Source organism: Tepidimonas ignava (genome assembly GCF_004342625.1).
GTDB lineage: Bacteria > Pseudomonadota > Gammaproteobacteria > Burkholderiales > Burkholderiaceae_C > Tepidimonas > Tepidimonas ignava.
In genome coordinates this window covers 57351-168443 of the sequence record NZ_SMAH01000005.1, presented here as the reverse complement: position 1 = coordinate 168443, position 111093 = coordinate 57351, and the positions used below count along the sequence as shown (strand labels likewise).

Here is a 111093-nt window from a genome sequence, read left to right as displayed (position 1 = left end):
GGTGGTCAAAGCCAACGCCTACGGCCACGGCATCGAGCGGGCCTACCCCGCGCTGCGCGGCGCCGACGGCTTTGCGCTGCTGGACCTGGCCGAAGCCGAGCGGCTGCGCGCGCTGGGCTGGCGCGGCCCTATCCTGCTGCTGGAAGGGTGCTTCGAGCCGCGCGACCTCGAGGTGTGCTCGCGCCTGAACCTGTGGCACGTGGTGCACTGCGACGAGCAAATCGACTGGCTCAGCCAGCACAAAACGCACCAGCCGCACCGGGTGTTTCTCAAAATGAATTCCGGCATGAACCGGCTCGGTTTTGGGCCTGCGGCGTTTCGGGCCGCCTGGACGCGGCTGCAGGCCTTGCCGCAGGTGGCCGAAGTGAGCTTGATGACCCACTTTTCCGATGCCGACGGTCTGCGCCGGGGCCGCGAGGGGGTGCTGCACCAGGTTGAGGCCTTCGTCGCCGCCACCGCGGACCTGCCCGGCGAGCGCAGCCTGTGCAACAGCGCCGCCACGCTGCGCCACGCGCTGGCGCTGCGGCTGGGGTCGGGCAGCGCCCAGGCGCTGGCGGCCGACTGGGTGCGTGCCGGCATCGCGCTGTACGGCAGCGCGCCCGACCACCCCAACCACGACGCCGCCCACTGGGACTTGCAGCCGACGATGACGTTGGCCAGCCGACTGATCGCCATCCAGCACGTGCCGGCCGGCGAAACGGTGGGCTACGGCTCCACCTACACCGCCGCGCGCGACATGCGCATCGGCATCGTCGCGTGCGGTTACGCCGACGGCTACCCACGCCACGCCAGCTTGGGCCAAGACCACGGCGCGCCGGTGCTCGTGCGCGGGGTGCGCACGCGCCTGGTGGGCCGCGTCAGCATGGACATGCTGGCCGTGGACCTCACGCCGGTGGAGGCGCACGGCGGCCCCTGCAACCTGGGCGACGAGGTGGTGCTGTGGGGCCGCAGCGCCCATGGCCCCAGCCTGCCGGTGGACGAGGTGGCGGCGGCGGCAGACACCATCGCCTACGAGCTGCTGTGCGCGCTGGCGCCGCGCGTGCCGGTGGCGGTCGAGGCGATGCCATAGCCCCCTTGTACTCCCTGGGGTATGCTGCTACACTACACGCCCAATGGAGGTTCCAACCATGGATCGACGCCCCACGCATACCCCCGAAGGTCGCCGCTGGCTTGGCAGCGCCATGCTGGGCGTGGCTTTGCTGGCCGCCCAGCTACCCTGGGCGCACGCGCAACCAGCCGGCCCGAACGTACCGGTGGCCGAGGTGACGCGCCGCCCCGTGGGCCAGGCGCTGACCCTGGACGGCACCGTGGAAGCGGTGCAGCAAGCCACGCTGGCCGCGCAGGCCAGCGGCCGCATCGTGCAGTTGCACGTCAAGGCTGGCGAGCGCGTCCGGGCCGGCCAGGTGCTGGCCGTCATCGACGACCGCGAGACCACCGCCGGCGTGCAACGCGCCAGCGGGGCTGTCGCGCAAGCCGAAGCCGAAGCGCGCAACGCCGAAGCGCACGCCAAGCGCACGCGCGAGCTGCGCACGCAGGGCTTTGTGTCGCAAGCGGCGCTGGACAGCGCCGAAGCCCAGGCCGCCGCGGCGCGCGCCGCGCTGCAGCAGGCCAAGGCCGCGCAATCGCAAGCCGCGCTGGCGCAGGGCTACACGCGCTTGACGGCGCCGTTCGACGGCCTGGTGCTGGCCACGCATGCCGAGGTGGGTGACTTGGCCGCGCCGGGCCGCCCCGTGGTGACCGTGTACGCCCCGCAACCGCTGCGCGCCACCGTGCATGTGCCGGCGTCGCAGGCCGCGCTGGCCGACCGCGCGCAGCGCGTCGAGGTGCGGCTGCCCGACGGTCGCTGGGTGGCGCCGGCCCAACGCAACCGGCTGGCCGCGGCCGATCCGGTGGCGCAGACCATCGAGTGGCGGCTGCCACTGGCCGCCACCGACGCCCAGGGCGTGCTGCCGGGGCAGGCGGTCAAGGTGCGCTTCGTGGCGGGCAGCGACGAGCGCCTGGTGGTGCCCGCGCGCGCGGTGCTGCGCCGGGGCGAGCTGACCGCGGTGTACGTGGTGGCGCCGGCGGGTTCGTCCGCGCCGTTTGTGCTGCGGGCGGTGCGCACCGGCGCCGAGCACGGCGACGACGGCGTGGAAATCGTCTCGGGCTTGCAGCCGGGGGAGCGCGTGGCGCTGGACCCGGTGCGCGCGGGGCTGCGCGGTGCGCAGCCCGCCCAGTGAGCCTGGTCGGCTCGATGCACCGCAACGGAGCCTGAACCATGGCGCACGAAAACGATACTCCAATGGGTACCCATGAGGGTACTGGCGCGCGGATGGGCATCTCGGGCACCATCGCGCGCGCCTTCCAGGCCAACGCCATCACGCCGCTGCTGGCGCTGGTGGCGCTGCTGCTGGGGCTGTTTGCGGTGCTGGTGACGCCGCGCGAGGAAGAGCCCCAGATCAACGTGACGATGGCCAACGTCATCATCCCGTTTCCGGGGGCGTCGGCGGCCGACGTCGAAAAAATGGTGGCGCAGCCCGCCGAGCACGTGCTGTCGCAAATCCACGGCATCGAGCACACCTACAGCGTGGCGCGCGCCGGCGTGGCGGTGCTGACGGTGCAGTTCAAGGTGGGGGTGCCGCGCACCGAGGCGCTGGTGCGCCTGTACGACGTGCTCAACGCCAACCAGGACTGGCTGCCCGCGGGGCTGGGGGTGCTGCCGCCCATCGTCAAGCCCAAAGGCATCGACGACGTGCCGGTGCTGGCCGCGACGCTGTGGAGCGCCCAGGGTGCGAGCGCCATGGAGCTGCAGCGCGTGGCGCACGCGATCGAAACCGAACTCAAGCGCGTGCCGGGCACGCGCGAGGTGCAGACCATCGGCGGCCCCGGCCGCGCCATCCACGTCTGGATCGAACCCGAGCGGCTGCGCGCGCGCGGCGTACCGCTGCAGGCCATCCACCAGGCCATCGCCGCGGCCAACCAGGCGATGCCGTCGGGCACCGTGGCGCAACCGCGCGCACAGGCGGGTCAGCCGGGCCTGCTGACGGTGGAGACGGGCGAGTTCCTGCGCTCGGTCGACGACGTCGGCGACATCGTGGTGGGCGTGCACCAGGGCCGCCCCGTGTACCTGCGCGAGGTGGCCCGCATCGAAGAAGGCGCCCAACTGCCGCGCCGCTACGTCTGGCACACGCCGGGGCCGGGGGCCGAATTGCCCGCGGGGGCACAGCCCGGCCAGGCCTACCCGGCGGTGACGGTCATCGTGACCAAAAAGCCGGGCGAAAACGCCGTCGACGTGGCGCGCGCGGCCAGCGCGCAACTGGAGCGGCTGCGCAACACGCTGATTCCGCACGATGTGCAGCTGACCATCAGCCGCGACTACGGCGCCACCGCCGCCGACAAGGCCAACAAACTGATCAGCAAGCTGGTGTTTGCCACCGCCAGCGTGATCGTGCTGGTGGGGCTGGCGCTGGGTCGGCGCGAGGCCGTCATCGTCGGCGTGGCGGTGATCCTGACGCTAACCGCGACACTGTTTGCCTCGTGGGCCTGGGGCTTCACGCTGAACCGGGTGTCGCTGTTCGCGCTGATCTTCTCGATCGGCATCCTGGTGGACGACGCCATCGTGGTGGTGGAAAACATCCACCGCCACCGCCTGCTCACGCCCGAGGCGCCGCTGCGCGAAATCATCCCGCGCGCGGTGGACGAGGTGGGCGGCCCCACCATCCTGGCCACGCTGACCGTGATCGCCGCCCTGCTGCCGATGGCGTTCGTCACCGGCCTGATGGGGCCGTACATGAGCCCGATCCCGATCAACGCCAGCATGGGCATGGCGATTTCGCTGGCGATTGCCTTCACCATCACGCCGTGGCTGGCGCTGCACCTGACCAAGGCCGGTGCGCACGGCGCCCACCACGCGCCGTCCAAGCTAACGCGGGGGCTGCAGACCTTCTTCACCCGGGTGCTGACGCCGTTTTTGCACAGCGCGCGCCACCGCTGGCTGCTGCTGGCCGGCGTGCTGGCCGGCATGGCGTTGTCGGTGGGCCTGGCGGTGGTGCAGGCGGTGATCCTGAAGATGCTGCCGTTTGACAACAAGAGCGAGTTCCAGGTGGTGCTGGAAATGCCCGCCGGCACGGCGCTGGAAGACACCGCCGCGGCGCTGCAGGACATGACGGCGTTTTTGGCGCAGCAGCCCGAGGTCACCCATGTGCAGGGCTACGCCGGCACCGCCAGCCCGATCACCTTCAACGGCCTGGTGCGGCAGTACTACCTACGCGCCGACGCCGAGCAGGGCGACCTGCAGGTCAACCTGGTCGACGCCAAGCACCGCAAGGAGCAAAGCCACGCCATCGCGCAGCGGCTGCGGCCGGGGCTGGAGGCCATCGCCCAGGCGCACGGCGGGCGCATCAAGGTGGTCGAGGTGCCGCCGGGGCCGCCGGTGCTGTCGCCCATCGTGGCCGAGGTGTACGGCCCGGACGAGGTCGGCCGCGCCGAACTGGCGCGCCGCGTGGCCAAGGCGTTTGCCGACACGCCCGACATCGTCGGCATCGACACCACGCTCAAAGAAGAGGCGCCGCGCGTGTTCCTGCGCATCGAGCGCGCCCGCGCCGAGAGCCTGGGCATCCCGGCGCAGGTGATCGCGCAAACGGTGTACACGGCGCTCTCAGGCAGCGACGCGGCCTACCTGCACGACGGCTACGCCAAGTACGCCGTGCCGGTGCGCTTGCAGCTGCCACGCGAGCGCCAGGTGGGGCTGGACGCGGTGCTGGCGTTGCCGCTCAAGGCCGCCGACGGCCGCATGGTGCCGCTGTCGGAGCTGGTGCGCGTCGAACACGGTGTCATCGAGCAGCCGCGCTTCACCAAGGACCTGCTGCCGGTGGTGTACGTGCTGGGCGACATGGCCGGGCGCACCGACTCGCCGCTGTACGGCATGTTCGCCATCCGCAGCCGCCTGGCCGAGGCGGCGTTGCCCGACGCCGGGCCGCTGGGCGAGTACTGGATACGGCAGCCCGAAGACCCCTGGCGCGGCTACGCCATCAAGTGGGACGGCGAGTGGCAGGTCACCTACGAGACCTTCCGCGACATGGGCGCGGCCTACGCCGTGGGCCTGGTGCTGATCTACCTGCTGGTGGTGGCGCAGTTCCGCAGCTACCTCACGCCGCTGATCATCATGGCGCCGATCCCGCTGACGATGATCGGCATCATGCCCGGGCACGCGCTGCTGGGCGCGCAGTTCACCGCCACCAGCATGATCGGCATGATCGCGCTGGCCGGCATCATCGTGCGCAACTCGATCCTGTTGGTGGACTTCATCGAGCAGGAAACCGCCAAGGGCATGCCGTTTGCGCAGGCGGTGGTGCAGTCCGCCGCGGTGCGCGCGCAGCCCATCGCGCTGACGGCGCTGGCGGCCATGCTGGGGGCGTTTTTCATTCTCGACGACCCGATCTTCAATGGGCTGGCCGTGTCGTTGATTTTTGGCATCGCGGTCTCCACCTTGCTGACGCTGGTGGTCATCCCGGTGCTGTACTACGCGGTGTACCGTCGGCGCTACGCGCCCCACGGGGCCGCCGCCGGCTGATGGCCCCAAGGGGCGCTTGGCGGCACGGCCGGGCGCCCCGCTGCTGTTCGATTCTTCAACCCAGGAGGTAAGCACCATGACCGTGGAACGTTGGATCCGTGTGATCGCTGGCTTGTTCGTGTTCGTGTCGGTGGCGCTGGGCGCGCCGTCCAGCCCGCTGTTCGTCAGCGAGTGGTTTTTGGCCTTCACGGCGTTTGTTGGCCTGAACCTGTTTCAGTTTGGCTTCACCAACTTCTGCCCGCTGGCCATCATCCTGAAAAAGCTCGGCGTGCCGGAAAACGCCATCCCCTGCAAAGCCTGCTGACGCCACGGAGGCCGCGATGAGCGCCCACCCGACGCTGCTGAAATTTCTGCACCCCGGCTGGTTCACCCCGGTGATGGGGCTGGCCGGTCTGGCGCTGGCGTGGCACGCCGCCACGCCGGTGCTGGGGGACTGGGCCACCGGCGCCGCGCTGGCGATCGGGGCGCTGGCTTGCGCCGTGCTGCTGGCGGTGCTGGTCGCCTCGGCACTGCGTTGGCACCGCCACCCCGAAGCCGTGGCCGAGGACCTGCGCCACCCGGTGCGCCACGCGTTCATCGCGGCGTTGCCGGTGTCGCTGCTGCTGGTGGCCACCTGGCTGCAAAGCATGGCGCTGGCGCAGCCCCTGGCGCACGCGCTGTGGTGGGTGGGTTCGCTCGGTCAGCTGACCGTCACGGTGTGGGCGCTGGGCAAGTGGCTGGCGCCCACCACGGCGCACGCACCCGACGCGCAGTCGCTGTGGAACGGCGTGACGCCCGTGCTGTACATCCCGGTGGTGGGCAACGTCGTGGCCCCGTTGGCCGGTGTGGGGTTCGAGCACGCGATGTGGTCGGCGGTGCACTTCGGCATCGGGGTGTTTTTCTGGCCGGTGGTGTTCACGCTGCTGGTGGCGCGGCGCCTGGCGCACGGCCCCATCCCGCCGCGGCTGCACCCGACGTGGTTCATCTCGTTGGCGCCGGCGGCCGTGGTGGGCCTGAGCGTGCTGCGCTTTGGCTGGCCGCCGGGCGTGGCCGCCGCCGTCTGGGGGGTGGGGTTGTTCATGCTGGCGTGGGTCGGTACGCAGGCGCGCCGCTTCTTCGCGCAGCCCTTTGGGCTGCCGTTTTGGGCGGTGTCGTTCCCGCTGGCCGCGTTCACGGCGCTGAGCTTCAAGCTGGCCGCGGCGCTGGCGTTGCCGGTGCTGCACGCCGTGGCGCCGGTGCTGCTGGCGCTGACCTCGGTGATCATCGTGGCGCTGGCCCTGGCCACCGTCAAGGGCCTGCGCCATGGCACGCTGCTGGCCCCGGAGCCGGTGGCGCCGGTGGTGACGGCGCCTTGAAGCGCCGGCCTCGCTGACCCGGCGGCGACGCGCCCGGCACGGGCACGCTGGTACGATGCGCGGTCATGGACATCGTCGACGCGGCCTTGCTGGCCGCCGCGGCCGTGGCCGCCGGCGCCCTCAATGCGGTGGCCGGCGGCGGCAGCTTTCTCACCTTTCCGGCGCTGGTGTTCGCGGGCCTGCCACCGATCGCGGCCAACGCCACCAGCGCCGTGGCCGTCAGCCCCGGCTACCTGGGCAGCACGCTGGGCTACCGTGCCGAGCTGGCCGCGCTGCCGCGCGCGCGTCTGTGGCGCGAAGGGCTGCTGGCCGCCAGCGGTGGGGTGCTGGGGGCGCTGTTGCTGCTGGTCACGCCCGCGGCCACGTTTCGCGCCATCGTGCCTTGGCTGCTGCTGGGCGCCACGCTGGTGTTTGCGTTCGGGCCGAAGCTGGTGCATCGGCTGGGCCGTGGCCGTCCAGCCCCACCGGCGGCACGCGCCCTAGGGTTGCTGCTGGTGGCGGTGTACGGGGGCTATTTCAACGGCGGGCTGGGCATTGTGCTGATGGCGCTGTACGCCGCCACCGGCGAGACCGACATCCAGCGCGCCAACGCGCTCAAAAACCTCAACTCCCTGCTGCTGTCGCTGCTGTCGGTGGCAACGTTTGTGCTGGCGGGCGTCGTCGCCTGGGCACCGGCGCTGCTGATGATGGCGGCGGCCACCGTCGGCGGCTGGCTCGGGGCGCGCACGGCCCGGCGCCTGCCGGCGCGCGTGGTGCGCGCCGTGGTGGTGGGCACCGGGGCGGTGATGTCGGCGCTGTTTTTCGTGCGCGGCTGACGGGCGGCACCTTGACCGATGCGCACCAAGCCGCCATTTGGCATTGGGGACGGGTTTTCACCCTCCCCCCGCTGGGTTTGCCGTGTTATCGTCATGTGAATTGCGCCTCGCGAGGAGCCTCACCACCATGCAACGCATGCCCGATGTCCTGGAAGGACGGCTCGACAAAATCGCCTACCCCCACATCCGCCAGCGACTGGAGCAGTTGCGTGACCAACCGCAGGCGTTGCTCGACTATGTCAACGGGCTGTTCCTCGACACCCGCGACGGACAGCGGCGTGGCTTCGATTTCACCACCGCGTCCACGCTGATGGCCATCAAGCACGACTTGATGCTGCAGCTGGGCGAGATCGGGCGCTTGCGGCACGAGTTTTTACCGTGGGATCATGAATTCCGCGTCGTCGGATCCGCCCAACCCTACCAAGCCCCCGCGAAACTGCCGAAAAACTGGTGATGCCTGACGCCATGGCCGACGCCGCGGTCTTCGATCACATCATCGTCGGCGCGGGCACCGCGGGCTGCCTGCTGGCCAACCGCCTCAGCGCCGACCCGGCGCGGCGCGTGCTGCTGCTCGAAGCCGGCGGGCGCGACGACTACGTGTGGATCCACATCCCGGTCGGCTACCTGTACTGCATCGGCAACCCGCGCACGGATTGGTTGTACCAGACGGAGCCGGACGCCGGTTTGAACGGCCGCCGGCTGCGTTACCCGCGCGGCAAGGTGCTGGGGGGCTGCTCCAGCATCAACGGCATGATTTACATGCGCGGTCAGGCGCGCGACTACGACGGCTGGGCCGCGCACACCGGCGAGCCCGCCTGGCGCTGGGAGCAGTGCCTGCCGGACTTCGTCGCGCACGAGGACCACTGGCGGCTGGACGCCCACGATGACCCGACGCTGGCCGCGCTGCACGGGCACCGCCGCAACGGCAGCACGGGCGAGTGGCGCGTCGAGCGCCAGCGGCTGCGTTGGGCTATTTTGGACGCCTTTGCGCAAGCCGCGCAGCAGGCGGGCATCCCCGCCACCGACGACTTCAACCGCGGCAACAACGAAGGCGTCGGCTACTTCGAGGTCAACCAGCGCGCCGGTTGGCGCTGGAACGCCGCCAAGGCGTTTTTGCATCCGGTGCGCCGCCGACCCAACCTGACCGTGTGGACCGATGCCCAGGTGACGCGGTTGGTGTTCGAGGGTGGCCCGGGCGCGCCGCTGCGCTGCTGCGGCGTCGACGTGGTCGTGCGCGGGCAACGCGTCGTTGTGCGCGCGGCACGCGAAGTCACCCTGGCCGCGGGCGCGATCGGCTCGCCGGCCATCCTGCAGCGCTCGGGCGTGGGGCCGGCGGCGTGGCTGCAACCGCTGGGGATTCCGGTCCTGGCCGACCTGCCCGGTGTGGGCGCCAACCTGCAAGACCACCTGCAAATCCGCGCCGTGTACCGCGTGCGCGGCGCCACCACGCTCAACACCCTGGCCAACAGCCCGTGGGGCAAGCTGCGCATCGGCCTGCAGTACCTGCTGACGCGCAGCGGGCCGATGAGCATGGCGCCCAGCCAGTTGGGCGCTTTCACGCGCAGCGACGAGCAGCAGCGCTGGCCCAACCTGGAGTACCACGTCCAGCCGCTCAGCCTGGATGCGTTTGGCGAGCCGCTGCACCGCTTCGACGCCTTCACCGCCAGCGTGTGCAACCTCAACCCGACCAGCCGCGGCACGGTGCGCATCCGCACCCCGCGCTGGGAGGACGCGCCGGCCATCGCCCCCAACTACCTGTCCACCGAGGACGACCGCCGCATCGCCGCGGCCAGCCTGCGGCTGACGCGGCGCATCGTCGCGCAGCCTGCGCTGGCCCCGTACCAGCCCGACGAGTACAAGCCCGGCCCGCAGTACCAGACCGACGACGAACTCGCGCGGCTGGCCGGCGACATCGCCACCACCATCTTTCACCCGGTGGGCACCACCGCGATGGGGCCCGACGGCGACCCGATGGCCGTGACCGACCCGCACCTGCGCGTGCGCGACGGACGCGGCGGGCGCATCGCGGGGCTGCGGGTGGTGGACGCGGGCATCATGCCAACGATCACCAGTGGCAACACCAACAGCCCCACCCTGATGATCGCGGAAAAAGCCGCCCGCTGGATCCTGGCGCAGACTTGAGCGATCAGGGTAAATCCGGACACCCACGCCCGCGCCACGCCCCTAGAATGGGGACACTCGACCCGGGCCAGGCCCCGGTCATCGAGGGCTCCGAGGAGACAAACACCCCCAGCGCCGGCCCCGTGGTCGGCGTTGTTTTTGGCGGCGTGGCGCAGGCGGTGCCTCAGGCGTCGGTGTCCAGCAGCCGGCCCAGCATGCGGTCGGCCGCTTGGAACACCTTCAGGTTGGCCACGAACGCCCCCGCCGCCATGCGCTGCTCGACCTGGTCGGCGGCCACGTCGCTGCCTGGCTCGGGCAGCCGCTCGGTGCGGGTGCGCACGCCCCCGCTGGGCTCGGCCTCGGCACGGGCCTGCACGCGGCGGTAGCCTTCGGTGGGCAGGTTGGCGATGTTGGACGCCGCCGCGTCAAGGCGCGCCTGCGCAGCGGCCATGCCGGACGTGGCGATGTTGGCAACCGTGTTCACGTGGTCAGTGTAGCGCGCGCCACGCGCCCGCGCGGGCGCCAGCCGACCAACGGCGGCGCCCGCCCGCTTGACGCTTCAGCGCGCCGCCGCACCGCCGCGGTTGAGCAGCGCGTACAGCGCGATCGCGCCAAAGGTCGCGGTGCCGATGCCGCCCAGCGCAAAGTCGCCGAACTTCAGCGTGAAGTCGCCCGTGCCCAGCACCAGCGTGATGGCGGCCACCAGCAGGTTTTTGTTGTCGGAAAAATCCACCTGGTTGTCGACCCAGATCTTGGCCCCGGCCACGGCGATCAACCCGAACACCACGATCGACACGCCGCCCATCACCGCCAGCGGGATGGCCTGGATGAGCGCGCCGAACTTGGGGCTGAAGCCCAGCAGGATGGCCATCAGCCCCGCCACGACGAAAATCGCCGTCGAGTAGATTTTGGTGGCCGCCATGACGCCGATGTTTTCGGCGTAGGTCGTCACCCCGGTGCCGCCGACGCTGCCAGCCACCATCGTGGCCACGCCGTCGCCCATGAAGGCGCGGCCCATGTAGCGGTCCAGGTCGCGCCCGGTCATCGCCGTCACCGCCTTGATGTGGCCCAGGTTTTCCGCCACCAGGATGATGGCCACCGGGGCGATGAGCACCATCGCGTGCGCGCTGAACACCGGGGCGCTGAACTGCGGCAGGCCAAACCACGCCGCCTGCGCCACGCCCGACAGGTCCAGCGGCTTGCCCAACCCCAGGCCGTTGGCCAGCACCGCGTACACGACACTGGCCACGATCAGCCCCATCAGGATCAGCAGCCGCTGCACCATGCCGCGCGTGAACACCGCCACCAGCCCCACGCACACAAAGGTCACCGCCTGCATCCAGGCGTCGAAGGGCGTCGGCGCCATGTTTTTGACCGGGATGTGCGCCAGGTTCAAGCCGATGACCGCCACCACCGAACCGGTCACCACCGGCGGCATCAGGCGCTCGATCCAACCGGTGCCCAACGCTTGCACCACGGCGCCGATGACGAAATACAGCGCCCCGCAGGCGATGATGCCCCCCAGCGCCACGCCGATGTTGGCGTTGGGCCCTGGCCCGGCGTAGCCGGTGGCGGCGATCACCACGCCGATGAAGGCAAAGCTCGACCCCAGGTAGCTGGGCACCTTGCCGCCGGTGACCAGAAAAAAGATCAGCGTGCCGATGCCGCTCATCAGCACCGCCACGTTGGGGTCGAACCCCATCAGGATCGGCGCCAGCACCGTGGCGCCGAACATCGCAATCAGGTGCTGCACACCCAGCAAGGCCGTCTGCGGCCACGGCAGCCGCTCGTCCGGGGCGATGACGCCACCGTCGCGCAGCACGGCGTCGGATTGGGGGGTCCAGTGGAACATCGGTTCTCGCTCCTCGCGTCGTAGCAAATGGGCGCGATTGTGCCCGCACTGGGCCGCCCGCTGCAAGCCTGCTGTCAGCATCGGGTGGGTCGGCGCAGGGTTGACACCCAGGTGACGCCGCGCCGCCGCCCGGGTTGGCTAAGCTGCGGCCCATGAGCGCCCATCCCCGCGTCCCCCCGTACGAGCCCCAGATCCGCCGCTACCAGCGCTGGCTGCGCGCCCACCGCGGCCTGACGTTCGATGACTACGACGCGCTGTGGCGTTGGTCGGTCAGCGACCTGGAGGGCTTTTGGCGCAGCGTGTGGGACTACTTCGATCTGGACTCACCCACCCCGATCGAGGCGGTGCTGCACGGTGGGCCGATGCCCCACGTGCGCTGGTTCGTGGGCGCGCAGCTCAACTACGCCGCGCAGGTGTGGCGGCACGTCGCACCGGCCGAGGCCGCCGGCATGCCGGCCATCATCGCCGAGGACGAGCTGGGCCGCGTGCGCACGCTGGGCTGGCGCGAGCTGCAACGCCAGGTGGCGGCGCTGGCCGTGGGTCTGCGCGCGCTGGGGGTGCAGCGCGGTGACCGGGTGGCGGCGTACCTGCCCAACCGGCCCGAGGCGGTGGTGGCGCTGCTGGCCTGCGCCAGCCTGGGGGCGATCTGGAGCCTGTGCGCGCCCGACATGGGCACCGCGGCGGTGCTGGACCGATTCCGCCAGATCGAGCCCAAGATGCTGATCGCCGCCGACGGGGTGCACTACGGCGGGCGCCCGCTGGACCGCAGCGCCACCGTGCGCGAGCTGCGCGCGGGCCTGCCCACGCTGCAGCATGTCATCACGCTGCGCACCCCCTACGCGGCCGAACGTGTGGCGGACACGCACGACTTCGCCGCCCTGGCCGACCGCGACGACGCCGCGGTGCGCGCCTTTGCCCCCGAACCGGTGCCGTTCGACCATCCGCTGTGGATCGTGTACTCCAGCGGCACCACGGGGCTGCCCAAGCCGATCGTGCACGGGCACGGTGGCATCGTGCTGACCGCCTTGGCGCTGAAGGTGCTGCACAACGACATCGGCCCGAGCTACGACGCCAACGCGTGGGGCGAGCGCTTCCACTGGTACAGCTCCACCGGCTGGGTGATGTGGAACGCCCAGGTGGCGGGGCTGCTGGGCGGCACGACGATCGTGCTGTACGACGGCAGCCCCGGTGGCCGCAAGGACGAGCCGGACTGGAGCGTGCTGTGGCGCTTCGCGGCGCGGCACCGGGTGACGTTTTTCGGCGCCGGCGCGGCGCTGTACACCCACATGATGAAGGCCGTGGTGGACCTGGCCGCGCTGCAGGCCCAGGGCCACGACCTGTCGTGCATCCGCGCGCTGGGCTCGACCGGCTCGCCGCTGCCGGCCGAGGTGCAACGCTGGGGCAGCGCGCAGTTCGAGCGCGTGTACGCGCTGGCGGGTCGCCCCGTGCAGGCCGGCGCGCTGCCGGGCGGCCCCGGCGGCCCGGTGTGGTGGTGCAACATTTCGGGCGGCACCGATTTTTGCGGCGCCTTCATCGGCGGCCACCGCGAACGGCCGCAGATCCCTGGCCAGATGCAATGCCGGCAGCTGGGCTGCGCGGTGGAGGCGTGGGACGAGCACGGCCGCCCGCTGGTGGGCCAGGTCGGCGAGCTTGTGTGCACGCGCCCCATTCCGTCGATGCCGCTGTACTTTTGGAACGACCCCGGACACGCGCGCTACCTGTCGAGCTACTTCGACACCTACCCCGGCGTGTGGCGCCATGGCGACTGGCTGGAGGTGCGCCCCGACGGCGGCTGCGTGATCTATGGGCGCTCCGACGCCACGCTCAATCGCCACGGGCTGCGCATGGGCTCCAGCGAACTGTACGCCGCCGTCGAAGCCCTGCCCGAGGTGCTCGATAGCCTGGTGGTGGACGTCGAATACCTGGGCCGGGCCAGCTTCATGCCGCTGTTCGTCGTGCTGCGTCCGGGGCTGACGCTGGACGACGCGCTGCGTGAGCGCATCCGCGCGGCGATCCGCGCGCGGCTGTCGCCGCGCTTCGTGCCCGACGTCATCGAGCAGGCCCCCGACGTTCCGCGCACGCTCAGCGGCAAAAAGCAGGAGCTGCCGATCAAAAAGCTGCTGCTGGGCCACCCCCCCGAGCGGGTCGTCAACCCCGATGCGATGGCCAACCCCCAGTGCCTGGCGTGGTACATCGAGTACGCCCGCCGCCACCTGCCGGCCGGCGACACCGCGGCCTCGGCCGCCGTGTCAACGCCCGGTCAAGCACCAACGGCACAATAGTGCCCATGCGCGACGCCGCCATCGAAGCCGAACTCGACCACGCCCGCACCCGTGGGCCTGTGCGCGACATCGTCATCCCCCCCTGCCCGCAGCTGCTGCGCCAGCTGCTGGACGCCACTGCGCACGGCGACCCCGAGCCCGGCGTGCTCGAAGCCATCGCCAGCGCCGACGTGGCCATGGCGGCGGCGCTGATCCGCCAGGCCAACAGCCCCGTGTACGGGCTGCAAACGCCCGTGGCCACCGTGGGGCAGGCGCTCACCGTGATGGGCGTGCGCCCCGCGGTGCAGTTGCTGATGGGCTTTTTGACGCGCTCGGCCTTGCACGTGCACTCGCCGGTGCTGGCGCACTTTTGGGAGACCTCGACACGCCGCGCCATCGCGTGCGAGCACATCGGCCGCCAGCTGTACGACATGGACGTGGGGCTGGCGTACACCTTTGGGCTGTTTTGCCACGTCGGCATGCCGGTGCTGCTGCGCGCGGTGCGCGGCTACGCCTCCACCATCGCCGAGGCGCTGGCGCGCAAGGACCGCACCTTCACCCAAACCGAAAACGCCAACCACCGCACCGACCACGCGGTGGTGGGCGCCATCGTCGCGCGCGCCTGGCGGCTGCCCAGCGCGGTGGCGGTGGCGATCCGGCTGCACCACGACTTCACCTGCCTGGACGATGCGCGCTACTCCGACACCGTGCGCCATCTGGTGGCGATGGCCCTGATCGCCGACCGGCTGGTGCTGCTGCACGAAGGCGTGGCCGAACCGCAGGACTGGGCCGCGCACGGGGCGGCGTGTCTGACGCACCTGCACATCGGCGCCGCCGAGGTCGATTACTGGCTCGACGAGCTGCACCCGGCGCTGGACGCGGTGCGGGTGGACTAACGCCGGCTGACCAGCACGATGCCGGCGGCCACCCCCAGCAGCGCCAGCAACAGGCGTGGCGTCAACGGTTCGCCCAGCAGCGCGACCCCAAACACCAGCGCGAACAGCGGCGTCAAAAATGTGAACGTGGCCATGCGGGTGGCCGGGTAGTGGCGCAGCATCCACATCCAGGCCAGGTAGCTGGCGAACGCGCCCACGACCGTTTGCAGCGCCACCGAACCCCACGCCACGGCGGAGTAGTCCAGCGACCACGTCTCGCCCAACGCCCACGACAGCAGCGGCGTGACCAGCGCGGTGACCCCAAGCTGGTAAAAGAGCGACTTTTCCGCGCTGACCGTGGCCACGCGCGTCGTGCGAATGGCCACCGTCGTCAAACCCCAAAAGACGCCCGCCGCCAGCCCCAGCGCATCGCCCTTCCACTGTCCCGGCGCTGAGCCGTGCACGAACGCCTCCCCCAAGGCCAGCGCCACCGCGACAAACGCCACGCACAGCCCGACCCATTGCACGGGCCGCAGCCGTTCGCTGGGCACCCAGCGCGGCAGCAGCAGCGCCACCCAAAACGGGCTGGTGTACAAAAACACCGTCAGGCGCGACGCGGGGGTGTACTGCAGCCCCAGGTAGATGCACACGAACTCCGCGGCAAACAGCGCGCCCACCAGCAATCCGCCGCGCAGCGAGCCATCGCGCTGCCCCAGCGCCACGCCGCGCCAGCGGCACCACCACCACAGCAGCGTGGTCGCGCCCCACATGCGCAGCGCCGCCTGCCACAACGGGGCGATCTCGCGCCCGGCCACTTTGATGAGGATTTGCTGCAATCCCCAAAACGCGCAGCACGCCACCAGCACCGTCACCGCCAAGGTGTCCAGGTGGTCTTTGCGCGCGGGCAGTGCGGTGGTCGTCACGCTCATGGGGCGGCGGTGAAAAACCGCCCGCCATGGTACAGCAGGGCGCCGGCCCCGTCGTCATGCTGGCAACGCAGCACCTCGCCCACCAAAATCACGTGGTCGCCCTCGGGGTAGCGGCTGCGCGCGCGGCACTCCAGGTACGCGCAGCACCCCGGCAGCAGCGGCACCCCCTCGGCGTTGGGCGTCCACGGCACGCCGGCCCAACGGTCGACGTCGCGGCGGGCAAAGCGCTCGGCCAGCGCCTGCTGCTGCGCGCCCAGCACGTGCACGGCCCAGTGCGTGGCGTGGGTGAACGCCGCCAGCGCGCGCGAGCGCACATCCAAGCTCCACAGCACCAGCGGTGGCTGCAGCGACACGGAATTGAACGAATTGACGGTCAGGCCCACGGGCGCGCCATCGGCCGCGCGCGTGGTGACGATGGTCACCCCCGTCGCAAAGCGCCCAAGGGCCGCCCGAAACCGCTCGGGCGAGGGATGCAACATGGGCCGTGATTGTGCCGCGTGGCCGGCCCGGGGCCCGACGCGCGGGCTCGAAGCCCCCACAGCTCGGCGGCCGCTCACGCCCAGCGCGAAGCCGTGCGCACCGCGGGCGCGCCACCGCGCGCGCTGTCGACGCCAACGAAGTGCATCGCCAACGCCGGGCGCTCGCCACTGATCAGCTCCGCCAGCGCCCGCCCCGACCCGGCACCGTGCGTCCACCCCAGGGTGCCGTGCCCGGCGTTGATCCACAGCCGCTGCAGCGGCAGCCGCCCGATCAGCGGGATGTTGGTCGGCGTGGCCGGGCGCAGGCCGCACCAGAACTGGGGCTCGCCGCCCTGCTGCGGCGGGCGTGTGTCGGCCACGCCGGGGAACAGCTCCTCGATGCGCTGCAGCAGCATGTGGCAGCGCGCGCGCGCCACCGGCGTGTCCAGGCGCAGGTCAAAGCCGCCGAGTTCGATCGTGCCGGCCACCCGCAGCCGGTCGCCCAGGCGCGAAATGGCGATCTTACGCGCGTCGTCGATCATGCTGACCTGCGGCGCGCGCGCCGGCTCGCGCAACGCCAGCGTGGCGCTGTAGCCCTTGCCGGGGTAAATCGGCACATGCACGCCCACCGTGGCCAGCAGCGGCGTGGTGTACGAGCCACACGCCACGACGTAGGCATCGGCCCGCAGCGCACGCGCCTGGCCGGTGGCCAAGCAACGCAGGTGCACGCCCTGCACCTCGCCGCCGGCCACCTCCAGCCGCTGGACCGCGTGGCCAAACAGCAGCTGCGCGCCGCGCTGGCCGCACAGCCGCGCCAGCGCCTGCGTGAACACGCGCGCGTCGCCATGCTCGTCGCTGGGGGTGTAGGTGCCGCCGACGATGCGCTCGGCGTAGGCGGACAGCGCCGGCTCGATGCGCAGCAGCTCGTCGCGCCCCACCACCTGCCGCTGCACGCCGTGGCGGCGCATCAGCTCGGCGGCGGTGGCGGCTTCGTCGAACGCGCGCGCGTCCGAGTACACGTGCGCGATGCCGCGCTGGCTGCGCTGGTACTCGATGCCGGTGTCGGCCACCATCTGCTTGAGCGTGGCGTGGCTGTACGCGCCCAGCGCCACCAACTGCGCCACGTTGCGCTCGAAGGCGCGGTCGTTGCACTGCAGCAAAAACCGCCACAGCCAGCGCCATTGGGCCGGGTCGAGCTGCGGGCGCCACAGCAGCGGCGCTTGCGCGTCGAACATCCACTTCAGCGCCTTCAGCGGCGCTTGCCGGTTGGCCCACGGTTCGCAGTAGCTGACCGAAATCTGCGCCGCGTTGGCAAAGCTGGTCTCCAGCGCCGCGTCGGGCTGGCGATCCACCAGCACCACCTCGTGCCCGCGCTGCAGCAGGTGCCACGCGGTGCAGGTGCCGATGATGCCCGCGCCCAAAACCACCACTCGCATCGTCGTTCCCCCACGGCCGTGCGCGCGGCACCCGCTGCCGCACCCCGCCGGCCGTCGTCGTGCGGCGCAGTGTGCCCGGGCGCGAGCGCTTTGTGAAGCCTCATTGACCAAACGACGATGTCATCAGAAAATCTTATCCACGTCCCAGCCCCCACGCCATCGCCTGACCATGACCACCACCTTCGACCCCGACGCGCTGGAGTGCCTGGCCGCCATCGTCGAGGAGGGTGGCTTTGAACGCGCGGCGCAGCGGCTGGCGGTGACGCAGTCGGCGGTGTCGCAGCGGCTGCGCGCGCTGGAAGCGCAGGTGGGCACCGTCCTGGTGGTGCGCAGCCGACCGTTGCGCCCGACGCCGGCGGGGCAGTTGCTCATCAAACACGCCAAGATGATGCGGCTGCTGCGCGCCGACCTGGAGCACGACCTGCGCGAGCTCGACCCCACGCTGGCGCAGCGCTCGCGCGACGAGGGGCGGGTGTCGATCGCCATCAACGCCGACAGCATCGCCACCTGGGCGCTGCAGGCGCTCACGCCGCTGGTGCGCGAGGGCGTGCTGCTGGAAATCATCCACGACGACCAGGACTTCACGCACGAGTGGCTGCGCGAGGGGCAGGTGATGGGCTGCGTGACGTCGCTGGCGCAGCCGCTGCGTGGCTGCCGGCTGGAGCCGCTGGGCCGCATGCCCTACGTGGCCGTGGCCAGCCCCACGTTCGCCCAGCAGGCGCTGGGGGGGCAGCTGAGCCCGCACAATTTTCACCGCGTCCCTTTCGTGGCCTTCAACCGCAAGGACGATTTGCAGCGCGATTTTGTCTGCCAGGCGTTTGGTCTGGCGCAGGTGCGGCTGCAGCAGTGCTTCGTGCCGTCGTCGGAGGGGCAGGTGCGCGCCGCCCAAGCCGGCTGGGGCGTGACGGTGGTGCCGCGGCGGCTGGCCGCGCCCGGGCTGGCCGACGGCACCCTGGTCGATGTCGCGCCCCACGCCCACTACGCGGTGGCCCTGCACTGGCATTGCTGGAACCTGGCCTCCGATGCGCTGACGCGCATCAGCGCCGCGCTGCGCGCCGCGGCGCACACCCACCTGGAGCCGCTGGCGTAGCCGACCGCGCGTGTCGCGCGCTACGCGTGCGCCGACGCGCGCCCCAGCCCCGGGATGCCCGACCAGATCTCGTCCAGATCGGGGATGCGCCACTGCGCCGGGTCTTCACGCTGCTCGATGGTGACCTTGCACCCTGGCGCGGCCAGGTCGATGCGCTCGGGCACCAGCCGCTCGCCGCTGCGCAGCGACAGCACCGTCTTGACCACCGGCTTGAGCAAGTTACCCGGGTTTTGCTCCACCACCACCGCCAGCCGCTGGTTGGACAGCCGCACCAGCGATCCCGTGGGGTAAATGCCCAGGCTGCGCACAAAGGCCTGGAACACCCGCTCGTCGAAGTGCCCTTTCCAGCTGGCCATGCGCCGCAGCGATTCGGCGGGGTCCCACCCCGCTTTGTACGGGCGGTTGGAGGTGATGGCGTCGTACACGTCGCACACCGCCCCCATGCGGGCCAGCAACGTCAGCGCCTCGCCCGACAGCCCCTCGGGGTAGCCGGTGCCGTCGACGCGCTCGTGGTGGTGCAGGCACACATCCAGCGCCGCCTCGTCGGTGATGCCGGCGGCGCGCAGCCGCTGCCACCCCTTGCGCGGGTGCTCGCGGATGATGGCGAACTCGTCGTCGGTGAGCTTGCCGGGCTTGTTGAGGATCTCCAGCGGCACGTCGGCCTTGCCCACATCGTGCAGCAGGCCGGCAAAGCCCGCCGCCCGCACCAACTCGTCGGGCAAACCCAACTGGCGCCCCAACGCCACCATCAGCGCGCACACCGCCACCGAGTGCATGTAGGTGTACTCATCGGCCGTCTTGACCCGCGCCAGGCTGATGAGGGCGCCGGCGTTGCGCGTGACGCTGTCGGCAATGTCCTCGGCCACGGCGCGCATCACCTGGCGGTCGATGGCGCGGCCCATGCGCGCGTCGTGGAACATGTCTTTGACGGCGCCGTGCGCGCTGGCCAACAGGCGGGCGGCGCGCTGCAGCTCCTGCGGCTGCGTGGTCGGCTGCACACGCCGCTGCAGGGCTTCGTCCAACACCCGCGCGGTCTCCTCGGCGGCGGCCTCGGGTGTGTCGGCGGTGGCCGTCACGCTGGCGTCGGGCGCCACGTCGGCCCCTTGGCTGACGTCGATCCACACCTCACGCACGGCGCTGGCGCGGATGCGCTCGAGGTCGCGCGGATCGTCCAACAAAAAGCGACTGCGCCAAAACGGATGGTCCAGCCACGACCCCGCAAAGCCGTGGATGTACATCCCCAGCCGCACATCCTCGACCCGAATGCGTTTGAGCATAGGCGCATGATAGCGTTGGTCGTGCCATGGGCGCTGGTGGCGGATGCGGTACCCGGTATCGGCCCCGCCCGCCTCCAACGGTGGTTATACTAACCACCATGAACAGCCGGGAATTGATAGCGATGCTGCACGCGCACGGCTGGGTCCTGCGTTCGGTCAAGGGCAGCCACCACGTGTTCACGCATCCGCACAAACCCGGCCACCTGACGGTGCCCCACCCCAAAAAGGACCTCGGGGAAGGCTTGGTGCACAAGCTGATGAAGCAGGCGGGCCTCAAGTGAAGGAGCAACGCCATGAAATTCCCAATCGCCATCGAACCGGGTGACGAGCGTTCGGCCTGGGGCGTGGTCGTGCCCGATTTGCCGGGGTGCTTTTCGGCCGGCGACAGCGCCGAGGACGCCTTTGCCAACGCGGTACAAGCCATTGAGGCCCATCTGGAGGCGCTGGCCGAAGACGGGCAGGACATCCCTGCGCCCAAGCCACTGGCGCATTGGCAGGCCCACCCCGAGTTTGCCGGCTGGATCTGGGGTCTGGTCGATGTCGACACCAGCCGTTTTGAAGGCAAGGCCGAAAAAATCAACATCACCCTGCCGGCTAGGTTGCTGGCCCGTGTGGATGCGTACGCCCGCGCCCACGGCGAGACCCGCAGTGGCTTTTTGGCACGGGCCGCGCGACAGGCGTTGGCAGGGTCCTGACCCTGCGGCCGCGATCGGCCTCAAGGCCGCGGCAGGATGATCAGCCGGTCGGGGTCAAAGCCCTGCTGTTCGCCCTTGTCGGCGTAGCCCAGGGGGTGGGCCACCACCCGGCAGCGGCCCACGCGGTAGTCGTGGCGGCAATGCAGGTGGCCGTGCAGCCACAGGTCGACGTGGGCCAGCAGGTCGTCCAGCGCGTTGCAAAAGCCGGCCGTGCCCGGCTGCAGACCGTAACGCGGATCGGCGCTGCGCAGGCTGGGGGCAAAGTGCGTGACCACCACCGTCGGCCCCGACCAAGGCTGCGCCAGTGCCTCGCGCAACCAGGCCTGGCACGCCAGGGCCTCGGCGCGCATGGCCTCGGCGTCGAACAGGCGCCCGTGGCGCTGCGTGGCGGCCTGCGCCAGGTGGTGGTTGGCCGCGCGGTAGGCGCGCTGGCGCTGTTGTTCGCGATGCGCCTGCGCGTCGGTGATCGGGCGGGCGCGGCCCTTGCGCCGCAGCGGCACGGTGGCCAGCGCGTCGTAGTCGCTCCACAGCGTGGTGCCCACAAAGCGCACCCCGTGCAACACGGTGCTGGCGCGCTCCAGCCAGTGCAGGCCGTGGCGCGCGCAGGCCGCCTGCAGGCCCGCGTGCGCCTGGTCCCAGTCCAGCGCGTCGTACTCGTGGTTGCCGGGCACGTACAGCACCGGCACCGGCCAGCGGGCGAAGCGCGCCAGCCCCCAGTCGGGCTCGGTCATTTTGATGCGACCGTCGGCGCCGCGCTGGTACGAGCCGATGTCGCCGGCCAGCACCAGCACATCGGCTATGGGGTGGGGGCGCGGCTGCCAACCCGGGTTGGTCTCCAGGTGCAGGTCGGACAGCAGCTGGATGCGCAGCTCAGCCATCGCGCGGCCCCGCGGCGGCCACCGCGCGTTGCACTGCGGCACGCAGCCAGCGCTGCGCCGGCACGCCGTCGTGCGCGCGCGTCCACAACATGTCCACATGCACCGGCGGCACCTGCAGCGGCAGCGGCTGCGTGGCCAAGGCCTCGGCGTGCCCGGTGGCGCCCAGAAAATGCTGCGGCAGCACCGTCAGCAGGTCCGACGCCGCCACCACCTGCCCGGCGGTGAAAAACTGGTTGACCGTCAGCACGATGCGCCGCCGGCGGCCCACCGCCGCCAGCGCCTCGTCGACAAAACCAAACGGCCGCCCGGAAAAGCTCACCAACAGATGGCGCGCCTCGCAGTAGGCGTCCAGGGTCAGGCGCGCGTGCGCCAGCGGGTGGCCGCGGCGCATCGCCACCACGTAGCGGCCGTCGTAGAGCCGCTGCGACAGGAAGCGCGGCACCTGCTCCTGCAAGTGGGTCGCGCCCAGCTCCGCCAGCACGCCGGGGAAGTAGCCGATCGCCAGGTCAACCCCGCCTTGCTCCAACAGCGGGCGGGGGTCGCGCGTGGTCAACGGCAGCACGCGCAGCGTCACCCCAGGCGCTTCGCGGTCCAGGATCGCCACCAGCCCCGGCATGACCTGCGAAGCGGTGGCGTCGGCCATCGCCAGCACAAAGGCGTCTTGCGCCTGCGCGGGGTCGAACGGCCCCGGGGCCAGCGACGCGCGCAGGCGCTGCAACGCCTCGCGCACCGCCGGCCACAACTGCAACGCGTAGGGCGTGGGCTCGACGCCGTAGCCACTGCGCCGCACCAGGTCGTCGCCCAGCAGCTCACGCAGCCGGCGCAGCGCGTTGCTGACGGCGGGCTGCGTCAGCGCCAGGTTGTGCGCGGCCCGCGTCAGGCTGCGCTCGGCCATCACCTCGTCGAAAACCCGCAGCAGGTTGAGGTCGAGCGTGCGGAAGTTGACCTTGGTCATCACCCACGTGAATGTAAGCCATTTACAAACAAAAGTTGAATAGCATCAGGGATAACCCTAATATTCGAGCACCGACTTTTTTGCACTGCAACATTCGGGAGCCTGCCATGAGCACCATCCTGACCTCGTCGGCCCCCACCGCCACCCCCACCCGGGGTGCAGGGGCCAGCACCCATGTCGATGCCGCGCGCCGCGCCGTGGCGCCGCGCGCCCTGGCCACGCTGCTGCTGGCGGCTGGGGTGGCGGCGCTGGCTGTCGTCACCGATCGCCTGATGGACACCTGGGCCGACGGCCACCTGCTGGCCGCCTGGGTGTTGATGTGGGCGGTGGTGTTTCTCGGCAGCGTGCTGCTGGCCTCGCCCGCACGGCGCCTGGCCCAGCGCCTGGGCACCCTGCTGGACGGCTGGGCGCAGGCCCGGGCACGCGCGCGGGCCGAAGCCCGCACCGCCGCGCTGGCCCGCCTGGACCACCGCGTGCAGGCGGAGCTGGACGCGCAACGCACCCGCGCCGAGAGCCCGGCCGCTTGGGACGCCGCCCTGGCGCCGCTGGCCACGGTGGACACGCCGGACCACGGCGCGCTGCTGCGCGAGTGGGCGGCCAGCGCCGCCGAAGGTTTGTGGACGATGCCCAGCGGGCGTCGCTACAGCCTGTATTACGTCTGAGCGCCCCCGGCGCCGGCCGCGCCGCGGGCGTCAGCCCAGGATGCGCTGCGCCATGCGCGCCCGGGTCTCGGCCAACGCGCGGGGCAGGCGCTGCGCCAACTGGTCGAACAGCTCTTGGTGCAGCGCCAGCTCACGCGCCCAATGCTGCGGGTTCATGTCGGTCACGGCGGCGAACTGCTCGGGCCCGAAGTCCAGGCCTTCCCAGTGCATCTCGTCGTAGGTGGGGCTGATGCCAAACGCGTGGTCCTCGCCCTGCACACGCCCTTCCAGACGGTCGATCATCCACTTGAGCACGCGCATGTTTTCGCCGTAGCCCGGCCAGATGAAGCGGCCGTCCGGCCCCTTGCGGAACCAGTTGACGCAGAAGATGCGCGGCAGCGTGTGGCCGGTGGCCTCCAGGCGGCGCTCCATCGCCAGCCAGTGCTGGAAATAGTCGCCCATGTGGTAGCCGCAAAACGGCAACATGGCAAACGGGTCGCGCCGCACCACGCCCTGCGCGCCAAACGCCGCCGCAGTGGTTTCAGAGCCCATCGTGGCGGCCATGTACACCCCCTCCATCCAGGTGCGGGCCTCGGTCACCAGCGGCACGGTGTCGCTGCGGCGCCCACCAAAAATCAGCGCGTCGAGGGGCACGCCCTCGGCGGAATCCCACGCGGCGTCCAGCGCCGGGTTGTTGGTGGCCGCGACCGTGAAGCGCGCGTTGGGGTGCGCCGCCTTGCGTCCGGCCGCGCCGTCCGCCGGCGTCCAGTCCTTGCCCTGCCAGTCCAGGCAGTGCGCGGGCGGCTCGCCCATGCCCTCCCACCACACGTCGCCGTCGTCGGTCAACGCCACGTTGGTGAAGATGACGTCGCGCGTCAGGCTGGCCATGCAGTTGGGGTTGGTCAGCGTGTTGGTGCCCGGCGCCACGCCGAAGTAGCCGGCCTCCGGGTTGATCGCGTACAGCCGCCCGTCGGCGCCGGGCTTGATCCACGCGATGTCGTCGCCGATGGTGGTGACCTTCCAACCCTCGAAGCCCTTGGGCGGGATCAACATCGCGAAGTTGGTCTTGCCACACGCGCTGGGGAAGGCCGCCGCGACATGGTATTTTTTTCCTTCGGGGCTGGTCACCCCCAGGATCAGCATGTGCTCGGCCAGCCAGCCCTCGTCGCGGCCCATGACCGACGCGATGCGCAGCGCCAGGCACTTTTTGCCCAGCAGCGCGTTGCCGCCGTAGCCCGAGCCGTACGACCAGATTTCGCGCGTTTCGGGGTAGTGCACGATGTACTTGGTGGTGGGGTTGCACGGCCACGCCACATCGGCCTGCCCCGGCTGCAGCGGCGCACCCACCGTGTGCACGCAGGGCACAAAGGCGCCGTCGCTGCCCAACACGTCGTACACGGCGCGCCCCATGCGCGTCATCAGCTTCATGTTGACGACGACGTAGGGGCTGTCGGTCAGCTCCACCCCGATGCGCGCGATCGGCGAACCCAGCGGCCCCATGCTGAACGGCACCACGTACATGGTGCGGCCACGCATGCAGCCGTCGAACAACCCCGGCTGGCCATCCTTGCCGTGCTGCAGGATCGCCCGCATCTCCGCCGGCGCCATCCAGTGGTTGGTGGGGCCGGCGTCTTCGCGCCGTTCGCTGCAGATGAAGGTGCGGTCTTCCACCCGCGCCACGTCCGAAGGGTCGGTCCAGGCCAGGTAGGCGTTGGGGCGCTTGGCGGGGTTGATGCGTTTGAGCGTGCCCGCGGCCACCATCTGTTCGCACAGGCGGTCGTACTCGGCCTGGCTGCCGTCGCACCATTCGATGCGGTCGGGCTTGCACAGCGCGGCCATGTCGGCCACCCAGGCGATCAGGCGGGCGTGTTTGACGTACGGCGGGGGGTTGAGCGGCAGGCCCTGCATCACGGGAGCGTTCATCGGCGCGGCACCAACAAAAAACAACGAGGAGGTGGGGAGGCGGCGCCAAGCACAACCCGCCCGCGCCGTGGCGGGTCATTGTAGGAAGCGCGGCCCCCGGCGGTACGTACCGTCGCCGAAATCGTCATGCAAACTTTGCATGACTTGATGACAGTTGGCTGACAGCCGCGCCGGCAACAAAAAACCCGGTGCGGTCGGCACCGGGTTGACGCAGGCGTGCCGGGTGTTCAGCCAACCATCACGGCGATGAAGGCCAGCAGGAACATCAAAATGGCGCCCGCCAACGGGATCAACCACGGGATCACGTGTACGATCGACTCGGCCACGTCGGGCTCGGGGGTGTGCTCGGGCGCGTGTGCCATGACGGACTGACTCCTCACGTGTTGACAAACGATCTTGATTTTAGTCAAAACCCCGCCCACGGACCATCCGCGCAAACCCTGCCTACGCCGGCCATGGTGCTGGCCGCGGGGCGTGGCCAGCGCATGCGGCCGCTGACCGACCACACGCCCAAGCCGCTGCTGCCCGTGCATGGCCAACCCCTGCTGCTGTGGCACCTGCAAGCGCTGGCGCGCGGCGGCGCGCGCCGGGTGCTGATCAACACCGCGTGGCTGGGCGAGCGCATCCCGGCGGCGCTGGGCGAGGCGCTCGACACCCCGTGGGGCCGGCTGGCGCTACGCTACTCGAGGGAAGACCGCGACTTTGGCGCGGCGCTGGAAACCGCGGGCGGCATCGCGCGGGCGCTGCCGCAGCTCGACGAGGTCTTTTGGGTGGTGGCGGGCGACATCTACGCGCCCGACTTCGCGTTCGACGACACGCGCCGCCAGCGCTTCGCCGCCAGCGCGGCGCTGGCCCACCTGTGGCTGGTGCCCAACCCCCCGCAGCACCCACGCGGCGACTTTGGTTTGGACGACGACGGCCACGCGCTGGACCTGCCCCCCGACGACCCGCGCCCGCGCTGGACCTACGCCGCCATCGGCCTGTTCAAGCGGGCGCTGTTCGCGCCGCCGTGGTGCGACATCCCGGCTGGCAACCCGCACGGCGTGGCCGCGCCGCTGGCGCCGCTGCTGCGCCGCGCGATGGCCGCGCGCCGCGTCACCGCCGAACTCTGGCACGGGACCTGGGCCGACGTCGGCACACCCGAGCGCCTGGCTCAGCTGCAGGCCAACGCCGCACCCCCACGGTAACCCCGCGGCCGACACGCGGCGCGCCGGCCCGTATCATCGGGCCATGACCAGTCCCATCCCGCATGTGCACCTGTACGGGCAACGCCGCCAGCGCCTGGCCGCCCAACTGGGCGAGGGCGGCATCGCCATCGTCCCCACCGCGCCCGAGCGGCTGCGCAACCGCGACAGCGAATACCTCTTTCGCTTCGACAGCTACTTTTACTACCTGACCGGCTTTGCCGAGCCGCGCGCCTGGCTCGTGCTCACGGCCGAAGGGCGCAGCATCCTGTTTTGCCAGCCCAAGGACCTGGAGCGCGAAATCTGGGACGGCTACCGCCTGGGGCCCGCCGCCGCGCCGGCGGCGCTGGGGGTGGACGAGGCCTACCCGGTGGACGAGCTCGACCAGCGCTTGCCCGCGCTGCTGGAAAACCGCCGCACGGTGTGGTGGCCGTTTGCCACCCACCCCGGGCTGGAGGGGCGCATCGACGGCTGGCTGCAACGGGTGCGCGCGCGCGTGCGCTACGGCGTGCTGTGCCCCGACACCCAGCGCGACCTGTGCAGCCTGCTGGACGAGATGCGCCTCATCAAAGACGCGCACGAGCTTGACGTGATGCGCCGCGCCGCGCGCATCAGCGCCCAAGCGCACGTGCGCGCAATGCAGGTGTGCGCCCAGCGGCTGCGCGCCGGCGACGAAGTGCGCGAGTACCACCTGGACGCCGAGCTGCTGCACACCTTCCGCCGCCATGGCTCGCAACACCCCGCCTACGGCAGCATCGTGGCGGCCGGCGCCAACGCCTGCGTGCTGCACTACCGCGCCGACGCCGCGCCCGTGCGCGCCGGCGAGCTCGTGCTCATCGACGCCGGGTGCGAACTCGATGGCTACGCCAGCGACATCACGCGCACCTTCCCCGCCGACGGGCGTTTTCGCCCAGCCCAGCGACGCCTGTACGACATCGTGCTGGCGGCGCAGCAAGCCGCCATCGACGCCACCCGCCCCGGTGCGCGCTTCACCGACGCGCACGACGCCGCCGTGCGCGTGCTCACCGAAGGCATGCTGGAGGTGGGCCTGCTGGACCGCCGCAAGGTCGGCAGCGTGGACGACGCCATCGAGCAGCGGGCCTACTTTCGCTTTTACATGCACCGCACCGGCCACTGGCTGGGCCTGGACGTGCACGACGTCGGCAGCTACGTCGAGCCCAGCGACATCGGCCACACCAGCCAGCGCCGCGACCCGCTCAGTGGCGAAATCATCACCAACCGCCCCGCGCGCATCCTGCGCCCAGGCATGGTGCTGACCATCGAGCCCGGCCTGTACGTGCGCCCCGCCGACGACGTGCCCCGCGACTACTGGAACATCGGCATCCGCATCGAGGACGACGCCATCGTCACCGACACCGGCTGCGAGCTGATCACCCGCGACGTCCCGGTGCAGGCCGACGCGATCGAAGCGTTGATGCGGGCCTGAGGGCGATGGGGTCACCCCCGCCCGCGCCACGCGCGCGGGTTGCCGGCGCGCAGGCAGGCGCGGCGGTAGGCGCGCAGCGTCTCGGCGGCGCGTGCCAGCACCGAGCCTGGTGCGTAGGTCGGCTGGCCATCCGGGGCCAGCGGGGCGGTGGCCGCGCGCGGGTCGTCCAGGCCAAACGGCACGCCGGTCAGCAGCGTCATGCCCTCGGCCACGTGGTCGATGGCCCACACGTGGAACAGCCCCCGCTCGACCGCCATGCAGACGTCGTCGTCGAGCACCAGGTGGCGGCGGTTGCGCGCCGGGATGATGACGCCGTGCGAGCCATCCAGACCATGCGCGGCGCAGACGCGGAAAAATCCCTCGATCTTTTCGTTGACGCCGCCGATGGGCAGCACCTCGCCAAAGGGGTTGATGGCGCCGGTCACCGCGATGCTTTGGCGCAGCGGCACGCCACTCAACGCCGACAACAGCGCGAAAAACTCCGCGCACGAGGCCGAGTCGCCCTCGACGCCGGCGTACTCTTGCTCGAACACGATCGAGGCGCTCAGCGCCAGCGGGGCCAACGGCGCCAGCAGCGCCGACAGGTAGCTGTGCAGGATCAGCACCGCCTTGTCGTGGATCGGGCCCGAAAAGCCCACCTCGCGCTCAATGTTGAGCAGACCTTCGGTGCCGGGCACGGTGCGCGCGGCCACGCGCATGGGCAGCCCAAAGCGGTAGTCGCCCAGGTCGATGACCGACAGGCCGTTGAGCTGGCCGATGCGCGCGCCGCTCAGGTGCACGACGCGGTCGCCCTCGGCGATGGCGGCGCGCAGCCGCTCGTCGGGCCCGTCGTGGCGGCGGTTGCGTGCCGCGATGGCCTGCTGCACGTCGCGGCGCTCGACGCGCCGCGCCCCGCGCGCGCGGGCGTGCTGCGCGGCCTCAATGACCAGCGTTTCGGTGCGGGCAAACACGGCGCTTTGGCGCGTGCGGTCTTCGGCCTCGCGGTGGCTGTCCTCGATCAGCGCAGCCACCGCGTCGGCCGTGAACGCCGGCAGACCACGGCGCTGCGCCGTGTGCGCCACGAACACCCCGGTGGCGCGCCAGGTGTCGGCGTTGGCCTTGAAGCTGTCGGCAAAGTCCACCTTGACGCGAAAGTGGCGCGCGAACTCCGGGTCGCCTTCCTGCAGCGCGTAGTACTGCTCGTGCGTGCCGATGAGCACGATCTTGACGTCCACGTCCACCGCCTCCGGCTCCAGCGAGGTGGTGGCCAGCGCGGAAAACATCGTGCCCGGCTCTTCGATCTGCAGTCGCGCGCTGCGTAAAAAGCGGCGCAGTTTTTCCCACACCAGCTCGTCGGCCACCAGGTCGCGCAGGTGCAGCATCAAAAAGCCGCCGTGCGCGCGCAGCAAGCTGCCGGCGCGGATGCGGCTGAAGTCCGTCACCAGCACGTCGTTGTCGGTCTGGTACTCGATGCTGCCAAACAGCGGCCGGTACAGTGGGTTGTTCTCGACGATGACCGGCGCGCCCTGGGTGTCGGCGTTGTCCACCACCAGGTTGACGCGGTAGCGCTGCAGCCACCGCTCCAGCGCCTCCTTGCGCTCGGGTTCGTCCTCGGCGTCGCCGGGCTCGAACAACGCCAGGTTGTCCAGCACGTCGGTGGCGATGCCATCCAGCCATTGGTTGAGCTTGCGCGCGTCCTTGAACTGCTTGCGCAGCGCCTGGCGCACCGCCCCCAGCTCGCGCTCCAGCAGCGGCTTGACGGCCTGGCGGCGCAGCGCCTCGACGCCCTCGCGCAGCGCACGCTCCAGCGGCGCGGTCACCTCCAGAAAGCGCAGGATCTCGGCGCGCAGTTCGCGCTCGCCGTCGTCGTAGGCGCGCCGGTGCGCCTCGTCCAGCGCCGCCAGGTCCTCCGCCGCCAGCGGCTCGCCCTGCTCGTCGATCAACGTGAAGATCAGCTGCCCCCCTTCGCGGCGCAGCGCAAAGTGACGCTGGCGTGCAAACGCCGCCAGCTCCGCGTAGGCCTGCGCCTCGCGGTCGGCGTAGTTTTTCTCCAGCGCCGACAGCGCCGCCTTGAAGCTGGGCTCGCTCAGGCGCTTGGGGATGTCGGCCTGCAGCGTGCGCACCAGCTCCTGCATGCGCTGGCGCAGCGCCCGCCCCTGCCCCGCCGGCAGGCGCAGCGCCCGCGGCTGCTGCGGGTTTTCGAAGTTGTGCAGGTAGCAAAGGTCCGGCGGCACCGGGCGCTGCGCGGCCACGGCGCGCATTTCCTGCTGCAGCAGCGTGGCGCGGCCGGTGCCCACCTCGCCCAGCACGAACAGGTGGTGGCGTGGCTGATCGAGCGCCAACCCAAAGCGCGCCGCGGTTTGCGCGCGCTCCTGCCCAATCCAGGGCAGCGGCTCGCCGATCAGCTCGTCGGTGTCTTCAAACCCCAGCGCCGCGGGGTCGACGCGCAGCCGCAGCGCCGCCGCCGGCAGCGGGGCCGGCCCTTGGGCCAACAGGTCCTGGTCAGGCTCCATGGCGCCAGTCTAACCCGGCGCGCAACCGGCCACGCTACACTGCCACCATGGATACCTCCGCCCCCCTGGCCGACGCCGACTACGACACCCTCAACGAGATCTTGCTGGACCTGGACGCGCGCGCGCCCGACGCCGGCTTGCCGCAGGATTGGGAGTACTGCGACGGCTTTCTGACCGCGCTGCTGTGCGGCCGCCGCAGGCCGGCGCCGAGCGAATATTTCCCCGTGCTGTTTGGCCACGAGCCCGGCGGCCCGCCCGGCTTTGGCGCCGCGCAGTTCCGCGACGACGCGCAGCTGCAAACCTTTGTGCAGCTGTGGCAGCGCCGCCAGCACGAGATCGCCGAGGCACTGCAGGCCCCGGTGGACACGCTGGACGACCCGCGCACGCTGCAGCCCGCGTGGCAAGACCTGCGCGGCTGGGCGGCGCAGTTGCCGCCCGAGCAGCGCGCCGCGATGGAGCAGGAAGTCGGCCCCACACTGCCGCCCATCGGCCAGTACTGGGCCGTCGGCTTTCTCGACGCGGTGGCCGCGTGGCCCGACGACTGGAAAACGCCGCGCGAGCGTGAACTGGCCGACGCTTGGGAAGCGGCGCTGCGCGACATCATGGCGTTGCTGCAAGACGACACCGGCACCCCGCTGCCGGACGACGAGGACGGCCCCGTGGGCTACTCGGCGGCGCGGCTGGACGCGCTGGCCGCGGCGGTGTGGGCCGCTTACACGCTGCACGACATCAGCCAGGAGTTGGGGCCGCCGGTGCCCACCATGCGCAAGGCGCCCGAGCCTGGCCGCAACGACCCGTGCCCGTGCGGCAGCGGCAAGAAGTACAAAAAGTGCTGCGGCGCCTGACGGCGCCCGGTCGTCAACCGGCGGCTGACAGCCGCTGCAACAGCCCTGCCAAGGCCGCCGCCACGGCCTGACCCCGCACCGTCGCTCGGTCGCCGTCGAAGCGGTGGCACTGCGCTTGGAGCGCACCGGCGACGCTCCAGCCCAGCCACACCGTGCCGACGGGCTTGGCGGCGCTGCCCCCCGTGGGGCCAGCGATGCCGGTGATGGCCAACGCCGCAGGCACCCCCGCCCGCTGCGCCGCCCCGGCCGCCATGGCGCGCGCCACCGGCTCGCTGACGGCGCCGTGCGCGTCCAGCAGCGCCACCGGCACGCCAAGCTCCTCGACCTTGGCCGCGTTGGCGTAGGTGACCCAGCCGCGCTCGAACCAGTCGCTGGAGCCGGCGCGCGCCGTGCACGCCGCGGCGACCAACCCGCCGGTGCAGCTCTCCGCGCTGGCCATGCGCCAGCCGCGCGCGCGCAGCGCATCGGCCAGCGCGTCCACCAGCCCCCACACGTCGTGCGGCAACCACAGCGCTGACCCGGCCTGCGCCACCCTCAACCCCCTCCCACCAGGTGGCGCCACAGTGCCAGCGCCAGCAGCGTGCAGCCCGCGGCCACCAGGTCGTCGAACATCACGCCCCAGCCGCCACGCCAGCCGGGCCCCTTGAACGCTTGGTCCGCCCACGCCACCGGCCCGGGCTTGGCCGCGTCGAACAGCCGAAACAGCCCAAAGCACACCGCCTGCCCCAGCAGCCCCTGCGGCGCCGCCACCCACAGCACCAGCCAGATGGCCACGATCTCGTCGATGACGACAAAGCCGGGGTCGGCGATGCCGGTGCGGCGCGCGGTGGCCGTGGCCGCCCACCACCCCAGCAGCAGCGCCGCGGCGATGATGACGGCCCACCCGAAGTCGCCCGGCGCCGCCAGCGCGTCGATGACCACGAACGCCGCCCAGCCCCACAGCGTGCCCACGGTGCCCGGCGCGATGCGCGCCAAGCCCGCCCCAAAGCCCAACGCCACCAGGTGCGACAGGCGCGCCAGCATGAAACGCGCCGACGGCACCGGCCAGGGCAGCGGTTCGTCACGCGGCGCGCTCATGCCCACCACCCCTGCCAGCCGTCGTACGGCTCGAAGCGCCCGTCGACCAATCGCAGCCGTGTCGGCCCAGGCAAGGCGCGCTCGCGCACCGGGTGCTGCGGATCGCCGGGGTAGCACATCGCGCGGTGCTCACCGTCGCGAAACTGCACCGGCTCCACGCACGGTGGCATGCGCCGGCCCGCCTCGTCCCACACGCTGTCCACGGTGGCGTGGCGCGCCAAGTGTGCCAGCCCCATCAGTTGCGGCGGGATCAGCTCCAACTCGCGCGCCCAGTAGCGCTGCAGCGCCTGCTGCGGCGTGGTCCACAACGCCGCGGTGGTCTCGAAGGTGTCGCGCTGCACCTCGGCTCCGGCGGGCAGCCGCGCCAGAAAAAACCGCGTGTCAAAACGCTGCGCCCCCACCACCGGGTTGCGCGGCGTGATCCAGCGCGCCCACGGCCGCAAGGTCTGCGCCCCTGGCAGCGCCACACCGGCCTCCTCGCGCAGCTCGCGCGCCGCCGCCACGTACAGGGCGCGTGCCAGCGCCGCGTCCAGCCCCGGCTCGCCCAGGCGCGCGCGCAGCGTGGTGTCGTCCGCGCCCAGCCAGCCGCGCCAGCGCTCGTCGGCGTCGTCGGGGTCCACCTTGCCCCCGGGAAAAACGTACATCCCGCCCAGCTCGCGCGCGCCGCCGGCGCGACGCAGCAGCAACACCTCCAGCCCGGCTGGGCTGTCGCGCAACAGCACCACCGAGGCCGCCGGGCGGGGCGTGTCCTCAGCGGCGGGGTGGGCCTGTTCGGGCGCGGGGGCGGCAAAGGTGCTCATGGCTCTATGGTAGCGAAGTGGTCAAACCCCGCCAGCCGCACGCCGGCCGGCAAGGTGTATGGGGCTCCGCCACCGTCCACCAGTTGCACGCGCCCCGCGCCGTCGGCCAGCGGGTGCGCCGCCGGCGCCCCTGGCACGATGCGCCCGATGCGCGCCACCGGCGTGCCAGCGCGCCGCGCGGCGGCCAGCACCGCCTCGCGCTGCGCGGGGTCGGCGGTGAACACCAATTCGTAATCGTCCCCGCCAGCCAGCGCGTACGTCAGGGCGGTGGCCGGCGGCAGCGCGCGCACCGCGGGCGGCACGGCGTGGGTCAACAGCGCGTCCACGTCCACCTGCGCCGCCACGCCCGCCGCGGCCAGGATGTGCCCCAGGTCGGCCAGCAGGCCGTCGCTGACGTCCACCGCGGCGTGCACGAGTCCGCGCAGCGCCAGCCCCAGCGCCACGCGCGGCTGGGGCCGCAACAGGTGCTCGCGCGCGGCCTCGGTGCCCGGGCCTTGCAGGTCCAACTCGCCGCGCAGCAGCGCCAGCCCCAGGCGCGCTTCGCCCAAGGCGCCGCTCACCCATACGTCATCGCCGGGCTGTGCGGCGCTGCGGCGGCTGGCGTGCGCCGGCGGCACCTCGCCCAGCACCGTCAGGCACAGGTTGAGCGGCCCCGCCGTCGTGTCCCCGCCCACCAGCGCGCAGCCGTGCGCGTCGGCCAACGCCAGCAAGCCCCGCGCCAAGCCCGCCAGCCAGGCCTCGTCGGGCACGCTCGGCAAGGCCAGTGCCAGCGTGCATGCCAGCGGGCGCGCACCCATCGCCGCCAGGTCGCTCAGGTTGACCGCCAGCGCCTTGTGCCCCAGCGCCTGCGGATCCACATCGGGCAAAAAATGCCGCCCCGCCACCAGCATATCGCAGCTGACCGCCAGCGCCATGCCCGGCGCCGGTGCCAGCAACGCGCAGTCATCACCATTGCCCAGCAGCACACCCGACTGCCCCTGCGTAGGGCGCCAAAAGTGGCGCGCGATCAGATCAAACTCGCTCACTCGGCGCCCCTGCCACCACCTTGGGCGGCCACACAAAACTCCACGGCGCGCGCCGCCAACGGTGCCGCAGCGCTTGCATGATGCGGCCACGGTTGACCGCGTTGACATTTTGCGCCCGCATGGCCAGCCGCAGCGCCAGGTAAAAGCTCACCGCGACGTTGATCGGCCCCACGAGCAGCGTCGCCGCCACGGCCGACCACACATCGAGGCGCCCCCAGGCCTCTGGGCCTATCGAGGCCAGCGCGGCGGTCAACTGCCCCGTCACCAGGGTGACGTGCCGCACATCAAACGGCAGACCAAAAAACTGCAGCACCACCGGCACCAGCCCCAGCAGCAAGCCCAGCGAAATGTTGGCCGCCAAGCCCGACACGTGGCCGCGCAGCCACAGCGCCCAGCGCCGCGCACGCGCCGCCCCAAGCCAGCGGATCCAGCCTGGGTGGTGCATCCACGCATCGTGCAGCCGGTGCACCACAAAAGCATTTTCCACCCAGCCCGCAATTTGGCTGCTGACAAACAACAACACACCCGTACCTGCGGCGTACAGCAGCGTCGGCCCCCACAGCTGATGCTTGGCCACCACCTCGTTGGCCACGGCGGTGTCGATCATGGGCTGCCCCCACCACGCCACGCTGGCCATGTGCAACAGCAGCACCGCGGGCACCACCGCCAGCACGTTGCCCAGCACCGCCGCCGCTTGCGAGCGCACCAAGTGCGCTACCTCGTCCACAAAGCGCAGCACCGCTTCGCGGCTGTGCAGGGCCTTGAGGCGCTTGACCATCGCCGGTGCCGTCATGGCGGGCTGTTTGGTGGCCACGGTCAGGTGCAACAGCATGATCACCACAAACCAAAACGCGTAGTTCATGCCCGCGGCCAACCCCGCCCAGAACGCAGCCAACCCCAGCGAACCCAGTGCAAACTTGCACCACGTCGTCAGCCCCAGCACCGCGCCACCGCCGGCGGCACGCAGCAACATCGCCCGGTATTCGGCAGCATTGCGGGTGATGTAGTGCTCGCCCGTCTCGGCGCTGCGCTGCGACACACGTTCGGCCAACATTTGCGACGTCTGCGCCAGCAACGCCCGCACCGAGCGAGTGTCGTGTGCCTGCGCCACCAGTCTGGCGAGCATATGTTGCAGCGCCCGTGCCGGCTGCGGGCTGCCCAGCACGCGCAGCAACTCTTGGGCACGCATCGAGTACTGGCGCAATTGACGCAAGCGAAACACCACGACCGTCGAAACGCCATGCTCCTCCAGGTGCGCGTACGCCGTGTACGCCGCATGGCGTGCCGAAACGATGGCTTGCCGTAGCTCCTCCAGCGCGGCGGGCGTGAGCTGCTGGCCAGCCGGTGCCTGCTGCAACGCTTGCTGGGCTTGGTGCAACACGCGGGGCCAATCACCCCACAGCACCGCCTCGCGCGCCGGCGGCGACATGCGCATGCGCAACTCTGGCTCCATGGCGCCCGCCGCCAGGTGCACGATGCAGCGCTGCAACGCGCGCCACACCACCTGACGCCACCCCTGAGCAGACACCGGCGACTCAGCGCCGTGCAACATGGCCACCAGTTGCTGCAACGCCGTACGTGGCAGCGCCAACAACCAGCGGGTATCACGCGGGTCGTCAAACACCCAGGGCAGCAGCACCAGCGCATTGGTCGTGGTGGGCGCCACCGGCAGCAGACGCGCGCGCACGCGCCGCCCCAGCTCGGACCAAAACTCCCAGCGCTGTGCCACACCCGCCTCGGCCAGCACCACATCGAGCTCAACCTCGGCCACCCAGCGCCCCCACCAGGCACGCAGCGCTCGGGCCGCCTCGGGTTGCTGCTGCAACTGCTGCACCCAGGCCTCGAAGCGACGCCGGCTGTGCGCAACGTTGCCCGCGGCCCGCAGCCAGCCCGCCACCCCCTTCAACCACAGGTTGCACTGGGCAATATCGCCCTCTGTCGGCGCCCACAGCACCGCCTCGGGTACTGGCTCAAGCTGAATATCGCGCTGGTCGGTCATGCGGGGTTTGTACCATGATGCACGGTCATTGGCTTCTTGCGACAATCGCGGCTGTAATAAAGTTTCCCAACCACCGCAAGCCTGCCATGCCCGCCTACCGCATCGCCCCCTCCATCCTGTCGGCCGACTTCGCCCGCTTGGGCGAGGAAGTGCGCACCGTCATCGCCGCCGGCGCCGACTGGATCCACTTCGACGTGATGGACAACCACTACGTGCCCAACCTGACCATCGGGCCGGCGGTGGCGCAGGCGCTCAAGCCCCACTGCGTCACGCCGGAGGGGCGTGCGGTGCCGCTGGACGTGCACCTGATGGTGCAACCGGTGGACGCGCTGGCGCAGATGTTTGCCGACGCCGGTGCCGACCTGATCAGCTTTCACCCCGACGCCAGCACCCACGTGCACCGCAGCATCCAGGCCATCAAGGCGCGCGGCTGCCAAGTCGGGCTGGTGTTCAACCCGGCCACACCGTTGGACGTGCTCGACTGGGTCATCGACGACCTGGACCTGATCCTGATCATGAGCGTCAACCCGGGCTTCGGCGGCCAGAGCTTCATCGACAGCGCGCTGCGCAAGGTCGAACAGGCGCGTCGCCGCATCGACGCTTGCGGCAAAGATATCCGGCTGGAGGTGGACGGCGGCATCAAAGCCGACAACATCCGCCGCGTGGCCGACGCGGGCGCCGACACCTTCGTGGCCGGCAGCGCCATCTTTGGCAAGCCCGACTACAAGGCCGTCATCGACCAGATGCGCGCGGCGCTGGCCGCCTGAGCCGGCAACGCAGCCCCCCAGCCTGTGCGCACCCCGACGTGCCCTGAGGGCCTTGTTTTGCCAGCGTCCATGCTGGTCGCGATCCGGTCGGCGACAGCGCTTGGTGTTTTCCCGGCTGAGCCGGGCTTGGCCGATGCCCGATACTAACGGTCATGCGCAAAGATATGTTTTACCCTGCGGTGGCGCTGCTGCAGCGCTTGTCGATGCCGGCCAAGATGCTGGGCATGGCCGCCGTGGTGGCGGTGCCGCTGGCCATCGTGGCCTGGCTGCTGGTGATGGACAGCTGGCGCGGCCTGCGCACCACACAGGCGGCGCGGTCGGGGTTGCAGGCCGTGCGCGCCACCCAAACGCTCGTGCACGCCCTCCAAGACTGGCGCGACGCCGCCGACGTGGCCGCAGCGGGGCAGACCGCCTTCCAAGCCCCGGCCAAAGAAGCCCAGCAGCGCAGCCTGCAGGCGCTGCAGCAGCTTGGCACGCTGCTGGCCGAGCACCCGGAGTGGAACACCGACGGCCTGTGGAACCCGGTGCGCGAGCAGCTGCAGGCGCTGCTGCAGGATGCGCAGCGCCCGCCGTCCGTGCGACACGCCGACGCCACACAGCAACTGGCGCGGCTGCAACGGCTGGCGGGCTGGATCGCCGACGCCACGGGGGTGCAGCGCGACGCCGACGCGCTGGCGGCGCACCGCGCAACGCTGGCCTACGAAGGGCTGCCGCCGGTGGGGGAGCTGGCAAGCCTTCTGCGCGGTCGGGCCACCGCCATGCTGCTGCACCCGGACGCGATGACCGACGCCATCATCATCTCCAACATGGTGCGCCAGGCCAGCGCCGCGGACCAAATTGAAGCCCTGCTGCCCGCGCTGCAAGAGCGCGTCGAAGCTCTGCAGCGCCACGGTGCTGCGCCGCCAGCCGGCTGGTCGGCCTTTCGCAGTAGCAGCGACGAGCTCATCCGCACCACCGCCGCGCACCTCAAAACCGCGGCGATGACGGTGGACGCCAAGGACTTTTACGAACTCGCCACACGCACCCTGCAGGCGCAGCGCGCGCTCGAAGACGAATTGGGCGAAGCGCTGGACGCGCAGTGGGCGGCGCGCACGGCCGCGCTGCAGCGCGACATCACGTTGGTGACAGCGGGCTGTGTGCTGGTGTTGCTGGTGCTTGCCTACGGCATGGTGGCGTTTTACCGCGCCACGGTGGGGGGCCTCAAGCACCTCAACGACGCCATCGACCGCGCGGCCGAAGGCGACCTCACCGGCGACGCGGTGCTGCCAGGCCGTGACGAAATGGCCGACATGAGCCAGCGCCTGCGCAACATGCTGCAGCACCTGTCGGAACTCGTGGCCGACGTGCGCAGCGCGGCGGCGGTGCTGGGCCACGTAGGCCTGCAACTGGTGCACGACAGCCAGCAGTTGGCCGAGCGCACGCAAAGCCAGGCCGCCAGCCTGGAGCAAGCCACCAGCAACGTGCGGGCGGTGGCCGAAACGGTGCAGACCAACGCGAGCGCCGCTGAAGACATCCGGCACTTGACGGCGGACCTCAACGGCCAAACCGAGCGCGCCAGCACCCTGATGCAGCACACGATGGGGGGGTTGGGGTCGCTGCAAGCCACGTCGCAGCGCATGACCGAAATCATCGGCACCATCGACGGCATTGCGTTTCAGACCAACATCCTGGCGCTCAACGCCGCCGTGGAGGCCGCGCGCGCGGGTGAAGCGGGCCGGGGCTTTGCCGTCGTGGCCAGCGAAGTGCGGCGCCTGGCGCAGCGCAGCCAGGAAGCCGCCAACGAAGTGCGCCAGCTCATCGCCGAGTCGGCCGAGCGTGTGCAAAGCACGGTGACCGAGATCGCCAGCGTCAACGACGCCATGCAAGCCTTGGTGCGCGGCATCCGCGACATCGCCGCGCGCATCGGCGAGATGGCCGACGCCAGCCGCCAGCAAAGCACGGCGCTCAGCGAAGTGGTCGCGGCGGTGGGCGACCTCGACAAAGTCACCTACGAAAACTCCGCGATGGTGGAGCGCACCACCCACCGCGCCAACCGCTTGATGGAGCGCACGCGCGACCTGGACGAAGCCGTGCACCACATGAAGCTGCGCCAGGGCACCGCGGACGAAGCGTATCAACTGGTGCAAAAGGCGCTGCAACACATCCAGGCGGTGGGCTACGAGCGCGCGGCCGAGGACTTCCATGACAAAGGCGGCCCCTTCGTCGACCGGGATCTGTACATCTTCGTGCTTGATGAGGCCGGCACCTACCGCGTGATGGGTCTGGACCGCGCCAAGGTGGGCACCCGCGTGCACGACGCCCCTGGCATCGACGCCGAGCAGTTCATGGAAGACGTACGTTACCGCGTGCAGCAAGGTGGCGGCTGGGTCGAGTACAACATCGTCAACCCCGTCACCGGCCAGGTGCGCGCCAAGTCGTCGTACGTGGTGCCGCTGCCCAATGGACTCATCCTCGGCTGCGGCGCGTACCGCAGCGCCATCAAAGACCGCAGCCAACTCGGGGTGAACCGTGGGGAGTAACGGCGCTGCGGCACAATGCGGGCTTTGGCTTGACGTTGTTGTGCCATGACCGCAGGCGCCACCGCCCCCGTGACCGACGAAACCGCCGCCGCCTCCCACCGCATGTTGCCCGCCGAACGCCGCGCCAGCGTGGCGCTGGCGGGCGTGTTCGCGCTGCGCATGCTGGGGCTGTTTCTGGTGCTGCCGGTCTTTGCGCTGGAAGCCGCGCGGCTGCCGGGCGGCGACGACCCCGCCCGCGTCGGGCTGGCCATGGGCATCTACGGCCTGGTGCAGGCGGTGCTGCAAATCCCGCTGGGCTGGGCATCCGACCGCTACGGGCGCAAACCCGTCATCCTGCTGGGCTTGGCGCTGTTCGCCGCGGGCAGCCTGCTGGCCGCGTGGGCGCCGACGCTGGCATGGCTGACGCTGGCGCGCGCCGTGCAAGGCGCGGGGGCCATTTCCGCGGCGGTCACGGCGCTGCTGGCCGACCTCACGCGCGACGCGGTACGCACCAAGGCGATGGCGTTGGTGGGCGCCAGCATTGGGCTGAGCTTTGCCCTGTCGCTGGTGGTGGCGCCGCCGCTGGCCGCCGGCATCGGCCTGGATGGTCTGTTCGTGCTGACCGCGCTGCTGACCCTGGCGGGCATGGCCGCCGTGGCTTGGGTAGTGCCCCCTGAGCCCGCGCGGCCGGCCGCAACACGAGGAACCGGCGGCTGGCGCACCGTGCTGACCCACCCCGCGCTGCTGCGGCTGGATGGCGGGGTGCTGGCGCTGCACACGTTGCAGATGGCCATGTGGGTCACGGTGCCGGGGCTGCTGGTGCAGGCGGGCTTGCCGCAAGGCCAACATTGGCAGGTTTACCTGGCGGCACTGGCGGTGTCGCTGGCCATCATGGGCGGGTTGCTGTTTCGGTTGGAACGCCGCGGCCACCTGGGCGCGGTGCTGCGCACAGCCATCGGCCTGCTGCTGGCCGCCCAGCTCGGCCTGGCCTGGTCGCACATGCACGGCGCCACGCTGGCGGCCCTGACGGGGTGGTTGATGGTGTTTTTCGTCGGCTTCAACACGCTCGAAGCCAGTCAGCCCAGCCTGGTGTCGCGCCTGGCCCCCGCGGAAGCACGTGGGGCGGCGCTGGGCGTGTACAACACCCTGCAGTCGTTGGGCCTGTTTGCCGGCGGCGCGCTGGGCGGCTGGCTGGCCCGCCACGGCGGCCCGGGGGCGGTGCTGGCCAGCGGCGCCGCGTTGGCCACGCTGTGGCTGGCGCTGGCTTGGCGTCAGCCCCTGCCAGCGACCCGACCGACGCGGTGAACGCCACGCCCCGTTGGCCCCCGCGTGGCGCCGCGCTCACCCCACCCGCACGTCCCACCCCACGATTTGCCGCTTGCTGCGGCTGAACTCCACGCCGACTTCGATCACACGCTCCACGCCCGGCGCGCCGCGGTGCTTGGCTGCGTAGTCCTTGGCCTGCAGCTGCCGCAGCGCCTCGCCCGTGCCCTGGTCGCCGTCCACGACCTTGAATTCGAACACCCACGCGGTGCCGGCGTGCTTGACCGTGAGGTCGCACTGCCCTTCGTTGCTGACGTCTTCGGCGATGATCTCCACCCCGAGGCTGGCCAAGTGGCTGTAGCAGACGCTGGCAAAGTAGCCCTCGTACTGCGCGATCGGGTTGGCACGGTACCAGTCGTGCGGGATGGAGGCGAACAGCCGCTCGAAGTGAGCGCGTAAGGCTTGCGCGTCGGCGCTGGCCAACGCGCGGTACAGCGCGCGCCTTGGCGAGGCTTGCGGCTGCGGATGCCAGGCCTGCAGCAACGCCTCGTTGAGCGCCGCGCGCACCTCGAGGTTGGGCACCGCCAGGATGTACTCCGCCACCCGTCCGTACTGCTCCACGCCGCGGATGGTCAAGTAGCCGGTCTGCCACAGCAGCGCTTCGGGTGCGATTTGCTCGACATCGAACGCACTCAGCAGCGCCTCGCTGGCCCACAGCTGCTCCAGCCGCGGCGTGAAAAAACCCCGCTGCTTGAGCCACTGCACCAGGAACGTGGGCGTGCCGGTCTCGAACCAGTGCGCGCGAAATTCGCGCATGCGCAGCAGCAACAGCACATCAAACGGGTTGTAGACCGCCGTCGGCCCCCAGGCGTAGCCGTTGTACCAACGGCGCACTTCACTTCGGTCCAGGGGCTGGCCCTCAGCGGCCGCGGCTTCGAACTCCGGCGCAAAGACGGTGTCCAGGTCCTCTTCGGTGTAGCCGCACAGCGCGCCATAGGCCGGATCCAGGGTCAGGTCGTACAGGTTGTTCAGACCCGAAAAGATCGACACCTTGGAAAACTTGGACACGCCCGTCAACATCGCAAAGCGCACATCGGCATCGCGCCCTTTGATGACGGAGTAGAGGTTGCGCAAGCCCTCGCGCATCGCGCGGGCCACTTCGGGCGCTTCGAGGTTGTCGAGGATCGGTTTGTCGTACTCATCGACCAGCACCACCGCTTGCTGGCCGTGGGCTTCGGCGGCGCGGGTGATCAGGTGCCCGAAGCGGATGTGGGGGTCGGTCGGCGGCTCGGGAATGACGACCCCCAGCCGCGCGGCGTTGGTGCTGAGCTGGTCGTGGATGTGGGCCAACAGCGCGTCGGGCTCGCTCAAGCGCCCTTCGGCAAAGCTCAGGCGAACGACCGGGTGGCGCCGGCCCCAGTCCCAGTGGTCGGCGAGAAACAGCCGCGGGCGGTTGGCCACCGCCGGGTCCACCCCCAGCGCCACGGCGGCTTGGCCGCCTTCGAACAAAGCTCGCTGGCCGGCAAAGGCCTCGGCGATGGTGTCGATCAGCAGCGACTTGCCAAAGCGGCGCGGGCGCGAGAGGAAGTAGTACTTGCCGCTGTCGGCCAGCCGTGCTACCTGTGGCGTTTTGTCGACGTAGTAGTAGCCCCCATCGCGGATGTCGCGCAGGGTTTGGATGCCGATGGGGAGTTTGCGGCGAGCGGGCATGGCCTTGGGTTGGTCGTGCACAGGCACGGAAGCAGTCGTATCATGCCATGGTAAGGATACCGGCAGGCGACCGCGGGCTGGGTTGCCCCAGCGCCTACCCTACGGGCGGGTCAGGACGCCCCGGACTGGCCGTGGTCACCGCCGGCGCGATGTCAACCTTGCAAGCGGCGCATCAAAAAAAACCGCTGGCGGTTTCCCGCCAGCGGTCACAACCCTTGGGAGTGTATGGGCTCAGAACGTGTGCTTGAGACCAACGCCGAAGCGGCTGTCGGGCGCGCCGGCACGCCCCATCACCGCAGCCTTGTTCGCATCGAAGTAGCCAGCGTACGCAGTGGTGCGCTTGGACAGAGCGTAGGCAGCCGCCAAGCTCCAGCCTTGCTCGGCCTTCATGCCATCTTGCTTGCTGCGCGCATAGCCCACCGACACCACCAGGTTCGAGGCCACCGGCACGTCCGCACCGACCGACCATTCATCCACATCCGCGTTCTTGGCGCGGCCGTAGGTGCCCAGCAGCTTGGCCACGCCCAGGTCGTAGGACGCGCCGATGCGGGTGTACTTCTCGTTCTTCTGCTCGTCATCCTGATAACCCAGCGCGACGAACAGCGGGCCGCCTTCGTACTTGACGTGGAAGGCCGACACGCGGGTGTTGGCCACGCCTTCGCGCAGGTTGGTGCTGACCGCACCGCTGAAACCGCCAAACGACGGCGTGGCATAGTAAATGCCGTTGTTGGGGTTATAGGTGTAGCCGTACTGGCTTTGGAAAATCAACCACACCGGACTCAAAACGATGGCGTTGAACGCCGCGTCGGTGGCGCCACTGATGTCGTCGTACGCGGTCCAGATCTTGCCCAGCTTGACTTCACCAAAACCACCCGAGAGCCCAAAATATGCCTGACGGCCGAAACCGGCCCCGCTAACCGTACCGTCGTCGGCATTGAAACCTTGCTCCAGCAAGAAGTTGGCCTTCAGACCACCACCGAGATCTTCAGAACCTTTCAGACCCCAGCGGCTACCATTGACGCCGCCACTCGTAAGGGCAGCGGCTTTATTCTTGTCTTTGTGCAATACCAAGTCAACAAGACCATAGACCTGAACACTGGACTGCGCCATCGCAGCGCCCGAAGCGGCCAGCACGGCCAGCGCAACAAGAGACTTTTTCATGAAACTTCCTTTCTGTGTGGACACATGCCACGGTTACACAGCTGTGTCAGTATAAACCCGCACCGGGCTCCGGCGGCAAAAACGACCCCGTCCGTTGCCGGAAAACAACAAGAGCCACCGCACAAGCGGTGGCTCTTCCTTCGACCGAGCGCTAGCCGGGATCAGAAGCTGTGCTGCAAGCCAAAGCCGAAGCCAGTGGTGGACTTGTTAGGCATGGTCCCAGGGTTGCTCGCGGGCAGCGGCACACCGCCGAGCCACGCCTTGTTGCGGTTCGCAACGTTGACGTACATCTGGGTCCGCTTGCTCAGGTTGTACTTGTAGCCCGCGATGAGGGTGCGGCCGTCGGTGCCAGGTTGCTCGTTCACGTTGTACGACGCGTACAGGCTGCCAGGCCCGACCGGGGCCGTCACGCCCAGCGCGTAGGAGTTGTCCCTGTTGCTGGGCAGGCCGCCCTGGTCGCGCCACGTAAACAGCACGCGCGCGACGCCAAAGTCGTACGCGGCCGCCAACTGGTTCACGGCCTTTTGCTTCACACCGTCAGCATTCGAGTCCGCACCCTTGTAGTTGACGAAGCTCAGCGCCAGCGGACCCTCGTCATAGCGAACGGCCAAGCCGAAACCATCGGCCGTACCGGACCCTTTGACTTCACGCGGCGCGTACTCGACTTGCACCTGCACACCACCGAAACGGGGCGAGTGGTACTGGATGGCATTGGAAACGAACACACTGCTCGAAGCCCCGCCGACCTTGGCAGACGCAGTGGCGTTGCCACCCAGAACTGCATTGGCATCGTAGAACGAAACGCCTTTCGTGCCGTTGGCCAGCAACGCGTTGCCATACAGCGTGTTGACGGGGCGGCCCATGCGGACGGTACCGAAGCCGCCTGTCAACCCGACGAACATGCCGTTGTTGCCCAGCACATTGCCCGCCGTCGTACCATCATCCGAGTTGAACGACGTCGAGATGGAGAAGTTGGCCTTCAAGCCGCCGCCCAGATCTTCGGTACCGCTCAGCGTCCAGTTGCTGGTGCCATTGCGGTTCGGCGTCATCTTGAACGGATCGCCCGAGAACCTTTTCTCGAAGCCGGCATCGATCACGCCACTCAGCGTCACCGACGACTGGGCAAACGCAGCGCCCGTGGCTGCCACGGCCGCCAGGGCAATCAGGGTCTTTTTCATACAGAGCTCTCCAAGGGTTGTCCTAGAGGGTTGGGAAGGCGCCGGCGCCGCCAGCGCGGCCTCCATGGGGGAAGCTGGTGCATATTTCACCAGAAAGCGGCGCGGCTGCCCAGTTTTGGGGCCCGCCGCGGGCCGCCTGTGTTGCCTGCATGCAACACTACGTCCGCACCACCAGCAGGCCCTTCAGGTACTCGCCCTCCGGGAAGGCCAGCGCCACCGGGTGGTCCGGCGCGGCGCTGTGGCGCTGCAGGATGGCCGCGCGCACGCCGGCTTCGTGCGCGGCGCTGGCGACGATTTTTTGGAACAGCTCCACGCTCACCGCGCCGGAGCACGAATAGGTGAGCAGCGCCCCGCCGGGGTTGAGCAGCTTGAACGCCAGGCGGTTGACGTCCTTGTAGGCGCGCGCGGCGCGCTCCAGGTGCGCGGCGCTGGGCGCGAGCTTGGGGGGATCCAGGATGATCATGTCGAAGCGCCGCCCCTCGGCCAGGTAGGCACGCAGCGTGGCGTTGACGTCCGCGTCCACCCAGGTGCAACGCGTGGGGTCCAGGCCGTTGAGCTGCACGTGCTGCTGCGCCCGCTGCAACGCCGGGGCGCTGGAGTCCACCGACACCACGTGCCGCGCGCCGCCCGCCAGCGCCGCCACCGTGAAGCCGCCGGTGTAGCAGTAGGCGTTGAGCACCTCGGCGCAGCCCAAGCGGCGCACCCATTCCGCGCAGGCGCGGCGGCTGTCGCGCTGGTCCAGGTAGTAGCCGGTTTTGTGGCCGCTGGCCACGTCCAGCGTCAGGCGCCAGCCGTGCTCACGTATCGTCACTTCGGTGCCGCCCTGGCCGCGCAACCAGCCGGTCACGGCGGGCAAGCCCTCCCGTTGGCGCACGCCGGCGTCGGAGCGCTCGTACAACCGCGCCAGGCCGGTCAGCCGCAGCAGGGTGTCGGCCAGCAAGGCCTTGTGCCGCTCCACGCCGCTGGCGCCAAACTGCGCCACCAGCACGTCGGCGTAGCGGTCCACGATCAGGCCGGGCAGCCCATCGGACTCGCCGTGCACCAGGCGCACGCCGTCGCTGTCGATGCCCAGCCGAGCGCGCAGCTCGATGGCGGCGCGCAGCCGCCGCTCGAAAAACGCGGCGTCGATGCGCTCGGCTTCGTCCCAGCTCCAGGCCCGCACGCGGATGCGCGACGCCGGTGCGTACGCCCCCCAGGCCAGGAAGCGCCCGTCGGCCGCTTCCACGCGCACCGTCTCGCCCAGGTCGGCGCGCCCGCGCGCGATGGCCGTGTCGAACACCCAGGGGTGGCCACGCAGCAGCGAGCGCTCTTTGCCCTCATGCAGTCGTATGGTCTTCATGGGGGTGATTGTCCCACCCCGAGCGCGCGCGGCTGGACGGCGCCGTGGGGCCGGCAGCCCCTGCAGGGCGGCGGCGCACGCGGCTCGACGACGGCCGGCCCTCGATCGCGGGCCCGGCCCTGGCTGGGTCGCTACCCGGTCGGCACTAGAAGGGTATGTCGTCGTCCATGTCCTCGAACCCACTGGAGGCCGGCGCCGGGGTGGCGGGGGCGGGACGGGCGGCCGGGGCTCGGGCGGGTGCGGCGGCGCGTGGGGCGGGCGCGCTGCCATCGTCCATCGAGGCGCTGCCGCCTTCGCGGCTGCCCAGCAACTGCAGCTCGGTGGCGATGATGTCCACGGTGTTGCGCTCGATGCCGTCTTGGCCGGTGTACTTGCCGTACTTGAGGCGCCCCTCCACGTACACGGGGCGGCCTTTTTTCAGGTATTCACCGGCGATTTCGGCCAGGCGGTCGTAGAAGGTGACGCGGTGCCACTGGGTGTCTTCAACGACTTCGCCGGTGTTGCGGTCTTTGCGCCGGCTGGAGGTGGCGATGCTGACGCTGGCCACCGGCTGGCCGGAGGGCAGGTAGCGGATTTCGGGGTCGCGGCCGCAGTTGCCGACGAGGATGACTTTGTTGACGGATGCCATGGGGGCCCTTTGCCGAAGCGGTGTTCGCAATGGGGCGATTGTGCAACAGCCGCGCGCGCGGGCGCACTCCCCCAAGCGGGGGAGTGGGGGTCAGGCCGGTTGCGCTTGGCGTGCGCGATGGTGGTGGCCATCGCCCCGCGTGATGACGTCGTCGTCAGGCAACACCGCGTCGGGCGCCAGCGCCGGCAGAGCCGCCACCTGCTGGTACAGCGGCGCGAAGTCGATCTCGGCCAGCCGCAGCAGGTCTTGCAGGCGGTCGAGCACGAAGTAGGTCTGCTGGAAGTCGTCGATACGGTAGCGCGTGCGCATCACGCGCGGCAGCGCAAAGCCGATGCGGTGCGGCGAGGTCGAGTCCAGGCAGAAGACGCTTTCGGCCGCCGACGAGACGATGCCCGCGCCAACGATGCGCAGCGCGCCGTGCTCGCGCACCAGCCCAAACTCGACGGTGTACCAGTACACGCGCGCCAGCATCTCCAGCGCGCCCAGGCGCTGCGCGCGCAAGCCCCCCACGCCGTAAGCCTGGATGAAGTCGGCCATCACCGGGTGCATCAGCATGGGCACGTGGCCGAACACGTCGTGGAAGACGTCGGGCTCTTGCAGGTAGTCGAGCTGGTCGGCGCGGCGGATGAATTGGCCGGCCGGAAAACGCCGGTGGGCCAGGTGGTCGAAAAAGACGTCGTCGGGCACCAGCCCCGGCACGGCCACCACCTGCCAGCCGGTGTGGCGCATCAGCACCTCGGACAGTTGCTCGAAGTTCGGAATCCGGTCGGGCTCGATGGGCAGGCGGCGCATGCCGTCGATGAAGGCGTCGCACGCCCGCCCGGGCAGCAGGGCCATCTGGCGGCGGTACAGCGTGGCCCAGGTGGCGTGTTCTTCGGGCGTGTAGGTTTCCCAGCGCTGCGGGATGGTCCAGTCGGGGCTGGCTGGGCGGCCAGCCTCGCCCGCCGCCCAGCCGTGCAGGGCGGTTTGGGGGGTGTCCATGGTGGGTCTCCTCGTGGGGGCGCGGCATCAGGCGTCGCGCGCGCCCAAGGCCACCGCGGCCGCGTCGATGAAGCGCGCCAGCGCGATGTCGCGCTCGGTCAGGCCGCCGGCGTCGTGGGTGGTCAGCACGATGTCCACCCGGTCGTAGACGTTGCTCCACTCCGGGTGGTGGTTGCGGCGTTCGGCCTCCAGGGCCACGCGTGTCATCAGCCCAAAGGCGGCGTTGAAGTCCGCCAAGCGCAGCGCGCGCCGGATGGCGTGACGCTGGGCATCGAACATCCACGCGGGCACCTGGGCCAGGGCGGCGGTCAGGGCGGCGCCTTCGAGCTTGGTCATCGTCGTGATCCTCGTGAGGGGTCAAGCGGTTGCGGCTTGCACCTTGAGGGTGCCGCGGCGGATTTGGTCGCGCTCCAGGCTCTCGAACAGGGCTTTGAAGTTGCCTTCGCCAAAGCCTTCGTCGTTTTTGCGCTGGATGAACTCGAAAAACACCGGCCCCAGCACCGGGCGGCTGAAGATTTGCAGCAGCAGCCGCTTGTCGCCGCCCGTGGTGTTGCCGTCGAGCAAGATGCCGCGCGCTTGCAGCTCGGCCACCGGCTCGCCGTGGCCCGGCAGGCGCTCCTCCAGCATCTCGTAATAGATGTCGTTGGGGGCATCCATCAGCGGCACGCCGGCCATTTGCAGCGCGTCGACGCTGGCCAGGATGTCGTCGGTCAGCAGCGCGATGTGCTGGATGCCTTCGCCGTTGAACTGCATCAGGAACTCTTCGATCTGGCCGTTGCCGCCGGAGCCGCCCTCTTCGTTGAGCGGGATGCGGATGAGGCCATCGGGCGCGGTCATCGCCCGGCTCTTGAGGCCGGTGTACTCGCCCTGGATGTCGAAGTAGCGGATTTCGCGGAAGTTGAACAGCCGCTCGTACCACTGCGCCCAGTAGGCCATGCGGCCGCGGTAGACGTTGTGCGTCAGGTGGTCGATCAGCTTGAAGCCGTGGCCCACCGGGTGGCGGTTGGCCGGGTTCTCGAAGCCAGGCAGGAACTCGAAGTCGATGTCGTAGATGCTCTTGCCGTCTTCGAAGCGGTCGATCAGGTACAGCGGCGCGCCGCCGATGCCCTTGATGGCGGGCAGGCGCAGCTCCATCGGGCCGGTGGGGATGTCGATGGGCTGCGCGCCCAACTCCAGCGCGCGGTCGTAGGCCTTGTGCGCATCCCGGACGCGAAACGCCAGGCCGCAGGCGCTGGGGCCGTGCTCCTGCGCAAAGTAGTAAGCCAAGCTCTTGGGCTCGCGGTTGATGATGAAGTTGATGCCGCCTTGGCGCCACAGCTCCACGTCCTTGGAGCGGTGACGCGCCACCAGCGTGAAGCCCAGCGCCGTGAACAGCGGCTCCAGCACGCCCGGGGTGGGGGCGGCGAATTCGACGAACTCAAACCCGCACAAGCCCATCGGGTTGTCGAAAAGGTCGGCCATGGTCGCGACTCCTGCAGTGTTGCGATTGAAAACCCGCAGCTTATGCCCGCGCGGGCACAATGGGTTTGCATCGTGCCTTGCGGAAAACCCTGCGTTGTGCAACGATATTGCGCCTTCTGTTTAGTTGATGCGATGATGTTGCACGCCGACCCGATCGACGCCACCGACCGCCGCATCCTGGCCCGGCTGCAGGAAGACGGCCGCATGACCAACCAGGCCTTGGCCGAGGCCGTGCACCTGTCGCCGGCGCAGTGCAACCGGCGCCACCGCCGGCTGGAGGAGCTGGGCTACATCCGCCGCTACGAGGCGCGGCTGGACGCCGCGCGGTTGGGGCTGGGGGTGACGGCGTTCGTGCACGTGACGATGGAGCGCGGCCACATCCGCGAGGTGGACCGCTTTCGCGAGCTGGTGCGCAGCATGCAACAGGTGCAGGAGTGCTACGCCGTCACCGGCGACTTCGACTACGTGCTCAAGGTCGTGGCGCGCGACCTCAAGGCGCTGTCGGACTTTTTGCTGGGCACCCTGGCGCAACTGCCCGGGGTCAACGGCGTGCGCTCCAGCGTGTGCCTGGACGAAATCAAGTGCACCAGCGCCTTGCCGCTGTCGTAGTGGCGGCCACGCCGCCGCGCCGACCTGGGGTCGCGTTATCCCCAGTTCCGTCTGGGCTGTGTTACAACACGCACCACGAGGGTGTCGGGCCAACGCGTTGGCCCGACACCGAGGCTGAGCGGCTGAGCACCAACGGCCGCCCTTGGGGGAGTGCAGCGTGACGATACCCATCGCCGTGGCCGTGCTGGCGACCGCGTTGTTGGTGCTGGGGTGGGCGCTGGCCGCGTGGGCCGTGGCGCAGTGGCGACGCGCCCAGCGCGACTGTGGGGCCGCCACCGAAGCGCTGACGCAGCAACAGCACGTCTCCCAGACCGTCGCGCAGGTGCTGCAAGCGGCGCGTGTGGCGCTGTGGGAAGCCGATACGCGCGGCGTGTTCACACGCGTGGACGACACCGCGGCGCGCCTGATGCGGGTGGCCGCCACCGATTTGGTGGGGGTGCGGCGGGTGGCCGACACCCGTGACGCCGACCACCGTGACGCGCTGGCCCAGCGGCTGGCCGACGTGCTGCGCACGGGGCGGCCGCTGGTGCGCTGGCCCAACCTGGTCGTCACCGCGCAGGGCGAACCGGTGTGGGTCAGCACCACCGTCGTGCTACGCCGCGATGCCCAAGGCCGCCCCGTCGGGCTGCAGGGATGCGACCAAGACATCAACACCCGCCACCGACTGGTGTTGTCACTGCAGGCCGCGGAGCGCCGCCACCGTCTGCTGACCGAACACGCGCAGTCGATCCTGTACACCATCGACCCGGCGGGGCGGCTGACCTACGTTTCGCCCAGCTGGCAGGCCCTGTTGGGACACCCCCCTGACGAGGTCATGGGGCGCGACTTCCGCCCCTTCGTGCACCCGGAGGACGTGCCGCTGTGCGAGGATTTTTTGGCACGCACGCTGCGCGAGCGGCGCGTGCTGCCGCCGCTGACCTACCGTGTCTGGCATCGCGACGGCAGCATCCGCTACCACCGCAGCGTGCTGGCCCCGGCGTTCGATGACGATGGTCGCCTGCAGGCCGTGGTGGGCAACGCCATCGATGTGACCACCGACATCGAGCTGCGCGCGCAGCTGGAACGCGTGGCCACCCACGATGCGCTGACCGGGGTGGCCAACCGGCGCCTGTTCATCGAGCAGGTGCAGCGTGAAGTCGAGCGCAACCGCCGCAGTGGTGCGGGCCTGGGCCTGTTGATGCTGGACCTGGACCACTTCAAGGATGTCAACGACACCCACGGCCACGCCGCCGGTGACGCCGTGCTGATCGCCTTCGTGCAACGTTGCCGCGCGGCGCTGCGGCCCAGCGATGTGCTGGGCCGGCTGGGGGGCGAAGAGTTTGCCGCCGTGCTGCCGCAGGTGAGCCGCGAGCAACTGCAGGCTGTGGCCGAGCGCGTGCGCCACGAAGTGGCCCGGCAGCCCTACGCACTGCCCGACGGCACGGTGCGGACGGTGACGGTCAGCATCGGGGCGGCCGTGGCCTTGCCGGCTGAAGATTCCGATGCCCTGCTGCAACGCGCCGACCGCGCGCTGTACGCGGCCAAGCATGGGGGACGCGACCGCGTCGTGCTGGACCCCACGGCGCCGCCACCAGCCCCCACCACCCCCCCGGCGCTGCCGCCGTTTCCGGCGCTGACGCGCCGCTAACCCCGCCCCACGAAGGGCATCTTGGTCGCCATCACGGTGGCGAACAGCACGTTGGCCTCCAGCGGCAGCCGGGCCATCGTCATGAAGGTCTGCACCACGGCGTCCATGTCCATGCGGGCTTCGGGGCGCACGCTGCCATCGGCCTGCAGCACGCCCTGCGCCATCGCGGCCGTCATGTCGCTGGCCACGTTGCCGATGTCGATCTGCCCCACCGCGATGTCGAAGGCCCGCCCGTCCAACGCCGCCGCCTTGGTCAGGCCCGTGATGGCGTGCTTGGTGGCGGTGTACGCGATCGAGCCCGGCCGTGGCGCGTGCGCCGAGATCGAGCCGTTGTTGATGATGCGCCCACCCCGTGGCGACTGCGTGCGCATCAACGCAAACGCAGCGCGCAGGCAGTAAAACGCGCCATGGAGGTTGGTCTGCACGCTGCGCTGCCAATCGTCCAGCGTGGTGGCGTCGGGCGTGGCCGCGGGGGTGAAGATGCCGGCGTTGTTGAACAACAGGTCCAGCCGCCCGTGGGTGCTGCGGATGGCGGCGAACAGGCGCTCGACCTCATCGGGCTGGCCCACGTCGGCTGGCCATGGGTGGGCGCGCGCGGCGGCGGCCGCGCCGTGCCTGTGGGCAGCCTGGGTCACCGTGTCTTGCAGCGCGGCCATGCGCCGGCCGGCCAACCAGACCGTCCAGCCATCGGCCAGCAGCGCCAGCGCGCAAGCGCGCCCGATGCCGCTGCCGGCGCCCGTGACCAGGGCGATGCGGGGGGAAGGTTGTGCGGGCGTGTCCATGACCGCATTGTGGCCCAGCCAGTGCTTGGGCGGTAGCGCGACGTGGCCATCTGTCGGCACAATGGGGGTTGTTGACCCACGAGGCGCATGCCATGGAACTCGACTCGCCCGATGTCCTGCACCCTCCCGGCTCGGCGCTGCCCGCGGCGGTGCAGCCGCGGACCTCGGCCGAGCTGTGGGCCGCGCTGGACCAGGCGCCGAACCGCGCCCTGCATGCCCGTCACGTGGGTGAGGCGTTGGTTCGCCTGGGGCTGCTCGACGAGCGCCAGTTGCGCGAAGCGTTGCACGCGCAAAAAAACCTGCGCCGCGCTGGGCAGGCGCGTCCGCTGGGCGAGCTGCTGGTGGAGCGTGGCGTGGTTGGGGCGTCCCAGCTGCGCCAAGCCATCGCCGCCTGGTTGGGGCACTGCGTCGTCGACGCCACGCACTACACGTTCGACGCCGCCGCGCTGCCGCTGGTGCCGCGCGCGTTGGCCGAGCGCGAGTCGGTGGTGCCGCTGGCGCTGCGGGGGGAGGAGTTGGCCGTGCTGATGGCCGACACGTTGGACCACGCCCTGCTGGATGAGTTGCGGTTTTTGACGCAGCGGCGCATCGTGCCGGTGCTGGCCGCCGCGGGCACGCTGCCCGCGGTGCTGTCGCGCGCGTACGACCAGCCGCCCGCGCCGCCCACACCCGACCTGGCCACGAAGGCCAGTGCCGGGGCACGGGCCCGGCCGGCGGCGCGCGAGCTGCTGGCCGATTTGCAGCAGGCCGCCGACGTGGGCACGGAGCCGCAAGCCGACGTGGTCAGCGAATCCGACAACACGCTGGTGCGGCTGGTGCACACCATCATCGAAGAGGCCATCGCGCACAAGGCGTCGGACATCCATATCGAAACCGAGCCGCCCCCGAAGCCCGTGCGCGTGCGCTTGCGCATCGACGGCGAGTTGGTCAAGTACCTCGAGATCGAGGCGCGCTTTCGCCACGCGCTGGTCGCGCGCATCAAGATCATGGCGGGCATGGACATCTCCGAGCACCGCAAGCCGCAGGACGGCAAGATCGACTTTGCGCGCTTCGGTGGGCCACGCACCGAGCTGCGCGTGGTGACCGTGCCCACCGCCGGCGGCCTGGAAGACGTGGTGCTGCGCCTGCTGGCCGGCTCCAAGCCGATGCCGCTGGACACCATCGGGCTGGCCGCGCGCGACCTGGCGGCGCTGCGGCGCATGGCGCTCAAGCCCTACGGGCTGATCCTGGTGTGCGGGCCCACCGGCAGCGGCAAGACCACCACGCTGCACTCGTTGATCGCCGACATCAACACCGAAAGCCGCAAGATCTGGACCGCCGAAGACCCGATCGAAATCACCCAGCCGGGGCTGCGCCAGGTGCAGGTCAACCCGCGCATCGGCTGGACGTTCGCGGCGGCCATGCGCACCTTTTTGCGCGCCGACCCCGACGTCATCATGATCGGCGAGATGCGTGACGAGGAAACCGCCCGCATCGCGGTGGAGGCGTCGCTGACCGGCCACCTGGTGCTGTCCACGCTGCACACCAACAGCGCGCCGGAGAGCATCACGCGGCTGCTGGAAATCGGCATCGATCCGTTCAACTTTTCTGATTCGCTGCTGGCCATCTTGGCGCAGCGGCTGGTGCGGCGGCTGTGCAAACAGTGCGTGCGCACGCGGCCGGCGCGCGATGACGAACTCGAAGCCCTGGCCGTGCATTACCTGGAGCCGACGACGCCGCCGGGCCAGGCGCCCGACGTGGGGACGCAGATCGAGCGCTGGCGCCAGCAGTACGGGGTGGACGACGGCGGGCGGCGCATCGTGCGCGCCTACGACCGGCAAGGTTGTCCGGCCTGCGACGGGCGCGGCTACAAGGGCCGGCTTGGGCTGTACGAACTGATGCTCAGTGACGACGCCATCCGGCACCACATCCGCCACCGCAGCCCGGCCGGCGACATCCGCGCCAGTGCCCTGGCCGCCGGCATGCACACGCTGCGCCAAGACGGCATCGACAAGGTGCTGGCGGGCCTGACCGACCTGGCCGAGGTGATCGCGGCGACCAACGTCTGACGCCGGCTGCCTACAATGGGCGCCATGCTGCGCTACGTCACCCTGCCCGTCACCCCGTTTGCCCAAAACTGCTCGCTCGTGTGGTGCGACGCCACGCACGACGCGGCGGTCATCGACCCCGGGGGTGACCTCGACGACGTGCTGGCCGAGGCCGAACGTCGGGGCCTGACGCTGCGCGCCATTTGGCTGACGCACGCGCACATCGACCACGCTGGCGGGGCGGGCGAGCTGGCGCAGCGCCTGGGGGTGCCGATCATCGGCCCGCACCCGGGGGACCAATTCTGGATCGACGGCCTGCCGCAGCAGGCGCGCATGTTCGGCTTTGCCCCGGCGCAGCCGTTTGCGCCGACACGCTGGCTGCACGATGGTGACACGGTGCAGGTGGGGCAGTGCACGTTGCAGGTGCGCCACTGCCCCGGCCACACGCCCGGGCACGTGGTCTTTCACAGCCCCGAGGCCAAGCGTGCGTTCGTGGGCGACGTGCTGTTTGCGGGCAGCATCGGCCGCACCGACTTTCCCGGCGGCAACCACCAGCAGCTCATCGACAGCATCACGCAACGCCTGTGGCCGATGGGGGACGACACGGTGTTCATCCCCGGCCACGGGCCCGAGAGCACCTTTGGCCACGAGCGCCGCACCAACCCGTTCGTCGGCGGCACCTGACGCGCGCCCCGGGCGCGGGCGCGCACCCGCTCGCCCGCGGGCGTCAGCCGGCGCGGCGCGCCTGCTCGTACAGGGCTTCGACCTTGGGGACGTTGGCCTCCAGGTCGCGGATGCGGCTGGGACCGCTGGGGTGGGTGGACAAAAACTCCAGCCCGTTGCCGCCGGTGACCTGCGCCATCTTGCGCCACAGCTGCACGCTGGCGCGCGGGTCGTAGCCGCCGCGCGCGCCCAGCTCCAGACCCACCAGGTCGGCCTCGGTTTCGTCGTCGCGGCTGTATTTGAGGCTGAGCAGCTGTGTGCCGAGGTCGGCGGCCAGACGGCCCAGGTCCCCCAGGCCCAGCAACTGCGCGCCCAGCGACAGGCCCAGCCCCGTGGCCTGGGTCTTGGCGATGCGCTCGCGCGCGTGCTCACGCAGCGCGTGCGCCATTTCGTGCCCCATGACCATCGCCGCCTCGTCGTCGCTGAGCTCGAGCTGGTCCAAAATGCCGGTGAAAAACGCGATCTTGCCGCCCGGCATGCAAAAGGCGTTGATCTGCTTGCTGCCGATCAGGTTGACTTCCCAGCGCCATTGGCGCGCGCGCTCGTTCCACGGCAGCGCGTGTGGCACCAGCCGCTGCGCGATGGCGCGCAGGCGGCGCACCTGGGGGTGGTCGGCCGGGGCCAGCGCCCCTTTGGCGCGGGCCTGGGCCAGCAACTGGGCGTACTGCTGCGCGGCGGCCGCTTCCAACTGGTCCGCCGGCACCAGCGTGCGCAGCTTGGACGGCGGCCCCACGTCCACCTGCGCCAGCGCCGGCGCCCACCACGCCAGCCCCAGGCCGAGCGTGGCCGCCCCTTGCAAAAAACCCCGCCGCGCCAGCGGGCCGCGTCGCGCCATGCACATCCAGCACATGCGCACATCATAGGCACAATGGCGGGCGTGTGCGCAGCCCCCCGTGGTATGCCGCCGCCCTCCTCTTGCGCTGCCTCTCTGTGTGCCCCCATGCCCAACGCCCCAGCTGCCCACGCCTCTCCCGCTGCCGACGACGCCGCGCCACCGTGGTGGCGCCTGTGGCGCGACTGGCGGCTTGTGGCCATGCTGGCGCTGGGGTTTGCCGCGGGCTTGCCGCTGTTGCTGATTTTTTCGTCGCTGTCGCTGTGGCTCAGCGAAGCGGGTGTCGAGCGCCGCGCGGTCACGATGTTCAGTTGGGCCGCGCTGGCGTACTCGTTCAAGTTCGTGTGGGCGCCGCTGGTGGACCGCCTGCCGCTGCCGTGGCTGACGCGGCGGCTGGGGCGACGCCGCGCTTGGTTGTTGCTGGCGCAACTGGGCGTGATCGGCGCCATCGCGGGCATGGCGGCCACCGATCCGGCCGCGGGTCCGGCGGCGCTGGTGCGCATGGCGCTGCTGGCCACCTTGCTCGGGGTCATGGCGGCCACGCAGGACATTGTGATCGACGCCTGGCGCATCGAAATCGCGCCGCCCGAGCGGCAGGGGCTGCTGTCGGCGGCGTACATCGCCGGCTACCGGCTGGGCATGATCGTCACCGGCGCCGGCGTGCTGGTGCTGGCCGCCGCCTGGGGTTCGGCCAAAGGCGCGTACGCCTACCCGGCGTGGGCAGCCGCCTACGCGGTGGCCGCGGCGGCCATGCTGGTGGGGGTGGCGGCGACCTTGTGGGCGCCGGAGCCGGCGGTGCCCGCCGACGTGCCACCGCAGCCGGCGGCCGAGCACGCGCGGCTGCTGGCGGTGTTCGCCGCCGCGGCGCTGGCGCTGGTGGCGACGTTTGCCGGCCTGGGGGCGGTGTACGAAGCGTTGGGGTGGGCGGACGCCACCGCCCTGCCGGCGCTGCTGCTGGAGGCGCTGCGCCTGGGGGTGGCGCTGGCGGCGGCCTTTGGCGTCGGGGCGCTGCTGGTGCGCGCGGGGCTGGCCAGCCGCGCGGCGGCGCGGCAGACCTGGGTCGAGCCGGTGCAGGCGTTTTTTGCCCGCCACGGGGCGCGCGACGCGCTGCTGCTGCTAGCGCTCATCGGCGTGTACCGCATCGCCGACATCGTGCTGGGCGTGATCGCCAATGTGTTTTACCAGGACCTGGGCTTTGCCAAGCCGGACATCGCGGCGGCGGTCAAGACGTTTGGCGTCGTCGTCAGCATCGTGGGCGGTTTCGTTGGTGGGGTGCTGGCCACCCGTTGGGGGGTGCTGCGCACGCTGTGGTGGGGCGCGGTGCTGGCGGCGCTGACCAACCTGGGGTTTGTGGCGTTGGCGCTGGCCGGGCCGGTGCGCGCCGGCCTGTACGCCGTGGTGGCGGCGGACAACCTGGCCGCCGGGGTGGCCAGCGCGGCGTTCGTGGCGTTTTTGTCCAGCCTGACGCAGGTGCGCTTCACGGCGGTGCAGTACGCCATTTTCAGCTCGCTGATGACGTTGCTGCCCAAGGCGCTGGGCGGCTACGCCGGCGCCATGGTGGACGCCTTGGGCTACCCCGGCTTTTTTGTGCTGACGACGTTGCTGGGCGTGCCGGTGCTGGCGTTGGTGGCGCTGGTGCGACGCCGCTGGGGGACCGCGGTGAGCGACGCCTCCCCCAAACAGGGGATGGGCAGACCGCCCGAAAACGCTCAAAATAACACCTGAGCGCTGTCACACGCACCCGCCCCTCGGTCCTGCCCCGTGGCAGGTCGAGGGGGTTGTTGGGGCGGGTGCAGCGGCACCAATCCCAACGACGTCCTGATGGACTTCGGGCCGCCCCGGGTGTTCCCGCGGCGGCCCTTTTTTTCCGGGTGGGACCGTCAGCCACGGGCCGCCGGCGCGTCAGCGGCCGGCTTGGGCACCGGGCGCGGGCGGCCCTGCTCGTCGATGGCGACGTAGGTCAGCGTGGCCTCGGTGACTTTGACACACTGGTACTGGGGGCGTTGGCGCTCGGCCCACACCTCGACCTTGACCGTGACCGAGGTGTGGCCAATGCGCTCCACGTGGGCGTAAAAGCTCAGCAGATCGCCCACCTTGACCGGCTGCTTGAAGACGAACTGGTTGACCGCCACGGTGGCAAAGCGCCCGCCCATGAAGCGCGCCGGCAGCACCGAGCCAGCCAGATCCACCTGCGCCATGACCCAGCCGCCAAAAATGTCGCCGTTGGCGTTGACGTCGGCGGGCATGGGGATGACGCGCAGCACCAGTTCCTTGTCGGTGGGCAAGCCGGGCGACGGCGTGCCCGGCGGTACGATGCGGTTTGTGTCCATACCCCGAATTGTCCTGCACCATGCGTGAACGTGCGCTGCCGGCGCGTGCCTTGCCGGCCCCACCGGGCTCCCCACCCACGCCGGGCGAAGACGCCCGCACCCTGCGCCGCCTGTGGCCGTACCTGTGGCGGTGGCGCTGGCGCGTGGGTGTGGCGCTGGCGCTGATGGTGGGGGCCAAGCTGGCCACGGTGGGCGTGCCGTTGCTGCTGAAGGCGTTGGTGGACGCGCTCAACCCCCTGCCGGGCCTGGGCGCGCAGGGCAGCGCGCTGGTGCTGGTGCCGCTGGGGCTGGTGCTGGCCTACGGGGCGTTGCGCTGGTGCGCGTCGCTGCTGAGCGAGTTGCGCGAGGTGGTGATGCTGCGCGCCACCGAAGGCGCCACGCGCGCCATCGCGCTGCAGGTGTTCGAGCACCTGCAGGGCCTGAGCCTGCGCTTCCACCTGGAGCGCCACACGGGGGCGCTGTCGCGCGACATCGAGCGCGGCACACGCGCGGTGCAGTCGCTGGTGTCGTATGCGCTGTACAGCGTCGTGCCCACGCTGATCGAGGTGGCGCTGGTGCTGGGGGTGCTGGCGTTCAAGTTCGACCTGGGCTACGCGGCCATCACGCTGGCGGCGCTGGTGCTGTACGTGGTGTGGACGGTGCGCATCACGCAGTGGCGCACCGGCATCCGGCGCGAGATGAACGAGCTCGAGTCGGCCAGCAGCGCGCGCGCCATCGACGCCCTGCTCAACTACGAAACGGTCAAGTATTTCAACAACGAGGCGTGGGAGGCGCGCCGCTACGACGAGAGCCTGCAGCGGCTGCGCCGCGCGCGCGTGCGCACGCAGGCGTCGCTGTCGTTGCTCAACGCCGGGCAGCAGCTGATCATCGCGCTGGCGCTGGTGGCGATGCTGTGGCGCGCCACGCAGGGCGTGCTCGACGGCCGCATGACGCTGGGCGACCTGGTCATGATCAACGCCTTCATGATCCAGCTGTACCTGCCGCTCAATTTTTTGGGTGTGCTGTACCGCGAAATCCGCCAAAGCCTGACCGACCTTGGGCGCATGTTCGCCCTGTTGGACCGCACGCCCGAGGTGACCGACGCGGCCGACGCGCGCGAGCTGCGCTTGACGCACGCGCCCGAGGTGCGCTTTGAGGGCGTGCACTTCGGCTACGAGCGCGCGCGGCCCATTTTGCACGGTGTGGACCTGGTCATCCCGGCGGGCCGCACGGTGGCGGTGGTGGGCGCCTCGGGCGCAGGCAAGTCCACGCTGGCGCGGCTGCTGTTTCGTTTCTTTGACGTCGGCCTGCCTGGCGACGACCCAGCGGCGCGGGCGGCGGCCGGTCGCATCACCGTCGATGGGCACGATATCCGCACGCTCACCCAGGCCAGCTTGCGCCGCGCCATCGGCATCGTGCCGCAGGACACGGTGCTGTTCAACGACACCATCGAAGTCAACATCCGCTACGGGCGCCCCGAGGCCAGCTTCGACGAGGTGCGCGAGGCCGCGCGTGCGGCGCACATCCTGGACTTCATCGAGAGCCTGCCGCAGGGTTGGCACACCGTGGTGGGCGAGCGCGGCCTCAAGCTGTCCGGCGGCGAAAAGCAGCGCGTGGCCATCGCCCGCACGCTGCTGAAAAACCCGCCCATCTTGGTGCTGGATGAGGCCACCTCGGCGCTGGACTCGGCCAACGAGCGCGCCATCCAGGCCGAGCTGCGTCGCCTGGCGGCACAGCGCACGACGCTGGTGATCGCGCACCGCCTGTCCACCATCGTCGATGCGCACGAAATCGTCGTGCTCGACGGCGGGCGGGTGGTGGAGCGTGGCACGCACGCCGAGCTGCTGGCCGCCGGCGGCCACTACGCACGCCTGTGGGCGATGCAGCAAAGCGCGCACGTGGCCCCGTGAGCGCGCCACCCACGCCGCAAACCGGAGGCGCAAAGCATGGAAACCAAGTGGTTGGAGGATTTTGTGACGCTGGCGCAAACCGGCAGCTTCAGCCGCGCCGCGCAGTTGCGCCACGTCACACAGCCGGCTTTTTCGCGCCGCATCCAGGCGCTGGAAGCGTGGGCCGGGGTGGACCTGGTGGACCGCAGCTCGTACCCGACGCGACTGACCGAAGCCGGCCGCACGCTGCACGCGCAGGCGCTGGAGATGCTGCAGCAGCTGCACACCACGCGCGCGCTGCTGCGCCAGCACAGCGCCGTGGCCAAGGACACGGTGGCGTTTGCCGTGCCGCACACGCTGGCGTTCACGTTTTTTCCGGCGTGGCTGGCGCGGCTGCGCCCGCACCTGGGCACGGTCAAGACGCAGCTGGTGGCGCTCAACGTGCACGACGCGGTGCTGCGCTTCACCGAGGGCGGCTGCGACCTGCTGCTGGCGTACCACCACGTGTCGCAGCCGCTGGAGCTGGACCCGCAGCGCTACGACATGCTCACGTTGGGTCGCGAGGTGGTGGCGCCTTTCGCGCGCCCCGGCCCCGACGGACAGCCGTGCGCGCGCCTGCCCGGCAGCGCGCGCGCGCCGGTGCCGTACCTGGCGTACGCGCCGGGCGCGTACCTGGCGCGGGTGGTGGACTGGGTGCTGCGCCAAGCGGGCCAACCCGTGCACCTGGAGCGGATCTACGAAACCGACATGGCCGAAAGCCTCAAGGCCATGGCCATCGAAGGGCATGGCGTGGCCTTTTTGCCCACCAGCGCCGTGCAGCCCGCGCTGGCCGATGGCCGGCTGGTCAGCGCCGCGGGCGACGAGGCGGCGCGCTGGTGCGGCGAGCTTGACATCCGGCTGTACCGCCCGCGCGGCGACCGCCTCAAGCCGGCTGCGCAGCGCCTGTGGGACGATGTGTACCGCTTGCACCACGGCACGGCCCCGCGGGGGCAGGGTTGATACGGTGACCCAGCGCGCGCGAAAACGGTAAGATGCGCACACTTTCGCTCTCAACCCGAGAAAGGATCGCAGCATGAAACGCACCTTGCTTGCGCTGGCCCTGACGGCAGCCGCGGCCACCGCCGCCCACGCCCAGGCCAACGACACCCTGGCCAAGATCAAGTCCACCGGCGCGGTCACCATGGGTGTGCGTGAATCGTCGGGCGTGCTGTCGTACACGCTGGGCGACGGTCGCTACACCGGCTACCACGTCGAAATCTGCCAGCGCGTGTTGGCCGACATCCAAAAGCAGCTGGGCCTGGCCAAGCTGGAGATCAAGTACCAGCCGGTGACGTCGCAAAACCGCATCCCGCTGGTGCAAAACGGCACCGTGGACATCGAGTGCGGCTCCACCACCAACAACACCGCGCGCCAGCGTGACGTGGCGTTTGCCGTGACCACCTTTATCGAGGAAGTGCGCATCGCGGTCAAGGCCAACTCGGGCATCCAGTCGATCAAGGACCTCAACGGCAAGACGGTGGCCACCACCACCGGCACCACCTCGGTGCAAACGCTGCGCAAGCACGAGCGCGCCGGCGGTGTGGACTTCAAGGAAGTGTTCGGCAAGGACCACGCCGACAGCTTCCTGCTGCTGGAGTCGGGCCGCGCCGACGCGTTCGTGATGGACGGCTCCCTGCTGGCAGGCCTGATCGCGCGCGCCAAGAACCCGGCCGACTTCAAGATCGTGGGCGAGGTGCTCAGCGTCGAGCCAATCGCGATCATGTTCCGCAAGGACGACCCGGCGTTCAAGAAGGCCGTGGACGACTCCATCATCGCGATGATGAAGTCCGGCGAGATCGCCAAGATCTACGACAAGTGGTTCATGCAGCCCACCCCGCCCAACGGCGTGCGCATGAACATGCCGATGAGCGAGGCGCTCAAGGCCGCCATCGCCAACCCGAACGACCGCCCGATGGAGGCGTACCAGACCAAGTGACGGTCTGACGCCCGCGTCGCGTGTGCACCCCCGAGCGCCGCCCGCGGCGCGTCGGGGTCTTTTGTTTGGTCACCTCGGAGTGTCTACGCATGCAATGGGACTGGCAGGTGTTCTGCGAGGACACCATCACGCGTGAGGTGCAGCCACGCTGCTTCGGGCAGGGGGGCGACATCACGTACCTGGACTGGATGCTGTCGGCCTGGGGCTGGACGGTGTCGGTGTCGTTGTTGGCGCTGTTGCTGGCGCTGCTGGTGGGTTCGGTGGTGGGCACGCTGCGCACGCTGCCCGGCGCGCCGTGGTTGGTGCGGCTGGGCAACGCGTGGGTGGAGCTGTTTCGCAACATCCCGCTGCTGGTGCAAATCTTTCTTTGGTACCACGTGATCCCGGCGTTGGTGCCGCCGCTCAAAGGCGTGCCGGGGTTTGTGCTGGTGGTGGTGGCGTTGGGCCTGTTCACCTCGGCGCGCATCGCCGAGCAGGTCAAGTCCGGCATCCAGTCGCTGCCGCGCGGGCAGCGCAACGCGGCGCTGGCGCTGGGCCTGACGCAGGCGCAAGCCTACCGCCACGTGCTGCTGCCGATGGCGTTTCGCATCATCATCCCGCCGCTGACCAGCGAGGCGATGAACGTGTTCAAAAACTCCTCGGTGGCGTTTGCCGTGTCGGTGGCGGAGCTGACGATGTTCGCCATGCAGGCGCAGGAAGAAACCGCACGCGGCATCGAGATCTACCTGGCCGTCACCGGCCTCTATGTGGTGTCGGCGTTTGCGATCAACCGGCTGATGGCGTTCATCGAGCGGCGTGTGCGGGTGCCGGGCTTCATCGCCGCGGGCGGCGCGGGTGGAGGGCACTGACGATGCTGGACAACCTCGACTGGTCGTTTTACCGCTGGGACGTCATCGGGCCGTTCGTGGCCAAAGGCTTGCAGTTCAGCGTCATGCTCACCGTGGTGGCCACGCTGGGCGGCATCGCCTTGGGCACGCTGCTGGCGTTGATGCGGCTGTCCGGGCGGCCCTGGCTGGTGTGGCCCGCCACCGTTTATGTCAACGGCATGCGCAGCATCCCGCTGGTGATGGTGATCCTGTGGTTCTTTTTGTTGGTGCCGCTGATCATCGGCCGGCCCATCGGCGCGGAGCTGTCGGCGGTGATCACCTTCATCGCGTTCGAGGCGGCGTACTTCAGCGAAATCGTGCGTGCCGGCATCCAGTCCATCCCGCGCGGGCAGGTGTACGCGGGCCAGGCGCTGGGGCTGACCTACGGGCAAAACATGCGCTACGTGATCCTGCCGCAGGCGTTTCGCAACATGTTGCCGGTGTTTCTGACGCAGACCATCATCCTGTTTCAGGACACCTCGCTGGTGTACGCCATCGGCGCGTACGACCTGCTCAAGGGCTTTGAGGTCGCGGGCAAAAACCACGGCCGCCCGATCGAGGCCTACCTGGCCGCCGCCGTCGTCTATTTCGTCATTTGTTACAGCCTGTCGGCGCTGGTCAAGCGGTTGCATGCGCGCATCGCCATCATCCGCTGACCCTGGCGCCGCGTTTTGACCGAACACCCAAGGATGTCGTCATGGAACGACCGATGATCGAACTCAACAACGTGTCCAAGTGGTACGGGCCGGTGCAGGTGCTCCACGGCTGCTCCACCCGTGTGCGCAAGGGCGAGGTGGTGGTGGTGTGCGGGCCGTCGGGCTCGGGCAAGTCCACGCTGATCAAAACCATCAACGCGCTGGAGCCGATCCAGCAGGGCGAAATCTGGGTCAACGGCGAGCCGGTGCACGACCCGCGCACCAACCTGCCCAAGCTGCGCGCGCGCGTGGGCATGGTGTTTCAGCACTTCGAGCTGTTTCCGCACCTGACGGTGACCGAGAACCTGACGCTGGCGCAGGTCAAGGTGCTGGGGCGCAACCCCACCGACGCGCAAAAGCACGGCCTCAAGTACCTGGAGCGGGTCGGCCTGCTGGCGCACAAGGACAAGTACCCGGGCCAGCTCTCGGGCGGTCAGCAGCAGCGCGTGGCCATCGCGCGCGCGCTGGCCATGGACCCGATCGTGATGCTGTTCGACGAGCCGACCTCGGCGCTGGACCCCGAGATGGTGGGTGAGGTGCTCGACGTCATGGTCAGCCTGGCGCAGGAGGGCATGACGATGATGTGCGTCACGCACGAAATGGGCTTTGCGCGCAAGGTCAGCGACCGCGTCATCTTCATGGACGTGGGCGGCAAGATCCTGGAAGACTGCACGAAGGACGAGTTTTTCGGCAACCCCGAGGCGCGCCAGCCGCGCACCAAGGACTTCCTCAACAAGATCCTGTCGCACTGAAGCGGTGCCTGCCGCGGCGGCCTGCGCGGGCCGCCTGTGCCCCCCTTGACAAACGACAAGGGCTCCCTGCGGGGAGCCCTTGTTGCACGTGGATCCCAGGGCGCGCTGCCCCGTCGGCCATCTTACATCGCGGCCGGCACCGGCGCGTTCATGGCGCGTTTTTCCAGCGTCCACTGGTGCAGCGAGCCATCGTAGTTGCGCGCCTGCGCGTTGCCCAAGATTTCCGACGCGATGAACCACGGCAAAGACGAATCGTTGCCGCTGTTGCAGTACGTGATCAACGGCTTGGTCGGGTCCACCCCTTGCGCCTGGAACACGGCGCGGTACACCTCGGGCTTGAGCAGGCGGATCACGCCGCCGCGCGTCACGTACAGGGTGTCCAGTGGCACGTTGCGTGCCCCGGGGATGTGGCCATAGGCGTACACGTAATCACGCTTGAAGATGCCCAGGTACATCGCCGTGGCGCGCGGGTCGACCAGTTGCACATCTTTCTTTTCCATCGCCGCTGCCACGTCGGGCGAATCGGCCACGTAACGCGCCAGCCGATCCGCCGTCGCACGCCACGTGCTCGCCAGCGTCGCCGGCGCCTCCTTGCTCCATGGCCGGCCTTCCAGCAGCCACGCCACCATGCCGCCTTCCAGCATGGCCACGGGGGTGTCGGCGTACGATTTGAGCAGAATGTACAGGCGGGCCGCGTCGTTGTAGTCGGCGATCTTTTGCCCTTCCGGCACCAGCACGATGGGCTTGTCGGCCAGCACGCCGACCGCTTGCATCACTTTTTCAAACGCGGCCCGCTCGGGCAACATGTAGCTGACTTTGTTGCCGTTGATCTCGCGCTGGGTGCGCAGCTCCTTGGCCACGAACAAGCGGGAGCCGGGGATGTGGCCGCCAAACTCTTCGAGCTGCTTCTTGCCGTCCTTGGTGGTGACGACTTCGGGCTCGCTGGTGAACGACTTGGGGTCGTTGCGGATTTCGATGACCTGGACGTTGGCCAGGTTGTCGGCCAGCCACTGGGTGCTGACCACGGGGCCAGGCAGCGTGGTTTGGGCCCAGGCGCTCAGCGTGAGCGCCGCGCCGCCCAGGGTGGCGGCGATGCGGTGAATCAGTCTCATGGGGGTTCTCCTGTCGTCGTGATGAAAACTGCACGGATGGCTCACACCAGCCCCAGCCGTTGCAAGCGCGCGGGCAGGCTGGCGTCGGTGTGGCTCAGGACCTCGATGGCGCGGTCGTCGAGCACCTGCCGCAGCGAGCGGCGGCCGCGATGCCGGGCCAGCGCCGCGTCGCGTGCGTGCAGCAGCGCCACCAGCTCGTCGGCAAACAGCTGCACCATCGCGGTCAGCCAGCGTGCCACGGGGGCCAGTGGGCCGCGCTGGGCGATGCGGTAGCCCGGCAGGCGCTCGATCAACCGCGCCGCGGGCAGCCAGCGCCCGGCGGTGACCCAACCGTTGGTGGTGAACCAGCGCAAAGGCTGGCCGCGCGCGTCCAGCGCCAGCGCGGCCAAGTGCACATGCTCGCCCGGCGCGGCGCCGTCCCAAAACAAGTGAAAGTGACCATGCTCCGCCGGTGCATCCGGGCCCCAGCGGTCGGCGCCGTGCGCGTGGTAGTAAAAGCGCGTACCGTGCACACGGTCGACCGCGTCGTGGGTCGGGTGGTGGCGCAGCACCTCGAAGCGGCGCGCCCCCGCCAGCGCCGCGTGCGCCAACGTCTGCCCGCGCTGGGCGTAGCGCAGCGGCACCTGCAGCGCCACGCGCGCCCACGGCAGCAGGGCGTGGGTTGGCGCTTCGGGCGGCTGGGGTTGGCGCATGTCCATGGCCGGTGACCGATGGCGTCGAGGCACCCGCCGTTCAGAGGCTCAGCGCGTCGGCGCGCAGGGGTTGGGCGCGCACGGGTTGCTGCTGTCACCGGTGCGCTTTTTCTTCTTTTTCTTTTCGCCTGGCGCGCACGGGTTGCCTGGGGCACAGGGGTTGCCCGCGCCTTGGGTGGCAGCGGGCTTGCCATCGGCCTTGGGGCCTTGGGCCGACTGCGCCATCGCCGCCGGGGCCACCAGGCTGGTGGCCAACAGCAACGCGCTCAGGCTGTGCGCCAGGGTGGGGGAAGATGGGGTTTGGGGCATCGTCACGGTCCTTCCTTCAAAAGTGGCGCCACCCCGTGGGGCCGAGGCGCCGGGTTGGGTTCAGGGGTTCAAGCGCGCCGCGGCGCCGTCGCCGTGGTCCTCGGTGGTGCCACAGCCCGCTTCGCCGCAGGTGGCGGTTTGCGCGTCGATCGGGCCGCCCATGCGCTGCTCGAACCAGCGTCCCAGGTAGTACACGCCTACCAGGGCGGCAGCCATCGCGCCGATGATCCACCACGGCGAGATGCCCCAGGCGTCGTGCAGCGTGTCGCCCGATTCGACCTCGGCCATGCTCATGATCGCTTCGATGGCGGGGCCATACAAGCCGGCAAAGGCAAACGTGCCGATCAGCAGTCCGACCAAAAACACCAGCGCGTCCAGCCGCCCGTTGGCCACGCCCACCACCGACGTGCCCGGGCAGTAGCCACCGATGGCAAAGCCGGCCCCGACCAACACCCCACCCACGGCCGAGGCCATCATCAGCGAGGTGGGCACGAACACCGCCTCCAGATCCAGCCAGCCGAGCTGGCCCAGCAGCTGCAGCCCCGTCGCCGCCACCACGATGGCGGTGAACATCACCTTGAGCACCGACCAGTCACGCAGCGTGAACTGGCCGGTCAGCTTGCACGGGCTGCCAAAGCCGGCGTTTTCCAGGATGTAGCCAAACGCCACACCCACCAGCAGCGCGGAGCCTACGGTTTCGGTCATCGGCCACATCGTTCACACCCCCTTGACCACGCGGCTGACCACCAGCCCCGTGACGAAAAACGCGCCCAGAAAGACAAACGCCGCGATCGACAGCGTGGCCGCGCCCGACAGCCCCAGGCCGCTGGTGCAGCCGGCCGCCACGCGCGCGCCAAAGCCGGCCAGCATGCCCCCCACCAGCGCGGTGGCGATGCGCTTGCCGGTGCCCACGCGCCGGGCGCCGTCGAGCTGCACGCGCAGCCGGCCCGCCATGAAGGCCGACAGCAGCGCCCCTGCAAACACGCCCAGCACCTGCCAGGTGATCCAGCCGTCAAGGATGTCGGGCCGCGCCATCGGCCCCAGGTAGGCGTTGGCGCCGATGGCTTGCGGCGCCACCTGCAGCCCCAACCAGGCGCTCAGACGCGTGGTGAAGCCGGTGGCCCCCAGGCCGTGCCCGGTCAGCACGAACGTGGCCAGCAGCGTGACCCCCAGCGCCACCCCGGCCAGCCAAGGGTTCCAAAAGGGTTTGGGTGTGGTGTTCATCGATACGCGCTCCGATGCAATACGGGGCATAGTATATGAACGGTGCGCTGCGGTTGCAATCGGGCGCAACCGCAGGCCTGCGGCCCGGTGCGACAATGCGCGCCATGAGCGCGCCCGACACCCTGACCCTGATCCGCCCCGACGACTGGCACACGCACCTGCGCGACGGTGCGGCGCTGGCCACCACAGTGCCGCACACCGCGGCGCAGTTTGCGCGGGCCATCGCCATGCCCAACCTCAAGCCGCCGCTGACCACCGCCGCGCAGGCCGAGGCGTACCGCCAGCGCATCCTGGCCGCGCGGCCACCCGGCGCGGCGTTTGAGCCCCTGATGACGCTGTACCTGACCGACAACCTGCCGCCCGACGAGATCGAGCGCGCGCGGGCCGCGGGCGTCGTTGCCGTCAAGCTGTACCCAGCCGGGGCCACCACCAACAGCGACGCCGGCGTGACCGACCTGCGGCGCACCTACCGCACGCTGGAAGCGATGCAGCGCCAGGGCTTGCTGCTGTTGGTGCACGGCGAAGTCACCGACCCCGACGTCGACGTCTTCGACCGCGAGGCGGTGTTCATCGAGCGGGTGCTGGAGCCGCTGCGGCGCGACTTCCCGGCGCTCAAGGTGGTGCTGGAGCACATCACCACCCGCGACGCCGCCCAGTACGTGGCCGACGCCGGCCCCAACCTGGCCGCCACCATCACCGCGCACCACCTGCTGTACAACCGCAACGCCATCTTCAGCGGGGGGCTGCAGCCGCACTACTATTGCCTGCCGGTGCTCAAGCGCGAGGAACACCGCCGGGCGCTGGTGGCCGCCGCCACCAGCGGCAGCCCCAAGTTTTTCCTCGGCACCGACAGCGCCCCACACCCCGCGCACCTGAAGGAATGCGCCGGCGCCTGCGCGGGCTGCTACACCGCGCCCGCGGCGCTGGAGCTGTACGCCGAAGCGTTCGAAGCCGCTGGCGCGCTGGACAAGCTCGAAGGTTTTGCCAGCCTGCACGGCCCGGCGTTTTACGGGCTGCCGGTCAACACCACCCGCGTGACGCTGCGGCGCCAAGACTGGACGCTGCCCGACAGCTACCCGCTGGGCGAAGCCGTGGTCAAGCCGTTGCGCGCTGGGCAGACGCTGCGCTGGCGGCTGCAGCCTTGACGCCCGCGGCGGCGGCCGCAGGCACCGCATCGCCCCCGTGCTGAAGGAGCCGATCATGCGCATCCTGACCTGGAACGTGCAGTGGTTTCGCGGCCTGGACGGTCGCGTCGACGTGGCGCGGGTGCTGCAGCACGCGCTGCGTTGGGGCCAGCAGCCGCATGTCATCGGCCTGCAAGAGGTGGCGCAACACTGCCCCGGCCTGGACGGCGCAGGGTGCGCCGACCAAGTGGCGCAGGTGCGGGCTTGCCTACCCCGCTACGAGGTGTTTTTCGCGCCCGCGGTGGACGACTGGCGCCCCGGACTTGCGCAGCGGCAGCGCTTGGGCAACCTGATCGCCACGCGCCTGCCGGTGCTGCGCGTGCACCCCATGGCGCTGCCTTACCCGGCCGACCCGACGGTGCCCTCGATGCCGCGCGTGCTGGCGGCGCTGACGGTGCTGGCGCCGTGGGGCCCGCTGCGCGTGGGCTGCACGCACTTGGCGTACTACAGCGCCCGCCAGCGCCTGGCGCAGGCACAGGCGCTGGTGGCGTGGCAACACGAGGCCGCGCAGGTGGCCGCCGCGCCCCCCGCCACGCGCGACGAGCCGCCCGACCAACCGTTCCAAGCCCGCCCCCACGCCGCCGATGCGGTGCTGATGGGCGACTTCAACGCCCCGCCGCACGATGCCGCCTACCACGCGCTGGTGGGGGGCGCGCCGCCCGTGTGGTGGGACGCCTGGACCGTGGCCAACCCCGGCCGGCCGCAACCGCCCACTTTTCGGGTGCACGAGGCGAATGCCGCTGCCGTCACGTGCGACTACGTGCTGGTCACGGCGGGGCTGCGTGCAAGGGTGCGTCGGGTGGTGGTGGACGAAGCCACCACGCTGTCCGATCATCAGCCGCTGCTTATGGAACTTGCGCCGTCCGTGACGATCTGACAGCCGCGGTCCCCGGGGGGGCTGCCCGCGGGCGTGCCAACGCCGGCAGCGGGCGGCCATCTTGCCGGTTGACCAACGCAACCCCATATGATCGGTATCATCGATCCGCCTTTTCCACCCTCGACGGAGTTGACATGAAACGCATTGTGTTGCTGGTTCTGACCAACCTCGCCGTGATGGCGGTGCTGTTGATCACCACCCGCATCCTGGGGGTGGATCGCTTCCTGACCGCCAACGGCCTCGACACCACGGCGCTGGCGGCGTTTTCGCTGATCATCGGCTTTGGCGGCGCATTCATCTCGCTGCTGATGAGCAAGCCCATGGCCAAGTGGAGCACCGGCATGGTCATCATCGACCAGCCGCGCACGCCCGACGAAGCCTGGCTGCTGGCCACCGTGCGCAAGTTGGCCGACCAAGCCGGCATCGGCATGCCCGAAGTCGGCATTTACGAAGGTGAGCCCAACGCCTTTGCCACCGGCGCGTTCAAAAACGACGCCCTGGTGGGGGTGTCCACGGGCCTGCTGGCCAACATGACGCGCGAGGAAGTCGAAGCGGTGCTGGCGCACGAAGTGGCGCACATCGCCAACGGCGACATGGTGACGATGACCTTGATCCAGGGGGTCATGAACACCTTCGTCGTGTTCCTCAGCCGTGTCATCGGCTACGTGGTCGACAGCTTCTTGCGCCGCGGCGACAACGAACAGTCCGGCCCCGGCATCGGCTACTTGGTCACCAGCATCGTGATGGAAGTGGTGCTCGGCTTTTTGGCCGCCATCATCGTGGCGTGGTTCAGCCGTCAGCGCGAATTCCGCGCCGACGCCGGCGCGGCCATGCTGATGGGCCGCAAGCAGCCGATGATCAACGCGCTGGCCCGCCTGGGCAGGCTGGAGCCGGGCGCGCTGCCGCAGGGCATGCAGGCGCTGGGCATCACCGGCGGCCTGGGCAAGCTGTTTGCCACCCACCCGCCGATCGAAGAGCGCATCGCCGCGTTGCAGGCGCTGTGAGATAGGTGGAACGCTATACTGAGGTGTGCGCATCGTACTCGACACCTCGGTGTTGGTGGCGGCGGCCCGCTCACGTCAGGGCGCAAGCTATAAGATCATCCGCAGCCTGCCCCATCCGCGCTTCCAAGTTGCTTTATCGGTGGCTTTGTACATGGAGTGGCAGGCGGTACTGACCCGCGACGAGCACCGCCCCCCGGGCGTAAGTGTCGACGATGTGCTGGCCTATCTGCGTTACCTTGCGTCGATTGCGCATTTGCAGGACATTCACTACCGTTGGCGTCCTTACCTCCGTGATGCGGATGACGACATGGTTTTGGAGTGTGCGGTGGCGTCGGCCAGCCGGTACATCGTGACACACAACACCGGCGATTTTCGCGGAGTCGAGCGGTTGGGTGTGCAGGCCATCACGCCCGCGGAGTTTTGGGCCTTGTGGCAAGGAACATGAACCATGGGTGCGGTCACGGTGCGTTTGCCCTCGGCGGTACACGCCAAAGTCAGTGAGTTGGCCTCGCGCGAAGGCATCTCGATCGATCAATTCGTAGCCAGCGCTGTGGCGGAAAAAATGGCGTGTGTGCTGACGTTGGATTTTTTGCGGCACGAAGCGGCGCAGGGGCAACGCGCCGCTTTTGATCGCTACCTGGACGCGGTTCCTGACGAGCCGCCCGCGGGGCCTGATCGGTTGCCAGGATCGTGAGTGCCGCCTCACCCGTACGCCAGCGCGCTGCGCGGGATGCGGTCGAGCGGCGGTGGCGCGACGCCCAGCAGGTGGCAGCCCAAGGCCTCGGCGACGCGGATGCCATCCACGGCCGCCGACAAAATACCGCCGGCGTAGCCCGCGCCTTCGCCGGCGGGGTACAGCCCGGCGGTGTTGGGGCTTTGGTGGTCGACGCCACGCGCCACCCGCAGCGGTGACGAGGTGCGCGTCTCGACGCCGGTGAGCACCGCGTCGGGCAGGTCAAAGCCCGGCAGTTGGCGCGCCAACGCCGGGATGGCCTCGCGCATCGCTTGCACGGCCCATGGCGGCAGCACGGCCGCCAAGTCAGCAGGCGTCACACCCGGCTTGTACGATGGCTGCACCGCGCCCAGCGTGGCGCTGGCGCGGCCCAGCACAAAATCCTGCACCCGCTGCGCCGGGGCGTTGTAGTTGCGCCCGCCGGCGACAAAGGCTGCGCTTTCCAACTGTCGTTGCAGCACCACGCCCGCCAGCGGGTGGACCACGCCCTGCGCGGCCAGCGCCGCGGCTTGGTGCGCGTAGCGTGCGCCGGCCTCGTCGCCGAAGGCGGCGACCCAAGCGGCACGGCCAACGTCGCCGCAGTCGGCCGGCTGCAACCCCACCACCAACCCGGCGTTGGCGTTGCGCTCGGCACGGGAATACTGGCTCATGCCGTTGGTGACCACCCGCTCGGGCTCGCTGGTGGCCGCCACGACGGTGCCGCCCGGGCACATGCAAAAGCTGTACACGCCGCGACCGTTGCCCGCATGGTGCACCAGTTTGTATGCGGCGGCGCCCAGCAACGGGTGGCCCGCGTGGCGCCCCCAGCGTGCGCGGTCGATCAGGCTTTGCGGATGTTCGATGCGCACCCCCACCGAAAACGGCTTGGCCTCCATCGCCACGCCGGCGGCGTGCAAGGCCTCGAACGTGTCGCGCGCGCTGTGGCCCAGCGCCAGCACCACATGGGTGGCGGGCAGCTCGTGCACCTGGTCGCTGGACAGGTCGCGCACACGCAGCGCGCGCAGCCGCCGGCCGTCGGCGTCTTCGTGCAGCAGCAGCGCCTCGACGCGCTGCTCGAAGCGCACCTCGCCCCCCAGCGCCTCGATGCGTGCGCGCAAGCCCTGCACCACCTTGACCAGCTTGAAGGTGCCGATGTGCGGGTGGGCTTCGTACAGGATCTCGGGCGGGGCGCCCGCCGCCACAAAGGCCTGCAGCACCCGCCGCCCCAGGTGACGCGGGTCCTTGACCTGGCTGTACAGCTTGCCATCGGAAAACAACCCCGCGCCGCCCTCACCAAACTGCACGTTGGACTCGGGGTTGAGCACGCGCCGCCGCCACAGCCCCCAGGTGTCCTGCGTGCGGCGCCGCACCGGGCGGCCGCGCTCCAGCACGATGGGGCGCAGCCCCATTTCGGCCAACGTCAGTGCGGCAAAGATGCCGCACGGCCCAAAGCCCACCACCACCGGCCGCACGGGGCTGCGTTCGGCCCATCCGGCCGGGGCGACGGCCGGGGGGCGCCAGGTCATGTCGGGCGTGGGCTGCACGTGCGGGTGGCCGCGCAGGCGTTGCAGCACCGCAGCTTCCTGCGCGGGGGCGGCCAGCGCCACGTCCACGATGTACACGGCGCGCACCTGGGCGCCACGGGCATCGAAGGCGCGCTTGTGCACCTGCAGCGTGGCGATGGCATCGCCGGCCACCCCCAGGGTCTGGGCGGCCAGCTCGCGCAGCGCCGCATCGGGGTGCGGGGGTGGCGCACGGTCGGCGTCGGTTTCGGACGGTGCGTCAGCAGGGCGGCGCTCGGGCACCGGCAGCGCGTCCAAGGGCAGCTTCAGTTCGGCAATGCGGATCATCGTGGGTCCTCTGGGCCCGTGGTCATCGGGCAGCTCGGGGGTGGATCAGGCGCGCATCTTACGTGCTGTGGCAGCCGGCCGTGGTGCGCGCCGTTGGGTGGCCGGCAGCTTGGGCGGGCTTGGGTGATAATGTCGGCGTGAAGCTCGCCAGACCGCCGCTGGCGCACCAGCCCGCAAGGGCGCGCTGGAGGAACGTCCGGACTGCACAGGGCAGCGTAGGAGGTAACGCCTCTCCACCGCGAGGTGAGGATCAGAGCCACAGAGACGAGCCGGTTCAGACCGGGGTGAAACGCGGCAATCTCTACGCGCAGCAACACCAAGTAGGCCAGCCTGGGGGCAACCCCTGCCTGTGGCCCGCAGGCCGCGCTGGCGGGTAGGTGGCATCGAGCCGCTCGGGTGACCGGCGGCCCAGAGGAATGGCGGTCACGCGGGGCTTGCCCCGCGCACAGAATCCGGCGTACCGGCGGGCTTCACTTTTTTCAAAGGGGTGCTCCGCCGGCTGCCCTCAGCGGGCACCGGCGGCGATCCAGCGCACCAGTTGCAGTGACTCCTCGGGGGTCAGCTTTTCGTGCGCGGCGATGCCGCCGAGCAAGCGGTGCTCGCACAGGCGCTCGGCCTTGCGCGCCAGCTCGTCGGCGCTCAGAGGGGCGTAGCGCTGCGCCAGCGTGGCCAGGGTTGGCGCCTTGCCGCGCGGAGGATCACCGTGGCAGTTGAGGCAGCCTTTGTCCACGGCCATGGCGGCATCGGCGCGGACGCCTCCGGGCAGACCGGCGCTGGTCAGCACCAGCACCCACGGCAGCAGCGTCAACCGCATGCGCACGGCGGCGCAGGGGATGACGGCCATGGTACGCATCAGACAGCCTCCTTGTGCATCCAAGCCTCAAAGCGAACCCGGTCCAGCCGCTGCAAGTGCGCCAGCAATGACCGCCGGGCCATCGGCCACAACTCGGGCGACACGTCGTCGTAGGCGTGCGCCACCCACGTGTCCAGGTCGGCGTCGGGGTGCGCGGCCAGCACCTGCGCAATCTTGGCTTCGCGCCGCAGGCGGTGCTGCACCAACTGCGCGATGGCCGTGGCCGGCTCGCCCAGCACGCGACCGTGCGCTGGCAAAATGGCACGCACACCAGCGGCGTCGCACAGCGCCCGCAGCCGCTGCAGCGAGGCCAGGTACGCGTCCATGTCGCCATCGGGCGGGTCAATGACGGTGGTGCTGCCGTTGAGGATGTGGTCGCCACTGAACAGCAGGCCGTCTTCTTCGAGCAGCAGGCACACGTGGTTGGCCGCGTGGCCCGGCGTGTGCAGCGCCAGCAGCGTGTGGCGCGGCTGGCCGTCCGGGCCGTGCAGCTGCAGGCGTTCACCGTCGGCCAGCGCGCGCTCGGGCACAAAGTGGCTGTGGGCGCGCGCCGTTGCGGCGCTGGGCAAGCCCAGCACCGGCGGCTTAGGCCGTCCCGCCGCCATCACCAGCGCCTGCAGCGGGTACGCGCCCGGCGCGTGGTCGGGGTGCGAGTGCGTGCAGACGATGGCGCGCACGTCCGCGCCAGCCGCGGCCAGCAGGCGCTGCAGGTGCGCCGGGTCGTGCGGGCCGGGGTCGATGACGATATGCCCCGTGGCGGCGCTGCCGACCAGGTAGCTGTTGGTGCCAGGGCCGGTCATGCGACCTGGGTTGGGGGCGGTCAACCGCTGCACGTGCGCCAGCAGCGCCACCGCAGCGTCGTGCTGCCACGGGGCCGCGTCGGGCGCCAGTGCGGCCGGCTCCAGAGGAGCGCGCGCCACGGTGGGGGCGGGTGTTGCAACCATGTGACCAGATGTGAGCGACGTTGCCCCGCGTAACCGCTGGCCGGCGCCGTGCTGGTCAGCGTCAAGGGCCTGGGGCACAATGGTAAACGTGCGGCGCGCAGCGTGCACAACCCTCGCACGACAAGGAGTTCATCATGCAACATCTCACCGGGAAACGGCCCATGGTCAGCGGCGGCTTGGCCACCGCGGTGGTGCTGGCCGTGCTGGCCAGTGGCTGCGCCAACATGAGCGAAGAGCAAAAATCCGGCACCGCCAAAGGGGCGATGATCGGGGCGGCGGCCGGGGCGGTGCTGGGGGCCGTGACCGACGGCAGCAAAGGCGCGGTGCGCGGCGCGGCCATTGGGGCGGGCGCAGGGGCGCTGGGCGGCTACGTGTGGTCCAGCCGCATGGAACAGCAAAAGCGCGAGATGGAAGCCGCCACCGCCGGCACCGGCGTGGCCGTGACGCAGACCGCCGACAACCGCCTCAAGCTCGAAATCCCGAGCGACATCTCGTTTGACGTCGGCCGCGCCGACATCAAGCCCAACTTCCGCGGCGTGCTCGACACCTTTGCCGACGGCCTCAAGCGCAACCCCGCGGCGCGCGTCACCATCATCGGCCACACCGACAGCACCGGCAACGATGCCGTCAACAACCCGCTGTCGATCAACCGCGCCGCGGCCGTGCGCGACTACCTGGTCAGCCGTGGCGTGGCCGTCGGGCGCATCGCCATCGACGGGCGCGGCTCGCGTGAACCCATCGCCAGCAACACCACGCCCGAGGGACGCGCCCGCAATCGGCGGGTGGAAATTTTCGTGGCGGAGCAAGCCAGCTGATGCGCCTGCCCTTCACCAAGATGCAGGGCGCGGGCAACGACTTCATCGTGCTCGACGAAACGCGCCAGCGCTACCACCTGACCCCTGCGCAGTACCGCTGGCTGGCCGACCGGCACTTTGGCGTTGGGGCCGACCAGATCCTGACCGTGCGGCCCGCGCCCAGCCCCGATGTGGACTTCGAGTACGTGATCCACAACGCCGACGGCGGCGAAGTCGAAAACTGCGGCAACGGCGCGCGCTGCTTTGTGCGCTACGTGCACGACGCCGGGCTGACCCCCAAGCGCAGCGTGCGTGTGGCCACGCGCTCGGGCGTGTTGACGCTGCAGCTGCAGGACGACCGGCGTGTCACGGTGGACATGGGCGCGCCCGTCTTCGAGGCCGAGCGCGTGCCCTTTGAGCCCGCCGGCCTGACGCCGCAGCCCGAGGGCGATTGGCTGCGCTGGTCGCTGGACGTACCGGCGGTGGCCGCGCCCGTGCCGGTGGCGGTGCTGTCGATGGGCAACCCGCACGCTGTGCTGCGCGTGGACGACGTGGACACCGCCCCGGTGGCCGACTGGGGGCCGCGCATCGAAAGCCACGCCCGCTTCCCGCGGCGTGTCAACGTGGGCTTCATGCAGGTGCTCGACCGTGGCCACGTGCGCCTGCGCGTGTACGAGCGTGGCGCGGGCGAAACCCTGGCCTGTGGCACCGGCGCCTGCGCGGCGGTGGTCGCCGGCATTCGTCTGGGTTGGCTGGACGAGCGGGTGGACGTGGCGCTGCGCGGTGGCGTGCTGACCATCGAATGGCCCCGTCAGCGCGAGGGGCTGGCCGCGCACGTGCGCATGACCGGCCCGGCCGAGCCGGTGTTCACCGGCATGGTGGACGTGCCCGCGCTGCCCTAACGCGGCCGCGCCTGTTGCACAATGCAACGCCATGAACGCCCCCGCCGCCTTGCAACCCATCACCGAAGACGACATCGCCCAGTTCCTGCTGAACCGGCCGGATTTTTTTGAGCGCCACGCCGAGTTGCTGGCCGCCGTGCAGTTGACCAGTCCGCTCACCGGCCGCGCGGTCAGCCTGCTGGAGCGACAAGTCGAAATCCTGCGCGAGCGGCTGCGTCAGTGGGAGCGGCGCGCCGCCGACATGGTGCGCCATGGCCAGGACAACCAGGCCCTGCTTGATCGGCTGCACCGCTGGACCTGCACCCTGCTGGCCGAGCCCGACGCGGGCGCGCTGCCCGCCCGCATCGTCGAAGGGCTGCAGCAAACCTTCGCCGTGCCCCAGGTGGCGTTGCGCTTGTGGGGGGTGGCGCCGGCCTGGGCGGAGGCGCCTTGGACCGCCCCGGTGGATGACGAAGTGCGCGCCTTCGCGCAGTCGCTGCCGCAGCCCTACGTGGGCGCCAACCCGGGGGTGCAGGCCGTGCAATGGTTGGACGACCCTGCGGCGGCGGCCTCGGTGGCTTTGCTGCCGCTGCGCCCGGCCGCGCAGGCCGCGGCCTGCGGCTTGCTGGTGCTGGCCAGCCCCGACCCGCAGCGCTTCGCGGCCGACGCAGGCACCGACATCGTGCAGCGGCTGGCCGAACTGGCCGGCGCCGCCGTGCAGCGCCTGGTCGAACCCGCGGCGGCGCACTGACCCGGCCTGGGGGGCGCGCGATGGATAAGCCCGACGACGCGGCCCTGCTGCAGGCGTACCTGGACCACGTGCGCGTGCAGCGGCGCCTGGGCGCGCGCAGCCAGCAGCTCTACCGCACCCACCTGCAGGGCCTTGTGCAACGTGCGCACGCCGAAGGGTTGACCCTGCTGACCGTGGATCCCGCGCACGTGCGCCGCTGGGCCGCGCAACTGCACGCCCAAGGGCACGCGCCGCGCGGCATCGCGCTGGTGTTGTCGTGCTGGCGTGGGCTGTACACCTGGCTGGGCCGCCAGGGCCTGATCGAGCGCCACCCCGTGCAAGGCATTCGCGCGCCCAAGGCCGCCCGCACGCTGCCCAAAGCCCTGCCGGTGGAAGCTGCGCTGCACCTGGTCGAGCGCGGCCAACCTGCCGACGGCGCGCCGGATCCCGCGGCCGCCGCGATCGCCCGGCGCGACCAGGCGATGGTCGAACTGCTCTACGGCAGTGGCCTGCGCCTGGGCGAACTGCTGGGCCTGGACGTGCAGCCCAGCCCGCACGCCCGCGGCTGGATCGACCTGCCCGGCGCCGAGGCGCACGTGCTGGGCAAGGGCGGCAAATGGCGCAGCGTGCCCGTGGGGCCGGCGGCGTGCGCGGCGGTGCAGGCCTGGCTGGCCGAGCGCCCTGCGCTGCAACCGCGGCCGGGCGAGCCGGCGCTGTTCATCGGCACGCGCGGCGCGCGCCTGACGCCGCAGGTGGCGCGCCGCAGCCTGGCGGCCTGGGCGCAGCGCGCCGGCCTGCCCCAGCACGTCCATCCCCACATGCTGCGGCACAGCTTTGCCAGCCACGTGCTGCAATCCAGCGGCGACCTGCGCGGGGTGCAGGAGCTGCTGGGCCACGCCAGCATCGCCACCACCCAGGTCTACACGCGGCTGGACTTCCAGCACTTGGCGCGGGTGTACGAAGCCGCGCACCCACGCGCACGCCGTGGCGGCGCGGGCAAGGGACCGGCACCCTGACCGAGGCGGCGTGTGGGGAAACCCCGGGGTGTAAAGGGTCAACGTTCGGCGGGACAATACGTCTCCCTTAGGGCAAAAGGAAGGAGATCGTCATGCTGCACCGCTTCGTGCGTTGGATGGCCTCGGTGTGCACGGGCCTGATGCTGGCCGCCACCGTCCACGCCGCCGAGCCGATCAAGGTCGTTTACCACCTCAGCGAGGGCATCCCCCAAGCTTCGCGCGCGATCGGCAACATCCGCAACCACCTCAACGCCGACCCCACGGCCAAAATCGTCGTCGTCACCCACGGTCTGGGCATCGACTTCCTGCTCGAAGGGGCGACCAACCAGCAGGATCAGCCGTTTGCCGGCGCAGTTGCCGATCTGGCCAACAAAGGCGTGGAGTTCCGCGTGTGCAACAACACCCTGGTGGCGCGCAAGATCGACGCCAGCAAGCTGCTGCCCGAAGCCAAGGTCGTGCCCTCCGGTGTGGCCGAAGTGGCCAAGTTGCAGGCGCGCGAGGGCTTTGTTTACCTGCGGCCGTAAGCCAACCGCTCGGCACGGCTCGATCGACCGTGCGTCGATTCAGGTGGATGCTGGCCGACTTGGCAATCGCCTCGCACGCGGCCCCCACGCCACGCTCGACGTTGCCGCGCGCGGCCTGCGCGGTTTCGATGTTGGCGTACAGCGCCCGGTACCGGCCTTGGGCGTTGAGGTGTTCCATCAGCGCCAGCAGCACGGTGGTTTTGCCCGTTTGGCGCGGCGCATGCAGCACAAAGTAGCGCTTGGCCTCGATCAGCGCCAGCACGTCGTCCACGTCCACCCGCGCCAGCGGGTCGAGCATGTAGTGGTCCTCGGGGCGTGAAGGACCGGCGGTGTTGAACTGCTTGTCGGGCATGATGGCTTCAGTGTAAACCTGCTGCTGGCGGCGCTGTCGGCGTGCATGATCAAGGGCATTGAGCGTGTGGCGCCGATCCTCAAATTCCAAGTCCGTGGCGTGGAGGTTCGCATGCACGGGGTGCGCCAGGACGTGCCGCCGCGCATGGCGTCGATCCGCTACGAAATCATCGTCGACACCGACGAGCCCGACCGGCGCCTGGCGCTGCTGCACGACAACGTGCGCAAGTACGGCACCGTGTTCAACACCGTGGCGCCGGGCACGGACCTCAGCGGCGTGCTGCGCCGCCAAGACGCCACGGCCTGAGCGTTGGCCGGCTTGGCGTGCGGCACGACGCTGGCCTGCCCATCCGGACCCGCCCGCGGGGAAAGGTGCCCCATCGCACAGCGGGCGGCGCGTGCGCGACAATCTGCCCAGACAGACGCGCGCGGGCAGGGGCGCATGTCCGGGCCTGCTGCGAAGGGAAGCGAGGTTGACCAATGGACGTGGGTGCAACGCTGCTGGCTGCCACGGCGGCCGCGGTGCTGGGGGCCGTGCTGGGCGCGGTGTGGATGGCGGGGCGGCAGCGTCAGCAGGCTGCGCTGGCGCTGCAAGCCGAGCGTGCGCAGGCCCAGGTGGAGCAGGCCCGGCTGCAGGAGCGGCTGCACGCGGCCAGCGCCGAGCTGGAGCTCACCCGCCAGGCGCTGCACGACGCGCGCACGCAGGCCACGCAGCAGCGTGATGAGCTGGACCGAGCCCGCGACGAATGCGCCCGGCTGCAGGCCCATGCCGAGCAGTTGGCGCCGCTGCAGGCCGAGCTGCGCGACACCCGCGTGCGCGCCGAGGCGCTGCAGGCCGAGGTGGCGCAACTGCAAACCCGCCTGCAGGAGCAGCGCGCCGCCTGGGACGAGCAGCTGCGCCTGCTGCAGGACGCACGTGCCACATTGACCGAGCAGTTTCAGAACCTGGCGCAACGCATCCTGGAAGACAAGGCGCAGCGCTTCACCCAGCAAAACCAGACCAACCTGGAGACGCTGTTGGCCCCGCTGCGCCAGCGGCTGGCGGATTTTCAGCAGGCGCTGCACGACAGCACCCACCGCGAAAACGCCGAACGCATCGCGCTGCGCGAGCAGGTCAAGCAGCTCATGCAGCTCAACCAGCAACTCAGCACCGAGGCGCGCCACCTGACGCAGGCGCTGCGCGGTTCGACCAAGGTGCAGGGCAACTGGGGTGAGCTGATCCTGGAGCGGGTGCTGGAAATGAGCGGCCTGCGCCGTGACCACGAATACCTGGTGCAAGACACCCAGCAGCGCGCCGACGGCAGCCGCGCCCAACCGGACGTGGTGATCCTGTTGCCGCAGCAGCGCCGGCTGGTCATCGACGCCAAGGTGTCGCTGCTGGCCTACGAGCGTTACGTCAATGCGGCCGACGACGCCACGCGCCAGCAAGCGCTGCGCGAGCACATCGAGTCGCTGCGCGCCCACGTGCGCGGGCTGGCGCAGCGCGACTACCACGCGCTGTATGGCCACGGGCTGGACTTCGTGCTGGCCTTCATGCCGGTGGAGCCCGCCTTCATGCTGGCGGTCGCGCACGAGCCCGACCTGTTCCAGGAGGCGTGGGACCGCAACGTGCTGCTCGTGGGGCCGTCGACGTTGCTGTTCGTGCTGCGCACCGTGGCGCACCTGTGGCGGCAGGAGGCACAAAACCGCAACGCTCAAGACATCGCCCGCCGCGGCGGCGAGCTGTACGACAAGCTGGTCGGCTTCACGGAAGATTTCATCAAGGTGGGCGAGCGCCTGCAGTCCGCGCAGACCAGCTTCGAGCAAGCCCGCAACAAGCTCGTGCAAGGGCGCGGCAACGTCATCCGCCAAGCCGAAATGCTGCGTGAACTGGGCGTCAAGCCCAACAAGGCGCTGCGCGCCGAACTGGTCGAAGCGGCGCTGGACGGCGAGGAAGCCCCGGTGCTGCCCCTGCCCCCGACCGCGGCAACCAACGCCGAAGCCCCCCGCCCATGACGCGCCCGCGCCGCCCTCCGTTGCAGTCCGACTACACCTGCGTCGTTCGCGCCTGGCACGCCCACGAGCGCGAGCTGCGCCGGCACCTGCTGCGCCACGTCGGCGACGAGGCGCTGGCCCAGGACCTGGTGCAAGAGGTGTTCGTGCGGGCGCTGCGCGCCGGGCGCGATTTTTGCGAGCTGCGCCAACCTCGGGCGTGGCTGTTTCAGGTGGCGCGCAACACCCTGGTGGACTGGGCGCGGCGGCAGCGCCCTAGCGAGCCGCTGCCGCAGGATGACGCGGCAGTGCCGGCCACGCAGGCCGATGGGGACGACGACACGTCGCCGGTGGACGCCTTGGCCGACTGCCTGGAAGCGGTGCTGGCCACGCTGCCAGCGGCCGACGCCGACATCCTGCGTCGCTGCGACCTGGAGGGCATGACCCAGGCCGCCTACGCCGCGCAGCATGGGCTGAGCGTGCCCGGCGCCAAATCGCGCCTGCAACGCGCGCGCCGACGGCTGGCCGAGGCCCTGACACGCCAGTGCGGCGTGCGCTTCGAGCGCGAGCGCGTCTGCTGCGTTGTCCCGCCACCAGGCCCGCCGCCCGACAGCGGCTAAGCGGCGGCAGCGACCGCGGCCCTGGGCTGCATCCTTTGGGGGGTGCTTGCGTCTTCTGCTGCGTGGGGCGGTGCACACCGGTGCGCCCGCCCGCACCTGCCGAGGATGCTTGCATGAACACCGCTGCCCTGCCCCTGACCCAGCGCCGCCCCAAGCTGTGGCTGTTCGCCGCCGCCGCCCTTTGGTGGACGCTGTACCAAACGTTGATTCCTGCCTCCGAAGCCTTGGTGGCGCTGCTGCCCGTGCAGCGCGACAGCCACCTGGGCAGTGCACTGCAGTTTTTCTTTTACGACACGCCCAAGGTGCTGCTGCTGCTCACCGGGGTGGTGTTTGTCATGGGCATGGTCAACAGCTACTTCACGCCCGAGCGCACACGCGCCCTGTTGGCGGGCCGGCGCGAGGGTGTGGCCAACGCGATGGCGGCCACGTTGGGCATCGTGACGCCGTTTTGCTCGTGCTCGGCGGTCCCGCTGTTCATTGGCTTTGTGCAGGCAGGCGTGCCGCTGGGGGTGACGCTGTCGTTTCTGATCGCCGCGCCGATGGTCAACGAGGTGGCGCTGGCGCTGCTGTTTGGCCTGTTCGGCTGGAAGATTGCCCTGCTGTACCTGGGCTTGGGGCTGACGGTGGCGATCGTGGCCGGCTGGGTGATCGGACGGCTGGGCATGGAACGCCATCTGGAAGACTGGGTGCGCCACATGCCCCGGGTGCAAGCCAGCGCGGGGGCTGATACGCTGACGCTGGCCGACCGCATCGAGGCGGGCCGCGCCAGCGTGCGCGAGGTGGTCGGCAAGGTTTGGCCGTACATCGTGGCGGGTATCGCCATCGGCGCGGGCATCCACGGCTGGGTGCCGCAGGACATGATGGCGGCCATCATGGGCAAAGACGCCTGGTGGTCGGTGCCGCTGGCGGTGCTGATCGGCGTGCCGATGTACGCCAACGCCGCTGGGGTCATCCCCATCGTACAGGCGCTGCTGGCCAAAGGCGCCGCGCTGGGCACGGTGCTGGCGTTCATGATGAGCGTGATTGCGCTGTCGCTGCCGGAGCTGGTCATCCTGCGCAAGGTGCTCAAGCTGCCGCTGATCGCTGCCTTCGTGGCCGTGGTGGCCTCGGGCATTTTGGCCGTCGGGTTTGTTTTCAACGCCGTGCTGTGAGCACGGCGCCCCCGGGGTCGTTCACCCTCCGCAACCTCAACCAAGGAGTTTTCACCATGGACGTTCGCGTACTGGGCACGGGCTGCGCCAACTGCCGCAACACCGTCCACCTGATCGAGCAAACCGCGCAGGCGCTGGGCGTGGCGGTGCAGCTCACCAAAGTCGAAGATATCCAGGCCATCATGGCCTACGGCGTGATGAGCACGCCGGCCGTCGTCATCGACGGCCAGGTGGTGCACGCCGGCGGCGTGCCCAGCCGCGACAAGGTGCAGCAGTGGCTGCGCGGCGCCGCGGCCGGGGCCGAGCGCGCGGCCACCGGGGGCCGTTGCGGCGGCGCTGCGGCGCCCGCGCCGGCCGGCAGCGGCTGCTGCGGTGGCGCGCCGGCCCCCGCGCCGGCGACCGGCGGGTGTTGCGGCGCCCGATCCAACGCGTCTGCGGGGTGCTGCTGATGGCGCCCCCCCGCAGCCACCCCGCCGTGGGAGCGTGCCACCCACGTGGCGGTTGGAGACGCGCGGCGGCGACGGTGCTGGGCCTGCTGGCCCTGCTGACCGCGCAGGCGGCCCGGGCGCTGGAGATCGCCTTCACCGCGGTGGCGCCCGGGGTGTACGCCTACGTCGGCGACACCGAAGGCCGCACCTACGACAACGAGGCGCTCAACGCCAACATCGGCCTGATCGCCACGCCCCAAGGCGCCATCCTGATCGACAGCGGCGCCACCGTGCGCACCGCGGCCACCCTGGCCGCTGCCGCGCAACGCGCCACCGGGCAGCCCGTGCGCTGGGTCATCAACACCGGCACCCAAGACCACCGTTGGCTGGGCAACGGGTACTTCGTGCGCCAGGGCATCCCGGTGTACGCGCACGCCAACGGCCGCGCCGACATGCAGCGCCGCGGCCCCGAGCAGCTGAGCGCCAACGCCCCCGTCCTCAAGGACAAGCAAGCGGGCACCGAGGTGGTGCTGCCCACGCACTGGATCGACGGCGACGACACCGAGCTGACGCTGGGTGGCGTCACGCTGCGGCTGGTGCACCGCGGCGGTGGCCACACGCCCGGCGACATGATGGTCTATGTGCCCGCCCACGGCGTGGTGTTCACCGGCGATGTGGTTTACGTGGATCGCATCCTGGGCATGCACCCGGTCAGCCGCAGCCGGCCGTGGCTGGCCACCTTCGAGGCGCTGGAGGCCCTGCAGCCGCGCATCGTGGTGCCAGGCCACGGCCGGGTGACCGACCTGGCCCAGGCGCAGCGCGACACCGGCGAGCTGCTGCGTGCCCTGCGCGCCCACATGCGCCGGGCGGTGGACGAGGGCGTGGACCTGGGCACGGCGGTGCGCACGTTCGACGCGCGACCCTTCGCGCACCTGAAGCACGCCGAGGTGTGGCTGCCCCAATTGGCTAACCGCACCTACCTTGAGGTCGAACAAGAGTAAGCTTGCGTGCCATGGCGCACCGACACATCCACGACCACGGGCACGGACATCACCATGGCCATGCGCACGCTGCGCGCCCCAGCCAGCCGGGCGAGCACGGGGCCGAGCGTGCGTTTGCGCTGGCGGTGGCGCTCAACCTCGCCTTCGTCGCCATCGAAGCGGGCTGGGGTTGGCACGTCGGATCCCTGGCGCTGCTGGCCGACGCCGGCCACAACCTGAGCGACGTGGCCGGCCTGCTGCTGGCGTGGGCCGGTGCGCTGGCCGCGCGCGTGCGCCCCGGGCCGCGCCACACCTACGGCTTCAAGCGCGCCGGCATCGTGGCCGCCTTCGTCAACGCGGTGCTGCTGCTGGGCGCGATGGCCTGGCTGGCGTGGGAGGCGCTGCAGCGCCTGTGGCAACCGCAACCCGTGCCCGGCGTGTCGGTGATGGTGGTGGCCGCCATCGGCATCGTCATCAACACCGCCACGGCGTTGCTGTTCGTGCGCGGCAGCGCGCATGACCTCAACCAGCGCGGGGCGCTGCTGCACATGGCGGCCGATGCGCTGGTGTCGGCCGGCGTGGTGGTGGCCGGCGCGCTAACCTGGTGGCAGGGATGGGATTGGGTCGATGCGGCGGCCAGCCTTGTGATCGCCATCGTCATCGTCGTTGGCACCTGGGGGTTGCTGCGCGAGTCGCTGCACCTGCTGTTCGACGGGGTGCCGGCGCAGGTGGACCTGGAGGCGGTGCGCGCGCTGCTGGCCAGCCAGCCCGGTGTGACGGCGGTGCAGGACCTGCACGTGTGGGCAATGGGCACACGCGAAGTGGCGCTGACCGCGCACCTGATCATGCCCGCCGGCGGCGGTGACGACGCCTTTTTGCACGCCACCGCGCAGGCGCTGCGCGAGCGCTTCGGCATCGGCCACACGACGCTGCAGGTGCTGCGCGCCCCCAGCCCTCAGGCCTGCGACGGCGCATCGGCGGCCAGCGTCTGCACCGCTTGATGGTGGGTCAGGAACACCTGGCCGCTGAGGCGTTGCAGCAGGTCGCTGCGCTGCAACCGGTCCATCACCGGCCCTTTGACTTCGCTCAGGTGCAGCCGCACCCCGGCGGCGCGTAGCCGGTCGTTGATGGCGCGCAAGCTGTCCAGCGCGCTGGCGTCGATGGCGTTGATGGCGGAGCACTGCAACACCACGTGGCGCACCTGAGGGTGACTGGCCACGAGGTCGGCGATACGTTGCTCCAGGTACGGAGCGTTCGCAAAAAAGAGGCTTTCGTCCACCCGCAGGCCCAGCACCTGCGGGTGCGTGACCACCGGGTGGCGCAGCACGTTGCGGTAGTGCTCCGTGCCGGGCACGTTGCCCACCACGGCGATGTGCGGCCGGCTGCTGCGCGCCACGTGCAGCGCCAGCGACGCCAGCACCCCCGCCGCCAGTCCGGTGAGCAAATCGACCAGCACGGTCAGCGCAAAGGTCAGCACCTGCGCCGCAAAATCGGTGCGCGCGTAGCGCCAGTGGCGCGCAAAGCTGGCCCAATCGGTGAGCGTGCCCAACGACACCACGATGATGGCGGCCAGCACCGCCATCGGCAGCGCGTACAACAGCGGCGTCAGGTACAACGCGGTCAGCGCCAGCAGCGCCGCGGTGATCAGCCCCACCGCCGGCGTGCGCCCGCCCGCGTCGGCCACCACCGCCGTGCGGCCAAAGCTGGCCCCCACGTTGAACGCGGCGCTGAAGCCCGCGGCCACGTTGGCCGCGCCCATGGCACGCATTTCGGCGTTGACGTCCAACGGCTCGCGTCGGCGCGCGGCCATGTCGCGCGCGATCGAAATCTGCTCGACGAACGTCAGCAACGCCATCAGCAACGCGGGCCACAGCAACGCCTGCACCACCGACCACGGCAACTGCAGCAACGGCTGCACCGTCAACGGCGGCAGGCCGCGCGGGATGTCACCCACCACCGCCACGCCCCACCGCGCCAGCCCCAGGGCCTGGGACAACCCAATGGCCAGCAGCATCACCCACAGCGGCGCGGCCTTGGCCACCAGCGCCGCCACGCCCGCCGGCACCCCCAGCCGCACCAACACGGGCTGGGCCGCGCGCCGCAGCGCCAGCAACAACGCCAGGGCCGCCACGCCGACAGCCAGCGTGGGCTCGTGGGTGGCGTGGGCGTGCTGCCACAGGCTGCGCGCGAAGGACAACGCGTCATCGGCCTGCAGCGGCACGCCCAGCAGGTGGCGCACCTGCCCCATCGCGATCAGCACCGCCGCCGCGGTCGTAAACCCCGCCAGCACCGGCCGGCTCAGCAGGTGCGCCACAAACCCCAGGCGCAGCGCCCCCATCACCAGCAGCGTCACCCCCACCAGCACCGCCAACAGCGCGCTGGCGGCGGCAAAGTCCGCGCTGCCCACCGCCGCCACACCGCCAGCGGCGGCCAACGACATCATCGAGCGCAGCGCGGTGGGCCCCGGCCCCAGCACCGTGCTGCTGCACATCAGCGCGTAGGCCACCATCGGCAACATGCTGGCCCACAAACCGGTCACCGGTGGCAACCCGGCCAGCACCGCGTAGGCCAGCGCTTGCGGGATCAGCAGCAACGTCACCACCGCCGACGCGGTCACGTCGGCCAGCGCGTCGTGCCGGTTGTACGCGCGCCCCCAGTGCAGGATGGGGAACCACGCGTTCCAGCCTGAGGGTTGCGGTGATGAGCGCATGGGCGTGGATCGTAGCGCTATCCAACCCAGCCCCTGCTTGCGGCGGGGTTCGGTAATGCACCGGCACCCATGGACGCCGAGGGAATGAGGCCAAGCAACCCGCAGGCGTCAGCGCGCGTGCACTCGTCTGCGGGTGATGGGCCGCACCACCGCCGGCAACGGCCGCTCGGTGGCTTCGGCGCTGTGGATGACGCCGCCGCCCAGGCAGACCTCGCCGTCGTACAGCACGGCGCTTTGGCCGGGGGTGACGGCCCACTGGGGCTCGGCGAAGCGCAGCACCAAGCCATCGCCCGAGCCGGGCAGCTCCAGCGTGCAGGCGGCGTCGGCCTGACGGTAGCGCGTTTTGGCCGCGTACGCGCCGGGCGCAGGCGCCGCACCGGCGATCCAGCTGACGTCCTCGGCACGCAGCCAACGGGACTGCAGCCACGGGTGGTCGTGCCCTTGCACCGCCCACAGCGTGTGGGTGGCGGGATCCTTGCGCGCCACGAACCAGGGGGCGTGCGCGCCGCGCTGGTCGGTGTCGCGCCCGCGCACACCACCGATGCCCAAGCCCTGGCGCTGGCCCAGGGTGTAAAAGCTCAGGCCCACGTGGCGGCCGATCTCCCGGCCCTGTTCGTCCACGATGGGGCCGGGGGTGCCGTCCAGGTAGCGCTGCAAAAATTCGCGAAACGGCCGCTCGCCGATGAAGCAAATGCCGGTGGAGTCTTTTTTGCGCGCGTTGGGCAGGCCGATCTCCGCGGCGATGCGGCGCACCTCGCGCTTGTGCAGGTGGCCCACGGGAAAGATCGCACGCGCCAATTGCGCTTGCGTCAGGCGGTGCAAAAAGTAGCTCTGGTCTTTGCCGGGGTCGACGCCTTTGAGCAACTGGTAACGCACCTGGTCGGGCGGCAGCGTGGCCACCTCGCCCTCGGTCAGGGGCTGGCCGTCGCGGGCGCGCACGGCGCGCACACGGGCGTAGTGACCGGTGGCGATTTTGTCGGCGCCCAGCCGCATCGCGTGGTCCAAAAACGCCTTGAACTTGATCTCGGCGTTGCACAGGATGTCGGGGTTGGGGGTGCGGCCGGCCTGGTACTCGCGCAAAAACTCGGCAAACACGCGGTCTTTGTATTCGGCGGCGAAGTTGACGTGCTCGACGTCGATGCCGATGACGTCGGCGACGCTGGCCGCGTCCAGCCAGTCCTGGCGGCTGGAGCAGTATTCGCTGTCGTCGTCATCTTCCCAGTTTTTCATGAAGATGCCCACGACCTCGTAGCCCTGTTGCTTGAGCAAGTAAGCGCTGACGGCGGAGTCCACCCCGCCCGACAGCCCCACGACGACACGTTGTTTGGCCATGGGGCGCATTATCCCCGTATGGTCGCGCAGCCGGCCCCCGCGGCCATGGTGGGTTTTGGGCCACACGGTACGCTTGGGGCATGTGGACCGCCCTTGCCGCCCACCCATGGGCCTACCCGCTGCTCGAAGTCGTGCACCTGGCCGGCATCGCGTTGCTGCTGGGCAACCTGGTGCTGCTGGAGCTGCGCGTGTTCGGTGCCGGGGCGGCGCTGCCTGTGGCGGCGCTGGCCCGACTGAGCCTGGCGCTGGTGGCGGTGGGTTTTGCGCTGGCCGGCGCCAGTGGTCTGCTGATGTTCGGCACCCAGCCGCAGGAACTGTTGGCCAACCGCGCCTTCACAGTCAAGATGGGCCTGCTGGTGCTGGCCGGCGGCAACGCGGCGTGGTTCCATGGCCGCGGGTCGCTGCAGCGGCTCGACGCCACCGCACGCGCCCAGATGCTCGCCTCGACCGTGATCTGGCTGGCCGTGTTGGCGTGCGGACGCTGGATCGCTTACCTGTGACGGAGGATGCGACGATGCAACGACGAGACCTGATGCGCAGCGGTGCCGCGCTGGGCCTGGGCTTGGGGGGCTGGTACCCGGCAGCCCTGGCCCACCACGGCTGGAGCAGCTTCGACCAAACCCGCCCCCTCTACCTCGAGGGCCGGGCGGTGGCGGTGCGCTGGCGCAACCCGCACGCCGAAGTGACGCTGGAGCTGGCCCAGCCGTTGCGGCTGCCAGCCGACTTGGCCCAGCGCCCCGTGCCGGCGCAAATGGCGCCCGTGGACGGTCCAGCGCTGTTGGCCCGGGCGGTGCTGCCCACCCGGCGCGATGCGCACTGGCAAATCGAGCTGGCGCCCCTGGGGCGCATGGCGTTGTGGCAGGTGCCGCAGATCCAGCCCGGCACCGCGCTGGCCGTGGTTGGCTTCACCTTCAGCGAGGAGAAGGGTGACGCGCTGCTGCGCGCCGAGTACCTGTTTCTCGGCGACAAGACGTACGGCCTGCGCTCCAGCCCGGCGTGAGCGGTGGGCCGGGCATGCCCACCGCGCCGCCGCACGGGGCGCTTTAGCCGCGCACCTCGCCCTCGCCCAGCACCACGTACTTCAGCGACGTCAACCCGGCCACCCCGACCGGGCCGCGGGCGTGGAACTTGTCGGTGCTGATGCCGATTTCCGCCCCGAGCCCGTACTCGAAACCGTCGGCAAAGCGGGTGCTGGTGTTGACCATGACGCTGCTGGAATCGACCTCGCGCAGGAAGCGCTGCGCGTGCCGGTGGTCGGTGGTCAGGATGGCGTCGGTGTGATGGCTGCCGTAGCGGTTGATCCAGGCGATGGCTTCGTCAAGCCCCGCCACGACCTTGACGCTGATGATGGGGGCCAGGTATTCCTCGTACCAGTCCTGCTCGGTGGCGTCTTTGACGACGGCGCCCGGCACCGCGGCCAGCAGCGCCTTGGCCTCGGGGCAGCAGCGCATCTCCACCCCTTTGGCGGCGAACACCGCGCCGATGCGCGGCAAAAACGCCGCCGCCACGCCGCGCGCCACCAGCAGGCTTTCGGTGGCGTTGCAGGGGCTGTACTTTTGCGTCTTGGCGTTGTCGGTGACCTTGACGGCCAGCTCCAGGTCGCACGGGTCATCGACGTATGTGTGGCAGTTGCCGTCCAAGTGCTTGATGACGGGCACGCGCGCCTCGCGGCTGATGCGCTCAATGAGGCCCTTGCCGCCGCGCGGGATAACGACGTCGACGTACTCGGGCATGGCGATGAGGCGGCCCACCGCCGCGCGGTCGGTGGTGGGCACGAGCTGCACGGCCTGCTGCGGCAAGCCGGCCTGTTGCAGCGCCTGCTGCACCAGGCTGCTCAGCGCGCGGTTGGACTCGATCGCCTCGGAGCCGCCGCGCAGGATGCAGGCGTTGCCGCTTTTGATCGAGAGGCTGGCCGCTTCGATGGTGACGTTGGGGCGGCTTTCGTAGATCATGCCGAACACCCCGATCGGCACGCGCATCTGCCCGACCCGGATGCCGCTGGGTTGCTGCTGCAGTCCGATGATCTCGCCGATGATGTCGGGCATGGCGGCCAGCTGCTCGCAGCCCTGCGCGCAGGTTTCGATAACCTTGGGCGTGAGCTTGAGGCGGTCCACCATCGGCTCGCTCAGGCCCGCCGCGCGCGCGCGCTGCACGTCGGCGGCGTTGGCGGCCTGCAGCGGCTCGACGTGGGCGCGCAGCAGCGCCGCCAGCGCGCGCAGCGCGGCGTTTTTGGCCGCGGCGCTGGCGCGCGCCATCTCGAACGCCGCCGCGCGTGCCTGGCGGCCCAGGGTGTCCATCAAGGCGTTGACGTCGTCGGTGGTGCTCATGGGCGCCATTGTCGCATCGGCGGCCGACCCAAGCACGCGGCATGTGGCCTCGGCCCCACCGCGGCCGAGGCCCGATGGCCGCCAAACCGTGCCGATGGCGTGCACCGACGCCGGGGCCGTTGACGGATGCCCACCAAAGTAGTAACGTTACTACCCAACACACTGCGGAGGCGTCCCATGACCATCACCACCCTTTCCAGCCGGGAGCTGAACCGGGACGTGACGCGCGCCAAGAAGGCGGCCCAGCACGGTCCGGTGATCATCACGGATCGCGGCAAACCTGCGCACGTGCTGTTGAGTTTTGAAGATTACCAACGCCTGACCCGGCAGCGCCGCACCATCGCCGACGCCTTGGCCATGCCCGAGGCTGCACCGATCGAATTCGAGCCGCCGCGCGTCACCATCGTGTCGCGGCCGGCTGAGCTTGCATGATGTACCTGCTCGACACCAACGTGGTGTCGGAGCTGCGCAAGGTGCGGTTGGGCACCGCAGATGCGCAGGTCGCGGCATGGGCGCAAGGCGTCGACACGGCGGACCTCTTCATCTCGACCATCACCGTCATGGAGTTGGAGCTGGGCGTGGTGTCGATGGAGCGCAAAGACCCCGTCTACGGCGCGGCGCTGCGCGCCTGGCTGGAGCAAAAGGTGTTGCCCACATTCGCCGGTCGCATACTGCCCGTCGATACCGCGGTCGCCCGGCGCTGCGCCCGGCTGCACGTACCCGACCGACGCGGCGAGCGTGACGCACTGATTGCCGCCACCGCGCTCGTGCACGGCATGGCGGTGGTCACACGCAACGTAGCCGATTTCGAGCCGACCGGTGTTGCCGTCATCAACCCGTGGCAACCCCTTGTGTGACCTCACCGTGACGGCCCGTGCCGGCGCGCGGGACGGCAATCCCTCCAACCTTTACACGCCCGCTGGCGCGGCGGGGGCGCGGCTGTGCACGTTGTTGTGCTGCACCACGCGCTGCAGCAGCGCCATGAAGTGCGCGCGCTCGGCGTCGGTGAGCGGCTGCAGGATGCGCACCTGAGCGCGCTGCATCGCGGGCTGGGCCGCGGCCAACACGGCACGGCCGGCGTCGGTCAGGTGCAGGCGGCGCACGCGGCGGTCGGCGGGGTCGGGCGCGCGTTGCAACCAGCCGCGCCCTTGCAACCGCTCGACCACGCCGGCGGTGGTGGAGGTGTCTTGCGCGATGCGGCTGGCCAGCGTGCGTTGGTCGATGCCGGGCTCGTTGTGCACGCTTTGCAGCGCGGCGTACTGCACCGGGGTCAGGCCCAACTCGGCCGTTTCCTGCAAAAAGATGCCCACGGCGATCTGGTGCAGGCGGCGAATGGCATGACCGGGCTGGTCGTGCAGCTCGATCGTCGAAGGGGTGGCTTGCATGCCGCGATTGTCCCGGCAGCGTGCCGCGCCCGCTCGTTGATCAGGGTAAACCCTGATGTTGCCTCGTTGCCAAGCCGCTACACTAATCATCAGTGTACTAATTATTTGCCACCCACCACCCGGAGCAACCCCATGGACAACCGCCACACCTCAACCCCCGTGCTGGTGGCCGGCGGCGGCATCGGCGGCCTGGCCGCCGCGCTGGCCCTGGCCAACCAAGGCTACACCGTGCAGGTGTTCGAACAAGCCGCCCAGATCGGCGAAATCGGCGCTGGCATCCAGCTCGGACCCAACGCGTTTTCGGCGCTGGACGCGCTGGGCGTGGGCGAAGCCGCGCGGCGCCGCGCCGTGTACATCGACGAGTTGGTGATGCACGACGCGCTGGACGCCTCGTTGGTGGCGCGCGTGCCCACCGGGCAGGCGTTTCGGGCGCGCTTTGGCAACCCCTACGCGGTGATCCACCGGGTGGACGTGCACACCTCGCTGCTCGAAGGGGTGCAGGCCAGCGACCGCGTCACCTTCCACACCGACTCGCGCATCGTGCGCGTCGAGCAAGACGACGCCGGGGTGACGGTGGAAGACCAGCGTGGCCAGCGCTGGCGCGGCCAGGCGCTCATCGGCGCCGACGGCGTGCGCTCGGTGGTGCGCGCGCAGTACGTCGGCGACCCCCACCGCGTCACCGGCCACGTGGTGTACCGCGCCGTGGTGGACAAGGCCGAGTTCCCCGACGAGCTCAAGTGGAACGCGGCGAGCCTGTGGGCGGGGCCGAACTGCCACCTGGTGCACTATCCCCTGCGCGGCGGCGAGCAGTACAACGTCGTCGTCACGTTCCACAGCCGCCGACAAGAGGAGTGGAGCGTGACCGAGGGCAGCCGCGAGGAGGTGCAAAGCTACTTCCAGGGCATCCACCCGCTGCCACGCAAGCTCATCGACCTGCCCAAGAGCTGGAAGCGCTGGGCCACCGCCGACCGCGACCCGATCGAGCGCTGGAGCTTTGGCCGCGTGACCCTGCTGGGCGACGCCGCGCACCCGACGACGCAGTACATGGCGCAAGGCGCCTGCATGGCGATGGAAGACGCCGTGACCCTGGGCGAGGCGCTGCGCGTGCACAACGGTGACTGGGGCCGTGCGCTGGACCTGTACCAACGCTCGCGGGTGGCGCGCACGGCGCGCATCGTGCTGTCCAGCCGCGAGATGGGCCGCATCTACCACGCCAAGGGTGTGGAGCGCCTGGTGCGCAACGACCTCTGGCGCGGCCGCAGCCCCGAGCGCTTTTACGATGCCCTGGAGTGGCTGTACGGCTGGACCGTGGGCCACTGTCTGGCCACGCCGCACTGACCGCTGCCGCCGCCACGGACACGAGGAGCCCTACGATGCACACCCTGGGAACCCTGGACGAGCTGCCGCCTGACTACCGCCAGGCGCTGCGCGAGCGCAACCTGGTGCCGCTGTGGCCCAGCCTGCGGGCGCTGCTGCCGCCGCAGCGGCCCGCGCAGCGCACCCGGCCCACGCACTGGGCCTACCGCGACATTCGCCCTCTGCTGCTGCGCGCGGGCGAGTTGACCCCGATCGACAAGGCCGAGCGCCGCGTGCTGGTGCTGGCCAACCCCGGCCACGGGCTGGAGGCGATGCAGGCCAGCGCCGCCATCTACCTGGGCATGCAGCTGCTGCTGCCGGGTGAGTGGGCCCCCAGCCACCGCCACACCCCCAACGCGGTGCGCATGGTGGTCGAAGGCACTGGCGCCTGGACCACGGTGGAGGGCGAGCGCTGCCCGATGGCGCGCGGCGACCTGATCCTGACCCCCACAGGCTTGTGGCACGAGCACGGCCACGACGGCACCGACCCCGTGGTGTGGCTGGACGTGCTGGACCTGCCGCTGGTGTACCACCTGGAGGCCAGCTACCACGAAAACGGCACGCGCCAAACCCCGCGGCCCCAGCATGGCGAGCGCCAGCACGTGCGCGCCGGGGTGCGCCCCCAGCCCCTGTTCGAACCGCCCGAGGGACTGGCGGCCCGCTACCCGCTGTTGCGCTATCCGTGGGCCGAGGTGCGCGCGGCGCTGCGCGCGCTGGCCGACGAGCTGCCCGCCCAGGCCGCGGCCCAAGTGACCTACGTCAACCCGGTCACCGGCGCCGACGCCGAAAACATCCTTGGCTTTCATGCCTTGATGTTGCGCCCCGGCCAAACGCTGGCCTTGCCCGCGCGTTCACCGGCGCTGGTGCTGCACCAGATCGAAGGGGGTACCGAGGTGCACGTCGAGGCTCCCCCGGGCGCGGCGTTTGCCACCATGACCCACGCGCTGGACGAAGCCGACACCTGCGCCATCCCCGGCTACACGCCGCTGGTGCTGGTCAACCGCTCCGCCACCGAAGCGTCGTACCTGTTCCTGGCCGACGAAAGTCCGTTGCACCGCAAGCTCGGGTTGTACGAGGTTCGCCCCGACCCCGCGCAACCGATGCTGGGGCAGCTGGCGGCCGGGCTACCATGAGAGGGTGTGCCCACCGCGGCGCCCCGCTTCCCTCCCTTGCTCCACCTCCCCTTGCCATGACGACCTACCTCTGGAATCCCCCCGCCCCCGCCGCGCTGCGCGTGCAGGACACCGACGCGCGCCTGCCGGTGCACCGGCTGTTTTTTGTGGGCCGCAACTACCACGCCCACGCCCAGGAAATGGGCGTCACCGTGGACAAGGCCACAGCACGGCCGTTTTATTTCACCAAGTCGCCGGTGCACCTGCTCGACAGCGGCGCCACGCTGCCTTACCCCCCCGAGACGACCAACTTCCACTACGAAATGGAGCTGGTGGTCGTGCTGGGCCAGGGGGGGGCGCGCGTGCCTGTGGAGCGCGCGCACGAGCTCATTTACGGCTACGCGGCCGGATTGGACATGACGCGACGCGACGTGCAGCTGCGCCTGCGCGACAAGGGCCACCCCTGGTGCTTGGGCAAAGACGTCGAAGGCTCGGCGGTGTGCGGCGCGGTGCGGCCGATGCCCGCCACCGCGCTGGCGCAGGGCGACATCGTGCTCGAGGTCAACGGCGCGGTGCGCCAACGCGCCGACCTGAGCCAATTGATTTGGAGCGTGCCGGAGCTGATCAGCGACCTGTCGCAGTACTACCACCTGCAACCCGGTGACGTCATTTACACCGGCACGCCCGAAGGGGTGGGCGCGGTGCAACCGGGCGATCGCCTGCACGGGCGCGTGGCGGGCGTCGGCGAGGTGACGCTGACCATCGGCGCGCCCGCCTGAGCCCGGCGCCACGCCCGGCTGCGCTGCCTGGGCGCCCGAGCGGCTACGATAGCGGGATGCCGCTGCCCCTGTGGATCGCTTGGATCGTCAGCACCGCGCTCGCGCTCGGTGCTGGATTGTGGCTGGGCGTGCGTTGGGCGCGGCGGCGCTGGCCGGCGGATCTGCCGCTGCGCCGCGGCGACACCGGCATGCCCAACCGGGCCGCGGCGCTGGACTACCTGGTGCGCCAGCTCTCGGTGGCTGAGCGGCGGCGTTGCCCCACCACCGTGCTGGTGGTGCAGGCCGATGCGCGCCCCTCCCCCGCCCGCTTCTTGGAGCAGGCGCTGGCGCGCCGCCTGGCCCCGCGGCTGCGGGCGCACGAAATGCTGGCCCATTGGGGACCGGCGCAGTTTGTCGTGGTGCTGCCCGACGCCGACGTGCCCGGCGCGCTGGTGCTGGCCGAAGACCTGCGCCAACTGGCCAGCGCGGCGCGCGACGACGGCCTGGCGCCGGTGTCGGTCAGCATCGGCGTGCATGGGCGCCGCGCCGGCGCCGAGCAAGACCTGCGCGAGCTCGCCGCCGAAATGGTCATCGCCGCGCAGCGGGCGCTGGAGGCCACCGAAGCCAACGGCCCCGGCCGCATCGAAATCGAGCCTTGAACGTCGCGCGGGTGGTGCGCGAAGCCCCTTCAGGGCACCTGCGCCGCCCACCGCACCGCGGCCAGCAGCGCGTCACGGCCCGCGCCCGCCTGGGGGTGGTTGAGCACCGCCACCACCACCCGACGCTGGCCCGCAGGGCCCAGCACGTAGCCGGCCAGCGCCTGCACATCGGCCAGGCTGCCGGACTTGAGTTGCGCCGCCACCCCAAGCGCTGGCCAGCGCGCCAAGGTGCCGTCCACCCCCAGGTGCGGCAGCGCGGCCACCCAGTCCGCCGCCCACGGCTGTGCGCAGCCCCACTGCAGCAGCCGCGCCAGCGCCACGGGCGTGATGCGCGCGGTCCGGCTCAGCCCCGCGCCGTTGTCCACCTGCGGCGGGGGCACGTCCGCCCCCAGGCGCTGCGTCCACCAGCGCCGCAACGTGGCACGGGCGGCCTCGAACGTGGCGGGCGCGCCATCCGGGTCGCCCCCCACCCAGGCCAGCGCCAGCAGCACGTGCTGCGCCATCACGTTTTGGCTGGCCTTGTTGAGGTCGCGCACCACCTCGGCCAGCGGGGGTGAGGGCCAACTCAGCCGCAGGGTGGCCGCAGGCGGCACCTCCCCGTCGCGCACCGTGCCCGCAAGCGCACCCCCCACCGCCGCCCAGGTGCCCGCCACGACCCGGGCCGCCCACTGCTCGGGCTGCGGGTGGGCCAGCGCCCACACCTGCTCGCCGCACGCCGTTGGGTAGCGCCCCTGCAGCCGGGGGGCGCGGGCGTCGCTCCAGTCGGCGCGCAGCGCGGCGCGCCAGTCCTCGCACGGCCCCTCGGCCAGGGGCACGCTGCCCGGCACCGCCACCCCCGCCAGCGGCGGCTCCACGTGCACCCGGGCCACCCCCGCGGCGGGGTCGGGCGTGAAGGTCAGCACCTGCGCGCCGTAGTTGAGCAGCAGCGCGTCGGGCCCCACGTTGTACGGGCGCAGCGGCTCGCCGTCGAACGCCGCCGGGTCGTGCGGCGGCAGCGCAAACGCGCGCCGATCCAGCACGATATCGCCTTCGATGCGCGCGATGCCCAACCCCCGCACCCGTCGCAACAGCAGCCACAGCCGCTCGGCCACCAGCTTGGGGTCGCCGCCGCCGCGCAGGTACAGGTGGCCGCGCAGCGTGCCGTCGGGCGCCAGCACCCCATCGGTGTAGACACGCGTGCGCCACGTCCACGCCGGGCCCAGCAGGTCCAGCGCGGCGGCGCTGGTGACCAGCTTCATCACCGAGGCCGGGTTGACCGGCTCGGCGCCGCGGTGCATGGCCACCACACGCCCACCGGGTGTCGCCTCGGCCACCACCAGCGCCAGGGCCGACGGCGGCAGCCGCGCGCGGCGCAGCGCGGCCATCACCGGCTCCGGCAACCCTGGCGGCGGCGCCGCACCATCGCCCGGCTGCGCCCACAACCGCGCGGGCAGGGCGGCGGCCAGCAGCGCCCCGGCAACCGCTCGGCGTCGCACGCTCACACCCCCGGCTGCAACGTCACCGTCACCTCGCGCGTCGCGTCGCCGCGCCGCACGCTCAAGCGCACCACGTCGCCCACCTTGAAGTCGTCCAGGCGCGCCAGCAGCGTGCCCACCCCATCGACGGGCTTGCCCTCCACGGCGACGATGACGTCGCCCGGCTCGATGCCCTGTGGCCCCACCCGCACGCCTTCCAGACCCGCCTGCGCCGCGGCGCCACCCGGTTGCACGCGCAGCACGAACACGCCTTCGACCCCGGTGGCCGCCGCCAGCCGCTGGTTGAGCGCGTCGTCCACCTCGATGCCCAGCGCGGGGCGCACGTAGCGGCCGTGCTGGATGAGCTGCGGCACCACGCGCGCCACCGTGTCCACCGGCACCGCAAACCCAATGCCGGCCGACGCGCCGGACGGGCTGTAAATGGCGGTGTTGATGCCGATCAACCGCCCGGAGGAGTCCAGCAGCGGACCGCCCGAGTTGCCGGGGTTGATGGCCGCGTCGGTCTGGATCAGGTGCTGGATGGGCGGCTTGCCGGGGTCACCGGCCAGCGTGCGGTCCAGCGCCGAGACGATGCCCGTGGTCAGCGTCCAGTCCAGCCCAAACGGGTTGCCGATGGCGAACACCTTTTGCCCGACCTTGAGATCGTGGCTCGTGCCCACCGGCACCGGGGGCGGCCGCTTGAAGCCCACCCCAATGCGCAGCACCGCGATGTCGTGGGCCGGCGACGCCCCCACCAGCGCCGCGCGCACCTCGCGCCCGTCGGCCAGACGCACGGTGGCCGATGACGCGCCCTCGATGACGTGGAAGTTGGTCACCACATGGCCAGCGTCGTCCCAAATGAAGCCGGAGCCGGTGCCACGCGGCACCTCGTAGGCGTTGCGCGTCCACACGTCGCGCACCACCTGCGTGGTGGCGATGTACACGACCGAGTCGCGCGCCTTTTCGAACAGCTCGATGGTGGCGCGCTCGTCGGCGGCCAGATCGCCGCGCGGCGTCACGGTACGCTGCCCGCCGTCGGCCGGCGCAGGCTGCCAGGCCGCCACCCACGTCGGCAGCAGGTGCCACAGCAGCATCAACGCGGCCACGGCCAAGGCCAGCCACAGCACACGGCGCCCGAACGGGTCGCTGCGGCGCGTGTTCGAACGCCAGGGGTCGGGGGTCATCGCTTAAGCTCCTTGTCGTGGTGCGCCGCCAGGGCGGCGGCCCGTTCGGCGTCCAGCGCACGTTGATCGCGCTCGCGCATCAGCCAGTACACAATGCCCAGGGCCAGCGCCGCGCCCGACAGCGCCGCCACCTTGGCCGGCGAGGTGTCGGGGTCCAGGATCACGAATTTGCGCGACAGCGCGATCAACGCAATCAGCACCACGGTTTTGACCTGCACGATGCTGTCTTGCCCCATGACCACGCGCACGATCGAGTGCTTGAACTCCATCGCGATCAACAGCGTCATGATCATGCCAAACACCGTCTGGAACACCTGATGGTCCAGCGGATTGAAGGCGTCCAACACCAGCAGCGTGAACACCACGCGGATCAGCTGCACCATCGACGTGACGATGATCACCGCGATCACCGCCGACAGCACCAGGGCCACGACCTGCTCGAAGCGCTCGTACAGCGTCATCATCGGCCAGTGCTCGCGCAGCGTCTGCCACGGGCCGCGCGCGCCGGCGGGCGTCGTCTTGGGGGAAAGCTCGTTGGGCATGACGGGGACTCCTTGGCTGCGCGCAGCCCCCTTCGTGCAGCACCGCGCGGGGCTGGCCGCGCCCAAGTCTAACGGAGAGTCCGGTGGCCGCGCGGGATAATCGACGGTCATGAGCATCCCCACCCCACCCGGCCGTCGGCGCTGGCTGGCGCTGGACACCAGCACCACGGCGCTCAGCATCGCGCTGGGCGCCGCGGGCGCCGACACCCCGCTGGCCTACCACGGCGGCGAGGGCGGCCCGCAAGCCTCGGCGCGCCTGCTGCCCGCCATTGTGGATTTGCTGCGGCAGCTGGACTGGCCGCTGGCCGCGTTGGATGGCATGGTGTTTGGTTGCGGACCAGGATCGTTCACGGGCTTGCGCACCGCCTGCGCCGTGGTGCAGGGGCTGGCCGCGGGCGCGCGCCCCGGCGGTGTGCCGGTGCTGCCGCTGAGCACCCTGCTGGCGGTGGCCGAGGCCGCCCGCCACACCCATGCCCCGGATGCAGCGCAGTTGCAGGTGTGGGCGGCGTTGGACGCGCGCATGGACGAGGTCTACGTCGCCCGCTACGCGTGGCGCGCCGGCCACGGCTGGCAGGAGCTGGCCGCCCCGCGCCTGAGCGCCCCCGAAGCGCTGCCCGAACCCGACGACGCCACCACGCTGTGCGCGGGCAACGTGGGCGGGGTGTACGCCGAGCGGCTGCCCGCCGCGTGGCGCGGCGCCCTGGCTTGCCACACCCTGCCCGACGCCGCCGCGCTGCTGCGCCTGGCGGCCCAAGGCATCGAGCGCGGCCTGTGCGTGCCGGCGGCGCATGCGCAGCCGCTGTACGTGCGTGACAAGGTGGCGCTGGACGTGCACGAACAAGCCGCCTTGCGTGCCGCCCGGGGCGGCTGAGCCCACCATGGACACCCCCGCCGAGCCGCTGCCGTGCCCCGCCCCCGCGCCGCTGGCGGCGCGGCTGTGCTGGCGTGCCCTCACCGCCGCCGACGTGCCGGCCGTGGTGGAGGTGGAAAAAACCGCCCACGCCCACCCGTGGCGCGCGCGGCACTTCGAAGATTCACTGGCGGCCGGGTACTGGATGCGCCTGCTGGCGCTGCGGCCCGACGCCGGGGCCGACCCGCCCCACTGGGTGCACAGCCCCACCACCCCCGAAGGGCACTGGCTGCTGGGCTACCTGGTGGCCATGCCCGGCGTGGACGAGGGGCATTTGCTCGACGTCACCGTGGCGCCCACCCACCAGCGCCAGGGCTGGGGCCGCTGGCTGCTGCACGCGCTGGCCCACTGGGGCCGCGCGCAGCGCTACGCGCACCTGTGGCTGGAAGTGCGGCGCAGCAACGCCCCGGCACGCGCGCTGTACCAGCGCTGCGGCTGGGTGGAGGTGGGCGTGCGCAAAAACTACTACCCCGACACCGCCCAGCGGCGCGAAGACGCCATCGTCATGCGGCTGGATATGGGGGAGCATTGCGCTCCAACCACGGTTCGATCCAATCCCACCGCTTGCCCCTGACCGGCACGCAGTGACCTTGCCCCTGGCAAGCGAGTCCCTTGCTGAGTGGTTCGACACAGGCAAGGGGAGCGGCCATGACGAAGACGGCAAGGCACTGGCCCGGGTCAACGTGAAGCGCGACATCCCAAAAACGGCGATGGCGTACTCCTCGAAAGGGCCGCTGTGGAGTGCGCCTTCCTCCAACGACGTCACCCAAGCGGGCCGGTGCCGGTGATGTGCGAGGTGCTGGGCGTGAGGTCCAGCGGCTACCACCCGCATTTCACCCGCCAGGCGCAACGGACACAGCGCACCCGGCTGAGCGATGAGGCGCGGCTGGCCCGAGGTATGCGCCCAGGCAAGGACCGGGTTCGCAAGCCCATGCAGCCGCCACGGCATCAAGGCGCGCGCCAAAAGGCGATTTCAAGCCATGACCGACAGCCGGCACACGAGGCGGTGGGCTGGCTGCGGCGGTACAACGGCCGCAGGCTGCATTCAACACCGCGTTACCTCAGCCCAATGCCGTACAAGCAACGCTGGCTCACGGGCCAACCCAAAACAGCGAACATGTGAGCTCGGCTATGGGATTCACATGCCGAGGGCAAGGTCAGCGTTGCCTGTATTGAGCGACTCAAAGAGATTCGTTTTCCAAAGGCAAGGTCACAGCTCGTGACAAACCTTGAAACAGGACTTGCCACTGTCGAGCACCTGCTGCTGGTAGCTTTTGGGGGCAAATGGGGCCGTGTATGATCACCCTACGGCACCGGGAGGATCCTGCAACCACGACGCTTTTGCTTGCGGCGATGGGCGGATGTGCTCGATGACACCACCATGGCTAACCACAATGGCTGTGCCCGTTTGCGCGGCCAGTTCCCATGCCCGCTGGGCGGCACGCTGCAGGGCCTGCAGTGACAGACGCAAATCTGGGTCGTGCGCAGTTGCGATGGGTTGTTGGTTCATAGCCTCTCGCTCCAGTCGAGTAACTTCTAAAAACTCATCCATCCACAACCGCAAGGCGGCCACTTCGTTGTCATCGATGGACACAAAACTTGCGCCGTCCTCGCGCCACAACTGTCGCAGCAGCTCCAGCCGCGGGTGCATCATGCACAGTCAGCCGACGTCCGTCGAGCCTTCTTTGCCCACCACCTCACCAAGCCACTTGCGAATCTCCGGGCTGTCGACGTTGTCGTTGTAGACGACAGCCCTCGTTGAGTGTGGGCACGACGACAACCCCACCCAACGTGCGCACCAGCAGCACGGGCTTGCAGTGTAGCGTGCACGTGCGCCTTCACGCCGTATGATCCGACCCATGCAGCCCCAACCGCCGACACCGCCACGCCCCGCGCGTGCCCTGCCCTGGTTGGACGACCAGCGCAGCGCGCTGCTGGCGGAGATGGGCGTGCCCGCGTGGTGGCTGCCGCGCGCGCTGCTGCCGCGCCCGGCGCAGCCGGCGCCTCCCCAGGACGGCATGGTGTCGCAGGCCGAGGCTGCGCCCCCAGCCACCCCGACCACCCGCCCCCCGGCGCCGATGCCGGTGGCCGCGCCGCCGGGTCCTGCGGCCCCTCGGCCCCACGAGCCAGCCGCTGCGGCCCGGTCCACGGCCATCGACCCGCCGCCCGGCGCCCCCCTGCCGGCGCCCACGGCGCCCAACGCGCCGGTGGACACGCTGGACTGGGACGCGCTGCACGCCGCCATCGACGCCTGCCGCGCCTGCGCGTTGGGCGCGTGCCGTCAACGCGCGGTGCCCGGTGTGGGTGACCGTCGTCCGACCTGGCTGATCGTGGGCGAAGCCCCAGGCGAGGAAGAAGACCGCCAGGGCGAGCCGTTCGTGGGCCGCGCCGGGCAATTGCTCGACCGCATGCTTGCCGCGCTCGATCTGCGCCGCGGCCAAGGCGTGTACATCGCCAACGTGCTCAAGTGCCGCCCGCCGCGCAACCGCAACCCGCTGCCGGAGGAAATCGCGCGCTGCACGCCGTACCTGCTGCGCCAAATCGCGCTGCTGCAGCCACGCATCGTCGTGGCGATGGGGCGCTTTGCCGCCCACACGCTGCTGGCCGAAGGGGGGTGCGTCGCGCCCGCGGACGTGGCGCACACCCCGCTGGGGCGGCTGCGCGGCCGCGTGTACACGGGCCGCTTTGGGGCGCTGCAGGTGCCGATCGTGGTCAGCTACCACCCGGCGTACCTGCTGCGCAACCCGGTGGACAAGGGCAAGGCCTGGGCCGACCTGTGCCTGGCGGCCCAAGCCTTGGACGACGCCGGCTCGCCGCCGCCCTGACGCCACGCGCGCGGGCGGGCGCCCGCGCCGCTCACAGCCGGCCTTCTTGCACCGCGTGGCACGCCACCTGCACGCCGTCGATGGCTTGCAGCTGCGGGCGCTCGCTGTGGCAGCGGGCGTTGGCGTGCGGGCAGCGCGGGTGGAACGCGCAGCCGCTGGGCGGGTTGAGCGGGTTGGGCACTTCGCCCTGCACCGGGGTGCGCGCCTGCCCGGTGGCGTGCAGCTTGGGGATGGCCGCCAGCAGCATGCGCGTGTAGGGGTGGCGCGGGGCGGCGAACAAGGTGCGTTTGTCGGCCAGCTCCACCAGCCGCCCCAGGTACATCACGCCGACGTGGTCGCTGACGTGGCGCACCACCGCCAGGTTGTGGCTGATGAACAGGTAGGTCAGGCCGTGCTGGCGCTGCAGGTCCTTCATGATGTTGAGCACCTGCGCCTGCACGCTGACGTCCAGTGCCGAGGTGGGCTCGTCGCAGACCAGAAATTCGGGCTGCGTGGCCAGCGCGCGCGCGATGCTGATGCGCTGGCGCTGCCCGCCGGAAAACTGGTGCGGGTACTTGACCATGTCGTGCGGGCTCAGGCCCACCGCGCGCAGCAGCTCGGCCACGCGCTCGCGCTGCGCGGCCGCGCCAGTCACCAAGCCGTGTTCGCGCAGCGGCTCGGCCACGATGGCTTCGACCCGCCAGCGCGGGTTGAGGCTGGCGTACGGGTCCTGAAAAATCATCTGGATGCGCCGCCGCAGCGCGCGCCCCTGGGCGCTGCGCAGCGTGGCGTGCACGTCCTGGCCATCGAAATGCACCTGGCCCCGGGTCGGCTGGTACAACCCCACCAGCAGCCGCGCCACGGTGCTTTTGCCGCAGCCCGACTCGCCCACCAGGGCCAGCGTTTGGCCGCGGGCGATGGAAAACGTCACGCCGTCGACCGCGTGCAGCCACTGGCGCGGCTGGCGCGCCAGCACACGGTTGAGCCACGGCGGCGAAACGTCGAACGTGCGGGCCAGGTCCTGCACCTGCACCAGCGGGGCGGCTGACGCGCCGGGGTTGGAGGGGAGGGTCGTGCTCATGCGGTCAACTCAACGGGGGCGGCGGTGGCCGCGTCGTGCAGCCAGCACGCGGCGCGGGTGGCGCCGGCCGGCATCAGTTCGGGACGCTGTTCGTGGCAGCGCAGCATGGCCTGCGGGCAGCGCGGGTGAAAGGCGCAGCCGCGCGGAATGTCGGTCAGACGCGGCATCGCGCCGTCGATCTGGTGCAGCCGCTCGCGCTCGACGTCCATGTCGGGGATGCAACGCATCAGCCCGGCCGTGTAGGGGTGCGCGGGGCGGTGGATGACGTCGTGCACCGGGCCGATTTCGGCCACGCGACCGGCGTACATCACGGCCACACGGTCGCACGTTTCGGCGATCACGCCCATGTCGTGCGTGATCAGCATGACGGCCGCACCGCGCTCGTGGCAGATGCGCTTGAGCAGCGTGATGATCTGCGCCTGGATCGACACGTCCAGCGCCGTGGTGGGCTCGTCGGCCACCACCAACTGCGGCTCGGCGGCCAGCGCCAGCGCGATGACGACGCGCTGACGCATGCCCCCCGAGAACTGGTGCGGGTAGTGGTCGATGCGCTGCTCGGCGGCCGGGATGCCGGTGTCTTTGAGCAGCTCGATGGCGCGGCGGCGCGCTTCGGCGGCCGAAACATCCAGGTGCGTGCGGATCGTCTCCACCAGCTGCTGCCCCACCGTGTACAGTGGGTTGAGCGAGGTCAGCGGGTCCTGAAAGATGGCCCCGATGCGCCGGCCCCGGATGCGCCGCAGCTGCGCCGGCGGCAGGTTGTCGATGCGCTGGCCCTGCAAGCGGATTTCGCCCGCGGCGATGCGCCCCGGCGGCTCCAGCAGCCCGATGATGGCCGCGCCGGTGAGCGACTTGCCCGCCCCCGACTCGCCCACCACCCCGAGGATTTCGCCCGGCGCGATGTCGAACGACACGCCGTCGAGCGCGCGCAGCACCCCGCGGCGGGTGGGGAACTCCACCACCAGGTCTTTCACTTCCAACAACGTGGTCATGGCAGCCTCCCGGGGTTCAGCGCAGGCGCGGGTTGAGGGCGTCGCGCAGCCAGTCGCCCAGCAGGTTGACGCTGAGCGCGATCAACACCAGCATCGCGCCGGGGAAAATGGTGATCCACCACTCCCCCGAAAACAGGTAGTCGTTGCCGATGCGCACCAGCGTGCCCAGCGACGGCGAAGTCGGCGGCGCGCCCACGCCCAGAAAGCTCAGCGTCGCCTCGGTGATGATGGCGGTGGCCACGTGGATCGTGGCCAGCACCAGCACCGGCCCCAGCACATTGGGCAGCACGTGGTGCAGCATGATGCGCCACGGCGCCACGCCGATCACGCGCGCGGCCTGCACGTACTCCTTGTGGCGCTCCACCAGCGTCGAGCCGCGCACCGTGCGCGCGTACTGCACCCAGCCCGTCAGCGTGATCGAGGCGATCAGCACGCCAAAGGCCAGCGCCTCGTGCGCGTCCGGAAACAGCGCCTTGCCCACGCCGGCGATCAGCAGCGCGATCAGGATGGCCGGAAACGACAGCATCACGTCGCACAGGCGCATCAGCAGCGCGTCCACCCAGCCCCCGACGAAGCCCGCCAGCAGCCCCAGCGCGACGCCGATGAGCACCGACAGCGCCACCGACACCAGCCCCACGAACAGCGAAATGCGCGCGCCGTAGATCAACGCCGACAAAATGTCGCGCCCCTGGTCGTCGGTGCCGAGCAGGAAGTCCCATCGACCCTCGGGGTACCACACCGGCGGCAGGCGCGCGTTGCCCAGCTCCAGCGCGGCCAGATCGAACGGGTTGTGCGGCGCCACCCAGGGCGCGGCCAGCGCCGCCACAGCGCACAGCAGCGCGATGGCCGCGGCCAACAACGCCGCCGGCGAATGGCGAAAGCTGTACGCGATGTCGCTGTCCCACCAGCGTATCCACCAACGTTTCATGGTTTTGCTCCTGTCGCGCGGCCGTCAGTGGCCGGCGCCCTTGTCCACGCGCAGCCGCGGGTCCACCGCCACGTACAGCACGTCGACGATGAGGTTGATGATGACGAAGATCAGCGCGATCAGGCACAGGTAGGCCGCCATCACCGGAATGTCGGCAAACGTGACCGCCTGGATGAACAGCAGCCCCATGCCGGGCCACTGGAACACCGTTTCGGTGATGATGGCAAAGGCGATCAGCCCACCCAGCTGCAGCCCGGTGATGGTGATGACCGGCACCAGCGTGTTTTTCAGCGCGTGGCCGAAGTGCACCGCGCGGTCGCTCAGTCCGCGGGCGCGCGCGAACTTGATGTAGTCGGTGCGCAGCACCTCCAACATTTCGGCGCGCACCAGGCGCATGATCAGCGTGAGCTGGAAAATCGCCAACGTCAGCGCCGGCAGCACCAGATGGCGCCAGCCACCCGGCGCCAGCAGGCCGCTGGAAAACCAGCCCAGGTGCACGACTTCGCCGCGACCAAAGCTGGGCAGCCAGCCCAACTGCACCGCAAACACCAGGATCAGCACGATGCCGATCAAAAACGTCGGCAGCGACACCCCCAGCAACGAAAACGTCATCAGCAGCTGCGCCAGCCAGGTGCCGCGCTTGAGCGCCGCGGCCACCCCCATCGGGATGCCCAGCAGCAGCGCCAGCAGCGCCGCCACCAGCGCCAGCTCCAGCGTCGCCGGCAGCCGCTCGACGATCAACTGCGCCACCGGCGTGCCCTGGCGCAGGCTGACGCCAAAGTTGCCCTGCACGGCGTTCCACACGAAGTGCGCAAACTGCACGATGAACGGTTGGTCCAGCCCCAGCTCGGCGCGCACACGCGCCACTTCCTCGGGCGTGGCGTCCTGCCCGAGCATTTGCAGCACCGGGTCACCCACGTACTGAAACAGCATGAACGCCACCAGCGCCACGCTGAGCATCACCACCACCGCCTGCAGCAAGCGGCGCACGATAAAAGCCAACATCTCGACAACCCCTCAGCAGCGCCCACCCAGGCTGGCCTGGCGGCGCCGCGCGATCGGTCTGACCACAACGCCAACACCGCCCCGCGGCCTGGGGACCGGCCGGGGCGGTGCCGCGCGCATCCGGGGCACGGGGCCCCGCCGGCACGTCAGTTGACCGTGAGCACGCGCCAGTCGATGCGGTTGTCGGCGCGGTGCACGGTGTCGACGGACTTCTTCATCGCCCAAGGGATGATCTGGTTGTGCAGCGGAATGTGCACCACCTCGTCGTTGTGCAGCTGCAGCGCTTCGGTCAGCAAGCGCGGGCGGATGAAGGGGTCGGTCTCGGTCTTGGCGCGGTCGATGATGGCGTCCATCTTGGGGTTGCTGTAGCGCCCGACGTTGTAGTTGCCATCACCCCCGGGGCCGGGCGTGCGCACCAGCGACTGCAGGCTGTACAGCGCGTCGAACGTGGGCACGCCCCAGCCCAGCATGTAAATGCTGGCCTCGTAGCGCTGGATCATCGGGAAGTACGTGGTCAGCGGCAGCGTGCGCAGCTTGGCCTTGACGCCGATCTTGGCCCACATCGCGGTGACGGCCTGGCAGATTTGCTCGTCGTTGATGTAGCGGTTGTTGGGGCAGGCGAAGTCGACTTCAAAGCCGTCTTTGTAGCCGGCTTCGGCCAGCAGCTTTTTGGCCGCCTCGACGTCGTACGGCAGCCGCTTGTGCACCGCCTCGCTCCAGCCAGCCACCTGCGGCGCCACCAGCGCGCCGGTGGGCTGGCTCAGGCCCCGCATCGTCACGCGGTGGATGGTGTCGATGTCGATGGCCTGGTACAGCGCCTTGCGCACGCGCAGGTCCTTGAGCGGGTTTTTGCCCTTGACGTTGCTGCCGGGCAGCTCGTCGCGGAACTGGTCCATGCCCAGGAAGATGGTGCGGTTTTCGACGCCGTCGACGACCTTGAGGTTGGCGTTGTTGCGCAGCCGCGGCAGGTCTTGCGGCGTGGGGTCGAGCACGAAATCGACCTCACCCGACAGCAGCGCCGCCATGCGCGTGGCGTCGGACTTGATCGGGGTGTAGGTGATTTGCGTGACGTTGCTGTCGATCTTGCCCCAGTAGTTGGGGTTGCGCTCCAGCACCATGCGCTGATCCGGCACCCACTGCTTGAGGATGAAGGGCCCCGTGCCGTTGGCGTTGCGGTGCGCGAAGTTTTCGTCGCTGGTCTTCATGTCCTTGGGCTCGGTGGAGCGGTTTTTCTCCGCCCAGGCCTTGTTCATGATGCGCAGCTCGGTGAGCTGGTTGAGCAGCACCGGGTTGGGGCCTTTGAGGATGATGTCCACCGTGTGGTCATCGACCTTGACAACCTTGTCGATGCCTTGCGTGTAGATGGCGAAGTTGGAGGTCTTGGCCATCGCCCGCGTCAGCGAAAACACCACGTCGTCGGCCGTCAGCGGCGCGCCGTCGTGGAACTTGACCCCTTTGCGCAGCGTGAAGCGCCACTGCGTCGGGCTGAGTTCGCGCCAGCTTTGCGCCAGCACCGGCTCGACCTTGAACGTTTTGCTGTTGTAGTACACGAGCGACTCGTACACCGCGGCGTGGATGCCGTTTTGCAGCGCGTTGTTTTGCGAGTGGATGTCCCACGTCGAGATTTCGCCCGCGCTGGCCCACTTGAACGGTTTGGCCCATGCGGCGCCGGCCCCCAGCGCCAAGGCCGCGGCCAAGGCGATCACGGTACGTTTCATGGCTCTCACCTGTCAGAAAGTTGAAAGCCTCTACTATGCCCGAACGGCGCCGGCCCGCGGCGTCAGGTAAACCCCAGGGACCTCGACCGCCTTGGCGCGGCGGGCGGCGCCGAACCCCCAACCTGTCGTCGCGGCGACAACCGCATCCACCCGCCACGTGGCGCATCCGCCACAGCGGCGCTCACACCGACGGCTCGCCCAGGCTGATGCCGATCTGGCGCGCCGCGCGCAGCAGCGGATCGTCCAGCGGCACGCGGCGGTTGCCGTGCGCGGCGTCGGCCAGCGCCACGCTGCCCAAGCGCCCGTGCTGCAGCGTGACCATGCGCCCCCAGGCGCCGGCCATCACGAGCTGCGCGGCCTCGTTGCCGTACTGGGTGGCCAGCACGCGGTCGAACGGCGTGGGGCTGCCGCCGCGCTGCACGTGGCCCAGCACGGTGGCGCGCACCTCGCTGCGCACGCGCGGCTGCAGCGCGGCGGCCAGCGCGTGCGCCACGCCGCCCAGCCGGATGGGGTCCGGGCTGCCCTCGACGGTGGCGCGCACCGTGTACTGGCCACCGATGGGTTTGGCCCCTTCGCCGATGCAGACGATGGTGTAGCGCTGGCGCTGCTCGCGCGCGCGGCACACCGCGGCCACGGCCTCGATGTCGTAGTCGATTTCCGGCAACAGGATGACGTCGGCCGCCCCGGCCAGCCCCGCTTCCAACGCGATCCAGCCCGCCCAGCGGCCCATCGTCTCGACGATCATGACACGCCCGTGGCTTTGCGCGGTGGTCTGCAGCCGCTCGATCGCCTCGGTGACGGTGGCCACCGCGGTGTCAAAGCCGAAGCTGCGCTCGCAGCCCGGGATGTCGTTGTCGATGGTCTTGGGCACGCCCACCACGCGCAGGCCGTGCTGCGCCAGCCCGTGCGCGATGCTCATGCTGCCGTCGCCGCCGATCACCACCAGCCCCTGCAGCCCCAGCGCCGCCACGTGGCGCAGCACGCGCTCGGTGTCGGCCGCGCTGCGCAGCGGGTCGGCGCGGTTGCTGGTGCCCAGGATGGTGCCACCGCGCATCAAAATGCCGCTGACCGCGTCCCACGTCAGCGCGCGCACGCGCGGCGTGTCCTCCATCAGCCCGGCAAAGCCGTCTTCGATGCCGATGACCTCGGCGCCGCACTGGCGCATCAGGGACTTGGCCACGGCACGGATGACGGCGTTGAGACCGGGGCAGTCGCCGCCGCCGGTGAGGATGCCGATGCGGGGTTGCATGGTGGTTCTCCTGTCGATACGGATGGCGGGTCAGCGTGTGGCCTCGGCCGGCAGGGGCTGCGCGCGCGGCCACAGCGCCCACAAGTGCAGCGGCTGCTTCAGGCCCGCGGCCACGGGGTAAGCCGAGGCCCCCCAGCCGACAAAAAAATCAGCCCGCACCGCGCCCACGATGGCCGCGCCGGTGTCTTGCGCCAGCACCAGGCGCTGCAGCCGCGCCACCGGCCCGTGCGACACCAGCCACAGCGGTGTGCCGTAGGGGATGGCGTCGCGGTCCACGGCCACCGAGCGGCCCGGTGTCAGCGCCACCCCTTGCGCCCCACGCGGGCCAAACTGGCTGTCCAGCGCATCGAGCGGTTCTTCGCGAAAAAACACCACGCGCGGGTTGGTCCACAACACCTCGTCCAGCCGTTGCGGGTTGGCCTGCGCCCACGCGCGCAGCGCTTCCCAGGTGCCTTCGCGGATGTCGCCGCGCTGCAGCAGGGCGCGCAGCACGCTTTGGTAGGGGTGACCGTTGTGCGCGGCGAAAGCCAGCCGCACCAGCCGCTGGCGGCCGTCCGGCTCGGTGATGCGCAGCCGCCCCGACCCCTGCACGTGCAACAGCAGCGCGTCCAGCGGGTCGGCCAGCCACGCCAGCACGTGCGGCGCCAGCCGCGCCTGCACCTCGGCGTCGGATTCGATTTGGCGCCGTGTCAGCCACGGCTGCCCGGCGGCGGCCTGCAGCGCCGGCGGCGGACCGTACAGCGGGATGCGGTGCAACGCGTCGCGCTGGCGGCTTGCCGGCAACTCCGGCTCGTAGTAGCCGGTCAGCAACCCCGGGGTGGGGCTGCCGTCGGGCGCCACGATGCGGTACGGCTGCCAGTGGCGCATGACCCAGGCGTAGCGCTCGGCCGGCTCGGCGATGCTGAGGCGCCGGATCTGCGGGCACAGGGCGCCCCACGGCGGCGCGGGGCGCTCGCAACTGCGCAGCCAGGCGTTCCAAACCTCGGGCAGGGCGTCGCGGCCCCAGCCGGGCAGGTCGGCCCAGCGCACCGGTTGCCACAGCGCCTTGGGCCGCAGCAGCGGCGCGGGCAGCGGGGCGGCGTCGGCTTGCTGCCACACGGGGTGCCCGGCCTGCACCACGGGCAGGGCCTCGGTGTCGTCCCAGCGCGTCGCAGCGGCCGCCTCGGCTGGCGCAGGGGGCGCGGCCGGCGCCGTCGTTGCCGACGGCACGGGAACTTCGCGCGCCGCGTCCGGCTCTGCTACGCTGCCGCCCGGCGGCGCGGGTGTGCTGCACGCCACCAACAGCGCCGCCCCCATCAGCCAGCAACCTGCCCGCCATCCTGCTCCTACACGCACCATGACGCTGCTGCTG

Annotated in this window: 110 protein-coding genes, 1 other RNA gene and 1 pseudogene (3 of these 112 only partly in view); 62 read left to right on the top strand and 50 right to left on the bottom strand. The window is 70.4% G+C overall.

The genetic code is table 11. The features are described from left to right. From alr to EDC36_RS05615, 8 genes are all read left to right on the top strand, one after another. Positions 1-1069, top strand: partial view of an alanine racemase gene (alr, locus tag EDC36_RS05650; RefSeq protein WP_132962265.1) — the 3' portion only. It extends 95 nt beyond the left edge of the window; only the last 1069 of its 1164 coding nucleotides appear in the window; its start codon lies beyond the left edge, outside the window; its stop codon occupies positions 1067-1069. Between the two features lie 58 nt (positions 1070-1127). Continuing rightward, positions 1128-2219, top strand: a complete 1092-nt coding sequence (locus EDC36_RS05645) for an efflux RND transporter periplasmic adaptor subunit (RefSeq protein WP_132962264.1) — start codon at positions 1128-1130, stop codon at positions 2217-2219. 62 nt (positions 2220-2281) lie between these two features. After that, positions 2282-5551 carry an efflux RND transporter permease subunit gene (locus tag EDC36_RS05640; RefSeq protein ID WP_243646482.1) on the top strand — a complete coding sequence of 1090 codons (3270 nt, stop codon included), beginning with the start codon at positions 2282-2284 and terminating at the stop codon, positions 5549-5551. A gap of 76 nt (positions 5552-5627) precedes the next feature. Further along, positions 5628-5855: a YgaP family membrane protein gene (locus EDC36_RS05635; protein WP_132962263.1), complete on the top strand. Its 228-nt coding sequence runs from the start codon at positions 5628-5630 to the stop codon at positions 5853-5855. A gap of 16 nt (positions 5856-5871) precedes the next feature. Beyond that, entirely contained in the window at positions 5872-6885 is a 1014-nt protein-coding gene (locus EDC36_RS05630) for an SLAC1 anion channel family protein (protein WP_132962262.1), read from the top strand. 65 nt (positions 6886-6950) lie between these two features. Beyond that, positions 6951-7700: a sulfite exporter TauE/SafE family protein gene (locus tag EDC36_RS05625; protein ID WP_132962261.1), complete on the top strand. Its 750-nt coding sequence runs from the start codon at positions 6951-6953 to the stop codon at positions 7698-7700. 127 nt (positions 7701-7827) lie between these two features. Then, a complete protein-coding gene (locus tag EDC36_RS05620) occupies positions 7828-8154 on the top strand; it encodes a hypothetical protein (RefSeq protein ID WP_132962260.1) in 327 nt (108 codons plus the stop codon). 11 nt (positions 8155-8165) lie between these two features. After that, positions 8166-9842, top strand: a complete 1677-nt coding sequence (locus EDC36_RS05615) for a GMC family oxidoreductase (RefSeq protein WP_132962302.1) — start codon at positions 8166-8168, stop codon at positions 9840-9842. Positions 9843-10005: 163 nt separating this feature from the next. On the opposite strand, the gene EDC36_RS05610 is transcribed toward EDC36_RS05615, so the two are convergent. Next, positions 10006-10305, bottom strand: a complete 300-nt coding sequence (locus tag EDC36_RS05610) for a flagellar basal body protein (RefSeq protein ID WP_132962259.1) — start codon at positions 10303-10305, stop codon at positions 10006-10008. Between the two features lie 75 nt (positions 10306-10380). Continuing rightward, entirely contained in the window at positions 10381-11673 is a 1293-nt protein-coding gene (locus EDC36_RS05605; RefSeq protein WP_132962258.1) for a solute carrier family 23 protein, read from the bottom strand. Between the two features lie 152 nt (positions 11674-11825). On the opposite strand from EDC36_RS05605, the gene EDC36_RS05600 reads away from it, so the two are divergent. Both EDC36_RS05600 and EDC36_RS05595 read left to right on the top strand, forming a co-directional pair. Beyond that, positions 11826-13955, top strand: a complete 2130-nt coding sequence (locus tag EDC36_RS05600) for an acetoacetate--CoA ligase (protein ID WP_132962257.1) — start codon at positions 11826-11828, stop codon at positions 13953-13955. A 5-nt stretch (positions 13956-13960) separates the two neighbouring features. Continuing rightward, complete coding sequence (locus tag EDC36_RS05595) at positions 13961-14830, top strand: HDOD domain-containing protein (RefSeq protein WP_132962256.1); 870 nt, start codon at positions 13961-13963, stop codon at positions 14828-14830. On the opposite strand, the gene EDC36_RS05590 is transcribed toward EDC36_RS05595, so the two are convergent. The 3 genes from EDC36_RS05590 to EDC36_RS05580 all read right to left on the bottom strand — a co-directional run bounded on the left by EDC36_RS05590 (position 14827) and on the right by EDC36_RS05580 (position 17632). Continuing rightward, positions 14827-15738, bottom strand: a complete 912-nt coding sequence (locus tag EDC36_RS05590) for a DMT family transporter (RefSeq protein WP_390617170.1) — start codon at positions 15736-15738, stop codon at positions 14827-14829. The genes EDC36_RS05595 and EDC36_RS05590 overlap by 4 nt on opposite strands. Beyond that, the gene (locus EDC36_RS05585; RefSeq protein WP_132962255.1) at positions 15735-16217 is read right to left on the bottom strand and encodes a flavin reductase family protein; all 483 of its coding nucleotides are present in this window, start codon (positions 16215-16217) and stop codon (positions 15735-15737) included. The genes EDC36_RS05590 and EDC36_RS05585 overlap by 4 nt, the downstream gene beginning before the upstream one ends. A gap of 74 nt (positions 16218-16291) precedes the next feature. Next, complete coding sequence (locus EDC36_RS05580) at positions 16292-17632, bottom strand: D-amino acid dehydrogenase (protein ID WP_132962254.1); 1341 nt, start codon at positions 17630-17632, stop codon at positions 16292-16294. Positions 17633-17801: 169 nt separating this feature from the next. Here EDC36_RS05580 and EDC36_RS05575 point away from each other — a divergent pair, with 169 nt between their 5' ends. Then, the gene (locus EDC36_RS05575; RefSeq protein ID WP_132962253.1) at positions 17802-18722 is read left to right on the top strand and encodes a LysR family transcriptional regulator ArgP; all 921 of its coding nucleotides are present in this window, start codon (positions 17802-17804) and stop codon (positions 18720-18722) included. 20 nt (positions 18723-18742) lie between these two features. Here EDC36_RS05575 and EDC36_RS05570 read toward each other — a convergent pair whose 3' ends face one another. Next, entirely contained in the window at positions 18743-19999 is a 1257-nt protein-coding gene (locus tag EDC36_RS05570; RefSeq protein ID WP_132962252.1) for an HD-GYP domain-containing protein, read from the bottom strand. Between the two features lie 98 nt (positions 20000-20097). Here EDC36_RS05570 and EDC36_RS05565 point away from each other — a divergent pair, with 98 nt between their 5' ends. Both EDC36_RS05565 and EDC36_RS05560 read left to right on the top strand, forming a co-directional pair. Further along, entirely contained in the window at positions 20098-20280 is a 183-nt protein-coding gene (locus tag EDC36_RS05565; protein ID WP_132962251.1) for a type II toxin-antitoxin system HicA family toxin, read from the top strand. A 12-nt stretch (positions 20281-20292) separates the two neighbouring features. Beyond that, on the top strand, positions 20293-20694 hold the full coding sequence (locus EDC36_RS05560; protein WP_132962250.1) for a type II toxin-antitoxin system HicB family antitoxin: 402 nt from the start codon (positions 20293-20295) through the stop codon (positions 20692-20694). Between the two features lie 20 nt (positions 20695-20714). Here EDC36_RS05560 and EDC36_RS05555 read toward each other — a convergent pair whose 3' ends face one another. Together EDC36_RS05555 and EDC36_RS05550 are read right to left on the bottom strand one after the other, a co-directional pair. Beyond that, on the bottom strand, positions 20715-21563 hold the full coding sequence (locus tag EDC36_RS05555; RefSeq protein WP_132962300.1) for a metallophosphoesterase: 849 nt from the start codon (positions 21561-21563) through the stop codon (positions 20715-20717). A gap of 1 nt (position 21564) precedes the next feature. Beyond that, positions 21565-22527, bottom strand: a complete 963-nt coding sequence (locus EDC36_RS05550; protein ID WP_132962249.1) for a LysR family transcriptional regulator — start codon at positions 22525-22527, stop codon at positions 21565-21567. A gap of 107 nt (positions 22528-22634) precedes the next feature. Between EDC36_RS05550 and EDC36_RS05545 the strand changes: the two genes are divergently transcribed. Further along, the gene (locus EDC36_RS05545; RefSeq protein ID WP_132962248.1) at positions 22635-23189 is read left to right on the top strand and encodes a hypothetical protein; all 555 of its coding nucleotides are present in this window, start codon (positions 22635-22637) and stop codon (positions 23187-23189) included. A 30-nt stretch (positions 23190-23219) separates the two neighbouring features. Here EDC36_RS05545 and EDC36_RS05540 read toward each other — a convergent pair whose 3' ends face one another. Next, a complete protein-coding gene (locus EDC36_RS05540) occupies positions 23220-25091 on the bottom strand; it encodes a phosphoenolpyruvate carboxykinase (GTP) (RefSeq protein WP_132962247.1) in 1872 nt (623 codons plus the stop codon). Positions 25092-25318: 227 nt separating this feature from the next. Continuing rightward, the gene (locus EDC36_RS13470) at positions 25319-25453 is read right to left on the bottom strand and encodes a hypothetical protein (protein ID WP_260680264.1); all 135 of its coding nucleotides are present in this window, start codon (positions 25451-25453) and stop codon (positions 25319-25321) included. Positions 25454-25546: 93 nt separating this feature from the next. Here EDC36_RS13470 and EDC36_RS05535 point away from each other — a divergent pair, with 93 nt between their 5' ends. Further along, on the top strand, positions 25547-26278 hold the full coding sequence (locus EDC36_RS05535; protein ID WP_132962246.1) for a nucleotidyltransferase family protein: 732 nt from the start codon (positions 25547-25549) through the stop codon (positions 26276-26278). Positions 26279-26321: 43 nt separating this feature from the next. Beyond that, a complete protein-coding gene (locus tag EDC36_RS05530; RefSeq protein WP_132962245.1) occupies positions 26322-27722 on the top strand; it encodes an aminopeptidase P N-terminal domain-containing protein in 1401 nt (466 codons plus the stop codon). 11 nt (positions 27723-27733) lie between these two features. On the opposite strand, the gene EDC36_RS05525 is transcribed toward EDC36_RS05530, so the two are convergent. Next, positions 27734-30214, bottom strand: a complete 2481-nt coding sequence (locus EDC36_RS05525; protein ID WP_132962244.1) for a Lon protease family protein — start codon at positions 30212-30214, stop codon at positions 27734-27736. Positions 30215-30261: 47 nt separating this feature from the next. Here EDC36_RS05525 and EDC36_RS05520 point away from each other — a divergent pair, with 47 nt between their 5' ends. Further along, on the top strand, positions 30262-31059 hold the full coding sequence (locus EDC36_RS05520; protein WP_132962243.1) for a YecA/YgfB family protein: 798 nt from the start codon (positions 30262-30264) through the stop codon (positions 31057-31059). Between the two features lie 13 nt (positions 31060-31072). On the opposite strand, the gene EDC36_RS05515 is transcribed toward EDC36_RS05520, so the two are convergent. From EDC36_RS05515 to EDC36_RS05495, 5 genes are read right to left on the bottom strand one after another with little or no spacing between them, the layout of a single operon-like run. Further along, the gene (locus EDC36_RS05515) at positions 31073-31591 is read right to left on the bottom strand and encodes a CinA family protein (RefSeq protein WP_260680263.1); all 519 of its coding nucleotides are present in this window, start codon (positions 31589-31591) and stop codon (positions 31073-31075) included. Between the two features lie 2 nt (positions 31592-31593). Then, positions 31594-32136 carry a phosphatidylglycerophosphatase A family protein gene (locus EDC36_RS05510; protein ID WP_132962242.1) on the bottom strand — a complete coding sequence of 181 codons (543 nt, stop codon included), beginning with the start codon at positions 32134-32136 and terminating at the stop codon, positions 31594-31596. After that, positions 32133-32936, bottom strand: a complete 804-nt coding sequence (locus EDC36_RS05505; RefSeq protein ID WP_132962241.1) for an NUDIX hydrolase — start codon at positions 32934-32936, stop codon at positions 32133-32135. Before EDC36_RS05505 ends, EDC36_RS05510 begins: the two co-directional genes overlap by 4 nt. Beyond that, positions 32933-33961, bottom strand: coding sequence for a thiamine-phosphate kinase (gene thiL / locus EDC36_RS05500; RefSeq protein ID WP_132962240.1), 1029 nt, complete (start codon positions 33959-33961; stop codon positions 32933-32935). The genes EDC36_RS05505 and thiL overlap by 4 nt, the downstream gene beginning before the upstream one ends. After that, the gene (locus EDC36_RS05495; RefSeq protein WP_132962239.1) at positions 33948-35960 is read right to left on the bottom strand and encodes a recombinase; all 2013 of its coding nucleotides are present in this window, start codon (positions 35958-35960) and stop codon (positions 33948-33950) included. The genes thiL and EDC36_RS05495 overlap by 14 nt, the downstream gene beginning before the upstream one ends. 86 nt (positions 35961-36046) lie before the next feature. On the opposite strand from EDC36_RS05495, the gene rpe reads away from it, so the two are divergent. From rpe to EDC36_RS05480, 3 genes are all read left to right on the top strand, one after another. Then, complete coding sequence (gene rpe / locus EDC36_RS05490; RefSeq protein WP_132962238.1) at positions 36047-36727, top strand: ribulose-phosphate 3-epimerase; 681 nt, start codon at positions 36047-36049, stop codon at positions 36725-36727. 164 nt (positions 36728-36891) lie between these two features. Then, positions 36892-39246, top strand: coding sequence for a methyl-accepting chemotaxis protein (locus EDC36_RS05485; RefSeq protein WP_132962237.1), 2355 nt, complete (start codon positions 36892-36894; stop codon positions 39244-39246). A 102-nt stretch (positions 39247-39348) separates the two neighbouring features. Further along, positions 39349-40530: an MFS transporter gene (locus tag EDC36_RS05480; protein WP_132962297.1), complete on the top strand. Its 1182-nt coding sequence runs from the start codon at positions 39349-39351 to the stop codon at positions 40528-40530. Positions 40531-40566: 36 nt separating this feature from the next. Here EDC36_RS05480 and EDC36_RS05475 read toward each other — a convergent pair whose 3' ends face one another. From EDC36_RS05475 to hppD, 8 genes are all read right to left on the bottom strand, one after another. After that, a complete protein-coding gene (locus tag EDC36_RS05475) occupies positions 40567-42225 on the bottom strand; it encodes an ATP-binding protein (RefSeq protein ID WP_243646481.1) in 1659 nt (552 codons plus the stop codon). Positions 42226-42429: 204 nt separating this feature from the next. Then, on the bottom strand, positions 42430-43359 hold the full coding sequence (locus EDC36_RS05470) for a porin (RefSeq protein WP_132962236.1): 930 nt from the start codon (positions 43357-43359) through the stop codon (positions 42430-42432). Positions 43360-43520: 161 nt separating this feature from the next. Further along, positions 43521-44537, bottom strand: coding sequence for a porin (locus EDC36_RS05465; protein ID WP_165902821.1), 1017 nt, complete (start codon positions 44535-44537; stop codon positions 43521-43523). 157 nt (positions 44538-44694) lie between these two features. Further along, positions 44695-45876, bottom strand: coding sequence for a class I SAM-dependent rRNA methyltransferase (locus EDC36_RS05460; RefSeq protein WP_132962234.1), 1182 nt, complete (start codon positions 45874-45876; stop codon positions 44695-44697). Positions 45877-46021: 145 nt separating this feature from the next. Then, positions 46022-46504, bottom strand: coding sequence for a single-stranded DNA-binding protein (locus EDC36_RS05455; RefSeq protein ID WP_132962233.1), 483 nt, complete (start codon positions 46502-46504; stop codon positions 46022-46024). Positions 46505-46594: 90 nt separating this feature from the next. Next, positions 46595-47485 (bottom strand): phenylalanine 4-monooxygenase, encoded by an 891-nt coding sequence (gene phhA / locus EDC36_RS05450; protein WP_132962232.1) that lies wholly within the window; start codon positions 47483-47485, stop codon positions 46595-46597. Between the two features lie 27 nt (positions 47486-47512). Next, positions 47513-47821: a 4a-hydroxytetrahydrobiopterin dehydratase gene (locus EDC36_RS05445; protein WP_132962231.1), complete on the bottom strand. Its 309-nt coding sequence runs from the start codon at positions 47819-47821 to the stop codon at positions 47513-47515. Between the two features lie 21 nt (positions 47822-47842). Next, positions 47843-48946 (bottom strand): 4-hydroxyphenylpyruvate dioxygenase, encoded by a 1104-nt coding sequence (gene hppD, locus EDC36_RS05440; RefSeq protein ID WP_132962230.1) that lies wholly within the window; start codon positions 48944-48946, stop codon positions 47843-47845. Positions 48947-49081: 135 nt separating this feature from the next. Between hppD and EDC36_RS05435 the strand changes: the two genes are divergently transcribed. Both EDC36_RS05435 and EDC36_RS05430 read left to right on the top strand, forming a co-directional pair. Then, positions 49082-49555 carry an Lrp/AsnC family transcriptional regulator gene (locus tag EDC36_RS05435; RefSeq protein WP_132962229.1) on the top strand — a complete coding sequence of 158 codons (474 nt, stop codon included), beginning with the start codon at positions 49082-49084 and terminating at the stop codon, positions 49553-49555. Between the two features lie 157 nt (positions 49556-49712). Next, positions 49713-51182 carry a sensor domain-containing diguanylate cyclase gene (locus EDC36_RS05430; protein WP_165902820.1) on the top strand — a complete coding sequence of 490 codons (1470 nt, stop codon included), beginning with the start codon at positions 49713-49715 and terminating at the stop codon, positions 51180-51182. Here EDC36_RS05430 and EDC36_RS05425 read toward each other — a convergent pair. Then, the gene (locus EDC36_RS05425; protein WP_132962227.1) at positions 51179-51964 is read right to left on the bottom strand and encodes an SDR family oxidoreductase; all 786 of its coding nucleotides are present in this window, start codon (positions 51962-51964) and stop codon (positions 51179-51181) included. The genes EDC36_RS05430 and EDC36_RS05425 overlap by 4 nt on opposite strands. 92 nt (positions 51965-52056) lie before the next feature. Here EDC36_RS05425 and EDC36_RS05420 point away from each other — a divergent pair, with 92 nt between their 5' ends. Beyond that, complete coding sequence (locus EDC36_RS05420; protein ID WP_132962226.1) at positions 52057-54012, top strand: GspE/PulE family protein; 1956 nt, start codon at positions 52057-52059, stop codon at positions 54010-54012. A gap of 24 nt (positions 54013-54036) precedes the next feature. Continuing rightward, positions 54037-54675, top strand: a complete 639-nt coding sequence (locus EDC36_RS05415; protein ID WP_132962225.1) for an MBL fold metallo-hydrolase — start codon at positions 54037-54039, stop codon at positions 54673-54675. Positions 54676-54718: 43 nt separating this feature from the next. Here the strand turns inward: EDC36_RS05415 and EDC36_RS05410 are convergent, their stop codons facing one another. After that, positions 54719-55564 carry a M48 family metallopeptidase gene (locus EDC36_RS05410; RefSeq protein ID WP_132962224.1) on the bottom strand — a complete coding sequence of 282 codons (846 nt, stop codon included), beginning with the start codon at positions 55562-55564 and terminating at the stop codon, positions 54719-54721. Positions 55565-55654: 90 nt separating this feature from the next. On the opposite strand from EDC36_RS05410, the gene EDC36_RS05405 reads away from it, so the two are divergent. Further along, positions 55655-57271, top strand: coding sequence for an AmpG family muropeptide MFS transporter (locus EDC36_RS05405; RefSeq protein ID WP_185971218.1), 1617 nt, complete (start codon positions 55655-55657; stop codon positions 57269-57271). Between the two features lie 155 nt (positions 57272-57426). Here the strand turns inward: EDC36_RS05405 and EDC36_RS05400 are convergent, their stop codons facing one another. Beyond that, complete coding sequence (locus tag EDC36_RS05400) at positions 57427-57876, bottom strand: acyl-CoA thioesterase (RefSeq protein WP_132962223.1); 450 nt, start codon at positions 57874-57876, stop codon at positions 57427-57429. Positions 57877-57896: 20 nt separating this feature from the next. On the opposite strand from EDC36_RS05400, the gene EDC36_RS05395 reads away from it, so the two are divergent. The 6 genes from EDC36_RS05395 (at position 57897) to EDC36_RS05370 (ending at position 64032) form a co-directional block, all read left to right on the top strand. Then, entirely contained in the window at positions 57897-59765 is a 1869-nt protein-coding gene (locus EDC36_RS05395; protein ID WP_132962222.1) for an ABCB family ABC transporter ATP-binding protein/permease, read from the top strand. Between the two features lie 36 nt (positions 59766-59801). After that, positions 59802-60743 carry a LysR substrate-binding domain-containing protein gene (locus tag EDC36_RS05390; protein ID WP_132962221.1) on the top strand — a complete coding sequence of 314 codons (942 nt, stop codon included), beginning with the start codon at positions 59802-59804 and terminating at the stop codon, positions 60741-60743. A gap of 73 nt (positions 60744-60816) precedes the next feature. Then, complete coding sequence (locus tag EDC36_RS05385; RefSeq protein ID WP_132962220.1) at positions 60817-61719, top strand: amino acid ABC transporter substrate-binding protein; 903 nt, start codon at positions 60817-60819, stop codon at positions 61717-61719. Between the two features lie 89 nt (positions 61720-61808). Next, positions 61809-62567 (top strand): amino acid ABC transporter permease, encoded by a 759-nt coding sequence (locus EDC36_RS05380; RefSeq protein WP_132962219.1) that lies wholly within the window; start codon positions 61809-61811, stop codon positions 62565-62567. Positions 62568-62569: 2 nt separating this feature from the next. Continuing rightward, positions 62570-63241 (top strand): amino acid ABC transporter permease, encoded by a 672-nt coding sequence (locus EDC36_RS05375; protein ID WP_132962218.1) that lies wholly within the window; start codon positions 62570-62572, stop codon positions 63239-63241. A 53-nt stretch (positions 63242-63294) separates the two neighbouring features. Further along, the gene (locus tag EDC36_RS05370) at positions 63295-64032 is read left to right on the top strand and encodes an amino acid ABC transporter ATP-binding protein (protein WP_132962295.1); all 738 of its coding nucleotides are present in this window, start codon (positions 63295-63297) and stop codon (positions 64030-64032) included. A gap of 122 nt (positions 64033-64154) precedes the next feature. Here the strand turns inward: EDC36_RS05370 and EDC36_RS05365 are convergent, their stop codons facing one another. Genes EDC36_RS05365 through EDC36_RS05345 form a run of 5 tightly spaced genes read right to left on the bottom strand, consistent with a single transcriptional unit; the run spans position 64155 to position 67369 of the window. Then, positions 64155-65144, bottom strand: coding sequence for a sulfurtransferase (locus EDC36_RS05365; RefSeq protein WP_132962217.1), 990 nt, complete (start codon positions 65142-65144; stop codon positions 64155-64157). Between the two features lie 41 nt (positions 65145-65185). After that, positions 65186-65842, bottom strand: coding sequence for a DUF6969 family protein (locus EDC36_RS05360; RefSeq protein ID WP_132962216.1), 657 nt, complete (start codon positions 65840-65842; stop codon positions 65186-65188). Between the two features lie 42 nt (positions 65843-65884). Further along, entirely contained in the window at positions 65885-66145 is a 261-nt protein-coding gene (locus tag EDC36_RS05355; protein ID WP_132962294.1) for a hypothetical protein, read from the bottom strand. Between the two features lie 60 nt (positions 66146-66205). After that, a complete protein-coding gene (locus EDC36_RS05350) occupies positions 66206-66850 on the bottom strand; it encodes a DUF6691 family protein (protein WP_207895056.1) in 645 nt (214 codons plus the stop codon). A gap of 12 nt (positions 66851-66862) precedes the next feature. Further along, the gene (locus EDC36_RS05345; RefSeq protein WP_132962214.1) at positions 66863-67369 is read right to left on the bottom strand and encodes a YeeE/YedE thiosulfate transporter family protein; all 507 of its coding nucleotides are present in this window, start codon (positions 67367-67369) and stop codon (positions 66863-66865) included. A gap of 95 nt (positions 67370-67464) precedes the next feature. On the opposite strand from EDC36_RS05345, the gene pyrC reads away from it, so the two are divergent. The 5 genes from pyrC to EDC36_RS05320 all read left to right on the top strand — a co-directional run bounded on the left by pyrC (position 67465) and on the right by EDC36_RS05320 (position 71128). Then, complete coding sequence (gene pyrC / locus EDC36_RS05340) at positions 67465-68514, top strand: dihydroorotase (protein ID WP_132962293.1); 1050 nt, start codon at positions 67465-67467, stop codon at positions 68512-68514. A gap of 55 nt (positions 68515-68569) precedes the next feature. Beyond that, positions 68570-69430 carry an endonuclease/exonuclease/phosphatase family protein gene (locus EDC36_RS05335; RefSeq protein WP_132962213.1) on the top strand — a complete coding sequence of 287 codons (861 nt, stop codon included), beginning with the start codon at positions 68570-68572 and terminating at the stop codon, positions 69428-69430. Positions 69431-69564: 134 nt separating this feature from the next. Continuing rightward, entirely contained in the window at positions 69565-70434 is an 870-nt protein-coding gene (htpX, locus tag EDC36_RS05330; RefSeq protein WP_132962212.1) for a protease HtpX, read from the top strand. A 25-nt stretch (positions 70435-70459) separates the two neighbouring features. Then, positions 70460-70879, top strand: coding sequence for a putative toxin-antitoxin system toxin component, PIN family (locus EDC36_RS05325; protein WP_132962211.1), 420 nt, complete (start codon positions 70460-70462; stop codon positions 70877-70879). Positions 70880-70882: 3 nt separating this feature from the next. After that, positions 70883-71128, top strand: coding sequence for a toxin-antitoxin system HicB family antitoxin (locus EDC36_RS05320; RefSeq protein ID WP_132962210.1), 246 nt, complete (start codon positions 70883-70885; stop codon positions 71126-71128). A gap of 8 nt (positions 71129-71136) precedes the next feature. On the opposite strand, the gene EDC36_RS05315 is transcribed toward EDC36_RS05320, so the two are convergent. Next, positions 71137-72996 (bottom strand): NAD(P)/FAD-dependent oxidoreductase, encoded by a 1860-nt coding sequence (locus EDC36_RS05315; protein ID WP_132962209.1) that lies wholly within the window; start codon positions 72994-72996, stop codon positions 71137-71139. A 139-nt stretch (positions 72997-73135) separates the two neighbouring features. Between EDC36_RS05315 and rnpB the strand changes: the two genes are divergently transcribed. Further along, positions 73136-73472: RNase P RNA component class A (gene rnpB / locus EDC36_RS05310), an RNA gene on the top strand. Positions 73473-73501: 29 nt separating this feature from the next. Here rnpB and EDC36_RS05305 read toward each other — a convergent pair. Together EDC36_RS05305 and EDC36_RS05300 are read right to left on the bottom strand one after the other, a co-directional pair. After that, positions 73502-73849 (bottom strand): c-type cytochrome, encoded by a 348-nt coding sequence (locus EDC36_RS05305; protein WP_132962208.1) that lies wholly within the window; start codon positions 73847-73849, stop codon positions 73502-73504. Next, positions 73849-74751, bottom strand: a pseudogene (locus EDC36_RS05300) (MBL fold metallo-hydrolase); the annotation flags it as partial. The pseudogene EDC36_RS05300 and the gene EDC36_RS05305, both read right to left, overlap by 1 nt. A gap of 203 nt (positions 74752-74954) precedes the next feature. Between EDC36_RS05300 and EDC36_RS05295 the strand changes: the two are divergent. From EDC36_RS05295 to EDC36_RS05235, 13 genes are all read left to right on the top strand, one after another. Beyond that, a complete protein-coding gene (locus tag EDC36_RS05295; protein WP_132962292.1) occupies positions 74955-75608 on the top strand; it encodes a YiaD family glycine zipper/OmpA-like lipoprotein in 654 nt (217 codons plus the stop codon). Continuing rightward, the gene (gene dapF / locus EDC36_RS05290; RefSeq protein WP_132962206.1) at positions 75608-76489 is read left to right on the top strand and encodes a diaminopimelate epimerase; all 882 of its coding nucleotides are present in this window, start codon (positions 75608-75610) and stop codon (positions 76487-76489) included. The genes EDC36_RS05295 and dapF overlap by 1 nt, the downstream gene beginning before the upstream one ends. A 31-nt stretch (positions 76490-76520) precedes the next feature. Further along, positions 76521-77219: a DUF484 family protein gene (locus EDC36_RS05285; RefSeq protein WP_132962205.1), complete on the top strand. Its 699-nt coding sequence runs from the start codon at positions 76521-76523 to the stop codon at positions 77217-77219. A 20-nt stretch (positions 77220-77239) separates the two neighbouring features. Next, on the top strand, positions 77240-78214 hold the full coding sequence (locus EDC36_RS05280) for a tyrosine-type recombinase/integrase (RefSeq protein ID WP_132962204.1): 975 nt from the start codon (positions 77240-77242) through the stop codon (positions 78212-78214). Between the two features lie 92 nt (positions 78215-78306). Further along, positions 78307-78738, top strand: a complete 432-nt coding sequence (locus EDC36_RS05275) for a DsrE family protein (protein WP_132962203.1) — start codon at positions 78307-78309, stop codon at positions 78736-78738. Beyond that, positions 78719-79057: a hypothetical protein gene (locus tag EDC36_RS13170; RefSeq protein WP_165902816.1), complete on the top strand. Its 339-nt coding sequence runs from the start codon at positions 78719-78721 to the stop codon at positions 79055-79057. Before EDC36_RS05275 ends, EDC36_RS13170 begins: the two co-directional genes overlap by 20 nt. A gap of 18 nt (positions 79058-79075) precedes the next feature. Continuing rightward, entirely contained in the window at positions 79076-79396 is a 321-nt protein-coding gene (locus EDC36_RS05265; RefSeq protein WP_390616964.1) for an OsmC family protein, read from the top strand. Positions 79397-79569: 173 nt separating this feature from the next. Beyond that, complete coding sequence (locus tag EDC36_RS05260) at positions 79570-81084, top strand: DNA recombination protein RmuC (RefSeq protein WP_207895054.1); 1515 nt, start codon at positions 79570-79572, stop codon at positions 81082-81084. Then, positions 81081-81680, top strand: coding sequence for a sigma-70 family RNA polymerase sigma factor (locus EDC36_RS05255; protein WP_132962201.1), 600 nt, complete (start codon positions 81081-81083; stop codon positions 81678-81680). The genes EDC36_RS05260 and EDC36_RS05255 overlap by 4 nt, the downstream gene beginning before the upstream one ends. Positions 81681-81793: 113 nt before the next feature. Next, entirely contained in the window at positions 81794-82831 is a 1038-nt protein-coding gene (locus EDC36_RS05250) for a permease (RefSeq protein WP_132962200.1), read from the top strand. Between the two features lie 56 nt (positions 82832-82887). Continuing rightward, entirely contained in the window at positions 82888-83280 is a 393-nt protein-coding gene (locus tag EDC36_RS05245; protein ID WP_132962199.1) for a thioredoxin family protein, read from the top strand. After that, positions 83280-84260: an MBL fold metallo-hydrolase gene (locus tag EDC36_RS05240; protein WP_132962198.1), complete on the top strand. Its 981-nt coding sequence runs from the start codon at positions 83280-83282 to the stop codon at positions 84258-84260. Before EDC36_RS05245 ends, EDC36_RS05240 begins: the two co-directional genes overlap by 1 nt. Before the next feature lie 11 nt (positions 84261-84271). Continuing rightward, positions 84272-85240: a cation diffusion facilitator family transporter gene (locus EDC36_RS05235; protein WP_132962197.1), complete on the top strand. Its 969-nt coding sequence runs from the start codon at positions 84272-84274 to the stop codon at positions 85238-85240. On the opposite strand, the gene EDC36_RS05230 is transcribed toward EDC36_RS05235, so the two are convergent. Together EDC36_RS05230 and mnmA are read right to left on the bottom strand one after the other, a co-directional pair. Further along, positions 85195-86949, bottom strand: a complete 1755-nt coding sequence (locus EDC36_RS05230) for a SulP family inorganic anion transporter (protein WP_132962196.1) — start codon at positions 86947-86949, stop codon at positions 85195-85197. The two genes, EDC36_RS05235 and EDC36_RS05230, sit on opposite strands and share 46 nt — an antisense overlap. A 108-nt stretch (positions 86950-87057) precedes the next feature. Then, the gene (gene mnmA / locus EDC36_RS05225) at positions 87058-88281 is read right to left on the bottom strand and encodes a tRNA 2-thiouridine(34) synthase MnmA (RefSeq protein ID WP_132962195.1); all 1224 of its coding nucleotides are present in this window, start codon (positions 88279-88281) and stop codon (positions 87058-87060) included. Positions 88282-88361: 80 nt separating this feature from the next. On the opposite strand from mnmA, the gene EDC36_RS05220 reads away from it, so the two are divergent. Beyond that, entirely contained in the window at positions 88362-88781 is a 420-nt protein-coding gene (locus EDC36_RS05220) for a hypothetical protein (RefSeq protein ID WP_132962194.1), read from the top strand. Positions 88782-88795: 14 nt separating this feature from the next. After that, the gene (locus EDC36_RS05215) at positions 88796-89281 is read left to right on the top strand and encodes a DUF6152 family protein (RefSeq protein ID WP_132962193.1); all 486 of its coding nucleotides are present in this window, start codon (positions 88796-88798) and stop codon (positions 89279-89281) included. Positions 89282-89324: 43 nt separating this feature from the next. On the opposite strand, the gene EDC36_RS05210 is transcribed toward EDC36_RS05215, so the two are convergent. Continuing rightward, positions 89325-90608, bottom strand: a complete 1284-nt coding sequence (locus EDC36_RS05210; protein ID WP_132962192.1) for a glutamate-5-semialdehyde dehydrogenase — start codon at positions 90606-90608, stop codon at positions 89325-89327. Positions 90609-90785: 177 nt separating this feature from the next. Between EDC36_RS05210 and EDC36_RS05205 the strand changes: the two genes are divergently transcribed. Continuing rightward, entirely contained in the window at positions 90786-91040 is a 255-nt protein-coding gene (locus tag EDC36_RS05205; RefSeq protein ID WP_132962191.1) for a type II toxin-antitoxin system Phd/YefM family antitoxin, read from the top strand. Continuing rightward, entirely contained in the window at positions 91037-91465 is a 429-nt protein-coding gene (locus tag EDC36_RS05200) for a type II toxin-antitoxin system VapC family toxin (protein WP_207895053.1), read from the top strand. The genes EDC36_RS05205 and EDC36_RS05200 overlap by 4 nt, the downstream gene beginning before the upstream one ends. A gap of 51 nt (positions 91466-91516) precedes the next feature. Here the strand turns inward: EDC36_RS05200 and EDC36_RS05195 are convergent, their stop codons facing one another. Beyond that, a complete protein-coding gene (locus EDC36_RS05195; RefSeq protein ID WP_132962190.1) occupies positions 91517-91993 on the bottom strand; it encodes a MarR family winged helix-turn-helix transcriptional regulator in 477 nt (158 codons plus the stop codon). A gap of 132 nt (positions 91994-92125) precedes the next feature. On the opposite strand from EDC36_RS05195, the gene EDC36_RS05190 reads away from it, so the two are divergent. Genes EDC36_RS05190 through EDC36_RS05175 form a run of 4 tightly spaced genes read left to right on the top strand, consistent with a single transcriptional unit; the run spans position 92126 to position 95878 of the window. Beyond that, positions 92126-93331 (top strand): 3-hydroxybenzoate 6-monooxygenase, encoded by a 1206-nt coding sequence (locus EDC36_RS05190; protein WP_132962189.1) that lies wholly within the window; start codon positions 92126-92128, stop codon positions 93329-93331. Between the two features lie 35 nt (positions 93332-93366). Then, complete coding sequence (locus tag EDC36_RS05185; RefSeq protein ID WP_132962188.1) at positions 93367-94482, top strand: cupin domain-containing protein; 1116 nt, start codon at positions 93367-93369, stop codon at positions 94480-94482. 56 nt (positions 94483-94538) lie between these two features. After that, entirely contained in the window at positions 94539-95240 is a 702-nt protein-coding gene (locus EDC36_RS05180; protein WP_132962187.1) for a fumarylacetoacetate hydrolase family protein, read from the top strand. 56 nt (positions 95241-95296) lie between these two features. Further along, complete coding sequence (locus tag EDC36_RS05175; RefSeq protein ID WP_132962186.1) at positions 95297-95878, top strand: nucleotidyl cyclase domain-containing protein; 582 nt, start codon at positions 95297-95299, stop codon at positions 95876-95878. 29 nt (positions 95879-95907) lie between these two features. Here EDC36_RS05175 and dacB read toward each other — a convergent pair whose 3' ends face one another. Genes dacB through EDC36_RS05160 form a run of 3 tightly spaced genes read right to left on the bottom strand, consistent with a single transcriptional unit; the run spans position 95908 to position 98980 of the window. After that, positions 95908-97359: a D-alanyl-D-alanine carboxypeptidase/D-alanyl-D-alanine endopeptidase gene (dacB, locus tag EDC36_RS05170; protein WP_132962185.1), complete on the bottom strand. Its 1452-nt coding sequence runs from the start codon at positions 97357-97359 to the stop codon at positions 95908-95910. Beyond that, positions 97356-98516, bottom strand: a complete 1161-nt coding sequence (locus EDC36_RS05165; RefSeq protein WP_132962184.1) for a S1C family serine protease — start codon at positions 98514-98516, stop codon at positions 97356-97358. The genes dacB and EDC36_RS05165 overlap by 4 nt, the downstream gene beginning before the upstream one ends. Beyond that, the gene (locus EDC36_RS05160; RefSeq protein ID WP_243646486.1) at positions 98513-98980 is read right to left on the bottom strand and encodes a phosphate-starvation-inducible PsiE family protein; all 468 of its coding nucleotides are present in this window, start codon (positions 98978-98980) and stop codon (positions 98513-98515) included. The genes EDC36_RS05165 and EDC36_RS05160 overlap by 4 nt, the downstream gene beginning before the upstream one ends. Before the next feature lie 187 nt (positions 98981-99167). On the opposite strand from EDC36_RS05160, the gene tsaB reads away from it, so the two are divergent. Both tsaB and EDC36_RS05150 read left to right on the top strand, forming a co-directional pair. Continuing rightward, positions 99168-99929 (top strand): tRNA (adenosine(37)-N6)-threonylcarbamoyltransferase complex dimerization subunit type 1 TsaB, encoded by a 762-nt coding sequence (tsaB, locus tag EDC36_RS05155; protein ID WP_132962182.1) that lies wholly within the window; start codon positions 99168-99170, stop codon positions 99927-99929. Between the two features lie 7 nt (positions 99930-99936). Further along, positions 99937-100542 (top strand): GNAT family N-acetyltransferase, encoded by a 606-nt coding sequence (locus EDC36_RS05150; protein ID WP_132962181.1) that lies wholly within the window; start codon positions 99937-99939, stop codon positions 100540-100542. 726 nt (positions 100543-101268) lie between these two features. Here EDC36_RS05150 and EDC36_RS13245 read toward each other — a convergent pair. Beyond that, positions 101269-101622, bottom strand: coding sequence for a hypothetical protein (locus EDC36_RS13245; protein ID WP_207895051.1), 354 nt, complete (start codon positions 101620-101622; stop codon positions 101269-101271). A 205-nt stretch (positions 101623-101827) separates the two neighbouring features. On the opposite strand from EDC36_RS13245, the gene EDC36_RS05135 reads away from it, so the two are divergent. Further along, the gene (locus tag EDC36_RS05135) at positions 101828-102793 is read left to right on the top strand and encodes a uracil-DNA glycosylase (RefSeq protein ID WP_132962180.1); all 966 of its coding nucleotides are present in this window, start codon (positions 101828-101830) and stop codon (positions 102791-102793) included. Positions 102794-102824: 31 nt separating this feature from the next. Here EDC36_RS05135 and EDC36_RS05130 read toward each other — a convergent pair whose 3' ends face one another. The 7 genes from EDC36_RS05130 to mltA form a co-directional block, all read right to left on the bottom strand. Continuing rightward, positions 102825-103853 carry an ABC transporter ATP-binding protein gene (locus EDC36_RS05130; RefSeq protein ID WP_132962179.1) on the bottom strand — a complete coding sequence of 343 codons (1029 nt, stop codon included), beginning with the start codon at positions 103851-103853 and terminating at the stop codon, positions 102825-102827. Further along, a complete protein-coding gene (locus tag EDC36_RS05125; RefSeq protein ID WP_132962178.1) occupies positions 103850-104842 on the bottom strand; it encodes an ABC transporter ATP-binding protein in 993 nt (330 codons plus the stop codon). Before EDC36_RS05125 ends, EDC36_RS05130 begins: the two co-directional genes overlap by 4 nt. A gap of 16 nt (positions 104843-104858) precedes the next feature. Then, positions 104859-105770, bottom strand: a complete 912-nt coding sequence (locus EDC36_RS05120; protein ID WP_132962177.1) for an ABC transporter permease — start codon at positions 105768-105770, stop codon at positions 104859-104861. 24 nt (positions 105771-105794) lie between these two features. Continuing rightward, a complete protein-coding gene (locus EDC36_RS05115; RefSeq protein WP_132962176.1) occupies positions 105795-106775 on the bottom strand; it encodes an ABC transporter permease in 981 nt (326 codons plus the stop codon). Positions 106776-106921: 146 nt separating this feature from the next. Beyond that, the gene (locus EDC36_RS05110; protein WP_132962175.1) at positions 106922-108493 is read right to left on the bottom strand and encodes an ABC transporter substrate-binding protein; all 1572 of its coding nucleotides are present in this window, start codon (positions 108491-108493) and stop codon (positions 106922-106924) included. 181 nt (positions 108494-108674) lie between these two features. Then, complete coding sequence (locus tag EDC36_RS05105; RefSeq protein WP_132962174.1) at positions 108675-109742, bottom strand: 6-phosphofructokinase; 1068 nt, start codon at positions 109740-109742, stop codon at positions 108675-108677. Positions 109743-109772: 30 nt separating this feature from the next. Further along, positions 109773-111093, bottom strand: partial view of a murein transglycosylase A gene (gene mltA, locus EDC36_RS05100; RefSeq protein WP_132962173.1) — the 3' portion only. It continues 53 nt past the right edge of the window; the window shows 1321 of its 1374 coding nt (coding positions 54-1374); its start codon lies off the right edge, out of view; its stop codon occupies positions 109773-109775. Further along, positions 111079-111093: the 5' end (the start) of a hypothetical protein gene (locus EDC36_RS13165; protein WP_165902815.1), read on the top strand. Its footprint extends 126 nt past the window's final position; only the first 15 of its 141 coding nucleotides appear in the window; it begins with the start codon at positions 111079-111081; its stop codon lies beyond the right edge, outside the window. The two genes, mltA and EDC36_RS13165, sit on opposite strands and share 68 nt — an antisense overlap.

Coding starts and splice junctions, on each gene's coding strand:
- EDC36_RS05235 (WP_132962197.1), top strand. CDS start 84,272: ATGGCGCACCGACACATCCACGACCACGGGCACGGACATCACCATGGC.
- EDC36_RS05275 (WP_132962203.1), top strand. CDS start 78,307: ATGCTGCACCGCTTCGTGCGTTGGATGGCCTCGGTGTGCACGGGCCTG.
- EDC36_RS05130 (WP_132962179.1), bottom strand. CDS start 103,853: ATGAGCACGACCCTCCCCTCCAACCCCGGCGCGTCAGCCGCCCCGCTG.
- EDC36_RS05230 (WP_132962196.1), bottom strand. CDS start 86,949: ATGCGCTCATCACCGCAACCCTCAGGCTGGAACGCGTGGTTCCCCATC.
- EDC36_RS05210 (WP_132962192.1), bottom strand. CDS start 90,608: ATGAGCACCACCGACGACGTCAACGCCTTGATGGACACCCTGGGCCGC.
- EDC36_RS05465 (WP_165902821.1), bottom strand. CDS start 44,537: ATGAAAAAGACCCTGATTGCCCTGGCGGCCGTGGCAGCCACGGGCGCT.
- EDC36_RS05520 (WP_132962243.1), top strand. CDS start 30,262: ATGGATACCTCCGCCCCCCTGGCCGACGCCGACTACGACACCCTCAAC.
- EDC36_RS13470 (WP_260680264.1), bottom strand. CDS start 25,453: ATGGCACACGCGCCCGAGCACACCCCCGAGCCCGACGTGGCCGAGTCG.
- EDC36_RS05255 (WP_132962201.1), top strand. CDS start 81,081: ATGACGCGCCCGCGCCGCCCTCCGTTGCAGTCCGACTACACCTGCGTC.
- EDC36_RS05405 (WP_185971218.1), top strand. CDS start 55,655: ATGCCCAACGCCCCAGCTGCCCACGCCTCTCCCGCTGCCGACGACGCC.
- EDC36_RS05215 (WP_132962193.1), top strand. CDS start 88,796: ATGCAACGACGAGACCTGATGCGCAGCGGTGCCGCGCTGGGCCTGGGC.
- hppD (WP_132962230.1), bottom strand. CDS start 48,946: ATGGCCGACCTTTTCGACAACCCGATGGGCTTGTGCGGGTTTGAGTTC.
- EDC36_RS05560 (WP_132962250.1), top strand. CDS start 20,293: ATGAAATTCCCAATCGCCATCGAACCGGGTGACGAGCGTTCGGCCTGG.
- EDC36_RS05570 (WP_132962252.1), bottom strand. CDS start 19,999: ATGCTCAAACGCATTCGGGTCGAGGATGTGCGGCTGGGGATGTACATC.
- EDC36_RS05315 (WP_132962209.1), bottom strand. CDS start 72,996: ATGATCCGCATTGCCGAACTGAAGCTGCCCTTGGACGCGCTGCCGGTG.
- EDC36_RS05495 (WP_132962239.1), bottom strand. CDS start 35,960: ATGACCGACCAGCGCGATATTCAGCTTGAGCCAGTACCCGAGGCGGTG.
- EDC36_RS05260 (WP_207895054.1), top strand. CDS start 79,570: ATGGACGTGGGTGCAACGCTGCTGGCTGCCACGGCGGCCGCGGTGCTG.
- EDC36_RS05505 (WP_132962241.1), bottom strand. CDS start 32,936: ATGAGCACCTTTGCCGCCCCCGCGCCCGAACAGGCCCACCCCGCCGCT.
- EDC36_RS05220 (WP_132962194.1), top strand. CDS start 88,362: ATGTGGACCGCCCTTGCCGCCCACCCATGGGCCTACCCGCTGCTCGAA.
- EDC36_RS05395 (WP_132962222.1), top strand. CDS start 57,897: ATGCGTGAACGTGCGCTGCCGGCGCGTGCCTTGCCGGCCCCACCGGGC.
- EDC36_RS05485 (WP_132962237.1), top strand. CDS start 36,892: ATGTTTTACCCTGCGGTGGCGCTGCTGCAGCGCTTGTCGATGCCGGCC.
- EDC36_RS05630 (WP_132962262.1), top strand. CDS start 5,872: ATGAGCGCCCACCCGACGCTGCTGAAATTTCTGCACCCCGGCTGGTTC.
- EDC36_RS05160 (WP_243646486.1), bottom strand. CDS start 98,980: ATGATGACGCTGTACGAGCGCTTCGAGCAGGTCGTGGCCCTGGTGCTG.
- EDC36_RS05600 (WP_132962257.1), top strand. CDS start 11,826: ATGAGCGCCCATCCCCGCGTCCCCCCGTACGAGCCCCAGATCCGCCGC.
- EDC36_RS05615 (WP_132962302.1), top strand. CDS start 8,166: ATGGCCGACGCCGCGGTCTTCGATCACATCATCGTCGGCGCGGGCACC.
- EDC36_RS05195 (WP_132962190.1), bottom strand. CDS start 91,993: ATGCAAGCCACCCCTTCGACGATCGAGCTGCACGACCAGCCCGGTCAT.
- EDC36_RS05360 (WP_132962216.1), bottom strand. CDS start 65,842: ATGGACATGCGCCAACCCCAGCCGCCCGAAGCGCCAACCCACGCCCTG.
- EDC36_RS05135 (WP_132962180.1), top strand. CDS start 101,828: ATGCAGCCCCAACCGCCGACACCGCCACGCCCCGCGCGTGCCCTGCCC.
- EDC36_RS05510 (WP_132962242.1), bottom strand. CDS start 32,136: ATGAGCGCGCCGCGTGACGAACCGCTGCCCTGGCCGGTGCCGTCGGCG.
- EDC36_RS05350 (WP_207895056.1), bottom strand. CDS start 66,850: ATGACCGAAACCGTAGGCTCCGCGCTGCTGGTGGGTGTGGCGTTTGGC.
- EDC36_RS05445 (WP_132962231.1), bottom strand. CDS start 47,821: ATGACCAAGCTCGAAGGCGCCGCCCTGACCGCCGCCCTGGCCCAGGTG.
- EDC36_RS05530 (WP_132962245.1), top strand. CDS start 26,322: ATGACCAGTCCCATCCCGCATGTGCACCTGTACGGGCAACGCCGCCAG.
- EDC36_RS05535 (WP_132962246.1), top strand. CDS start 25,547: ATGGTGCTGGCCGCGGGGCGTGGCCAGCGCATGCGGCCGCTGACCGAC.
- EDC36_RS05375 (WP_132962218.1), top strand. CDS start 62,570: ATGCTGGACAACCTCGACTGGTCGTTTTACCGCTGGGACGTCATCGGG.
- mnmA (WP_132962195.1), bottom strand. CDS start 88,281: ATGGCCAAACAACGTGTCGTCGTGGGGCTGTCGGGCGGGGTGGACTCC.
- EDC36_RS05355 (WP_132962294.1), bottom strand. CDS start 66,145: ATGCCCCAAACCCCATCTTCCCCCACCCTGGCGCACAGCCTGAGCGCG.
- EDC36_RS05540 (WP_132962247.1), bottom strand. CDS start 25,091: ATGAACGCTCCCGTGATGCAGGGCCTGCCGCTCAACCCCCCGCCGTAC.
- EDC36_RS05175 (WP_132962186.1), top strand. CDS start 95,297: ATGCCGCTGCCCCTGTGGATCGCTTGGATCGTCAGCACCGCGCTCGCG.
- EDC36_RS05550 (WP_132962249.1), bottom strand. CDS start 22,527: ATGACCAAGGTCAACTTCCGCACGCTCGACCTCAACCTGCTGCGGGTT.
- EDC36_RS05115 (WP_132962176.1), bottom strand. CDS start 106,775: ATGTTGGCTTTTATCGTGCGCCGCTTGCTGCAGGCGGTGGTGGTGATG.
- EDC36_RS05470 (WP_132962236.1), bottom strand. CDS start 43,359: ATGAAAAAGTCTCTTGTTGCGCTGGCCGTGCTGGCCGCTTCGGGCGCT.
- phhA (WP_132962232.1), bottom strand. CDS start 47,485: ATGGACACCCCCCAAACCGCCCTGCACGGCTGGGCGGCGGGCGAGGCT.
- EDC36_RS05525 (WP_132962244.1), bottom strand. CDS start 30,214: ATGGAGCCTGACCAGGACCTGTTGGCCCAAGGGCCGGCCCCGCTGCCG.
- EDC36_RS05400 (WP_132962223.1), bottom strand. CDS start 57,876: ATGGACACAAACCGCATCGTACCGCCGGGCACGCCGTCGCCCGGCTTG.
- htpX (WP_132962212.1), top strand. CDS start 69,565: ATGAAACGCATTGTGTTGCTGGTTCTGACCAACCTCGCCGTGATGGCG.
- EDC36_RS05150 (WP_132962181.1), top strand. CDS start 99,937: ATGGACACCCCCGCCGAGCCGCTGCCGTGCCCCGCCCCCGCGCCGCTG.
- EDC36_RS05480 (WP_132962297.1), top strand. CDS start 39,349: ATGTTGCCCGCCGAACGCCGCGCCAGCGTGGCGCTGGCGGGCGTGTTC.
- EDC36_RS05640 (WP_243646482.1), top strand. CDS start 2,282: ATGGGTACCCATGAGGGTACTGGCGCGCGGATGGGCATCTCGGGCACC.
- EDC36_RS05125 (WP_132962178.1), bottom strand. CDS start 104,842: ATGACCACGTTGTTGGAAGTGAAAGACCTGGTGGTGGAGTTCCCCACC.
- EDC36_RS05180 (WP_132962187.1), top strand. CDS start 94,539: ATGACGACCTACCTCTGGAATCCCCCCGCCCCCGCCGCGCTGCGCGTG.
- EDC36_RS05390 (WP_132962221.1), top strand. CDS start 59,802: ATGGAAACCAAGTGGTTGGAGGATTTTGTGACGCTGGCGCAAACCGGC.
- EDC36_RS05565 (WP_132962251.1), top strand. CDS start 20,098: ATGAACAGCCGGGAATTGATAGCGATGCTGCACGCGCACGGCTGGGTC.
- pyrC (WP_132962293.1), top strand. CDS start 67,465: ATGCGCGCCATGAGCGCGCCCGACACCCTGACCCTGATCCGCCCCGAC.
- EDC36_RS05105 (WP_132962174.1), bottom strand. CDS start 109,742: ATGCAACCCCGCATCGGCATCCTCACCGGCGGCGGCGACTGCCCCGGT.
- EDC36_RS13245 (WP_207895051.1), bottom strand. CDS start 101,622: ATGATGCACCCGCGGCTGGAGCTGCTGCGACAGTTGTGGCGCGAGGAC.
- EDC36_RS05345 (WP_132962214.1), bottom strand. CDS start 67,369: ATGAACACCACACCCAAACCCTTTTGGAACCCTTGGCTGGCCGGGGTG.
- EDC36_RS05645 (WP_132962264.1), top strand. CDS start 1,128: ATGGATCGACGCCCCACGCATACCCCCGAAGGTCGCCGCTGGCTTGGC.
- tsaB (WP_132962182.1), top strand. CDS start 99,168: ATGAGCATCCCCACCCCACCCGGCCGTCGGCGCTGGCTGGCGCTGGAC.
- EDC36_RS05455 (WP_132962233.1), bottom strand. CDS start 46,504: ATGGCATCCGTCAACAAAGTCATCCTCGTCGGCAACTGCGGCCGCGAC.
- EDC36_RS05165 (WP_132962184.1), bottom strand. CDS start 98,516: ATGACCCCCGACCCCTGGCGTTCGAACACGCGCCGCAGCGACCCGTTC.
- EDC36_RS05280 (WP_132962204.1), top strand. CDS start 77,240: ATGGATAAGCCCGACGACGCGGCCCTGCTGCAGGCGTACCTGGACCAC.
- EDC36_RS05250 (WP_132962200.1), top strand. CDS start 81,794: ATGAACACCGCTGCCCTGCCCCTGACCCAGCGCCGCCCCAAGCTGTGG.
- rpe (WP_132962238.1), top strand. CDS start 36,047: ATGCCCGCCTACCGCATCGCCCCCTCCATCCTGTCGGCCGACTTCGCC.
- EDC36_RS05625 (WP_132962261.1), top strand. CDS start 6,951: ATGGACATCGTCGACGCGGCCTTGCTGGCCGCCGCGGCCGTGGCCGCC.
- EDC36_RS05585 (WP_132962255.1), bottom strand. CDS start 16,217: ATGTTGCATCCCTCGCCCGAGCGGTTTCGGGCGGCCCTTGGGCGCTTT.
- EDC36_RS05595 (WP_132962256.1), top strand. CDS start 13,961: ATGCGCGACGCCGCCATCGAAGCCGAACTCGACCACGCCCGCACCCGT.
- EDC36_RS05420 (WP_132962226.1), top strand. CDS start 52,057: ATGGAACTCGACTCGCCCGATGTCCTGCACCCTCCCGGCTCGGCGCTG.
- EDC36_RS05580 (WP_132962254.1), bottom strand. CDS start 17,632: ATGCGAGTGGTGGTTTTGGGCGCGGGCATCATCGGCACCTGCACCGCG.
- EDC36_RS05415 (WP_132962225.1), top strand. CDS start 54,037: ATGCTGCGCTACGTCACCCTGCCCGTCACCCCGTTTGCCCAAAACTGC.
- EDC36_RS05635 (WP_132962263.1), top strand. CDS start 5,628: ATGACCGTGGAACGTTGGATCCGTGTGATCGCTGGCTTGTTCGTGTTC.
- EDC36_RS05240 (WP_132962198.1), top strand. CDS start 83,280: ATGGCGCCCCCCCGCAGCCACCCCGCCGTGGGAGCGTGCCACCCACGT.
- EDC36_RS05320 (WP_132962210.1), top strand. CDS start 70,883: ATGGGTGCGGTCACGGTGCGTTTGCCCTCGGCGGTACACGCCAAAGTC.
- EDC36_RS05460 (WP_132962234.1), bottom strand. CDS start 45,876: ATGAAGACCATACGACTGCATGAGGGCAAAGAGCGCTCGCTGCTGCGT.
- EDC36_RS05295 (WP_132962292.1), top strand. CDS start 74,955: ATGGTCAGCGGCGGCTTGGCCACCGCGGTGGTGCTGGCCGTGCTGGCC.
- EDC36_RS05370 (WP_132962295.1), top strand. CDS start 63,295: ATGATCGAACTCAACAACGTGTCCAAGTGGTACGGGCCGGTGCAGGTG.
- EDC36_RS05185 (WP_132962188.1), top strand. CDS start 93,367: ATGCACACCCTGGGAACCCTGGACGAGCTGCCGCCTGACTACCGCCAG.
- EDC36_RS05575 (WP_132962253.1), top strand. CDS start 17,802: ATGACCACCACCTTCGACCCCGACGCGCTGGAGTGCCTGGCCGCCATC.
- EDC36_RS05120 (WP_132962177.1), bottom strand. CDS start 105,770: ATGAAACGTTGGTGGATACGCTGGTGGGACAGCGACATCGCGTACAGC.
- EDC36_RS05590 (WP_390617170.1), bottom strand. CDS start 15,738: ATGAGCGTGACGACCACCGCACTGCCCGCGCGCAAAGACCACCTGGAC.
- EDC36_RS05285 (WP_132962205.1), top strand. CDS start 76,521: ATGAACGCCCCCGCCGCCTTGCAACCCATCACCGAAGACGACATCGCC.
- EDC36_RS05110 (WP_132962175.1), bottom strand. CDS start 108,493: ATGAAACGTACCGTGATCGCCTTGGCCGCGGCCTTGGCGCTGGGGGCC.
- EDC36_RS05190 (WP_132962189.1), top strand. CDS start 92,126: ATGGACAACCGCCACACCTCAACCCCCGTGCTGGTGGCCGGCGGCGGC.
- EDC36_RS05335 (WP_132962213.1), top strand. CDS start 68,570: ATGCGCATCCTGACCTGGAACGTGCAGTGGTTTCGCGGCCTGGACGGT.
- EDC36_RS05305 (WP_132962208.1), bottom strand. CDS start 73,849: ATGCGTACCATGGCCGTCATCCCCTGCGCCGCCGTGCGCATGCGGTTG.
- EDC36_RS05385 (WP_132962220.1), top strand. CDS start 60,817: ATGAAACGCACCTTGCTTGCGCTGGCCCTGACGGCAGCCGCGGCCACC.
- EDC36_RS05620 (WP_132962260.1), top strand. CDS start 7,828: ATGCAACGCATGCCCGATGTCCTGGAAGGACGGCTCGACAAAATCGCC.
- EDC36_RS05425 (WP_132962227.1), bottom strand. CDS start 51,964: ATGGACACGCCCGCACAACCTTCCCCCCGCATCGCCCTGGTCACGGGC.
- dapF (WP_132962206.1), top strand. CDS start 75,608: ATGCGCCTGCCCTTCACCAAGATGCAGGGCGCGGGCAACGACTTCATC.
- EDC36_RS05410 (WP_132962224.1), bottom strand. CDS start 55,564: ATGTGCTGGATGTGCATGGCGCGACGCGGCCCGCTGGCGCGGCGGGGT.
- EDC36_RS05245 (WP_132962199.1), top strand. CDS start 82,888: ATGGACGTTCGCGTACTGGGCACGGGCTGCGCCAACTGCCGCAACACC.
- EDC36_RS05380 (WP_132962219.1), top strand. CDS start 61,809: ATGCAATGGGACTGGCAGGTGTTCTGCGAGGACACCATCACGCGTGAG.
- EDC36_RS05435 (WP_132962229.1), top strand. CDS start 49,082: ATGTTGCACGCCGACCCGATCGACGCCACCGACCGCCGCATCCTGGCC.
- EDC36_RS05205 (WP_132962191.1), top strand. CDS start 90,786: ATGACCATCACCACCCTTTCCAGCCGGGAGCTGAACCGGGACGTGACG.
- EDC36_RS05605 (WP_132962258.1), bottom strand. CDS start 11,673: ATGTTCCACTGGACCCCCCAATCCGACGCCGTGCTGCGCGACGGTGGC.
- EDC36_RS05545 (WP_132962248.1), top strand. CDS start 22,635: ATGAGCACCATCCTGACCTCGTCGGCCCCCACCGCCACCCCCACCCGG.
- EDC36_RS05200 (WP_207895053.1), top strand. CDS start 91,037: ATGATGTACCTGCTCGACACCAACGTGGTGTCGGAGCTGCGCAAGGTG.
- EDC36_RS05365 (WP_132962217.1), bottom strand. CDS start 65,144: ATGAGACTGATTCACCGCATCGCCGCCACCCTGGGCGGCGCGGCGCTC.